Below are 112,157 nucleotides of genomic sequence, written 5' to 3' on the forward strand. Positions count from 1 at the left end.
AGAGCACCGTGAGCAGCACGTTGCGCTCCAGCGACTGGGCCTCGTCGACGATCACGAAGGCGTCGTGGAGGGACCGGCCGCGGATGTGGGTCAGCGGCAGCACCTCGAGCATCCCCCGGTCCAGGACCTCGTCGATGACGTCGGGCGAGGTGATCGCCCCGAGCGTGTCGAAGACGGCCTGCCCCCACGGCGACATCTTCTCCTGCTCCGAGCCGGGCAGGTAGCCGAGCTCCTGGCCGCCGACCGCGAACAGCGGGCGGAACACCACGACCTTCTTGTGCTGGCGGCGCTCCATCACCGCCTCGAGGCCCGCGCACAGCGCCATCGCCGACTTGCCGGTGCCGGCGCGGCCGCCCAGCGACACGATGCCGACCTCGGGGTCGAGCAGCATCTCCAGCGCGACCCGCTGCTCGGCGGAGCGGCCGTGGATGCCGAACGCCTCCCGGTCGCCGCGGACGAGGTGGACCTGCTTGTCCGGGCCGACCCGGCCCAGCGCCGTACCCCGCTCGGAGAGCAGCACCAGGCCCTGGTGGCAGGGCAGGTCGCGGGCCTCGGCCAGGTCGAGCACGCCGTCGTCGTACAGCTCGTCGAGGTCGGCGGCCGCCACCTCCACCTCGGCCATCCCGGTGTAGCCGGTGTCGGAGTCGGAGATCGCCTCGGCGCGGTACTCCTCGGCGTCCAGCCCGACCGCCGAGGCCTTGATCCGCAGCGGCAGGTCCTTGGAGACCAGCGTGACGTCGTGGCCCTCGTTGGCGAGGTTGCGCGCCACCGCGAGGATCCGGGTGTCGTTGTCGCCGAGCCGGAAGCCCGACGGCAGCGACAGGGGGTCGGTGTGGTTGAGCTCGACCCTGATGGTGCCGCCCTCGTCGCCCACCGGGACCGGCTCGTCGAGGCGGCCGTGCAGGATCCGCAGCTCGTCGAGCATGCGCAGTGCGCTGCGGGCGAAGAAGCCCAGCTCGGGGTGGTGCCGCTTGCCCTCCAGCTCGGTGATCACGACCACCGGGAGGACGACCTCGTGCTCGGCGAACCTGCGCAGTGCCCCGGGGTCTGCCAGGAGGACGCTGGTGTCGAGCACGTAGGTGCGGACGGACGGTGCGCTGGAGGTGGCGCGCTGGGTGTTCTGGGTCTTCTTGGCCTGCGACGGCACGATGTCACCCCTCACGGACCGACGCGCGCACTCCTCGCTCCGGTCCTAGTTCATGCAAATGGACCGGGCCGGACCCCGAAGACCGGAGTGCCGGCCTCCGATCACACGCCAGGGGTCATCCTGGCGTGCGGTGCAGTCGTGAGTGATCACGATCGGGCCTCCCGGTACGACGAGCTTCCCCACTAGTCGTTACTCCGGAAAGTACGCCCCGTTGGGGTGGAAACGGAACGACACGCCCGAACGCGCGGGTGAAGGGGAGGTGACAGCCAGGCGGCACTTTCACCGGGCGGACCGGGGAAAGTGCCCGGCGCTACCCGCCGTACCGGCGCTCGCGCTGGGCGTAGGCCCGGATCGCACGCAGGAAGTCGACGCGCCGGAAGTCGGGCCAGTAGGCCTCGCAGAAGTAGAACTCGCTGTGCGTGCTCTGCCACAGCAGGAAGCCGCCGAGGCGCTGCTCGCCCGAGGTGCGGATCACCAGGTCCGGGTCGGGCTGGCCCCGGGTGTACAGGTGCTCGGCGATGTGGTCGACGTCGATGACCTCGGCCAGCTCCTCGATGGTCATGCCCCTGTCGGCCTGCTCGTGCAGCAGCGAGCGCACGGCGTCCGCGATCTCGCGGCGGCCGCCGTACCCGACCGCGACGTTGACCAGGATCCCGTCGACGTCCCGGGTGGCCTCCTCGGCGGCCTTGAGCCGCTCGGCGGTGGAGGCGGGCAGCAGGTCGAGGGCGCCCACCGGGTGCAGCCGCCAGCGCTGCTCGTCGGCAAGCGAGTCGACGGCCTCCTCGATGATCTGCAGCAGCGGCTGCAGCTCGGCGGCCGGCCGGTTGAGGTTGTCGGTCGAGAGCAGCCACAGCGTGACGTGCTCGATCCCGGCCTCCTCGCACCAGCCGAGCAGCGGCTCGATGTTGGCGGCGCCGGCGCGGTGCCCGTGCGCGGTGTCCGCCCCGACCGCCTTCGCCCAGCGGCGGTTGCCGTCGAGCATCACGCCCACGTGCTTCGGGAGCCGGTCGCTGGGCATCCGACGCAGCATCCGAGCCTCGTACGCCGGGTAGAGCACCCGCCTGATGCCGCGCTTCCAGTCCGCCACGCCTCGATGCTACCGGCGCCCGGCTCCCCCAGAGGACCTACCGCAGGATCATCACCAAGGTGGCTCATCTGGGGGACGTCGACGTGCGAGACCACGTTCTGGCCGCTACCGTCGAAGCATGAGTCACTCGATGAACGAGGCGATCCGGCACGGCCTGGACAACCTCGGCGACACCCTCGCCGAGGTCAAGCCCAAGCTGCGCGGATGGCTGCACCTCGGCATCGCGCCGCTCACCCTGGCCGCCGGCATCGTGCTGATCGCCCTCTCGCCGAACACCATGACCCGGATCGGCTCGGCCGCCTTCACCGGCACCGCGCTGATCCTCTTCACGGTCTCGGCGATCTACCACACCGGCACCTGGTCACCCCGGGTCTGGGCGTTCCTGCGCCGCTTCGACCACGCGAACATCTTCCTGCTGATCGCCGGCTCCTACACGCCGTTCAGCCTGCTGCTCCTCGAGGGCACCCAGCGGGTCGCGCTGCTGACCACCGTGTGGATCGGCGCCGTGCTCGGGGTGCTGTTCCGGGTGTTCTGGACCGACGCCCCGCGCTGGCTCTACGTCCCGATCTACGTCGCCATGGGCTGGGCCGCGGTGTTCTTCATCCCCGCGTTCCTCGAGGGCGCCACCAAGCTCGGCGTGGGCATCGGCATCGCCACCTTCACGATGATCGTCCTCGGCGGCGCGCTCTACACGATCGGCGGCGTGGTCTACGGCTTCCAGCGCCCCGACCCGTGGCCGCGCTGGTTCGGCTTCCACGAGGTGTTCCACAGCTTCACCGTACTGGCGTTCGTCGCCCACTACGTCGGCGTGTCGCTGGCGACGTACTCCTTGCGCTGACCGGGGCCGCGCCGGACCTCAGCGCTTGGGGATCGTGGTCCCCCGCCCGTGCAGCATCGTGATCATCTGGGCCAGCTGCTGGTCGGCCTTGTCGGTGCGGGTGAACGACGTCAGGGTCAGCAGCGGCTTGAAGCGCTGCCGCGCGATCGCCTTGGCGTAGGTGAACTCCTTGAGCCCGTCCGGGCCGTGGATCCGGCCGAAGCCGGAGTCGCCGACCCCGCCGAACGGCAGGCTCGGCACCCCGGCGAAGGTGATCACCCCGTTGATCGCGGTCATCCCGGAGCGGATCCGGGCGGCGATCTCCATGCCCCGCTCCTTGCTGAAGACCGTCGAGCCGAGGCCGTAGCGGGTCGCGTTGGTCCGCGCGATCGCCTCCTCCATGTCGCGGACCTTCGCGACCGTGACGGTCGGACCGAACGTCTCCTCCTGCACCGCGAGCGAGTCCTCGGGCACGTCGACCAGGATCGTGGGCTGGACGAACCGCTCGCCGACCGACTCCACGCCGCCGAGCACGGCGCGGCCGCCGCGGTCGAGGGCGTCCTGGATGTGGCTGCGGATCACGTCGCGCTGCTGGGGCGTGGTGATCGGGCCGAGCTGCGCCTCGGCGCTGTCGTCGGCCCGTAGGCCCTTGGCCTTGTCCAGCAGCGCGGCGAGGAACTCGTCGTACACGCGCTCGTGCACGTAGACCCGCTCCACGCCGGTGCAGGTCTGCCCCGCGTTGGAGCACGCGCCCCACAGCGTGGCGTCGGCCGCGGCGTCGACGTCGGCGTCCGCGTCGACGATCACCGCGTCCTTGCCGCCGGCCTCGATGACGACCGGGGTGAGCGTCTCGGCACAGGCCGCCATCACCCGCTTGCCGGTCGCGGTCGACCCTGTGAAGGCGACCTTGTCGACCCCAGCGCGGCACAGCGCGGCGCCGGTGTCGCCGAGGCCGGTGACGACCTGGAGGACCGGGTGGCCGACGGACTCGAGGAAGGTCTGGGCGAGCCACTCGCCCACGCCCGGGGTGTACTCGCTGGGCTTGAAGACCACGGCGTTCCCCGCCGCGAGGGCGTAGGCGATCGAGCCCATCGGGGTGAACAGCGGGTAGTTCCACGGTCCGATGACGCCGACCACCCCGAGCGGGAGGTACTCGACCGTCGCCGCCTGGTTGGCCATCACCAGCCCGGCGGAGACCCGGCGCCGCTTCAGCACCTTGCCGGCGTGGCCGGCCGCCCAGGCGAGGTGGTCGATGCCGAGCGCGGCCTCGAGCATCGCGTCGCCGTGCGGCTTGCCGGTCTCGCGGTGCATCAGGTCGGCCAGCTGGCCCACCCGGCGGGTGATCACGCCCTTCCACGCGGACAGGTGGCGGTCCCGCTCGTCGTACGACAGCGCCGACCACCAGGCGGCGGCCTCCCGGGCCCGGGCCACGGCCGCCCGCACCTCCTCCTCGGTGTGGACCGGGTGGACGCCGACCACGTCTCCCGTCGCCGGGTCGAGGGACTCGAAGGTGGTGGCCGTCCCGGCCCGGGTTTCGGTCTGGGTCATCGCGACTTCCTGATCTCGTCGGCCGCCTTCTCGGCGAGCATGATGGTGGGGGCGTTGGTGTTCCCGCGGGGCACGGCCGGCATCACCGAGGCGTCGACGACCCGCAGGCCCTCGACGCCGCGGACCCGGAGGTCGGCGCCGACCACGGCGTCCTCGCCCGAGCCCATCGCGCAGGTGGCGACCGGGTGGTAGAGCGTCTGCGCCCAGGTCCGGATGTGCTCGACGAGGTCCTCGTCGGAGGGCCGGTCCGGCAGGTTCCAGGGACGGTCGAGGTAGCGGCTGACCGCGCCCTGCGTGCAGATCTGCCAGGTACGCCGGGCGCCGGCGAGCAGCGCGTCGAGGTCGGTCTGGTCCTCGAGGTACGCCGCGTCGATGGCCGGGTGCCAGGTCGGGTCGGCCGAGCGCAGCCGGACCGAGCCGCGGCTCACCACCGACACCAGCGTCGGGGCGGCGGTGAACATCCTGCTGGTCGGCTCGTGGAGGCCGTTGTCGTAGAAGCCCGACGGTGCCGAGTGGATCTGGATGTCGGGCGCGGCGAGCCCGTCGCGGCTGGCGAAGAAGGCACCGGACTCCCCGACGTTGGAGGCCAGCGGGCCGGTGCCCCGGGCCTTCCACCGCGCGAAGTTGCGCAGGTTGTTGAGCTGGGCGAGGTCGGTGATCCCGCGGGTGTACCAGAGCAGCGGCACCACCGGATGGTCCTGCAGGTTGGCGCCGACGCCGGGCAGGTCGACCTTGCCGGTCACGCCCACCTCGGCGAGGTGGTTGCCCGGGCCGATGCCCGAGAGCATCAGCAGCTGGGGGCTGTTGACCGCCCCGCCGCAGAGCAGCACCTCCCGGGTCGCGCGGACCGTGTGCTCGGCGCCGCCCTGGCGGAAGGTCAGCCCTGTCGCCCGATCCCCCTCGAGCTCCACCCGGCAGGCGAGCGCCCCGGTGCTCACCGTGAGGTTCGACCGGGACCGGGCCGGCTTGAGGTAGGCCTCGTTGGTCGACCAGCGGCGGCCGTTCCTGCAGGTCACCTGGTAGAGCCCGGCCCCCTCCTGCTCGGCGCCGTTGAAGTCGTCGGTCGGCTTGAGGCCGGCGCTGACCGCGCTGTCGACGAACGCGTGGCTGAGGTCGTGGGTGTAGCGCCGGTCCTCGACGTGCAGCGGGCCGCCCTGGCCGTGGAACGGCCCGCCGAGGCGGGCGTTGTCCTCGGCCCGCTTGAAGTAGGGCAGCACGTCGTCGTAGCCCCAGCCGGCCGCGCCGTACTGGTCGCGCCAGGAGTCGTAGTCCGCCCGGTTCCCGCGGATGTAGATCATCGCGTTCATCGACGAGCAGCCGCCCAGCGCCTTCATCCGCGGCCAGTAGGCGCGGCGGTTGTGCAGCTGCTTCTGCTCGGTGGTGCTGTAGTTCCAGTCCCACCGGGTCTTGAACAGGGTCGGGAACGCCGCCGGGATCATCACCTCGTCGGCGTCCGCCTCGCCCCCGGCCTCGAGCAGCAGGACGCTGGTCCCCGGGTCCTCGCTGAGCCGGGCCGCGAGCACCGCCCCCGCGCTCCCCGCACCGACGATCACGTAGTCGTAGCTGTCCGCAGGCATCTGTGACGTCCTTCACTCGTGGGTGCCCCCGAACGTACCGCCCGGTAGCCCCCACAAAAAGGCCGAGTCGGCGCAGATGTACGCCGCGGACCCGCCGAGTCGGCGCAGTTGCACCCGGGGCCGGCGTCAAACTGCGCCGACTCGGGCGGTCCTGCGCGTGAAAGTGCGCCGACTCGGCGTTGGGGCGGATGGAGTCAGGGCAGGTCGGCGGGGTCGGTCACCGGGCGCTCGCAGACCTGGCCCCGGCAGACGTACGCCGCGGGGCGGCCGCCGACGTCGGTGCGGCCGGCCAGCAGCGGGACGTCCTCGCGGGGCCCGTCGGCCACGACCACCACCGCGCCGGGGATCCGGCGGGCCCGTGCCTCGAGCGCGTCCCGGTCCGGGCCCGGGGCGCCCACGACCGCGACCTCCAGCGGCCCGTCCAGCATCGCCTCGGCGGCGGCCAGGGACCAGCCGGCGAACCGGGGCGCCCGCTCGGCGAGCGTCGCCACGGTGGCGAGCGCCTCCTCGGCGGCCTGCCGGTGCCGCCCGGAGCCGGTCAGCGCGGCGTACTCCGCGAGCGCGTGCACGGTCGCCGACAGCCCCGAGGGGCTGGCGTTGTCGGAGGGGTCGCGGGGCCGCGTCAGGAGCGCCTCCGCGTCGACGCCGGTGTCGAAGAAGCCGCCGTCGTCGGCCCGGAACCGGTCCAGCGCGTCGTCCAGCAGCACCCGCGCCCGCTCGAGCCACACCGCGTCCCCGGTCGCCTGCACCAGCGCGAGGTAGCCGGACGCCACGCAGCCGAGGTCCTCGAGGACCGCGGCGTGCCGGCCCACCGCGCCGTCCCGGGACACCCGACGCAGCCGCCGGTCCACGGTGTGCACGGTCGCGAGCAGCTCACCGGCCGCCACCGCGGCGTCGAGGTACGCCCTCTCCCCGAGCAGCAGTCCCGCCGCGCACAGCCCGGAGATCGCCTGGCCGTTCCAGGCCGCGACCACCTTGTCGTCGCGCTCCGGCCGGACCCGGGTCTCCCGGGCGGCGAGCAGGACCGTGCGGACGTCGGCGAGCCGCTGCGCGCCGGGCCCCTCCGGGTCCTGGGGCAGCTGCAGCGTGGAGGCGCCGTGCTCGAAGGTGCCCTCGGGCGTGACCTCGAAGACCTGGGCCGCCCACCCGGCGTCCTCCTCCCCCAGCACCTCGACCAGCTGGTCGGGGGTCCAGGCGTAGAACTTGCCCTCGACGCCCTCGCTGTCGGCGTCCAGGGCGGAGGCGAAGCCGCCCTCGGCGGTGCGCAGCTCGCGGAGCAGGAAGTCCGCGGTCTCGCGCGCCACCCGATCCCCCAGCGGCCCACCCCACCGGGCGTAGACACCCAGCAGCTGGGCGTTGTCGTAGAGCATCTTCTCGAAGTGCGGCACCACCCAGCGCCGGTCGACCGAGTAGCGCGCGAAGCCGCCGCCGAGCTGGTCGTAGATCCCGCCCCGGGCCATCGCCTCGCAGGTCGCGTCGAGCATCGCGTGCGCGGTGTCGTCGTCGGTGCGCGCCGCGTGCCGCATCAGCAGCTCGAGCACCATCGACGGCGGGAACTTCGGCGCGCCGCCGAAGCCGCCGTGGTGCCCGTCGAACTCGCCGGCCAGCGTCGCCACCGCGGCCGCCAGGGTGTCGGCACCGATCTGACCGGAGGCCAGCGCGGCCTGCTGGTTGAGGTGCTCGCGCAGGTTGCCGGCCACCCGGCGTACGTCGTCGCCGCGGGTCTGCCAGGCGTCCACCAGCGCCTGGAGCAGCTGGCCGAAGGACGGCTGGCCGTGCCGCGGCCGGTCGGGGAAGTAGGTGCCCGCGAAGAACGGGTTGCCGTCGTGGTCGAGCACGCAGGTCATCGGCCAGCCGCCCTGCCCGGTCATCGCCGTGGTGGCCTGCATGTAGACCGCGTCGACGTCCGGCCGCTCCTCGCGGTCGACCTTGATGCTCACGAAGTGCTGGTTGAGGTAGGCCGCGGTGGCCTCGTCCTCGAAGGACTCGTGAGCCATCACGTGGCACCAGTGGCAGGCCGAGTACCCCACCGAGAGCAGGACCGGCACGTTGCGTGCGCGGGCCTCCTCGAAAGCCTCCGGCCCCCACTCCCACCAGTGGACCGGGTTCTCCGCGTGTTGGAGCAGGTAGGGGCTGGTCGCGTTGGCGAGACGATTGACCATTTCCTGTGAACTCCTCACGAGTGGCACGTGCATCAGATCCCTTGAATGATGCACGAAAGTGATGCCCGAAAGTGATGCCCGATGGATCTGCAACGGGTCTCCCTGTGGCCCGGTGGCACCAGCCTAGGAGGCGGTCTCGTGGCCACACGCTCTCAACCGAAGCTGCTCGCTCAGGGCAAGTAGCGCACGCTTGTCGGCACGAGACGTCCTTGGCGGCTTCGTCTCTACACGCCCGAGGACGGCTGCACGAAGTACCAGGTGATGTTCCGCGCGCCGGCCGGCGAGGGCGCGCCGTGGCAGCGGGCGTCACCTCCCGGGCCGGCGACCCACATCGACACCTGCATCTCCAGATCAACGCATTCGCCGCACGCGGCTCGCGCGATCGATCGCTGGCGAAGAAGCTCCTTCTCGGCGGCGAAGTCCAGCGAGTCCAGCCACGGCTGCAAGGCGGCGCGGGCCCCATCCCAGCGCTCGGGGCCGGCAGCGTCCGACACGCACCCAAGGATGCCTCTCGCCTCCGACAAGTCGCGCCTCACCAGCCTCACCAGCATCACCAGAGCATCAGGTCGCTCCAGCGCTCGAAGTCGCGGTCGATCGCGGCAGGGTCGACGAAAGTATCGAAGGCCAACTTGGCTCGCTCAACGCTCACCGGATCTCGCAACACGTCGGCGGTCCACTCGAGACTTTGGCGAACGTCGACACCGACCTCGGGATGATCCACGAACTCCATGATCACCCGGGCCGTCTCAGCGGGATCAGCTGCCGCCATGAGGCGCCACAGATCACCAAGATCCTTGTCCCGGACCGGGCCCTTGCGCTGCTCCCGGAGCCGTTCACCGACTTTCGAGCCCTTGGCCAAGATGAGCGCGGGGATCTCGGCGACGTGGATCTCGGTCGTCAGCCGAGGATCGGCGTAGTCGGTGATCGTGACCAGCGACCGGTTGAACGCCGCGAGTTCCAGACCCAGCGCGTTGCCGACCGCGACCTTGCCGTGTGCCGGCTGTAGCGCGGGTACACCTCGCTTGCTCCGGCTTGCCGTTCCGGAGAGTCCGTGCGGTGCGAGCAGGTCGATCTTCTCTCGGAACGACCTCGTGCCGTCGCGCTCGTCGTACGGCTCGCGTCCCCAGAGCCCAGGCCGTGCCGTCGTGCGATGCTCATAGCCGGCGTCTGACAACAGGGCCTCGATACTGGGAAGGCCGTCGACCAGGCCGGGCGTGACTCCGAGGTCGCCATCACCTGTCGGCATCCTCGGCACGTCGAGGTCCATCGTGCGCAGTAGGACGGCGTGCGCGCCGACGAGCGTCAGTGACTCGGCGTGAGCCGCCAGGACGCCGACCACGTTGATGATTGCGCGACGACTCCACTCGATCTCGGTGCGCGGTTGCTTGAAGTCCGTCATGCCACTCGCCGACCCAGCAGGATGTCGGCCTGCTCGGCCATGCGATCGATGCCGCCGTAGGCATCGAGTATCACCTGGTCGCGTGCAACCACAGTGACTCCGCCGATCTCCGTCCGGCCGAGTTCGCTGACGCCGTCAAACGGGATCAAGGTGACCCGCATCCCGAAGGAGCCGGGCTCCTTGCGTGCCAGTCCGGCCGCTTCGGCGGCACGCGCGGCATCCACGACGTAGAGCACCGGCCACGCCTCTCCTGCACTGGAGCGGTAGAGGTTGGCGCCAGCGTCACCGGTCAGGGCGTAGCCGATGCCAGCACTGCCGAGTGCCCCAGCAACGTCGTACGCCGACGGCCCAGCCTTGAAATCCACGGCACCCGGACGACGAGTGAGGCGGGCTGCGCGGCCGGCACGGAACAACAGGTCCGCCTCCTTGCCGGGCACGACCCGGGCGGCGTCATCGACAAGCCCGATCCGCCGCCACCGCTGCCGCCAGGTGTCGACGCCCGGCGTCACAGAGACGGCGAGCGACGGATCGAGCGCCGAGCGCGCTGCCGCGATCGCCGCAACATCGGCGACACCTGTGAAGCCGATTGGCTCCCCCAGGACGGTCAGGATCTCCTGGGCCAGGTCGAACGACGGACTCACAGCCCCGGACTCGATCCGCGTCACCGTCGTCGGGGCGACGTCGACCAGCGCCGCAAGTTGACGGGCACTCAGCCCGTTGACGCGGCGCAACGTCGAGATGCGCTCGGCGAGGTCCATGTCAACAGTCTAGGCGAGCGTTGCAAATACGCAACAGAAGCGCCTCGGGTCACCCGCTCTGGGCGTTGCGACACCAAGGTCACAGCGGACATCTCATGAGGTCGGGCGGCAGGATTGACACCGTGGGCGATCTGAAAGCCGAGCTGGAGAGTCTCAGGAGCGAGAACGCGCGCCTGCGCAAACTCCTCAAGTTCACCGACACTGAGGCTGCTCCCGCCCGCGGTACCCAGACGGCGTGGTTCGACAAGGCCCCGGGTCCGGTGGACGCGCGCTCGTCCCCACAGGCCAAGGTCGAGTTCTATGCCACGTTGTTCGGCGCCAGGCGCGATGTCTATGCCGTTCGGTGGGAGAACGCGCGAACCGGGAAGTCAGGTTGGATGCCGGCTGTCGAGGGCGGATGGCGCAAGGGTCGGCCGGCCTCCGACGTGCGCCACCTTCCGCTGAAACAGGAGGTGCTGGCGGCTCACCTCACCGGCGACGTCCACATCGGGCTCTATCCGATGCTCCGCGGCGACCAGACCTGCTGGCTCGCCGCCGACTTCGACGGACCAGCCGCCATGCTCGACGCACTTGCCTACCTGAAGGCAGCAAGAGCCATGGGCGCACCAGCCGCCCTGGAGGTGTCCCGGTCCGGGATCGGCGCCCACGTATGGATCTTCTTCACCGACCCGGTGCCGGCAGCCACTGCACGCCAACTCGGAACCGCTCTCATCCGCGAGGCCATCGCCGTCCGTGGCCGGATGGACCTTCGCTGCTACGACCGACTCTTCCCGTCTCAGGACGTTCTGCCCGGACAAGGTCCCGGCAACTTGATCGCGGCTCCGCTCCACGGGAAGTCACGAAGGATCGGAACCACGGTCTTCCTCGACCTGTCCACGCTGGAGCCGTTCGAGGATCAGTGGGACTACCTCTCCACCCTGGAGCGCCTCACCCCGAAGCAGGTCACGAAGCCCGCCACCGCGCTTCGGGAACCAACAGTTGGAGACCGCGTCGACCGCGCCCAGCCCGCTCGGTCGACGAAGACGCAGCCGAACCCGGCGCCGATCGTGCATCTCCGTCTCGACGGGACCGTCAGCGTTCCGGGACCAGAGCTCAGCCCATCGCTCTGTGCGACCTTGAAGCACGCCGCATCGACGTACAACCCCGAGTTCTACGACCGCCAGCGTCGTCGCCAGTCGACGTGGAACGTCCCCCGGATCATCACCTCCTACGACGAAACGCTCGACGACCACCTCGTGCTCCCGCGGGGACTCCACGACAAGGCGACGAGGCTCATCGAGAAGCCGGCAGCAAGATCGAGGTCGACGATCAGCGAATCACCGGAGATCCCTTGGACCTCTCGCCAACCTTCGATCTCAGGCCACAGCAGCGCGAAGCTGTGGAGTCCGTACTCCCGCACGAGTTGGGGCTTCTCGTTGCCCCGCCCGGGTCCGGCAAGACCGTGATGGCCTGTGCCGTCGTCGCCCAGCGAGCCCTGCCCACGCTCGTACTGGTGGACCGGAAGACCCTCGCCGACCAGTGGCGCCGCCAGATCCACGACCTGCGTTCGAGCTCGCCGTTCGGGCCATCCCCGCGCGCTACTGGGTCGGGCTCACGGCCACCCCTTACCGCCGGGACGGTCTCGATGACTTGATCGGCTTCCAACTCGGCCCCGTACGGCACGCCTTCGCCCACGCCGATCCCGACACGCTCGAGGGCGCCAGCGCCGACCGGCCACGCCCCGTGCTCGTTGTCCACCCCACATCGTTCAGGCTGGACGACCCCGTCGACCTGTCCGTCCCGGGTGCCCTCGCAGGCGTCCACCGGGCACTGGCCGAGGACGAGACACGCAACGAGCAGATCGTCACCGATGTGCTGGATGCCCTCGGCCGTGGTCGCCACTGCCTCGTCTTGGCCCAGCGCACCGGCCACGTCGACCACCCCGCCGAGACACTGACCGAGCGAGGCCTGGACCCAGTTGTCCTCAAGGGCGGCATGGGCGCGAAGCAACGCGCGGCGGCCAACGCACGGCTCATCCCGTCCGACGGCGGTCCACCACTGCTCGTCGTCGCCACCGGACACCTCGTCGGCGAAGGCTTCGACTGCCCAGCCCTCGACGCCCTGTTCCTCGCCGGGCCGGTCTCGTTCAAGGGCCGCCTCGTCCAGTACGCGGGCCGCGTCCTTCGCGCCCACCCCGGCAAACAGACCGCCGAGGTCCATGACTATTACGACATCGACGTACCTGTGCTCGCAGCGGCGCTGAGCAAGCGGGCACCCGGCTACCTCAGCCTCGGCTTCCCGGATCCACGCAAGTCAACGTGACCCGCACAATCTGTTGGGCACCAGACCCACTTCCTCGTCACTCACACTCGTGACGACGCTTGCTGGTTCGGGACCTTCCCAGCATTCCAGCCGGCCGATGAACCCGACGTGGCACACCGAAGGTTCGGCTCCCGTCAGGGAGGCGTGAGTCCCGTCGCTCGCCTCGCCCGGGCCGCAGCGCGATCACGACCGTCGCGGCGACCACGGCGGCGGCGCCGAGCCACTGCTGAGCAGCCAGCCGCTCGCCGACCAGGTAGCCGGCGGCCACGCCGAAGACCGGGATCAGCGGGAGGAACGCGCCCGCATACGAGGCCGGCACGAGGCGCAGTCCCGTGACGTAGAACCAGAAGCCCAGCCCGTAGTACAGGACCCCGGAGACCGCCGCACCCGCCCAGGTGGCGGCGCCCAGCCCGTCGAGGTTCCAGCCGGTGCCGCCGGCGACGCCGACGAGGGTCACCAGGACGATGGCGAACACCAGGGCGGCCGCCTGCTGGGCGAGCACCACGCCCAGTGAGGAGTCATCCAGCAGGAGGCGCCGGGTGAGCACGGTGTACAGGGCGCAGAAGGAGACCGACACCAGGGTGAGCGTGATGCCGACCGCGTCGCCGGCGGCGCCCGGTCGGAAGACCACCAGCAGCACCCCGAGGACCGCCACCGTCACCGCGCCCACGAGGGCGCTGGGGATGTGCTCGCGGAGCACGAGCGCGGCCAGCAGCAGGATGACGACGGGTTCGGTCGCCCACAGCAGGACGTACATGCTCGCGGTGATGGTGGTCAGTCCGATGAGGCCGAGCGCGTAGGCGAGGCCGGGGTTGAGCACACCGAGCGCGGCGAGCCGACGCACCGGCGGGCTCCAGGTCAGTGGTTCACGACGGACCGTGGCGACGGCCAGCAGGAAGGCGCAGCTGGCGGCCAGCTGCAGCGGGAGGAGGGTCAGGGGTGCGACGTCGTCGACGACCTGCTTGGAGACGACGGTGCCGACGCCCCAGCAGGCGGCCGCCGCGACCAGCACCGCGACCGCGGTGTGCGCCGCGGGGGCACGACGGGGTGGGATGTGGGTGTGCATGGCGAAGCTCCGACGGAAGAGTGAAGAGGGCAGGACCGAGCGCGGGCGCCGCACAGCGGCGCCGCTGGCGTCAGTTCGCCGCGTCTTCTCCGTCGCAGCAGTCGTAGGCAGGCACCCGGCACGGCTTCGCCGGCCGACCTGAGCACACCTGCCCTGCCATACGGCCACGGTACTCCGCAGGGGGAGGGCGGCCTGAGGCTCGTCGCAATCATTCCAACATTCCACGAAATGATGTAGCGTTGAAACTACGCACGAAGGAGGCGCCATGGCTGTCGACGTGATCCCACTGGTGGACGAAGGCCTGGGCAACTCGGCGTACCTGCTCGACCTCGGCGAGGGGCGCGCGTTGGCCGTGGACGCCTCCCGCGACCTGCGGGCGCTGCGCGTGACCGCCGGACGCCTGGGTCTGAAGGTCGCATTCGCCGCCGACACCCACCTGCACGCGGACTTCCTCACCGGGGCGCTGCAGCTGGCCGCGACGGACGGGGCGACCGTGCTCGCCTCAGCCGCCGGCCACCGTGGCTTCCCCCATCGCGGCCTGGGCGACGGCGACGAGGTCGACCTCGGTGGCCTCACCCTGCGGACCCTCGCGACGCCGGGACACACGCACGAGCACATGGCGTTCGAGCTCCTGGACGGTCCCCGTGTGGTCGGCGTGTTCACCGGAGGCTCGCTGATCGTCGGGTCCGCGGCCCGCACGGACCTCGTCGCGCCGGAGCGGACCGAGGAGCTCGCCCGCGCGCAGTACCGCTCGCTGCAACGCCTGGCCGAGCTGGACGACGACGTCGCGGTGTGGCCCACTCACGGAGCCGGCTCGTTCTGCTCGGCACCTCCCGGCGCCGAGCGCACCTCCACCATCGGCACCGAGCGCGCCACCAACGCCCTCATGCGCGCCGGTTCCGAGGACGCGTTCGTCACCGAGCTGCTGGACTCCCTCGGCACCTTCCCGCCCTACTTCCTCCGCCTGGGCGAGATCAACCGCCGCGGACCGTCCCTCGTCGAGGGCGACGTCCTTCGGCCGCTGTCCACAGCGCAGGTGGCACGCCTGAGCGCAGACGGCGCCGTGATCGTGGACGTGCGGCCGGTGCCGGACTTCGCCGCCGGCCACCTGGCCGGCTCGGTGTCGATCCCCCTGCGGCCCGCGTTCGCCACGTGGCTCGGCTGGCTGGTCGACGCCGACAGGCAGCTGGTGGTCGTGCGCAACCCTGACCAGGACCCGGCCGAGATCCTCTGGCAGGGCCGCAAGATCGGCTACGACCAGATCACCGGCGAGCTGCAGGGCGGCCTCGCGTCATGGACCGCGGCCGGGGAGGCGACCGCCACCATCCCGTTGGTCGACGCCGCAAGCATGGAGGGCGTCAACGTCCTCGACGTCCGTCAGGCCGCTGAGTACGCCGCCGGCCACCTCCCGGGCGCCACCCATCTCGAGCTCGGCGACCTCACCGGAGCAGCGACGAGGCCGGCGCCGGGGCCGACGGTCGTGATGTGCGTCCACGGCGAACGGGCCATGGGCGCAGCCAGCCTCCTCGAACGTGGCGGCCGCCGCGACGTCGCGGTTCTCCTGGGCGGCCCCGACAACTGGGCCGAGTCCACCGGCCGAAGCCTGGAGACCGGTCCGTGAGCAGGACGACGCAGAACGCCGCACCGACTCGCCACATCGAGCTCGGGCTGCGCCAGAACCTCGCCCAGTTCGTGCTGCTGGTCACGGTCAACGCCCTGGTCGGCGGGATGCTCGGCCAGGAGCGCACGGTGGTGCCCCTCCTGGGTGAACGGGTCTTCGGGCTGCGCGGCTACACCGCCGGCCTGACGTTCATCCTCGTCTTCGGCCTGGCCAAGGCCGCGACGAACTACTTCGCCGGGACCTGGTCCGACCGGTTCGGCCGCAAGCCCGTCCTGGTGGTCGGGTGGCTGGTCGCCGTCCCGGTGCCGCTGCTGCTGATCTGGGCACCGTCCTGGGCGTGGGTCGTCGCCGCGAACGTGCTGCTCGGCATCAGCCAGGGACTGACCTGGTCGACGACCGTGATCATGAAGATCGACCTGGTCGGACCGGCCCGCCGCGGCTTGGCCATGGGGCTGAACGAGGCGGCCGGGTACGGCGCGGTCGCGGCGACCGCGCTCGCCACCGGCTACCTGGCCGACACCTACGGGCTGCGCCCGGCGCCGTTCCTGCTCGGGATCGCCTTCGCCGCCCTCGGCCTGGGCCTGTCCACGCTGGCGGTCAGGGAGACCCGCGAGCACGCCCGGCTCGAAGCCGCCGGCCACGTCGCCCGCGCGGACGGCAAGCACGACCACCTGCACAGCGACCTGTCGAACGGCGAGGTGTTCCTCCAGACCAGCTTCAAGGAGCCGGCGCTGTCCGCGGCCAGCCAGGCGGGGCTGGTGAACAACCTCAACGACGGGTTGGCGTGGGGCCTGTTCCCCATCCTGTTCTCGGCGGCCGGCCTGTCGGTGGCGAAGATCGGCGTCCTCGCCGCGCTCTACCCGGCCGTGTGGGGCGTCGGGCAGCTGTTCACGGGAGCGCTGTCGGACCGCGTGGGCCGCAAGTGGCTGATCGCCTCGGGGATGTGGCTCCAGGCCCTCGCGCTCGGGGTGATCGCCACCGTCGACTCCTTCGCGGCGTGGGCGGTGGCCGCGGTCCTCCTCGGTGCCGGCACGGCGATGGTCTACCCGACGTTGCTCGCCTCGATCGGCGACGTGGCACACCCGGCCTGGCGGGCCCGGTCGGTCGGCATCTACCGGCTGTGGCGCGACGGCGGCTTCGCGGCCGGAGCGCTGCTGGCCGGCATCGTCGCCGACGCCCTCGGCGTCCGGGCCGCCGTGTGGACGGTCGCAGCGCTCACCGCCGCGTCCGGGCTGGTCGTCGCGGCCCGCATGTACGAGACGCACCACCGTCCGGGGAGCGTCGAGCCGAAGGGAGCGGTCGATGGGTGACCGGGACGCGAAGAACGCGCTCTACCGGGAGTTCGCCGCCGTCGGGAAGGCCCTGGGCAACCCCGGCCGGCTCGAGCTGCTGGACCTGCTGGCCCAGGGGCCGCGCAGCGTCGAGGAGCTCGCCGAGGTCGCCGAGCTCGGCATGAGCAGCTGCTCGGCGCACCTGCAGACCCTGCGCGAGGCGGGGCTGGTGGAGACCCGGCGCGCGGGCAAGCGGGTCTACTACTCGCTCACCGACGTCGACGTCGCCGGGCTGCTGGACACCCTGCGCGGCGTCGCGCAGCGCCATCGCCCGCACACCGAGCCCGCTCGCCGCGCCTACCTGGGCCCCGACGACACCGAGGCGGTCGACACCGACGAGCTGCTCCGCCGCGTCCGCGACGGTGACAGCGTGGTCCTCGACGTCCGCCCCGAGCCGGAGTACGCCGCCGGGCACCTGCCCGGCGCCCTGCACATCCCGCTCGACCAGCTCACCGACCGCCTCGCCGAGCTGCCCCGTGACCGCGAGGTGGTCGCCTACTGCCGCGGTCAGTACTGCGTCCTGGCCCACGACGCGGTCCGGGTCCTGTCCGCCCACGGGGTCCCGGCACGCCGGGCCTCGCACGGGATGCTGGAGTGGCGACTGGCCGGCCATCCCGTCGAGCGGGACCTCAGTCCCGGTTGAGCACCGACGGCGGCAGCTCGATGTCCGGGACCAGCTCGACGAGCAGCTCGCGCACCCGGGCGTCGAGGTCGGCGACGATGCGGCGCACCGTGGCCTCGTCCTGGCCGCCCGGGTCGTCGACCGGCCAGTCGACGTACCTCACGCCCGGGACGTAGGGGCACTCCTCGCCGCAGCCGAGGGTGATCGCCAGGTCGCTGGCGGCGACGGTCTCGCGGGTGAGCATCTTGGGGTGCTCGGCGGAGGTGTCGAGGCCGAGCTTCTCGAGCACCTCGGCGACCTCGGGGTGGATGTGCTCCCCGGGCTGGGTGCCGGCCGAGAGCGCGACGACGCGGCCGCCTGCGTAGTGCTCGGTGAGCACGCGGGAGGCGACCGAGCGGCCGCCGTTGCGGACGCAGGCGAAGACCACCTGGGGGGTGCGGGTCACTGCTGGGCTCCTGTGGAGGTGGGAACGGCGGTGCGGTCGGGGAAGTAGCGGCGGGCCCAGAGGCTGACGTAGACGAGGCCGACGAGGGCGGGGACCTCGATCAGCGGGCCTACGACACCGGCCAGCGCCTGGCCGGAGGCGACGCCGAAGACGCCGATGGCGACGGCGATGGCGAGCTCGAAGTTGTTGCCGGCGGCGGTGAAGGAGACCGCCGTGGCGCGCTGGTAGTCGAAGCCGAGCGCCTTGGTCAGCAGCATCGAGCCGCCCCACATGAGGGCGAAGTAGACGAGCAGGGGTACGGCGATCCGGGCCACGTCGAGCGGCTGGTTCGTGATGGTGTCGCCCTGGAGCGCGAAGAGGATGACGATCGTGAACAGCAGCCCGTAGAGCGCGGCCGGCCCGATGCGCGGGAGCAACGTCGCCTCGTACCACTCGCGGCCCTTGGCGCGCTCGCCCAGGGTGCGGGTGAGGTAGCCGGCCAGCAGCGGGATGCCCAGGAAGACCAGGACGGACTTGGCGATGCCCCACATGGAGACGTCGAGTGCGCTCTGCTCGAGGCCGAGCCACCCCGGCAGCACCGCGAGGTAGAACCAGCCGAGCACGGCGAAGGCGAGGATCTGAAAGACGGCGTTGAGCGCCACCAGGATCGCGGCGGCCTCGCGGTCGCCGCAGGCCAGGTCGTTCCAGATCAGCACCATGGCGATGCAGCGGGCGAGACCGACGATGATCAGTCCGGTGCGGTACGCCGGCAGGTCGGGCAGCAGCAGCCAGGCCAGCGTGAACATCAGCGCAGGGCCGAGCACCCAGTTCAGCAGGATCGAGGTCACCAGCAGTCGCCGGTCGCCGGTGACGTGGCCGAGCTCGTCGTAGCGGACCTTGGCCAGCACCGGGTACATCATCACGAGCAGGCCGACCGCGATGGGCAGCGACACCGAGCCGATCTCGACCGCGACCAGGGCGTCGTCCAGGCCCGGCACGAGGCGGCCGAGCGTCAGGCCGAGGACCATCGCGGCAATGATCCAGACCGGGAGGAAGCGGTCGAGGGTCGAGAGCTGCCTGAGGACCGCCTCGTCACCGTGTGTTGCGCCGCTCTCGCGCACCGTGTCGCTCATGCGCCGGCCCCGGCGAGGTCATTGGCCGCCGGATCGAGCGTGCCCGAGGTGAAGAGGCTGCCGAGCGCGGCCATCGCCTGTGGGCGGGCCTTGTAGAACACCCAGGTGCCGCGCTTCTCGCGGTCCAGCAGGCCGTTCTCGTGCAGCACCTTGAGGTGGTGGCTGATCGTGGGCTGGGTCAGGTCGAAGTACGGCGTCAGGTCGCACACGCAGGCCTCGCGGCCCTCGTGGGAGAGCACCAGGGAGAGCAGCCGCAACCGGGCCGGGTCGGCGATGGCCTTGAGCAGCGGAACCACTTGGGCGGCCTGGTCGGCACTCATCGGCTCGCGGGCCAACGGGGTGCAGCTGGCCAGCGGGTCGTCGGCGAGCGGCAGCTCGCGGAGCTGCGGGCTTCGGGAGGATTTCGACACGCGTCAATATTGGCATGCGTCGATGCGCCGGGCCGAGCGGCCCGACGCATCGACGCCTGATCGCCCTCAGGAGCAGCAGGCGCTGGGGGCTCCGGCGGACCCGGCCTCGACCAGGCCGAGGTCGGCGTGGGCCCTGCCCTCGAGCTCGGGCTGGGAGTCGGCGAGCACCACGTAGTTCTCCCAGGACTGGCCGTCCGGGCCGGTGACCCAGTGCTTGTCCTGGCGGGCGTAGCAGCAGACCACGTCACCCTCGACGCGCAGCTCGAGGCCCGCGGCCTCCAGCCGGCCGGCCTCGGCCTCGACCTCCTCCATCGAGTCGCGCTCCACGCCGAGGTGGTTCAGGGTGCCGCTGTCCGCGGGGTTCTCGATGAGCACGAGCTTCAGCGGCGGGTTCGGGACGGCGAAGTTGGCGTAGCCGGGGCGGCGCTTGGCCGGGACCGTGCCGAAGAGGGTGGAGTAGAACTCCACCGCGGCGTCGATGTCGTTGACGTTGAGGGCGAGCTGCAGGCGGGACATGTGGACTCCTCGAGTGGAACGGATGGATGGGGCGGATGGATGAGCGGGTCAGCAGCAGGGCGCGTACGCGACGGGGGCGGGCCTGCGCAGGCCGATCCGGTCGACCAGACCGGCCAGGCTGCGCGTACCGCGCCTCTCCGTGCGTGCAGCGGGCCTGCGCCCGCCCAGCTCGGCGGCTCGCAGGAGCTCCGCCCGGTGCTGGCGGGCGAGGGCCTCGACGATGGCCGGGTGCATGCTGCTCATGACGGTTCTCCTTCGGCGAGCGCGGGAACGACCCGCGACTGATTCGACGTTCATCGAAGCATAACTTCGACGAACATCAAAGCAATTCTTCGACATTTCTCGAAATATCTGCTCCTCGCCGATAGGCTGGACCCATGAGCACGACCACCGACTCCCCGGAGCAGATCCCCTCCCACGCCACGGAGCTGCCGGTGATCGCGGCGTGCTGCACCACGCCGTCGAGCGTCAGCGACACCGCGGCCACCGAGCTGGCCCGGATGTTCAAGGCACTGGGCGACCCGGCCCGGGTGAAGATCATGTCGATGCTGCTGAACGCCGACGAGGTCTGCGCCTGCGACTTCAGCGCGAGCATCGAGAAGACCGCCGCCACCACGAGCCACCACCTCAAGCTGCTGCGTGACGTGGGCCTGGTCGCGACCGAGAAGCGCGGCACCTGGGTCTACTACCGGGTCGTGCCGGAGCGCCTCGCCGCGGTGCGTGACGCGCTCGCCTTCACCTGCTGACGCGCCCACCGATCGCCTCCCCCGTGCACCTCGACACCCAGGTCACCGTCGTCGGCGGCGGGCAGGCCGCCCTCGCGACCGCCTTCTACCTGCGCCGGGCGGGGCTCACCCCCGGCAAGGACCTCGTGCTGCTCGACGCCGGCGCGGAGCCGGGGGGCTCCTGGCAGCACATGTGGGACGGGCTCAGGCTGTTCTCGCCCTCGACGTACTCCTCGCTGCCGGGCTGGATGATGCCCGCCTGGGACGACGCAAGGCTCGGGTACCCACCACGCACGCACGTCGTGGACTACCTGACCCGCTACGAGGACCGCTACGACCTCCACGTGCTGCGCCCGCACCGGGTCACCGCGGTGGTCCGGGCCGACGACGACCCCGCCGGCCGGCTGGCAGTCACCGCGGGCGAGGTGACCACCGCCGCACGGTTCGTCGTCTCCGCGACCGGGACCTGGGACCGCCCGTTCTGGCCGGCCTACCCGGGGATGCGCGACTTCGCGGGGCACCAGCTGCACGCGGCGCAGTACCGCTCCCCCGGCGGCTTCACCGGGCAGCGGGTCCTCGTCGTGGGCGGGGGCAACTCGGCCGCCCAGATCCTGGCCGAGGTGTCGACGGTCGCGGAGACCACCTGGGTCACCGTCCGTCCTCCGAGGTTCCTGCCGGACGACGTCGACGGCCGGGTGCTCTTCGCCACCGCGCGGGCGCGCATCCAGGCCCTGAGCGAGGGACGCGACCATGCCGGGGTCGCGGGGCTCGGCGACATCGTGGTGGTGCCCGGTGTCCGGGACGCCCGCGAGCGCGGCGTCCTCAAGGCCCAGCCCATGTTCGCCCGGCTCACCCCGACCGGTGTCGCCTGGGCCGACGGCACCGAGCAGGAGGCCGACGCCGTGATCTGGTGCACCGGCTTCCGGCCCGCCCTGCGGCATCTCACGGGCCTCCACCTGCACGGCGAGGCGGGCCGGGTCGCGGTCGGTGGACCGTCCGGGACCCGCGCCGTCCGCGAGCCACGGCTCCACCTCGTCGGGTACGGCGACTGGGTCGGCCCCGCCTCGGCCACGCTCGCCGGTGTCGGCCCGTCCGCCCGCGCGACCGCCGCCGACATCCTGGCCCGGCTCTGAGGCGGCTTCTGCGCCCCGGCCCGGGTGTCCGGCCGCCGCGTCAGCTGCTGCGCTGGGCAGGCAGCTTCGAGACCATCCACTCGACGAGGTCCGAGCTGTTGCGGGTCTGGTACCAGACCCGGCCCGGCCCGGTGAAGTCGGTGACCAGCCCCTCGCCGCCCAGGATCGTGGACTTCCAGCCGCCGGCCTTGCGCACGGCATACTGCACGGACTCGTCGAACGCCACGACGTGACCGGTGTCGAGGGTCATCACCTCACCGGGCGCGAGCTCGAGCGGACGGATCGCGCCGTAGCTCGACACCAACAGGTCCCCCGAGCCCGTGCAGCGCAGGAGCAGCAGCCCCTCCCCGCTGAAGAACGACTTGCCGCCGCCCCACGTGGAGTCCACCTCCACGCCCGGGTCGGACGCGGTCCAGGAGCCGGACTGCACGAGCAGCGCGCCGCTGCCCTCGAGCGCGACCCGGGTCATGTCCCCGGGGAGGACCGCGGCGACACCGACGACGCCGCCGCGCTCGGAGCTGTAGTCGTTGACGAAGAAGCTCTCGCCGCCGAGGGACCGGCGCAGGCCCTTCATGAAGCCACCGCGCGTGGACGTGGTCATCTGGACGTCGCCACGCGTCATCGCCATGGCCCCGGCCTCGACCCGGACCGCTCCCCCGGGCGGCAGCGTGATCTCGCCGAGGGCGAAGGAGGGCCCGGAGTGGATGTCGACCTGCATGCGCTTCTCCTCGGTGAGGGCCCGGGACGGACCCGGCGGACATGCAGACGTGTCTACCCGGTCACCGGGCTCCGGATCCTCCCTTTCGGGGGATGAGGCAGGCAGGGCTACCCGGGCGGGGCGACCGTGGCGTCGGACTGGCGCGAGCGGCGCAGCGCGTCGGCCACGAACCCGCCCGCCTTCAGCTCCTCGACGAGGTCCCGGAGGAACGTGACGGTCTCGGGTCGACGCGACCGGGTCGTGCCGACCGCCTGCTGGATCTGCATGAACCGCTCCTCGACCAGCCGGGTGTCGGGATGCGCCGCGACGAAGCGGGCCGTCGGCTGCCGGATGCCGGCGCCCGCCTCCAGGCCCCGGGCGCGGAACACGTCGACCCCCTCCTCCCCGCGGGCGTGGTCAGCTCCGAGTCCCGGGGCACGACGTACACGCCCTCGATCACGACGTACGGCGCGGTGAAGGCGACCTCGGCCTCGCGGGCCGGGTCGACGGCCAGGAAGCAGAGGTCGGACCGGCCCGCCGCCATCGCGTCGTAGGACTTCCGGGCCGCGTCGAAGCAGACCAGCTCCACCGGCACGCCCAGGCGCGCACCGACCTCGCGCGCGAGGTCGACCGTCACGCCGGTGGGCGTCTCGGGCGAGCCCTGGGCCAGGACCGGGTTGCCCAGGTTGATCGAGGCCCGGAGCACACCCGTGGGCGCCAGGTCCGCGGCAATGGCCGCCGTCGTGGTCGTCACGTGGCGGAGGCTATCGGCACCGGCTCCTCCGCCGGTCTACGTCGGGGCTCGTACGTGGCGGAAGGAGGTTGCGCCGAGCCCCGCCGCGACGGCTGCGAAGATCACGGCCGCCAGCCACAGCACGGGCCGGATCCCCCAGCCGTCGGCGAGCACTCCTGCGAGGGGCGCGACGAGCACGACGACCGCCCGGTTGAGCGAACGCAGGGTTGTGTTCGTGCGGGCCTGCAGCTCGTCCGGCGTGATCAGCTGGCGGTAGCTCATCTCGTGGGAGTTGCTCATCCCCATCGCCAGGCCGTAGAGGCCCTGCCCGACCATGAGGACGGCAAGCGTTCTGCCGGCCGACGCCTGTTGCCCGGCGAGCGCCATCGCGATCACTGCGACGGTCGTGACGGCGTGGCAGAAGATGATGGTGCGCCCGGTGCCGAGGCGTCGACCCACCCAGGTGGTGACGGTGGCGCCGATGACGGCGCCGACTCCGCCCGCCGCACCCACCAGGCCGAACTGGAGAGCAGTGAGGTCGAGGGTCCGCAGCGCGTACGGGGCGAGCACCACCCCGACGATCGCGTGGCCGACGAACCACGCGTGGGTCGCGAGCGCGAGCGTGGACAGGCCGGAGCCGCCGTAGGCCCACCGGACTCCGTCGACGACCTCGCCCACCAGCCCCCGTGCGGTGACGCCCGTGCGCGGTGGCGGCTCGTCGACGTCGATCCGGCGCAGCGTGAGCGCCGAGTACAGGTAGGTGAGGGAGTCGAGCAGGACGGCCAGCGGGGCACCGATCGCGCTGACCAGCAGTCCGCCGAGCGCCGGGCCTGCCGTCGAGGACACCGCGTCGGCACCGTCGATGCGGGCGTGACCTGGTTGGAGGTGCTGCGCCTCGAGGAGCCGCGGCAGGAAGGACATCGTGGCCGCGCCGTTGACCACGGAGGCGGTGCCGTAGGCGATGACGATCAGCATCAGCGCGGGCAGGGACAGCAGGTCCAGCCACCACATCAGCGGGATGGTCCACAGCAGCGCGGCCTGCACCAGGTCGGTGCGCACCAGGAGCGGCAGTCGGCGCCTGCCGTCGACGATCGCGCCCACGACGAGCCCGAGGACGAGGTAGGGCAGCAACCGCGCGGCGTTGAGCCAGCCGACGTCCGCTGCCGAGCCGTGCAGGGTGAGGACCACCAGCGCCTGCAGCGCGAAGAGCGTGACGTAGGTGCCGAGCCCGGACACCGCGGTGGCGCGCCAGTACCGCAGGAACGCTCTCGAGATGAAGACGTCGCTGCTGGTCACGCCCGCAGTCTCGCATCGGCGTGGCCCGACGCTGCGGCGGCGCCGACCCGACTCGCACACCGTCATGTGCGAGGCGGGTCACCGCGACACCGGGCCGCTCAGCTGAACGCCGAGGACCCGCCGGTCAGCTGGTAGCCGGTGCGCGACGAGAACTCGGCACTGACGGCGAACCGGTCGCCCCGGACCAGCGTGTGTCGCCACTCGACCGGCTGTCGGTCGCTGAAGGCGAGGCGCTCGATCGTGAGCGCGGCGACGCCGTCAGGCATCTCCAGGATCCGCTGCTCGGCCGGTGTCGGCACCACCGCGCGCATGTGCTCCTCGCCGCCCGAGAGCCGGATCCCGCACCGCACCCGGAGCTGCTCGTAGAGGGCGGTCTCGGTGAAGTCGGCCTCGAGCAGCGGCCGGGCCAGGTCGGCCGGCAGCCACACCCGGTCGAGCGCGAGCGGCCGGCCGCTGGCCAGCCGCAGCCGCTCGAGGTACAGCAGTGGCGTCGACTCCTCCAGCGCCAGCCGCCGGGCGACCACGCCGTCGGCGCGGATGTCCCGCGCGCGCACCACGCTGCGCTGGGTCTGGCCGGCGGCCTCGACCGAGGCGAACAGGCTGTACAGGGTGCCGAGCGGCTGGTCGATCTCGGCGGGGCCGGTCAGGCGCGACGTGCGGCCGCGCTCGCCGGAGACCACCCCGTCCTGCCGCAGCCGGCGCAGCGCCTCGCGGACGGTGTGCCGGCTGACGCCGTACGCGTCGACGAGGGCGAGCTCCCCGGGGAACTCGTCGGTGAACTCGCCGACCCGGACCCGCCGCACCAGGTCGTCGTGCACCTGCCGCCACAGCGGTACGCCGGCAGCCCGGTCCACCGGCTGCGCGCCCGGGCCGTCCGGTCGGACCACCGCTCAGACCACCGACAGGGGGAGCGCCCGCCCGACCAGGCTCCGGCGCACGACGGGCAGTTCGCCGGCGATGCGGCGGATCTCGGTCGCGGACGGGGCGGTCGGCGTCGCCACCATCGCGGGCACCCCGACGTCGCCGGCCGTGCGCAGCGGCAGGTCCAGCGGCACCCGACCCAGCAGCGGCGCACTGATCGCGTCCGCCAGCCGGGCGCCCCCGCCCTCGCCGAATAGCGGCGTCTCGTGGGCACAGGCCGGGCAGACCAGGGTGGACATGTTCTCCACCACCCCGGCGACCGGCATCCGCGCGTCCCGGGCCATCCGGCCCACCCGGGCCGCGACCGTCTGGGCGGCCAGCTGCGGCGTGGTGACGGCGAGCAGCTGGGCGTCGGGGAGGAGCTCGAGCAGGCTCATCGTCACGTCACCGGTGCCGGGCGGCAGGTCGAGCAGCAGGGTGTCGAGCCGGCCCCAGTGCACGTCGGCGAGGAACTGCTCGATCGCCTTGTGCAGCATCGGCCCGCGCCACACCACCGGCTCCTCGTCGTCGACGAAGAACCCCACCGACATCAGCGCGACGCCGTGCGCCTCGACCGGCAGCATCACGCCCTTGAGGGCCACGGGGGCGCGGCGTACGCCGAACAGCTGCGGGATCGAGTAGCCCCACACGTCCGCGTCGAGCACCCCGACCCGCTGCCCCTGCTGAGCCAGCGCGACCGCGAGGTTGGCGGTCAGCGAGGACTTGCCGACTCCCCCCTTGCCGCTGGCGACCGCGTAGACCCTGGTCGACGAGCCGTCGCCGAACGGGTGGGTGCCCTCGGGTCGTGCGCCCCGCAGGCGCCCGGCCAGCCGCAACCGCTCGCCGTCGCTCATCGCCGCGAGGCCGACCTCGACCCTCGCCACACCGGGGACCCGACCGACCGCCTCGGTCACGTCCGCGACCAGCCGCTCCTTCATGGGGCAGGTCGGCGTGGTCAGCCGGACGGTGACGTGGACGGCCCCGCCGCGCCCGAGCTCGACGGCCCCGACCATCCCGGCCTCGGGCAGCGACAGGCCGAGCTCGGGGTCCTCCACCCCGGCGAGAGCCGCGTGGACGGAGTCGAGGTCGACCCCGGGGCCGGTGCGACGCCGGGAGAGCGGGCTCATCGGGTGGCCTCCCCGTCCGCGCGACCGCCGTCCGCGCGGAAGGCGCGGCGGACCGGCTTGACCGGGCGCATCATGAACTCCGGCCGGCGCAGGCCGGAGCTGCTGGGGCCGGGACGGGTGTTCTCCATCCAGGCGCGGTAGACCTCGCGGGAGCGCCTGGTGTCCACGACGACGTCGCCGTACCTGTCGTCGTCCCGGGCCGGCTCGAGACGCACCTTCTGGTGCCAGCAGTGCATGCCGGACAGCGGGTCGGGGTGCACGGCGAAGGCGAGGTTCTGGTGGACGCCGGGGTCGTCCCAGTGGATCCGCTCGCTGTCGGGGTCGTCGCTGGCGAACGGCTTGATCCCCTCCTTGTAGCGCAGCTTCCAGACCCCGTCGTCGCTCCTGCTCAGGTCGACCAGGCCCATCGCCCACCGCGAGCCTGCGTGCTCCGAGGTCCGCCAGCGCCCCATGTGGTGGGACAGGCCGATCACCCCGGGCCGGATCGCCTCGGTGGACCAGGCCCGGGCCACGAAGTAGCCGATCTCGGTGTTCACCCGCACCAGGTCACCGGTCGCGAACCCCAGCCGCGCGGCGTCGGCGCTGTTCATCCACAACGGGTGGGTGTTGCTGAGCTCGTTGAGGTACTTCGCGTTGCCGCTGCGGGTGTGGATCAGCGTCGGCAGCCGGAAGGTCGGCATCAGCACCATCTCGCCGTTCGACTCGTCGATGGCCCGACGACTCACGTGCGACTCGATGTAGCCGGGGCTGGCGTACTCCGCCCACCCGAAGTCGACCATCGTGTCGCTGAAGAGCTCCAGCTTCCGCGACGGGGTCAGCCAGCCCGCGGTGCGGGTGCCGTCCTCGTGCACGACGCCGATCGAGCCGGCCTCCCCCACCAGCGGCGGCGTGGAGTCGAGGGTGACCGGCTTGCGCAGCACTCCGCGCTCGTCCGGGGTGGCCCCCTCGACCTCGGCGTCGGTCAGCGGGCGCTCGTCGAGCCGGTAGGAGTCCTTGGCCACCTCGAAGACGCCGTACCTGCGCATGTAGTCCAGCGGTGTGAGCCCCTGCTCCGCCGCCGCCTCGGGCAGCCCGGGCACGCTGTTCTCGAAGACCCAGCGGTAGTACTCGTCGACGGTCACCTTCTCGCCGGGCCGGTACGGCGACTCGAAGTACTTGCGGATGCCGAGGGACCCGTCGGGGTCGATTCGCCAGGAGAGCTCGAACCAGAACTCGTTCTCCTCCCACACCTCCCCCGGGTTCGACTCGCGGGTGTCCGACACGGCCCGGCCCATCTTCTCCAGCGCCACCCGGGTCACCGGCTGCCGGAAGCCGAGCCACTTGCCGGCGTACTGCTCGTAGGACTGGGTGTCGTGCCGCTCGGTGCTGTGCCCCATCGGCAGCACGTAGTCGGCGAAGGTCGCGGTCTCCGACCAGGTCGGCGTCAGCGCGACGTGGCAGTCGACCAGCGACTCGTCGGTGAGCGCCTCGAGCCAGCTGAAGCCGTCGGGGTTGGTCCAGACGGGGTTGTAGACGCGCGAGAAGTACATCGCCAGCTTGCCGCGGCCGTCCTTGAGCAGGTGCGGCAGCAGGATGGACATCTCGTTGGTGGACATCGGGAACTCCGCCGGCCAGAGCAGCTCGTTCCAGCTGTCGTGGCCACCGGGGACGTTCGGCCCGTGGGCGATGATCTTGTCCCAGCCGTTCGGGCTGGTGCCGCCCTTGGTGCCGACGCTGCCGGTGAGGACGTTGAGGAAGAACAGCGCGCGCGAGACCTGCCAGCCGCCCAGGTTGCCGGCGGTCGCCGCCCGCCACACGTGCGCGGACAGCGCGCTCCCGGCGGACGCCACGATGCGGGCCAGCTCGGCGACCTGCTCCTCGGGGACCTGCGCCTCCTCCGCCGCGTAGGCGAACGTGTAGGTGGAGTAGTCCTCGGCGAGGGCGCCCATGAACGCGTCGAAGTCGTCGGCCGGGAGCTCGGGGTGCAGGTGCTGGAGGTAGGTCGACCAGTTGACCCAGCGGCGCAGGAAGGCCCGGTCCACCTGGTCGGTGCGCAACAGGTACGACGCCACCGCCAGCAGGATCGCGGCCTCGCTGCCCGGCCACGGCGCCACCCACAGGTCGGCGTGCGAGGCGGTGTTGGACAGCCGTGGGTCGAGCACCACGACCTTCGCTCCCCCGGAGACCTTGCCCTCCATGATCCGCTGGGCGTGCGGGTTGAAGTAGTGGCCGGCCTCGAGGTGGCTCGAGATCAGCAGGATCACCTTGGCGTTCGCGTAGTCGGGCGAGGGGCGGTCGTAGCCGCCCCACAGCGAGTAGCCGAGCCGGGCGCCGGCGGAGCAGATGTTGGTGTGGCTGTTGTGCCCGTCGACGCCCCAGGCCAGCAGGAAGCGTTCGGCGAAGCCGTCCTCGCCGGGTCGGCCCACGTGGTAGACCACCTCGTTGGTGCGCTCCTCGACGATCGCCGCGCGGATCCGGGCGGCGATGTCGTCGAGGGCGTCGTCCCAGCTGACCCGCTCCCACTCCCCGCCGCCGCGCTTGCCGGAGCGGCGCAGCGGATGCAGGATCCGCTCCGGGTCGTTGAGCTGGTTGATCGTGGCCGGCCCCTTGGCGCAGTTGCGTCCCCGGGAGCCGGGGTGCGCGGGGTTGCCCTCCAGCTTCTTGATCGACAGGTCGGACTTGTCGACGTAGGCCAGCAGCCCGCAGGCCGACTCGCAGTTGAAGCACGTGGTGGGCACCAGCATGTACTCGTGGGGCACCTTGCGCGGGTGCGCCTTGGCGTCGTACTCGACGTGGTGGTCCCAGTTCTCCACGGGCGGGAAGTTCCGCAGCCGCTCGTGGGTGCGCTCGCCGGGCAGCGCCGGGCGTCGGGTCTCCGGGTCGAGCTCAGCGGTCATGGCGGGTGGTCCCTCCGGGTCGGGCGGGCGACGGCGTACGGGTCATGAGAGCGGCACGTCCTGGCCGGCGCGGACGAAGACGCTCTCGTAGGCGAGCAGGGCCGGCTGCACGAGCAGGCCGGCCACCACCAGTGCGCCCGTCGTGAGGTCGCCCCAGGTCAGCGCGCCCAGCACCACGGCGACCGCCACGGGCAGCACCGCGCCGAGCCAGAACGTCCGCGCGTAGCGCCCGTGGGTGATGATGCGCGCCGCCACGGCCGCCTGCCGGCTGGCATGCGTGCCGGCGTACTCAACCGCGAGGACCAGCAGGTGCAGGCCGGCCGCGAGCACGAAGGAGACCGCCAGCAGGGTCCAGGCCCGATCGGAGAGCCCGGCGACGGCGCCGGCCACGGCGAGAGCGCCGACGCCGACCATCACCGCCTGGACGACCAGGTGCCAGAACAGCACCGGGGACTGCCACAGGTCGCGGCCCTCGGCCTGGCCGAACAGGAAGGCCGTGTAGCCGGCCATCAGCGCGGAGACGGGAAGCGCCAGCCACGCGAGCAGCGTCATCAGCCACCCGACGTCGAGGGCGGCGGCCAGCAGCCACAGCACGGCGCCACCGGAGAACGCCGTGAGCACGTAGGCGCCGAGCACCAGCCAGGAGGTCCAGTTCGACTTCAGGAAGATGTAGAGGAACCGGTCGGGGCGCTTGAGGTCCCAGACCAGCAGCGCCCCGGTCGTGGCCGCGCCGAACAGGCCGAGCGCCGGGGCGACGTAGTCCCCCACCGCACCGAGGTCGATCCCGAGCAGGTGCGCGAGCCCGGCCAGGGCGAGGGCGCCCGCGCCGACCGCCTTGGTCCACAGGTACGTCGTCACCCGCCACCCCCAGGGCCGCGGGTGCGCGGTGTTCAGCGTGGTGCGCGCGTTCGTGGTCGGGTCCGGGGTCAGGTCGCGGGCGTTGGTGAGGCGCTGCTCGTCGGGCCGCGCCCAGATGTAGGTGTCGTCGACGGGGGCGGCCAGCGGATCGAGCACCGCCCGGTCCGCGCCGAGGTAGAACACGTTGGGGCCGGTGTTCTGCTCGGGCGAGCGCACGCTCGTCTCGTGGGTGCTCACCAGCCGGGCGATCCCGCTCGTGGGGTCGTCGAGGTCGCCCACCCAGATCGAGTGCGTCGGGCACACCACGACGCAGGCCGGCTCGAGGTCGGCGTCGACGCGGTGGGCGCACAGGTTGCACTTCGCCGCGGTGTGGGTGTCCTCGTCGATGTAGATCGCGTCGTAGGGACAGGCCTGCATGCAGCTCTTGCAGCCGATGCACCGGTCCTTGTCGAAGTCGACGATGCCGTCGTCGCGCTTGAACAAGGCCTGGGTCGGGCAGATCTTGAGGCACGGGGCGTCCGTGCAGTGGTTGCAGCGCATCACCCCGAAGGAGCGGGTCGTGTCCGGGAACGAGCCGCTGTCGACGTACTTCACCCACGTGCGGAACTGACCGACCGGCACCTCGTGCTCGGTCTTGCAGGCCACGGTGCACGCGTGGCACCCGATGCACGTCCGCTGGTCGATCGCGAACCCGTAGCGCATCCAGTCAGCTCTTCCGGATGACGTAGCGGAACACGCCGTCCTCGACCGAGCTGTCGAGGAGCTCGTTGCCGGTGTCCTTGGCCCACGAGGGGATGTCGCTGCGTGAGCCGCTGTCCGTCGCCTCGACCAGCATCACCTGGCCGGGGCTGAGGTTCTTCATGCCTCGCGAGGTCAGCAGCACCGGCATCGGGCACTTCTGCCCCTTGGCGTCCACGGTGACGTCGATCTGGTGGTCCATGGCACTCCTGGTTTCCCGGGACGGGGCTCACGCCCGTCGGTGGCGGATCAGATGAAGAGGTTGATCTGGGACCGGCTCATCTCGGAGAGCGCCGTGGCCGCGCCGACCGGCTCCCCGGCCCCGTCGATGAGCTGGTCGCGACGCAGCCCGAGCAGGTCCATGCTCATCTCGCAGGGCCACAGGTTGACCCCGAGCTCGGTGCACATCTCGAGCAGCTCCTTGGGGCTGGCGACCTTGTTGTTGCGCGCGAGCTTGCGCATCATCCACGCGCCCGCACCGCCCATGTGCAGCTTCGAGAGCTTCATGTTGCTCACGCCGGGCCGGTTCATCCCGGCCAGCGCCTTGGTCATGGCGTTGGTGCCGGTGATCCGCACGTCGTCACGCACCAGCGGGAACAGCCCCCAGAAGGTGAAGAAGATCGTCGTCCGCATGCCGTAGGCGGCCCCGGTCGACCCGAGGATGAGCGTGGGCCAGACCTTGTCCAGGTCGCCGCTCCACGCGACGATCGTCATCCGCTGGGCCGGGTCGGCCTCGTCTGCGGTGTCGGTCATTTCTCGACCTCCTCGAACGGGCACTGTTGCCGTGTGTGCTGCGTCACACTACATTCGTTGTGACGCATACAACAAGGCCTTCCGGGCCCCTGTTGTACGGACATTCCCAGGAGGAGCGGCATGGAAGCCTGGACCATCTCCGCCCAGGAGCTCTACGACGAGATCGGGCGCGGCGGGATCCCCCAGATCCTCGACGTCCGCAACACCGACGAGTTCGCGGCGCACCGCATCGAGGGACGCCGGCCCGTCCCGACCCGCAACGTGCCCGTCTACGAGGCGCTCGACGAGCCCGAGCGGTTCGCCCCCGACACCCTCGACGGCGCGGTGATCGTGTGCGGGCACGGGCACGGCTCGGCGATGCTGGTGCCCGAGCTCGCCGCCCTGGGGAAGGAGACCCGGTCGCTGGTCGGTGGCATGCAGGCCTGGTCCCGGCTGCTCGTCCCGGTGCCGCTCGACGTCCTCCCCGGGCCCGCCCGGGCCTGGCAGCTCCAGCGTCCGTCGAAGGGGTGCCTCTCGTACGTCGTGGGGGTCCCGGGCGAGAGCTGCCTCGTGGTCGACCCCGCCCGGCACGTCGAGCCGTACCTCGAGCTGGTCGCCGCGCACGGGATGCGGGTCACCCACGTGGTCGACACGCACGTGCACGCCGACCACGTCAGCGGCGGACCGGACCTGGCCGCGCAGGTCGGCGCCGAGTACCACCTGCCCCCCGAGGACAGCACGGCCGAGATCCCGTTCCCGCACCGCCCGCTGGTCGACGGCGAGGAGATCCCGCTCGGGGCCGGGAGCGTGGTCCGGGCGATGACCATGCACCTGCCCGGCCACACGCCGGGGACCACCGCGCTGCTGGTGGCCGACCGGCTCCTGCTCGTCGGCGACACCGTGTTCGTCCGGGGCCTCGGCCGCCCCGACCTCACCGGCCAGGCCGAGGACCTCGCCCGCGACCTGTTCCGCAGCGTCCACGAGCGGCTCCGGCCGCTGGACGCCACCACGCTCGTCGCGCCCGCCCACTGGTCCAGCACCGAGGAGATCAACGGGGCCGGTCAGGTCACCACGACGATCGAGACCGTCTTCGAGGCCACGCTGCTCAACGAGGAGGCGATCGAGCTCTTCGTCGAGGAGATCGTCGCGACCCTGCCGGAGGCACCCGGCACCTACGACACGATCCGGCTGGTCAACACCGGGCAGGTCCGGCCGTCCGAGGACGACCTGGAGATACTCGAGGTGGGCAGGAACCAGTGCGCGGCGTCCACGACGCTGCGCTGACCAGAGGCACGGAGGGCGGGGCGTGATGGACGAGCCGAGGTCGTCGGGGCGACGCCCACGACTGCGCGAGGTCGGCGAGAGCCCCGACTACCGCTTCACGCTCGCCAACGAGAGGACGTTCCTGGCCTGGGTGCGCACGGCCCTGGCGATGATGGCCGCCGGGGTGGCCGTGATCCGCTTCGTCCCCGGCCTGACGGTCATCCGCCACGGCCTGGGGTTCCTGCTGATCGGCATCGGCGGCCTGCTCGCCGCGGCGTCGTACCGCCACTGGGAGCGCAACGAGCGCGCCATGCGCCTGGGTCGTGAGCTGCCCCAGTCCTTCATCCCCCGGCTGGTGGCGGGGTCCCTCGTCCTGGCCGCGCTCGTCGCGCTGGCCCTGGTGATCGTCGATCTGGCCGACTGATGATCTTCCGACGGCTGCTGGGCGACCCGGACCGGTCCGGGCAGTCCCGCGACGCCGGCCTCCAGGCCGAGCGCACCGCCATGGCCTGGCAGCGCACCGCGCTGGGCGTCGGCGGCGTCTCCGCCCTGCTGCTCCACCAGACCGGGGGCCGGTTGCTCGGCGCCCTGCCGGGGCTGCTCGGGCTCCTCGTCGCGCTGGTCCTGCTGGTGCTGACCGAGCTGCGCTACGAGCAGACCCTGCGTCGGGTCGACGCCGGAGAGACCCCGAGCGACGCGGTCCCCATCCTGGTCCTGGCCTGCACCGTGACCGGGCTGGCGGTGTCGGCCATTGCGCTCATCACCCTGTCCGAGGTCCTCGGATGACCCCCCGGAGGTGGTGATGGACGAGGCCCTCGAGAGCGAGCTGCGCGAGCTGCACGCACGGGTGTGCAAGGCGATCGCCGACCCCAAGCGGCTCCTGATCATCAGCCTGCTCCGCGACGGCGAGCGCAGCGTCGGCGACATCTGCGACGAGCTGCGCGTCAGCCAGTCCAACGCGAGCCAGCACCTCGCGATGCTCCGCGAGCGCGGCATCGTCTCCTCGCGCCGCGCCGGCACCACGGTCTACTACTCGCTGCGCAGCGACAAGATCCTGCGCGCGATCGACCTGATGCGTGAGTTCGTCGCCGAGGCCGGCCCCGCCGGTCCGGTCCCCGACGCACCCCCGGACGAGCCGACGGGCAGGGTCAGCGGCGTCTTCCTCGGCTGAGACCCGCCGGCGCTGAGCCCGACGCGCGCGGGTCAGCGCAGCCCGAGCTTGCTCGAGCAGCTCGGCCACGCACCCCAGCCCTGGCCGTGCTTGATCCGCTCGGCCACCTTGATCTGCTCCTTCTTGGTGGCCCGGCTCGGCAGCGGCGCGAACTTCTTCCCGCCGTACCCGGCCCAGGTGCTGCGGCTGATCTGCAGGCCGCCGTAGTAGCCGTTGCCGGTGTTGATGTGCCAGCGGCCGCCGGACTCGCACTGGGCCAGCCGCTCCCAGGTGTGGGTGGTGGCCGCCTCGGCGGGGGTGCCCACCGTGGTGACGGCGGTCATCGCGGCGAAGGCGGCGACGACGGACGAGACGAGCATGCGAAAGCGCATGAGGATCCTCCACACGCCTTCGGGGTTAGCTGTCGGGTTCGGGCTGAGGTGTGCCCGGCCATCGCTGATGGCTTCACCCCGAGGACCGCGGTCGCGGCCCGGGAACGGTGGGTTCCCCGCTCCTGTCCTCGGTGCTCGTGGGACCTCCGGCCGGACAGGACTCGGCGTGACCGGGAGGTGGTCCCGGCTGTACGGGACACGTCACCCTAGGCAGCGGGCCGGGCCCGACCCAACGGTCCGCCCCCCAGATGGGGGACCCGCGGGGCCGGGATGTGACGCGCCTCTCGGCTGCCTCAGCCGTCCACCTCGGGCGGCGCGGGGTTCGGCCGCAGGCACACCTTCGTCACCGCGTGGTGGGCCACCTCGAGCACCTCGATGCTCCAGCGCTCGAGCTCGATGACGTCACCGGCCACGTCGGGGATCCGGCCCAGGCGCTTGAGGACGATCCCGGCGACGGTGGCGTACTCGCCGGTGTGCCGGGCGTCGATCACCACCCCCAGGTCCACGAGGTCGTGGATGGGGAAGGTGCCGGGCAGGACGTAGGACCCGTCGGTGGCCGCCTCGACCCCGATCACGTCGCGGTCGGTCTCGTCGTAGATCTCGCCCACGATCTCCTCGAGCAGGTCCTCCAGGGTGACGATGCCGTCGGCCGCGCCGTACTCGTCGATGACGATCGCCATCTGCTGACGCCCGGCCCGCAGCTCGCGCAGCGCATCGGAGATGCGCATCGTCTCCGGAAGCATCAGGGCGGGCGTGGTGAGCGTCCCGATCAGGACGGCGTCGTCGGAGACCAGGGACGCCCAGTGCAGCACGCCGACCACGTCGTCGAGGCCGTGGCTGTTGGTGACCGGCACCCGGGAGTGCCCCGTCTGCGCCATCGCGACACGCGCCTCCACCGCCGTCACGTTGCTGCGCAGGAAGAACACCGACCCGCGCGGCACCAGGACCTCGCGCAGGATCCGGTCGTGCAGCTCGAGGGCGCCGCTGATGATCTCGCGCTGCTCCGCCTGCAGGCCCTGGTGGCTGCTGACCAGGTCGCGCAGCTCCTCGGGGCTGAGCTGGTCCGCGGCGGCCTCGGGGTGACCGCCGAAGAGGCGTACGACGAGGTTGGTCGACGCGCCGAGGAGGGCCACCGCCGGCCGGGAGACCCGGGAGACCACGTCGAGGGGCCGGACCACCCGCAGCGCCCACGGCAGCGCCCGCTGCATCGCGATCCGCTTGGGGGCGAGCTCGCCGAAGACGAGGGTGAGGAACGTCAGCACGATCGTGACGCCGGCGATCGCCACCGGCTCGGCGGCGGAGCCGAGGAAGGCGAGGCTCGGCACCAGCGGCTCGGCCAGCGAGACCGCCGCGGTCGCCGAGGCCAGGAAGCCGGCGAGGGTGATCCCGATCTGGATCGTGGCCAGGAACCGGTTCGGATCGCGCGCGAGGCGCACCAGCCGCAGGGCGCGGGCGCCACCCTCCCGCTCGAGCTTGTTCAGCTGGCCCTCGCGCAGCGAGATCAGCGCCATCTCGCTGCCGGCGAAGGCGGCGTTCAGAAGCACCAGCAGCCCGATGAGCGCCACGTCCAGCAGGTAACCGTTCACGACTCGTGCCACCAACCCCTGTGCGCGGTCCCGGGCGTCGGTCCCGGACCCTTTCCCCGAGCATGCCGGGGCGGCCAAGGCCCGGGGGCGGATCCGCGGAGACTTTCACGCTCCCTTCATCCGTCCTGCCTAGCGTCGGTGGCAGCCACCAGGGAGGCCCCGTGCACACATCGACCATGGAGACCGCCGGCCAGCTGCCGTTCGACCGGTCCTGGTTCCTCCACGTGAACTCGTTCGCCCGGTCCACGCCGTGGCTGCACGCTCCGGCGCGGGTCTGGGCGGAGTACGGCGTCGTCGTGTTCGCAGCGCTGCTGCTGTGGAGCTGGTGGAGCGCCCGCGGCCGGCGCGACCCGAAGGCGGTCGCCGCGGCGCTGTGGGCGCCGCTCGGGACCGTGCTCGCGGTCGGCCTCAACCAGCTGGTCGGCGGCGCCGTCGACGAGGCGCGCCCGTACGCCGTTCTCCCGCACGTGCTCGTGCTCGTCTCCCGCACCAGCGACTTCTCGTTCCCCAGCGACCACGCGGTGATGGCCGGCTCGGTGGCGGCCGGGATCTTCGTCGCCAACCGGCGCCTGGGCGTGGTGGCCGCCGTCGCCGCGCTGGCGATGTGCGCGACCCGGGTGTACGTCGGCGCCCACTTCCCCGGTGACGTGATCGCCGGGGCGCTCTTCGGGGCACTCGTGACGCTGGCCGGGTGGCTGCTGGTCCACCGGGTCCTGGTGCGGCTCGTCGAGGCCCTGGCCGGCACCCCGCTGCGCATCTTCGTCAGCGCCGGCCCGGCCACGGCGCCGGGGCAGCTCGAAAGCCCGTGATCGACTCGGTCGCCTCGCACATCCTCGCGCTGCCGATCTGGGTGGCCCTGCTGGTGGTGTTCGCGATGCCCGCGCTGGAGTCGTCGGCGTTCGTCGGCTTCGTCTTCCCCGGCGAGGTGGCCCTGATCTTGGGCGGCGTCCTCGCCGCCGAGGGCCACGCGTCCCTCGCGGCCGTGCTGGTGGCAGCGATCGCCGGCGCGATCGTCGGTGACTCGGTCGGGTACCTGGTGGGGCGGCGGTACGGCCGTCGCCTCCTCCAGGGCGTGCTCGGGCGGTTCGTGCGCCATGAGCACCTCGACCGGGCCGAGCGCTACATCGCCGACCGGGGCGGCAAGGCCGTCTTCCTCGGCCGGTTCACCGCGGCGCTGCGGGTGATGATCCCGGGGCTGGCGGGCATGTCGCGGATGCACTACCCGACCTTCGCCGTCTACAACGTCGCCGGCGGCGCCGCCTGGGCGACCATGTCGGTCCTGCTCGGCTACGTCGGCGGCAGCAGCTGGCAGCAGGTCGCACAGCTCGCCTCCCGCATCGGGCTCGGCGCCCTCGCGCTGGTCCTCGCCGGCGCCGCGACGGGCCTGGTGGTGCGGCGGCGCCACAGCGGCTGGGCGCGGCGCCAGCGGGACCGGCTCGTCGCCAGTCGCCCGGTGGTGCGCCTGGCCGCGCGTTTTCCCCGCACCACCACGTGGGTGGGCCGGAGGCTCGACCCGGCGACCGGCGGCGGGCTCCCCCTGACGGCGGTGGTCGCGACCGGGGCGGGCTCCACGTGGCTCTTCCTGGGCATCACCCAGGACGTCGTCGCCCGCGAGGAGCTGACCTCGCTCGACCCTCGTGTCCACGCGTGGGTGCTCGACCACCGCCTCGCCTGGCTGGACCGCCTGATGCAGGCTGCCACCTGGCTGGGGTCGAACGCCGTGCTCGTCCCGCTGCTGCTGCTCGCGGGGCTCGCGCTGTGGCGGGCCCGCCGCACGTGGACGCCGCTGGCGTGGATCACGATCGTCTACGGCGCGGCCCTCCTGGCCCGCGCGGTCGTGGGCGAGGCCGTCCACCGCCACCGGCCGCCCGCCGCGGACTGGCTCGCCGCCGCCAGCGGGTGGTCGTACCCGTCGGGCCACACGCTGCAGGCCACGGCGGCGTACGGCGTGCTGGTGGTGCTGCTGGCGTCCGGCAGGGCCGCGCGGACGCGTGCTCTGCTGGCCGGCGGCGCCGCCCTGGTGGTCGCGGTGGTGGCGGCCAGCCGGGTCTACCTCGGCATGCACTGGCTCACCGATGTGCTCGGGTCCGTCACCCTCGGCGTCGCGCTGCTGTGCTGGTGGTGGGTGGCACGCTCGTGGCTGCGCTCCGGGCCCGCGGTGGATGCCGCAGCGCCTGCCGTCCCGGACGAGGATCCCGCCGGCTGGGGACCGTCGCGAAGACGTCGGTGAACCGCTCGCCCGCGGGCCTGCCCTGCTCGGCGTACCACTCGGTGCCGAAGGCGAGCGCGAAGATCGGCCGGGGCAGCCGCAGGATGCGCTCCAGGGCCCGGACCTGGCCCTCGGCGCGGCGCTGCGACGCGTGCGCCGCCAGCGCGGCCCGCTTCGCGTCGAGCTGGTTCCGCACCCGGATCCGGTGCGTGATGCGGCTCCGGGGGCTGAACACCCGGTCCACCCCGAGCGGGGCCGAGCGTCCCAGGGCGCTGCCGAGGAACCGGAGCAGTCGCAGCGAGCCGACGAAGAGGGGGGCGGACACCGTGGCCTCGAGCACCACCGGCGTGCCGGCCAGCTCGGCGGCCCGGCTGCCGACACGGTGCACCTGGACGTGGTCGGGGTGCCCGTAGCCGCCGTTGGGGTCGTAGATCGTCAGGACGTCGACGTCCTCCTCGCGCAGCAGCTCCGCGAGGCGAGCGGCGGCCGCCTCGACGTCGACGTGCACGAACGCGTCGGCGTCCGCCGGGTCCGGCCTCAGGCCCGAGTCGGCGTAGTCCAGCGACACGACCCGGGCGCAGCCCAGGGCGGCGGCGGACGCCTCCAGCTCGGCCCTGCGCAGGCGCGCGAGCCGCTCACCCGCACCGTCGACGGCGCCGGCCAGCCCGCGCTCGCCGCAGGTCGCGGTCACCAGCACCACCCGGTGCCCGCGCGCCGCGGCCTGCGCGAGGGTGCCGCCGGTCAGCAGCGCCTCGTCGTCGGGGTGGGCGTGGAAGGCCAGCAGCGTGAACCGGGCGGACTCGTCGCGTGTCATCGGGACTCCCCTCCCCGCCCTCGGACGACGGGCCGGGGTGCGCGGGCAAGGGCCGCGGGCGGCGCGGCGGCCAGCGCGTAGGCGCGGTCGTTGTCCTCGAGCGCGGACCGCCAGGTCAGCGACGACGGGTGGGTGCGGTTGTGCTCGGAGACCCGGTGCCGCAGCGGCTCGTCCTCGACGAGCAGCCGCAACCGGTCGACCATGGCGGCGTCGGAGGCCACCAGCCAGCCCTCGACGCCGTCGCTGACGAACTCCGACATCCCGCTGGCGGCATGGCCGACGACGGGCAGCCCGACGCACCGAGCCTCGAGCGCCGCCAGCCCGAACGACTCGAGCCGCGCCGGGGCGACGTACACGTCGGCGCCGGCCAGGTGGTGCAGCACCTCCGCCGGCTCGAGCCGACCGGTCACGGTGACCGCGTCGGCCAGGCCACGGTGCCGCACCCGCTGCTCGGCCCGGCGCCGCAACGGCCCGTCGCCGACGATGGTCAGCTGGACGTCGACGGCGGTGGACCGCCGGAGCGCCTCGAAGACGGTCAGCAGCGGCAGCGGTCGCTTCCGACGGGCGATCCGCATCGTGCTCACCAGCCGGACCGGGCCGGCGCCGCGCACGTGGAGGTCGCGCGGCGGCACGTCGACCGCGTTCGGCAGCACCGGCACCGACGGCGGGCCGGGCAGGTGGCGCGCGAGCTGGTGGGCCGCCTCGCGACTCACCGCGGTCCAGAGCACCGGGGCACGCCGCAGGTCGGCGAGGCTCGCGGCCAGGGCCGCCACCGGACCCAGCCCGTTCCACATGGAGTGGACGGTCACGACCGTGGGCACGCCGCGGCGTGCGGCCAGCGCCGCCATCCGCGAGGTGAACGGCGAGAGCACGGACACGTGGGCGTGCACGAGGTCGTACGCCGCGAAGTCGAACGGCGAGGCGTCCGCGACCGAGCGCGCGCGGCGCACCGTCACCGGGCCGGAGTCGTCCCAGCGCCGGCCGTCCGCCGCGGCCGGCGTCGTGGTGAGCACCGTGACCGCGTCCCCGCGCGCCGCCTGCCGGGACGCCAGCGTGGCGACGTGGGTCTCGATGCCACCGAGCACCGGCTGGTAGCTGTCGGCCACGTGCAGGATCCTCATGCGACCGTGCCGAACCTGCGGCGGCCGGCGGACGTCCGCTGCCCCCACACCCACGCGGCCAGCAGCGCGCCACCCACGGGGATCTCCATCACGATCAGGAACACGCGGTAGAGCAGGACCCCGGCGACCACCGCGACGGGGTCGAGCCCGGCCGCCACCAGCCAGGCGATGGTGCCGACCTCGGCCACGCCGGTCCCGCCCGGGGTCAGCGGCACCAGGGTGCCGAGCCGCTCGATGGCGGCCGCGGTCAGCACGATGCCCACCGGCGCGGCCAGCCCGACGGCGTGCAGGGAGACGTAGAGCAGCACGACCTGCGCAGCGACGTACCCGATGCTGCCCGACAGGAGCCGCTGCCAGTGGCCGGCGAGCACCTCGCGGATCCGGCCACCCGACTCCCGGCCGAGCGCGCGCAGGTGGCGCAGCCAGCCGGCGTCCGGCTCCGCACCGGAGCGGCGACGGCCCAGCACCGCGCGCGCCAGCAGCGCGACGACGATGACCGCCGCGCAACCGGCCGTGATCGCCCAGAGCACCGGTGGCACGTGCAGCGACAGGGCCACCAGGGTGGCCACCGCGACCATCGGCAGCACCAGCTTGGCCAGGACGTCCAGCACGTTGGTCAGCAGGCAGTAGGCGGCGAAGGCGCCGTCGGAGTGCCCCCAGGCGCGCACCATCCGCCAGTTCATCGCGGTGGCGACGGCACCCCCGAGGGGTACGACGTTGGCGACGGCGCTGCCGCTGAGGTTCAGCAGCAGGCTGCGCCGCACCCCCAGGCCCGGCAGTGCGGCGGAGAGCACCAACGAGTAGATCCCGAGCCCACCCAGCCAGACGAGGGCCAGCAGCCCGAGCTGCCACGCGGTCACACCTCCGAGCACGCCGAGGACGCCGACCCAGCTGACGCCGGCGGCGCCGTGGGTCGCCGTCCAGAGGCCGCCGGCCGCGACCCCGACGACGAGTGCGGCCTTCCCCAGGAGGGTCCACCTCGTCATGAGCAGTTCCTTCCCGCGCGGCGCCGTCACGTCGAATCTGCTCCGCGCGCATGAAGGACGGATGAAGGCACGACGCCCCGACGAGGGGGTCCGGCAGCGGCCGGGTCAGGACTCGTCGGTGGCCTGCGGCCCGGACGCGTCGTCGGACAGCGCCGCTGCCGTCCTCGCGGCCCGGTTGCGGTGCCAGAGGACGACTCCCGCCACCGCGAACAGGAGCAGGAGCACCGCGCCGAACGCGCCGAGGCTCGACTCGACACGCTGGTAGGACTTGCCCGCGACGTAGCCCAGCACGCACACCGCGGTCCCCCACGCGATCCCCCCGAGCGCGTTGAACAGCAGGAAGCGCCGGTAGGGCATGCCACTCATCCCGCACAGCCCCGGCGTGACGGCGCGCAGCAGCGCGGTGAACCGGCCGGCGACGACCGTGACCCCGCCCTTGTCCTGCAGCCGCATCCGGGCGACCTCGAGGCGGGCCCGGTGGCGGCGCAGCAGCCGCGACTCCAGGAGCCGGGGACCGAAGAGGCGGCCCACCTCGTAGCCGACGCTGTCACCGACGATCGCCGCCACGATGACGACGACGAGCAGCTCGGTGAGGGACAGGTGACCCGCGGAGGCCAGGGCGCCGCCGAGCAGCACCGCGGTCTCCCCGGGCAGCACGAACCCGACGAAGAGGGCCGCCTCGGCGAACACCAGCGCGCCGATCATCGCGAGGGCCAGCGGGGCCGGGACCGACGTCAGCAGGTCGGTCACGTGCCCGACCAGGTTGCCCATGGCGCACCTCCTGAGCACCGCCGACCGCTCCGTTCCTCACGCTACGCCGGGCGTGCTTGAATCCACGGCATGGACCCGATCCGGCACCAGGTGCGGGTGCCGTGCGGCCCGGAGCGTGCGTTCGAGGTGTTCACCGCCGAGATGGGCGCCTGGTGGGACCCTGTCTACTCCCCCGACCCCGCGTCGTACACCGGGATCCGGGTGGAGCCGCTGGTCGGCGGCCTCGTCGCGCTCCTCCACGGCGGCGCGCCGTACCCCTTCGGCGAGGTGACCGTGTGGGAGCCCGGTGAGCGGTTCGCGCAGACGTGGACGCTCGCCATGGACCCCGCCCACCCCTCCGCGCTCGACGTGCGGTTCGAGCCGGTCGAGGGCGGCTGCCGGGTCCTGCTCGAGCACGGTGGCTGGACCGCCGGGAACGCCGCGTTCCGGGGCAGGTTCCGCGACTGGCCGCACCTGCTGGGGCGGTACGCCGAGACCACGGAGGGTGCCTAGGCTTCGGTCATGACCACCGCGCGGACCGTGCCCGTGACCACGGAGATGGACGGGGACGAGCTGGACGCCGAGGATGCCTGGCGGCTGGTCCGACGGTTCGGGCTGCGCCGGATCGCGGTGGGTGCGTTCGTGCGGTTCCGCTACGGCGACGGGTTCACCAACAGCCGCGCGCTGGCCCTGCAGGCGTGCCTGGCCGTGGTGCCGTTCCTGCTCGCGTTGACCGGGCTGGCGGCCAACCTCGACCAGGAGCGCCCGGCCCGGGTCGTCGCCGCGACGATCCAGAAGGTGTCACCGGGCCAGGGCGGTGGCGATGCCCTGGCCAGCGCCGTCGACGGCCCCAGCAGCAGCGAGGAGGCCGGCAAGCTCGCGCTGGGCCTCGGCCTCGTCTTCGCGCTGATGTCGATGACGACCGCGATGGCGCAGGTGGAGCGCGGGTCCAACCGGATCTACGGCATCCGCCGGGACCGGCCGGCGCTCGCCAAGTACGGCCGGTCCGCGCTCCTCACCGCGATCCTGGCCGCGCCGGTCGGGGTGGGCTTCCTGATGCTGGTGGCCGGCGGGTCGTTCGGCGAGGCGATGACCCAGAACTACGGCTGGTCGGACGGCACCCTGCTCGCCTGGCAGGTGCTGCACTGGCCGGCCGGGGTCGCGCTGCTCGTCTTCGCGATCGCGGTCCTGCTCGACCACGCGCCGAGGCGGCGCCAGCCCGCGCTGTCGTGGCTGGCGCTCGGCGCGGGGGTCGCGGTGCTGCTCACCCTCGTCGTCACCGGCGGGCTGGCGACCTACGTGCACCTGAGCTCGTCGTTCGGCAGCACCTACGGGCCGCTCGCCGGCATCGTGGCGCTGCTCCTGTGGTCGCTGCTCTCGGCGATGGCGTTCTTCTACGGCGTGGCCGTGTGCGCGCAGCTCGAGGCGCTGCGGGCCGGCGACCACGACCCGGCGTACGACGACCCGGGCCGCCCGCACGGGCACGTCGTCGAGTCCTGACCGCGCCGGCGGACGCCAGGCGGGTCGGGACCGGTCACTCCAGGGTGAGCACCTCCGCCACCGGGCGCCGCGGCGTCCGGGGCAGCTCCTCGCGGGTGATCTCCTGCCAGCCCAGCCGCACCAGCAGCTGGGGCCAGGCCCGGCCGTCGAGCACCTCGCGGAGCTCCTCGCGGGTCTGCGGCACCTCCGCCACCTGGCTGAGGGGCAGCACCGACAGGCCGTGCGGGATGGCCGCGAGCCAGAGCGCGCTCAGCGTCTCACCGGCCCGCAGCCAGGAGAGCCGGTCGTCGTCGACGGTGGCCACCGCGACCAGCCCGTCGACGAACTCCGCCGGCTCGCCCCGCGGATCCGGCAGCTCCCCCTGGTCGTAGCGCGAGGGCATCGCCGGCCGGTGCGGGTTGGGCTCCGGGATGCTGGTGGCCGGCACCCCCTCGGGGCCCTCGGCGCGCACCCAGGGCGCGGCCTCGGCGGCGTACAGCTGGTCGCCGCGCTGGATCTCGGCGGCCCGGCGGAGGATCCGGTCGACGCGGACCCGGCGGCCGGGGTCGACGAGCGGGATGACCAGGGCACCCCACTCCTCGGCCTGCTCGGAGAGCCGGTCCAGTCGTTCGGCCGGGAGCGGCCACGAGGTGAACCGGCGGCGGTCGGTGCTGCGGGCCTGCAGTGCCCCCAGCCGCGCCTCGGCCGCGGGGACAACGCGCCCCGGGGCCAGCTCGAGCGTCGCCAGCAGGTCGGGGTCGTCCGCGTCGGGACAACGCTCGACCGTGACCTGCCACCCCAGCCCCGCGGCCGCCACCTGCGCGTGGTGCAGGGCTGCGCCGCAGCTGAGCACCAGGCTGCGCGCGTCCGGGTCGGCGTGCAGGAGCTGCCGGCTGCGGTCGGCGTACAACCGCAGCCGCGAACCCTCCGCACGCCACCGCCACGGCTGCGTGTTGTGGACGCTGGGCGCGCGACAGGCCAGCTCGACGATCTCGCGGAACGGGACGGTGGTCCGGGCCTGCCTGCGCACGGCTGCCGTCGACCTCATCGTCGGGTCCCTCGAGTGCTCATCGGCCGCCTTCCTGTCGGGTGCCTCCGACAGCCTCGCCGGTGCCGGTCGGCGGGAGCAGGGCACTTGGTCCCCGGCGGCGTGACGAAAGGACGTTTCCGCGCTTCCGGGCCGCAGTAGCGTGACGGCATGGACGCCAAGCAGTGGGACGCGAGGTACGCCGCCACCGAGCTGGTCTGGTCGGTGTCGCCCAACCAGTTCGTGGCGACCGAGCTGGCCGACCTGCCGCCCGGTCGGGCCGTGGACCTCGCGGCCGGCGAGGGCCGCAACGCGATCTGGCTGGCCGCCCGGGGGTGGGACGTCACCGCGGTCGACTTCTCGCAGGTCGCCCTCGACAAGGGCCGCCGGCTCGCGGACGGCGAGCGCCTCGAGGGCACGATCCGGTGGGTGTGCGCCGACGCGACCACCTGGGAGCCGGACTCGGCGTACGACCTGGCGGTGCTCGCCTACCTGCAGCTGGCGGCCGACGAGCGCCGGGCGGCCGTACGCCGGGCCTTCGCCGCGCTGCGACCCGGCGGCACCTTCCTGCTGGTCGCGCACGACTCGACCAACCTCGAGGAGGGGACGGGCGGACCGCAGGACCCGGCCGTGCTGATGACCGCCGACGACATCCTCGACGACCTCGAGGACGCCGACTTCGAGCCGCTCCGCGCGGAGCGGGTGGTCCGCCAGGTGCCCCAGCCGGACGGCACCACCGCCCCGGCGTACGACGCGCTGGTGCGGCTGGAACGGCTCGGCTAGGCCATGACTCCGACCCAGCTGCGCGCCTTCGCCTGCGTGGTCCGGCTGGGGTCGGTCAAGGCCGCCGCGGGTGAGCTCCGGGTCAGCGAGGCCGCGGTCTCGATGCACGTCGCGCAGCTGCGCAAGGAGCTCGGCGACGTGCTGTTCACCCGCACCTCCTCGGGTCTCGCGTTCAGCCCCGGCGGGCTGCGACTGGCCAGCCGGGCGGTGGAGATCCTCGGGCTCCAGGACCGCACGGTCCGCGAGGTCAGCCAGGCCGGCACCGGCCGGCGGGTGCTGCGGATCGGCAGCTCGAGCCTGTTCGCCGAGCACGCCGCCCCCGGCCTGATCGAGCTGTTCGCGGGCCGCGCGAAGGACCTCGAGGTCGAGCTGAGCGTGCGTCCCCGGGCCGAGTTCCCGGCGCTGCTGGCGGCCCGGACGGTCGACGTCGCGATCGGCCCGGCGCCCGCGAGCCCGCTCGAGGCGCTGTCGGACCTGCAGTTCCTGCGCTACGAGATCGTCACCGTGGCGCGGCCCGACCATCCGCTGGCGAAGCACCCGCTCAGCGCCGACCAGGCCCGGCAGCAGAGCTGGTGCCTCGGCCCGGCCGCGGCGGAACCCGACGGGATGGTCCCCGAGATGCTGCGCCGCCTCGCGGTCCCCGAGCAGCACCAGCAGATCTTCCAGAGCCACGCCGCCGCGCTCGAGGAGGTCCAGCGCACCGACGGGGTCGCGCTGGCGCTGCGGTTCGCCGTGGTCGGCGACCTCGCGGCCCGGCGCCTGGTCACCCTGGAGGGCCCCGGCCTGCGCGCGCAGGGCCGGTGGGCGGCGATGGCGCTGCCCAAGGAGCACCAGACCCCCGCCGCCGCCGAGCTGCTCCGCTTCATCACCACCCCCCGCGCCACCCAGGCGATGGTGCGCGGCGCGGGCGTGCACCTCGGGCGGTTCAAGCCGGCCGTGCACGTGACGCTGTGGAGCTAGTGATCGCCCGGACGTCATCCGATCCGGTCGCCGGGGTGACCACTCCGGATGACCTCCCCCGTGACGTCATCCGGAGCGGTCGCCGGCACAACCACGACGTATGACGTCCGTGACCTGGCGGCTCAGGCGCCCGCGATCGCGTCGAACACCGCCGGCAGGTCCCGCAGGGTGTGGGCGGGCAGGAACGCGTCGCAGTACGGCAGTGCCGCCGCCATCGAGCCGACCAGGGGCTCGAACCCGACCGCGGCGGCACGCGGGTTGAGCCAGACGATCCGGCGGGCCCGGCGCGAAGCCCGGGCCATCACCGCGGCGAGCTCGGCCGGGGGGTCGCTGTCCCAGCCGTCCGAGGCGATCACCAGCACGCCGCCGCGCACCACGTTGCCGTGCCGCGAGGCCAGCAGCTCACGCAGGCACCGGGCCAGGTGGGTGCCGCCGAAGCGGTCGGCCACCTGCGCGCCGGCCTGCTCGATCGCCGCCTCCGCGGACCGGCGGGCGAGCGCCGGGGTGAGCCGGGTCAGCGAGGTCGAGAACGCGAACGCCTCGGCCCGCCGGGTGCGCGCGAAGGCCCGCATCAGGTGCAGGTACGCCGTGGAGTAGGCCTGCATGGACTGGCTCACGTCGCACACCAGCGTCACGGTGAGAGGGCGCTTCACGTGGTGGTAGCGCTTGAGCTCCATCGGCTCCCAGCCGGTACGTCGCGACGCGGCGATCGTCTCCCGCAGCGCGACCCGACGCCCGGTCGGCCGGACCCGCAGCCGGCGGCTGCGCCGGGTCGGCCAGCGGGGGGCGGAGGCCTCCAGCCAGCGTCCCAGGACCGCCAGCTCGTCCTCGTCGAGCTGCTCGAGCGGGGTGTCGGCGATCCGCGCGACCGCGCTGGGGAGCAGCTCCGGGAGCGTGTGCTCCTCGCCCGACGCGTCGTCGGAGGACACAGCCGTCGGCAGCGTGTGCCACGGCAGGTCGCCGGCCCCGCCCTCGGCGCCCGCGTCGCCGGCCACCCGGCGGAGCCGGTGCTCGGGATCGGGTGGGGGCTCGACCCCGCTGCGCCGGGCCTGCGGATCGACCTCGAGCACCGCGTCGCTGAACGCCGCGTGGAAGACCCGGTCGAAGGTCTCCAGGTCGTGCTCGCGGTTCACCAGGGTGAGCCGCGCGAGCCAGTACAGCCGCCCCACCCGGGCCGGCGGCGCGGCGGCCAGGGCGTCGGCGAACGCCCGCATCGCGGTCATGCTCACCGGTACGCCGTGCCGGCGCAGCCGCTCGGCCAGCGCCACCACCAGCACGGCGCGGTCGGCCCCGCCCAGCAGCGGTGGCGGCGGCGACGTGGACACGGTCAGCCGAGCGCGTAGGAGTCGAGCGACTCGAGGACCAGCTCCCGGTCGTCGGGCGTCTTGACCACCGCGCCCAGCGTCGCGACCACCACGTCCCGGACCAGCTCGGTGGCGCCGAGCGCGGAGAGGGCGGCCACCCAGTTGATCGCCTCGGCCACCCCGGGCGGCTTCTCCAGGTCGAGCGCGCGCACGTGGCCCACGAACTGCGCCGCCGACTCGATCAGCGCCGCGCTCGCCGACGGGGCGGTCCGCCGCAGGATCGCCACCACCCGCTCCGGCTCGGGGAAGTCCAGCCAGTGGTAGAGGCAGCGGCGCCGCAGCGCGTCGTGCAGCTCGCGGCTGCGGTTGGAGGTGAGCACGACGATGGGCGGCTGCCGGGCGGTGAACGTGCCGATCTCCGGGACCGTCACCGACCCCTCCCCCAGCGCCTCGAGCAGCAGCGCCTCGAACTCGTCGTCGGCCCGGTCGACCTCGTCGATCAGCAGCACCGGCGGCCGCGGCCCGTCGTACCGCACGCAGCGCAGGATCGGCCGCTCGACGAGGAACTCCTCGCTGAACAGGTCGGCCTCGGTGAGCTGCTGGTGCTGCGACTCCGCGAGCCGGATCGCCAGCAGCTGGCGCTGGTGGTTCCAGTCGTAGAGCGCCTCGTTGGCGGTCAGCCCCTCGTAGCACTGCAGCCGGACCAGCGGCGCGTCGAGGACCTCGGCCAGCACCTGCGCGGCCGCGGTCTTGCCGACGCCCGGCTCGCCCTCGAGCAGCAGCGGCAGCCCGAGCCGCAGGGTCAGGAAGACCGCCGTGGCCATGCCCTCGTCGGCCAGGTAGTCGTGCGCGTCGAAGCGTCGCCGCACCTCGTCGATGGACGCCAGCTCGTCGGTCACCGAGCCACCTCGGAGGGCGCCGACCCGAGCAGGGCCTCGTAGTCCGCCCAGGTGTCGACGTCGGGCGGCACCGGTCCCGCGACCCGGACCCGCGCCACGTCCTCGCCGGCGTCGACGAGCTTCCAGACCGCCTTGTCGCCGTGCAGCGCGGTGAGGGTCGCGAACATCGCGCGGTCGAACCACAGCGGGTGGCCCGGCCCGTCGTCGTACTCGCACACGCCGACGGCGTGTCCCGCGGCGCCGGCGACCAGCGCCGCGATCGTGGCCGCGGTGACGCCGGGCTGGTCGCCGAGGAGCAGTACGACGCCCGCGGCGTCGTCGCGCACCCGCGCCAGCGCCGTGCGGATCGAGGTGGCGCAGCCGTCGCCGAAGTCGGGGTTGACCACCACGTCGACGCCCTCGAGGTCGACCCGGTCCCGGATCTCGTCCGCGGCGCCGCCCAGCGCGACCACGACCTGGTCGAGACCGGCCCGCCGGGCGGTGCCGAGGGTGGCGTCGAGCAGCGTGGCCCCGCGGTAGGCGAGCAGCTGCTTGGGCTGCCCCAGCCGCCGGGACCCGCCGGCGGCGAGCACGAGGGCGGCCGTGGTCACGAGGCGTGCTCCCGCGCCTGGTCGGCCAGGTACCGGTCGCGGCAGCCCGGGTTGCAGAACCAGTGGTCGACGCCGTCGACGGTCGCGTGCGGGGTGTCGGGGCCGATCGTGACCGTCATCCCGCAGACCGGGTCGACCGCCTCGCTGGGTCGTACGACGGCCGGCGCGGCCGCCACCGCGAGCCCCTCGACCCGGAGCCGGCGCACCAGCTCGGCCATGATCGACAGCGCCACCTCCGGGGCGGTCCGCGCGCCGATGTCGAGGCCGACGTGGGTGTGGACGCGGGCGGCCTCCGCCTCGGTCAGGCCCAGGCCGTCCAGCAGCGCCTGCCCGCGGGTGCGGCTGATCACCACCCCGACGAACCCGACCCCGGCGTCCAGCGCGGTCCGGACGGGCTCACCCTCGTCGCCGCCGTGGCTGGACACGATCACCGCGGTGGCGACGGCCGGGTCGGCGCCCTCGGCGGCCCGCTCGACGACGAACCCGAGCCCGGGGGCGAGGGTCGCGAGCGCCTCGGTCGTGGGCGAGGTGCCGACGAGGTGCAGCACCGGCGCGGGCAGCAGCGGCTCCAGGTAGATCTCCAGGGCGCCGCCGGACAGGCACGGGTTGACCACGATGCTGGCGCCGGGCGACTCGGGGAAGACGTCGTCGCCGCCAGGCAGCACCCGCAGCAGCACGGACTCCCCCGACCCGAGGGCCCGCAGCGCGGCGGTGCGGACCGAGCCGGCGGCGCAGTGCCCGCCGACGAAGCCCTCCAGGGTCCCGTCGGCCAGCACGATCGCCCGGTCGCCGGGGTGGGCCGAGGTCGGCTCCTGGGCGCGCACCACCGTGGCCTGGACGAACGGCACCCGCGACGCGGTGAGCTCGTCGATCCGGCTCGCGATCGTGGTGGTGGTCACACTCACATCCTGTCTCGGCGCCGGTCAGATCGGCGGGGTCGCGCGACCCTGCATCGCGTCCCACACCCGGGACGGGGTCAGCGGCATGTCCGCGTGCCGGATCCCGAACGGCTTGAGCGCGTCGATCACCGCGTTCACCACGGCCGGCGGCGAGCCGACGGTGGCGGACTCCCCGATCCCCTTGGCCCCGATCGGGTGGTGCGGCGAGGGGGTCACCGTGTGCCCGGTCTCCCAGTGCGGGACCTCCAGCGCGGTCGGGATCAGGTAGTCCATCAGCGACCCGCCGAGGCAGTTGCCCTCCTCGTCGAAGGCGATGATCTCCATCAGCGCCATCCCGACGCCGTCGGTGAGGCCGCCGTGCACCTGGCCCTCGATGATCATCGGGTTGATCCGGGTGCCGCAGTCGTCGACGGCCACGAACCGGCGGACCTTCACCACCGCCGTGCCGGGATCGATGTCCACGACGCAGATGTAGGCGCCGAACGGGTAGGTCAGGTTCGAGGGGTTGTAGCAGATCTGCGCCTCCAGGCCGCCCTCGATGCCCTCGGGGAGGTCGCCGGCGCCGTGGGCGCGCATGGCGATGTCCTGGATCGTGACCGACCGGCCCGGGTCGCCCTTCACGTGGAAGGAGCCCTTCTCCCACTCCAGGTCGGCCACCGACACCTCGAGCATCCCCGAGGCGATGATCTGGGCCTTGTCGCGCACCTTGCGCGAGACCAGCGCGGCCGCGGCGCCGGAGACCGGCGTGGACCGGCTGCCGTAGGTGCCCAGCCCGAACGGCGTCTGGTCGGTGTCGCCGTTGACCACCTGGATGTCGGCCGGCGGGATGCCGATCTCCTCGGCGACGATCTGGGCGAACGTCGTCTCGTGGCCCTGGCCCTGGCTCATGCAGGACAGCCGCACCACCGCCTTGCCGGTCGGGTGCACGCGCAGCTCGCAGCCGTCGGCCATGCCGAGGCCCAGGATGTCCATGTCCTTGCGGGGGCCGGCCCCGACGGCCTCGGTGAAGAAGGCGACGCCGATGCCCATCAGCTCGCCGCGGGCCCGTCGTTCCTCCTGCTCGCGGCGCAGGTCGTCGTACCCGGCCATCTCGAGCGCGACGCGCATCGCCCGCTCGTACTCCCCGGAGTCGTAGACCCAGCCGGTCTGCGTCGTGTACGGGAACTGGTCGGGCTGGATGAAGTTGCGCAGCCGCAGCTCGACCGGGTCGATCTCCATCTCGTGGGCCAGGCAGTCGACGAGCCGCTCCACGAGGTAGACGGCCTCGGTGATGCGGAAGGAGCAGGCGTAGGCGACGCCGCCGGGCGCCTTGTTGGTGTAGACCGCGGTCATCTTGCAGTAGGCGGCCTCGAGGTCGTAGCTGCCGGTGAAGACCCCGAAGAAGCCGGCCGGGTACTTGATCGGCGCCGCGGTGCCGTTGAACGCGCCGTGGTCGGCGAGCACGTTGGTGCGGATCGCGAGGATCTTGCCGTCGTTGGTGGCTGCGATCTCGCCGCGCATCACGTAGTCGCGCGCGAACCCGGTGCTGAGGAGGTTCTCGGACCGGTCCTCCATCCACTTCACCGGCTTGCCGAGCACCAGCGACGCCACGATCGCGCACACGTAGCCGGGGTAGATCGGCACCTTGTTGCCGAACCCGCCGCCGATGTCGGGCGAGATCACCCGGATCTTGTGCTCGGGCAGGCCCGAGACCAGCGCGTAGACGGTGCGGTGCGCGTGCGGGGCCTGGCTCGTCGTCCACAGCGTGAGCTGGCCGCCGACCCGCTCGTAGTCGGCGACGCAGCCGCAGGTCTCCATCGGCGCGGGGTGGACGCGCGGGTAGACGATGTCCTGCTCCACCACGACGTCGGCCTTGGCGAAGACCGCCTCGGTCGCGGCCTCGTCCCCGGTCTGCCAGTCGAAGCAGTGGTTGTCGGTCTTCCCCTCGAGGTCGGTGCGGATCACGGGGGCGTCGGGGGCCAGCGCCCGGCGTACGTCGACCACGGGCGGGAGCAGGTCGTACTCGACGTCGATCAGCTCCAGCGCGTCCCGCGCCGAGTAGCGGTCCTCGGCCACCACGAAGGCGACCTCTTGACCTTGGAACCGGACCTTGTCGGTCGCCAGAACCGCCTGCACGTCGTTGGAGAGGGTCGGCATCCAGGCCAGGCCCTGGGCGGCCAGGTCGGCGCCGGTGATCACGGCCTTCACCTTGGGGTGGGCGAGCGCCGCGCTGGTGTCGACGCTGACGATCCGGGCGTGAGCGACCGGGGAACGCAGGATCGCGAGGTGCAGCATGCCCGTGAGCTGCAGGTCGTCGACGTACTTCCCGAGGCCGCGGATGAAGCGCGGGTCCTCCTTGCGCAGCATCCGGCCGTGACCGACGGGGTGCTGGTCGTTGTCGACGTGCTCGAGGTCCTCGGTGATCTCGGCGGCGCCGGTGGCGGCACCCTCGACGGTGGTCATGACGCGCTCCCCACGGACTCCTCGGCTGCCTCGTGCTGCCGGCGGGCCGCCCACTGCACCGAGCGGACGATCGTGGTGTAGCCGGTGCACCGGCAGATCTGGCCGGAGATGGCCTCGCGGATGGCCTCCTCGCTGGGGTCCGGGTCCCGGTCCAGCAGGGCCCGCGCGGTCATCAGCATCCCCGGGGTGCAGAACCCGCACTGGAGGCCGTGGCAGCGCATGAACCCGTCCTGAACCGGGTCGAGCACGCCGTCGGTCTCGAGGCCCTCGACGGTGCGGACCTCGTGGCCGCCCGCCATCGCCGCGAGCACGGTGCACGACTTGACCGGCTCGCCGTCCAGCCAGGTGACGCAGGTGCCGCAGTTGCTGGTGTCGCAGCCCCAGTGGGTCCCGGTGAGCCCGAGCTCGTCGCGGAGGAAGTGGACGAGGAGCATCCGGCCCTCGATCTCGCGCGTCACGGTCTCGCCGTTGACGGTCATCGTCACCTGCATGTCAGCGGTTCCTTCCCTGGTCGCCGGCGATGCCGGCCTGGATGCGGCCGACCGACGTACGCAGCGTGCGCCGGGTCAGCTCGTCGGCGAGGTGGCGCTTGTAGTCGGCGGTGCCCCGGTTGTCGGTGGTGGGCGAGCAGCTCTCGGCGGCGATCGCGCCGGCCCGGGCGTAGAGGTCCTCCGACGGCTCCTGGCCCCGCAACGCCTCGGAGACGGCCGGGAGGCCGCTGGTGTTGGGACCCACGGCCGCGAGCCCCACCCGGGCGTCGGTGATGACCGGCCCGTCCATCCAGACCGCGGCGCCGGCGGAGGTGACCGCCCAGTCGCCGGCCCGCCGCTCGACCTTGGCGTAGGCGCTCGAGCCGTGCGGCCGGACCGGGATCCGGACCTCGGTGAGGATCTCGCCGTGCTCCACCGCCGTCTCGTAGGGACCCCGGTGGAACTCGGCCATGGTGACGACCCGCTCGCCGCCCGCACCGCGGATCACGCAGCTGGCGTCCAGCGTGGTGCACACCGCCGTCAGGTCCTCGGACGGGTCGGCCTGGCACAGCGAGCCGCCGAGCGTCCCGCGGTTGCGCACCACCGGGTCGGCGATCACGTGCTCGGCGTCGGCGAAGATCGGGAACAGCGCCGCCAACTCGGGGGACTCGAGCAGCTCGCGGTGCCGCGTCATCGCCCCGATCCGGACCTCGTCGGTGCCGACCCGCACGTAGCCGAGCTCGTCGTGCAGGTCGTTGATGTCGATGACGTACTCGAGGTTGGCCAGGCGCAGCTTCATCATCGGCAGGAGGCTGTGGCCCCCGGCGATCAGCCGGGCCTCCTCGCCCAGCCGGACCAGGAGGTCGATGGCGTGATCGACGCTGGTGGCTCGCTCGTACTCGAACGGCGCAGGGACCTGCATGGGAGACCTCCCGTGACGGTGGTCACACGACTGTCGCCCCGGCGTCCGCGGCCGTCAACGGCCGGTTCAGCAAATCGTTGATTTGGGGGTCGGGGCGGCGGGTTCTCCACCGCCCCGACCATCAGCGTGGCCCTGCGAGCCGGCCAGGCCTCAGGCCCTCGCCTCGATCACGAGGTTGTACGCCGTCGCCGTGGCCACGTGGGCGGTCGCGAAGCCGGCGTCGTGGAACGCGCCGACGAGCTTCTCGGGGCCCGCCTGTGCGCCGAGCGCTGCGCCACCCTCGGAGATGCTGTGCGGGACGCACAGGCACGAGCTGCCGACGTAGAAGACCGCGGCGATCGGGTTGGCGAGGTTGGCCTCGAAGGTGCTCTCGGCGAATGGCTCGATCGCGACCACTCGTCCGCGCGGCGCCAGCGCGTTGCGGGCGTGGGCCAGCGCACCGACGGGATCTCCGAAGTCGTGCACCGCGTCGAAGAACAGCACGAGGTCGTGCTCGCCGGTGTACGACGTGGCGTCTGCGGCCTCGAAGTGGACGCGATCGGCCACCCCGGCCTCCGCGGCCGCAGCCGTGGCCTGCCGGATCGATTCGTCGTGGTAGTCGACACCGACGAAGGTCGACCTCGGGAACGCCTCGGCGAGGAGGATGGTCGGGACGCCGAGCCCGCACCCGACGTCGAGGACGCGGATGCCGGACTCGAGGCGCTCGATCAGGCCGTCGACCGCGGGCAGCCACTCGGTGAGCAGCGAGGCGCGGTAGGAGGTGGCGTAGAAGCGGGCGACGCCGCTGAACAGGCGCGCGTCGTGCTCGTGCCAGGCGATGCCCGCCCCCGTCGTGTAGGCGTGGGCGAGCTTGTCGACCCCGGCCCACACCGCGGCGATGAGCTCGAACCCCGGGATCAAGGAGGCCGGGCTCTCCTCATCGGCCAGCACGCTCGCGTGTTCGACGGGGAGGCTGAAGGAGTCGGCGGAGACGTGGTACGCGACGTAACCGTTGGCGGCCTGCGCGGCCAGCCACTCCTGCACGTACCGCGGCGCGATGCCGGAACGTTCGGAGAGCTCCGCCACCGTGGCGGTCCCCAGCGACGCGAGCGCACGCCAGAGTCCGAGACGGTCGCCGAGGTGGACCAGGATCGCGTTGTACGCCGCGGCCTGGTCGGTCGCCACCTTGCCGGCGAACTCCTCGAGCCGGGCGAGGTCCAGGTCAGAGGTCTCGAGCTGGGCAGTCATGGTTGGTTCCTTTCGGTGGGGCACCCGGGCGGCACCGTCGGGACCACAGTGCGCGGCGCCACTCGCAGCGCCCTGTCGTGCTTCTGCCGCCCCCGTGACAGACCGGTGACAGCGACATGTACGACGCTTGGTGCATGACCGACCTGACCGAGCTCGGCACCGTCCTGACCGTGTGGGCACACCCGGACGACGAGACGTACCTCGCCGGCGGGCTCCTGGCGGCTCTCGTGGACGCCGGGCACCGCGTCGTGTGCGTGACTGCGACCCGCGGAGAGGCGGCTGACCCCGACGCGACCCCCGACGAGCGGGCGGCTCTGGCGAAGGTCCGTACACGGGAGCTCGAGTCGGCGCTCGCGGTCCTGGGAGTCACGGAGCACCACTGGCTGGACCACCGGGACGGCGGCTGTGCCGACGTCGACGCCGACGAGTCCGCACGCCGGCTGGCCCGGTTGATGGACGACGTGCACGCGGACACCGTGGTGACGTTCGGCCCGGACGGCTTCACCGGCCATCCCGACCACCGCACGGTGAGCTCCTGGACCGACCGCGCCCTGCGTCGCTCGGCGGTCGAGCCGCGGCTGCTGCACGCGGTCTCCCGCGAGCAGGTCGTCGACCCCGAGCTGGACGAGGACTTCGGGGTCTTCGAGCTCGGCCGACCGCGGGTGTGCGCCGACGACGACCTCGCGCTGTTGCTGCGGCTGGACGGGGCGGCGCTGGACCGCAAGGTCGAGGCGCTCCTGCAACAGGTCACGCAGACGGCCGGGCTGGTCGAGGCGGTCGGCCTGGAGCGGTTCCGGGGCTGGGTCGCCGCCGAGGCCTTCGCCGTACCGCTGCCGACCACGTGACGGTCGCGCTCGCACTGGGGCACAGTGCTGGAATGGACCGGACCGACCTCGCGCTGCGGGTGGACGTGCTCGGCCCCCTGGCGCTCGAGGTCCGGGGCCGCGAGGTCCACGTCCCGGGCCGCCGACGGCGAGCCGTGCTCGCGATGCTGGCGCTCGCGGGCCGGGAAGGGGTGAGCGACGGGCTACTCGTCGACGCGCTGTGGCCGGACGACCCGCCCGCGAACGTCGCCCAGGCGCTGTACAGCCACGTCTCTCGCTTGCGTCACCATCTCGGTCCGCTCGCGGAGCGACTCGAGCGCCATGCGACCGGGTACCGGCTGAGGCTCGAGCCGTTCGAGCTCGACGCCGACGCCGCCCGACGGCTCTCCACGCACGATCCGGCCGCGGCGCTGGGGCTGTGGCGCGGCCAGGCGCTCGTCGAGTTCCGCGCGGTGCCCGCCCTCGAGGTCGAGTCGGTGGCCCTCGACGAGCTGCGGCTCCGTCTCGTGGACGACCTGCTGGAGTCCCGACTGATCTCCGGCGACCCCACGGTCACGCTCGATGCCGTCGCGGCCGCAGCCGCGTCTCCACTGCGAGAGCGCACGGCGATGCTGCAGGTGCGCGCGCTGGCCGCCGAGGGACGCGCGGCGGAGGCGATGGAGGCAGCCCAGGAGTTCCGCCGCCGGCTGGTCGACCGGACCGGGCTGGACCCGACGCCGTCACTCACCGAGCTCGAGCAGCAAGTGGCCGCGGGGTCGATCGTCGGAGGTCCCCCTGTCGCGCCCCCGCGGGTGGTCAGGCCGGACGGCCCGATGGTGGGCCGGCAGCACGACCGCGAGGAGTTGGTGCGCCTGCTCGGCCTCAACACCGTCGTGACCCTGACTGGCCCCGGGGGCGTGGGCAAGACACGACTGGCCCTCGACATCGCCGCCGACGCGACGGAGCGTGACGTGGTCGTCGTCGGCCTGGCTGCGGTCGACCGCGCGGACCGGGTGTGCGAGGCGGTCGTCTCTGCCCTCGGGCTCCGCACCACCGGCGAGGTCGAACCGTCGCACGTCGCCTCCGCACTTGCCGACCGCCACCTCCTGCTGATGCTGGACAACTGCGAGCACCTCGCCGACGTGTGCCGCGAGCTGATCGTCGCGATCCGGCGGAGCGCGCCCGGCGTCCGGGTGCTGGCGACCTCTCGGGTCACGCTCCGGGTGCCCGGTGAGTACGTGTTCCGGTTGCAGCCGCTGCCCGTCCCGCGCGAGCCGGCCGGCCTCACCGCCCTGCGACGTCAGCCCGGCGTCCGGGCGTTCGTGGAGCACGCCCGGCGCCGGCGCCCGGGCTACGAGCTGGGCCCGGAGGATGCGACGGACCTCGTCGAGGTCCTGCGCCGGCTCGACGGGCTCCCGCTCGGCATCGAGCTCGCCGCGCGGCAGGTCGCGGTGATGCCGATGTCGGCGGTCCGGGAGCGACTCGACCGAGCGCTGGACCTCGCCACCGGGCAGGGCGGGCCGGACGACGACCGGCAGCGCACCCTGCGCGCGACCATCGACTCGTCGTACCGGTTGGTCGGCGAGGACGAGCAGGCGCTGCTGCGCGCGATCGCACCCTTCCCCGGTGGGGTCGACCTGACGACGATCGAGGCGCTGGCCGAGGGCGGGGGCGACCCCCTCGACCTGCTGCACCGGCTCGTCGAGTCGTCGCTCCTCGTGGCGGACCCGACGCATGGTCGCTACCACCTGCTGTTCATCGTGCGCGCGTACCTCCTGGACCTGGCGGCACAGCTCGGTGAGGCGCGCCGGGCGCAGACCCGGTTCGTCGATCGCTGCGTGGCGATCGCGGACCGGATCGGCGAAGGGATCCACGGACCGGACGAGGCCGCCCTCGACCGGATGCTCCGAGCGGAGCTGGACAACCTGCGCGCGGCCCGCGACCTGGCGGACGCCGATGCCCGGGTCCGGATCACCACGGCGGCGAACCGGGCCGCGACGTGGCGTGACCTCCGCGAGGTCTGGTCCTGGGCGACCGAGCTCGCCGACGATCCTGCGCTCACGGACCACGCGGAGCGGACGACGATCCTCGCAGCCGCCGCGGAGGCGGCGAGGCTGGTGGGTGACCTCGACACAGCCGAGCGACGGGCCCGCGAGACGATCGCGCTGGCCGACCCCGTGGCCCACGCCGGCGCGCTGGGCCGAGCCTGGAGCGTCGTCGGCGTCGTCGCGCACTTCCGGGGAGACTTCGCGGCGGCCCGCGACGCGTGGCTGAGAGGCGCCGAGGAGCCCGTCGGGGACGCGAGCGCCTTCGTCGGCTCCGCCGCCCTCGCCGCGGCGTACGCCGGTGACCCGGTGACCGCGCGCCGGCTGCTCGCCCGGGCCGCGGCCTCCGCCACGTGCGGTTCGCACCGGGCCTTCGTCGCGTACGTCGAGGGCGAGCTGCGCGTGGCGACCCGGCCGCTCGAGTCGATCCCGCACTACGTCAACGCGATCTCCGCAGCGAGCCGGGTCGGCTGCAACTTCGTGGAGGGCGTGGCTCGCGTGTCCCTGGCATCCGCCCGTAGCCGGACCGGGGACGTGGCCGGCGCGGCGGAGGACTTCGGCCACCTCATCGAGTCGTGGCGCCGCACCGGCCAGACCACCCAGCTGTGGACGACGGCCCGCAACGCGGCAGAGCTGCTCGCAGCCGCGGGTCGTGCCCGCACCGCAGGCCTGTTGCTGGTCACGGCCGATGTCACTCCAGGCGCCGCTGCGGTCGACGAGGACATTGCCCGCTCCGGCGGTCGCTCCTACATCCCGGTCGATGCGCTGCTCGACCCCGCGTCCCTGGACGAGGTGCGCGCGGAGTCGCGGCGGCTCGGCGGCCCGGACGTCCTCGACCGGGCGGTGGCCGAGCTCCGTGAGCTCGCCACCGGTCCGGGCGGCGCCGCCCCCGACTCGTGAGCGAGTAGGCCGTCAGTCAGACCCATCGCGCCGAGCATGGGAGGCCCTGGCGCCGCGCTGCCCGCACCACCGCGGCGGCAGGCGCAGGAGTCAGGAGGACTGCTGGCCGTGGTTCTCGGGCTTCTCCTCGCCGACGCCCTGGGGCTCGTCGCCGTAGACGCCCGCGTCCTTGGCCGACTGCGCCTTGCGCAGCTGCTTGACCAGGCTGAAGCCGAGGAAGACCACCGCGGCGGCGAGCAGCAGGAAGATCGCGAACGCGGTCCAGCCCGCCTTGACGTCCTCGGGCTCCGGGCTCTCGTCGACGAGGCTGAGGACGAAGGGCAGGACCGGGCTCAGGACCGGGCCGGTGAGGAGCGCGTCGAACGGCATGGGACCAGTCTCTCAGGCGGGGTTCGGGATGCCGGCGAAGAGGTCGTCCTCCGGGGTGCTGGTGGAGACGTGACTCACCACGAGCTCGTAGTCCTCGGTGGGCCAGACCTTCTCCTGGAGCTCGCGCGGGATCGCGAACCAGGGGCCGTCGGGGTCGATCTGGGTCGCGTGGGCCAGCAGCGCCTGGTCGCGGACGCCGAAGTAGTGGCCGCACGGGACCCGGGTGGTGATCCGGGCGTCCCACTCCGGCTCGGGCTCCCACTCCTTGAGCCGCTCCGCCCACGGGGACTCCAGGCCGTGCTCGAGCATCGCGTCGTGCAGCGCCTGCATCCGCGGCCGGTTGAACGAGTGGTGGTAGTAGAGCTTGAGCGGCTGCCAGGGCTCCCCGAGCTCCGGGTAGCGCTCCGGGTCGCCGGCCGCCTCGAACGCCGCCACCGAGACCTGGTGGCACATGACGTGGTCCGGGTGCGGGTAGCCCCCGCGCTCGTCGTACGTCGTCATCACGTGCGGCTTGAACTCGCGGATCAGCCTCACCAGCGGCGCGGCCGCCTCCTCGAGGGGCACCAGCGCGAAGCAGCCCTCGGGCAGCGGCGGCTTCGGGTCGCCCTCCGGCCAGCCGGAGTCGACGAACCCGAGCCAGTCCTGGCGGATGCCGAGGATGTCGCGGGCCCGGTCCATCTCCTCGCGCCGGATCTCGGTGATGTTCTCGAGGATGTCGGGGCGGTCCATCTTGGGGTTGAGGATCGAGCCCCGCTCCCCGCCGGTGCAGGTGGCGACGTGCACGTCGACCCCCTCGTCGACGTACCTCGCCGTGGTCGCCGCACCCTTGCTCGACTCGTCGTCGGGGTGGGCGTGCACGTGCATCAGGCGGAAGCCGGCGCGAGGGCCGGTGCGGAGAGCGTGCGGCATGGGTCTCATCGTAGGGCGGGCCGCCGCGGCCCGGTCCGCGGTGCCCCGCTGGGGGGTGCGAGCATCGGGGGGTGACCTCGCACGACCTCGCCGACCGGTACGGCGCGCCCGCGCCCTGGCGGCGCCGCGCGGTGATCGCCGCGACCGTGGTGGTGGCCGCGGCCTTCCTCGGCTGGTTGGCCTGGACGGCCTGGGCGCACTCGACGCCGGCGGTCGACTCCGACCTGGTGACCTACTCGATCGACGGGGAGCACCAGGCCACCGCGAAGGTGGACGTGCGGCTCAAGGACGAGTCGGTGCACGCGACCTGCCTGCTGCGTGCCTTCGCCGAGGACCACGCGGTCGTGGGGGAGCTCTCCTTCACCCCGGAGTACGGCGCCGACCAGCCCCTCGTGCAGACCATCCGCACCGAGCGCCGGGCCACCTCGGTCGACCTGGTCGGCTGCACCGCCCCCGGGGAGCCGAGACCGCGTTGACCTGCATGATCAGGGCGCAGTTGTTAAACTCGTCCTTCTGAGCTGTCCCGGAGGGGTCCAGGCGCGGGCCCCCCGATGTCTGAGGCATGACCTGTGGTCGCCCGACGCGGACAACCCGCATTCCGTTCAGGCGGACCGTCCCGCCACCACCCGAGTATTCCCAGGAGTACTGATGACGCAGTCGACCGAGCAGGGCACCATCTGGCTGACCCAGGAGGCCTACGACAAGCTCCAGACGGAGCTCGAGAACCTCAAGGGCCCCATCCGCCAGGAGGTCATCGCCCGCATCAGCGCCGCCCGCGACGAGGGGGACCTCAAGGAGAACGGCGGCTACCACGCCGCCCGCGACGAGCAGGGCAAGGTCGAGGGCCGCATCCGCCAGCTCGAGGACATGCTGCGCCGCGCCGAGGTCGGCGAGACCCCCGCCGACGACGGCATCGTCGAGCCGGGCATGAAGGTCACCTACAAGTTCGTCGGCGACGACGACGACGAGGCCGAGACGTTCCTGCTCGGCGCCCGCGAGATCGAGGACTCGGTCGACGGGCTCAAGGTCTACTCGCCGCAGTCGCCGCTCGGCTCCGCGATCATCGGCGCCAAGGTCGGCGACACGGTCTCCTACGAGGCGCCGAACGGCAAGGAGCTGCAGGTCGTCATCGTCGACGCGGTCCCCTTCACCGGCTGACCCACGCCGAGCCGGCGCAGACTGCGCCGAGAAAGCCGTCGAGTCGGCGCAAGCTCCCGCGAGCTTGCGCCGACTCGCTGCATGTGGCGCCTGAGCTTGCGCCGACTCGTCAGAGGTAGACCTTGTAGCCGCACTCGCGCAGGCGAGTGGTGACCTGCTCGGCGTGCGGCTCGCCGCGGGTCTCGAGCTGGAGGTGCACCTCGACCTCGTCGAGGTGCAGCGAGGGCGAGATGCGCTCGTGGACGACCTCGAGCACGTTCGCGCCCGCCTTGCCGACCTCGGTCAGCAGCGTGGCCAGCCCCCCGGGGAGGTCCGGGATGCAGATCCGCAGGTTCAGGTAGCGACCCGCGGCGGCCATGCCGTGCCGGATCACCTTGCCGAGCAGCAGCGGGTCGATGTTGCCGCCGGAGAGCAGCGCGACGGTGGGAGTGCGGAACTCGGTGGGCCGGTCCAGCATCGCGGCGACCGCGGCGGCGCCGGCGGGCTCGACCACCATCTTGGCCCGCTCCAGCAGCGCCAGCAGGGCGCGGGACAGCGAGTCCTCGGAGACCGTGATGATCTCGTCGACGTGGTCGCGCACGGCCGCGAACGTGATGTCCCCCGGGCGTCCGACCGCGATCCCGTCGGCCATCGTCGTCATCGTCTCCAGCGGCACCGGGTGCCCCTCGGCGAGGGAGCCGGGCCACGCCGCGGCGCCGGACGCCTGGACGCCGACGACGCGTACGTCGGGGCGCAGCGCCTTCACCGCGATCGCGATGCCCGCGAGCAGGCCGCCCCCGCCGGTGGGGACCAGCACGGTCTCCACGTCGGGTGCCTGCTCGAGGATCTCGAGGCCGACGGTCCCCTGCCCGGCCACGATGTCGGTGTGGTCGAAGGGGTGGATCAGGACCGCGCCGGTCTCCGCGGCGAACGCGTGCGCGGCCTCGAGCGCGTTCTCGAGGTAGCGCCCGTGGAAGATGACGTCCGCGCCATAGCCCCGGGTGGCCTTCTCCTTCGGGATCGGCGCGCCCTCGGGCATGAACACCGTCGACTTGATCCCGAGCAGCTGCGCGGCGAGCGCGACGCCCTGCGCGTGGTTGCCGGCCGACGCCGCGACCACGCCGTGCGCGCGCTCCTCCTCCGAGAGCCGGGAGATCCGGACGTAGGCGCCCCGGGCCTTGAACGAGCCGGTCCGCTGGAGGTTCTCGCACTTCAGGCTGACCGGTCCGCCGGCCAGCGCCGAGAGCCAGCGCGACTCCTCCATCGGGGTCTGGATCGAGACCCCGCGCAGCACCTCGCGCGCGGCCTCGATGTCGGCCAGGGTCACCGTCGGCACGTCACTCATGTTCCAGGGCCTCCTTCGTCGGGGGCTCCTCGCCCAGCTCTCGGTAGTCCTCGTCCAGCTCCTCCTCGGCGTCGTCCTCCGGGGCGGTGTAGTTGGCGAGGTGCTGCACCACGGCGTTGACCGCCGCGGCCAGCGGGACGGCCACCAGGGCGCCGGGGATACCGGCGACCAGGACGCCGCAGCCGATGGCGATGATGACACCCAGCGGGTGCAACGACACCCACCGGCCCATCAGGAACGGCTGCAGGACGTGGCCCTCGATCTGCTGGACCAGGATCACGCCACCCAGCATGAACAGCGCGGTGATCGGCCCCTGGTCGACGAGCGCGACGAGGATCGCCACCGTGCCCGCCACGGTGGCGCCGACCATCGGGATGAAGGCGCCGAGGAAGACCAGCACGCCGATCGCGAGCACGAACGGCACCCCGAGGATCGCCGCGACGATCATGATGCCGATGGCGTCGGTCGCCGCGACGATCACCGTCGCCCGGACGAACTGGGTCAGCGAGATCCAGGCGACCCGGCCCGAGCTGTCCACGTGCCGGCGACCGGCCCGTGGCGCCAGGCGGACCATCCACGCCCAGATCCGCTCGCCGTCGGCGAGGAAGAAGTACGTCGAGAACAGCACGATGAAGAAGGCGGCCAGCACGTGGCCCAGCGCGGTGCCGACCTCGGTGACCCGGCCCAGGATGGACCCGCCGTCGGTGGACGGCGTGATCGCCTTCTGGGCGCGGCTGATGTAGTCGTTGATCTGGGAGTCGCTGGCGTGCAGCGGCCCGGTCTTGAGCCAGTGCTTGACCTCGTCGAGGCCCTTGACGGTCTGGTCGGCCAGGTCGTTGGCGCCGTTGGCGACCTGCTGGCCGGCGAAGGTGAGCAGCGCGGCCACGAACGCGATGCCGGTGAGCACGACGAGGATCGAGGCGAGTCCACGTGGCAGCCCGATCCGGTGCAGGCCGTCCACGACGGGGCTGACCAGCGCGGTGATGAGCAGTGCCACGACGACCGGGAGCACCACGAGCGCGAAGAAGCCGACAGCCCAGAACAGGACGTACCCGGCGGCCACGATGACCAGGAACCGCCAGCCCCAGGCGGCGGCGAGGTCGAGGCCCCAGGGCACCTGGGCGCGGGTGAAGTTGGACGGCCCGGTCTGGATCGGCTCGGGCTCGGCCCGGCGTTCCTCGCGCAGCTGCGACCACTGGTGGGCCAGCCGCTGGGCGATGCCCTCGTCGTCCTCGGTGCGGCTGCGCAGTCCCATGATCGGCAGCCGGCGGCGCCCTTCCGGGGCCCCGCTGTCCGTCTCGTCGTCCGGTGGTGGACCTGCCTGGTCGGCGACGCCCTCGTCGTCCGGACCGTCGGCCTCGTTGCTCACCGCGACAGGCTACCCACCGGGCGTGTCGAGCACGCGCAGCACCAGCCGGTACGCCGCCACCGGGTGCGGCTCGGCGAGCAGGCCGGCCGCGGCCAGGACGTAGTCGGTGTCCACCACGACCCGGGCCCGCTGCGGGAGCTGCCAGCCACCCTCGAGGTCCGCGCCGACGCTGCCGGCGAGGACCCGGCCGGCGATGCCGGCCCGCCCGTTGCGCAGCACCCCGCCGGAGCCGACCAGCAGGTCGACCTCGCGCAGGTCCTTGCCGGAGCGCTCCACGACCCGGCCCTCGGGGCTGACCACCACCCGCGACCGCCCCGCGTGTCGCCTCAGGGCGAGACCGACCGCGGCCCGGGCGATCGCCTCGTCGGCGTCGCGCTCCGCCTCGCTGTCCGGGAGGTACGACGGGTCGTGCTGCCGGAGGGCCGCTGCCTCGGCCAGGTCGTCCAGTCCCGCCTCGGCGACGGTGGTGACCGCGGACCAGCGCATGCCCAGGTCGCCCTCCACGGTCCGGGTGACCGGGGTGGTCGCCACCACCTCGCGGGCCAGGCCGGAGTCCTCGGGGTCGACCTCGACGACGCTGTGCACATCGGTGGTGGCGCCACCGACGTCGACGACCACCACGTCGCCCGCGCCGGGGCGCTCCTCGTCGAGGCCGTGGGCGAGCAGCTCGACACCGGTGAGCACCAGGTCGGGGGTGGCGCCCCGGACCATCGCGGCGAAGCCGGCGCGCGCGCTGAGGTGCTTGCCGCCGATGACGTGGGCCAGGAACATCTCCCGGATCGCCGCGCGGGCGGAGTCGGGCGCGAGCACCCCGATCCGCGGGACGACGTTGTCGGCCAGCACGTGCGGGACCGCGCCGAGGACCTCCGAGACCTCGTCGCGGACCTCGACGTTGCCGGCCACCACGACCGGCCCGCGCCAGCCCCCTGCGACCAGCGCCCGGGCGGCGTCGAGCAGCGCCTCGGCGTTGCCCCCGTCGGTGCCACCGGTCAGCAGCACGACGTCGGGCCGGCTGGTGGTCAGGTCGAGGGGCCGTCCGCGGCCCGCGGTCGCGACGACGTCGACGACCTTGCCGCCGCTGGACAGCGCGACCCGGCGGCCGGCCTCCGCGGTGACCAGCTCCTCGTTGCCGACCACGGCGATCCGCAGGCCGCCGCCGGCGCTGGAGCAGGCCAGCACCTCGGCCGTGGCGGCCCGCGGGTCGGCGGCGACGAGCGACGCCAGGCACGCGTCGTACCCGTCGAGGACGTCACCGGTGCCGTCGGGGGCCGGGATCGTCGTGGGGTGCGACGCGGAGGCGACGATGCGCCCCTCGGCCAGGTCGACCAACGCCGCCTTGGTGAAGGTGGAGCCGAAGTCGACGCAGACCGCGGTCTCGACAGGCTCGACCACCGGCCTAGGACAGGGCACGGTCGAGGTCGGCGATCAGGTCCTCGGCGGTCTCGATGCCGACGCTGAGCCGGACCAGGTCGGCGGGCACCTCGAGGTCGGTGCCGGCGACGCTGGCGTGGGTCATCCGGCCCGGGTGCTCGATCAGCGACTCGACACCGCCCAGGGACTCCCCGAGCGTGAAGACCTCCGCCTTCTCGCACACCGCCAGCGCCTGGGACTCCCCGCCACTGACGCGGAAGGAGACCATGCCGCCGAAGCGCTTCATCTGCTTCGCGGCCACCGCGTGGCCGGGGTGCTCCTCGAGCCCGGGGTAGATGACCTGGTCGACCGACGGGTGTCCGGCGAGGAACTCGACGATCTTCTCGGCGTTGTCGCAGTGCCGATCCATCCGGACCCCGAGCGTCTTGAGGCCGCGGTGCGTCAGGAAGCTGTCGAACGGACCCGCCACCGCGCCCATGGCGTTCTGGTGGAAGGTCACCTTCTCGGCCAGCTCGAGGTCGCGGACGACCAGCGCGCCGCCGACGACGTCGGAGTGCCCGCCGCAGTACTTCGTCGTGGAGTGCAGCACGACGTCGGCGCCCAGGGTGAGCGGCTGCTGGAGGTACGGCGAGGCGAAGGTGTTGTCGACGACCAGCAGCGCGCCGGCGTCGTGGGCGACGGCGGCGAGCGCCTCGATGTCGCCGATGTTGAGCAGCGGGTTGGTCGGGGTCTCGACCCAGACGAGCTTGGTCTCGCCCGGCCGGATCGCCGCGCGCACCGCGTCGACGTCGGAGACCGGCGCCGGGCTGTGCTCGAGGCCCCACACCTTCTCGACCTTGTCGAAGAGGCGGTAGGTCCCGCCGTACGCGTCGTCGGGGATGACCGCGTGGTCACCGGGGCGGCAGACCGCGCGGACCAGCGTGTCCTCGGCCGCCAGGCCGGAGGCGAACGCGAAGCCCCGCTCCCCCTCCTCCAGCGCCGCGATGGCGCCCTCGAGGGCGGTGCGGGTGGGGTTCGCGGAGCGGCTGTACTCGTAGCCGCCGCGCAGCCCGCCGACGCCGTCCTGCTTGTACGTCGAGGTCGCGTAGATGGGCGGGATCACCGCGCCGGTCATCTGATCGGGCTCGTAGCCCGCGTGGATCGCACGCGTCTCGAAGCCGGACTTGCCCGTGTGCTGCTGCTCGGTCATGGGCCGAGGCTATCCAGACTCCCGGGCGGACGTCATACGAGATGGTCGCGGGGGCGACCGAACCGGATGACGTCGCCCGGCGGGAACGAGCAGCGCCGCCTCGTTGTTGCAGACTGGTGAACGCCCCAGACCCGAGGAGTGACGTGTCCATCTTCAGCCGCCACAAGTCCGAGCTCGTCTCCCCCGACCAGGCCCTGCCCGGCCGCAGCGAGCGCCCGTTCCACCTCGCCGACAAGCACCTGGTCCTCGGCACCCCGCTGGTGACCGACGACGCCCCCGCGGGGTACGAGGTCGCGCTCTTCGGCCTCGGCTGCTTCTGGGGCGCCGAGGAGGTCTACTGGCAGGTGCCGGGCGTCTGGTCGACCTCGGTCGGGTACGCCGGGGGCACCACGCCGAACCCGTCGTACGAGGAGGTCTGCAGCGGGCGGACCAACCACACCGAGGCCGTGCGGGTGGTCTACGACCCGGCGAAGGTCTCCTACGCCGACCTGGTGAAGACGTTCTTCGAGGTGCACGACCCCACCCAGGGCATGCGCCAGGGCAACGACGTCGGCACGCAGTACCGCTCGGCGATCTACTTCACGACGCCCGAGCAGGAGCAGGTCGCCCGTGAGCTGACGAATGTGTACGGCGACGAGCTGAAGCGGCGTCGCCTCGGCGACATCACCACCGAGATCCGCGAGGCCCCGACGTACTACTACGCCGAGGACCTGCACCAGCAGTACCTCGCGAAGAACCCGCACGGCTACCGGTGCCACGCCAACACCGGGGTGAGGTTCCCCGAGACGGCCTGACTGCCGCCTCGACCGGGTCCCGTAGCAGTGGGCTACGGGACCGGCGTCGTTCCAACCGCTCCGAGTCCCTCGTGGGGCTCGCCCTCGCAAGGGCGCGGAGTGGGTGACATCTGAAGCGGGCGGGTCACCGCCAGGTGGTGATTTCTGTCCAGGTGTGACCGTCGTCGTCGGAAGTCGCCACCCCCTGCCGCGTCATCACGTAGATGCGGTCGCCGACGATGATCGGCTCATGGGTCCAGGCCGACTGGGTCAGCTCGGTGTCACCGTTCGTGGCGGACTCCTCGACGAGCTCGAAGTCGCCGCGGTCGAGGTCCTCGGCCCGCCAGATCGCGGTCTCGGGGGACGTCTGGACGGCGAGCAGCGCCCCATCGGGTGTACCGGTCATCAGGTCGAACTGCGTCGTGAAGGGGGCGTCCGGGGCGTCTCGGCGGACGATCTGCGCATCGGTGCCCTCGCCCGGCACCAGGAGCTCGATCTCGGGTTCGTGATCGAGCCGGGTGAAGAACAGCGGCCCATGGGTGGGGAAGTTCCACACCTTCCCGCGCGCATCCCCCACGCCGTCGGCCAGGAAGCGACGGAGGCGTTGCCCGTCGACCTCCCACCATGCGAACGTGGGCTGCCACCGGTCGTCGATCCCCCACGGCTCCTCTCCCGCGACGGGGAGCGGCACCGACCCGTTCCAACGAGCGGGCCATTCGTAGGCAGTGGCCGAGTCCGGGTCCAGCGCGCACCAGGGGAACAGGTGCGCAGGGTCGATGATGGGGACCCCCTTCCACGCCGCCGGCTTCTCGGTGGGGTGGCAGCGGAACCAGAGCCGTGGGTCGGTGGGCGCGAGCTTGGTCGTCACCCGCTCCACGCGCTGCATCGTGCCGTCGCTTCGGACCAGCCATTCGTCGGGCTTCTCGGTGTCGATGATGAGGAACAGGTCCCGGGTCGGGCTCTCGATCCGTGGCCCGGTGTACTCACTCAGCTCGCCGGGCTTCGGGTGAGGGTCAATGGGGTTGGTGACGTACGTCGTACTGCTGAACCCGTCGGTGGTCAGCGCCAACGCGGACCCCGTCGGACGGCCGGCACCCGGCTCGCAGTCCGGGCAGTCGGCCTCCCAGACCGCGATTCGCACATCGAGGTCGTCCAGCGACGTCGCGGCCTGGATCAGGCGACTGCCTTCGCCGGTCACGATCCTCTCCGGCGTTGTCGGCCCGGGAGCCGGGTCGTGCGCCGGAGGAGCTGAGCGGTCGTCGTAGCCGGTCAGGAGTGTGCTGGCGCCCGCCAGGAGAGCGACCGTGGCACCTACCGAGACCGCGGTCGTCATGGCGCGCCGTCGACGGCGCCGGGCAGTCGACACGATGGCCTCGAGGCTGGGTTGCCGGATCCTGCCGGCGAGCCCGCGCAACTCGTCCAGCTCAGGCATGACGGGGTTCCTCCCTTTCGTCCAGGAGCTCGGCCAGGCGGTCGCGACCGCGCGAGAGTCGCGACTTCACGGTCCCCTCGGGAATGTCCAGCTCCGCCGCGATCTCTGCGGTGGCAAGGTCGGCGAGATGATGCAGTACGACGACCTGGCGTTGGTCGGGGTCGAGCCGCGCGAGTGCGGTCACAATTGCGACGTGGTCGGACGTGACCCCGGGTTCCGTTTGCGGACCGGGGACGTCGGCTTGGTACTTCTTCACGATGGCGCGGTGCCGCCACACGCTGCGCAGCCGGTTGAGCGCGACCGTCCGCACCCAGCCCTCGGGGTTGCTGACACCCGCCAGCCCATGCTGCTTGCGTACCGCGGTGACAAAGGCCTCCTGCACCGCGTCCTCGGCGTCGGCGAGGTCGCCACAGATCGCGAAGAGCTGCACGACCAGACGCCGGTACGTCGCCCCGTACAACTGTTCCAAATCAGCGGACGCGTGCATGCTCCATCTCCCAGCCGGTCCTCTCGCTACTGTCTCTGCAGACGCGCCGGCGGGTGAAGGTGCCGGCCCTCTTCATCCGGCGAAAAATGGCTTCGCCGCACGCGCGTAGCGATTTCCGATGCGTGTAGTGGCCCCAACTAGATGAAGCCTGAGAAGGAAGCCCGGTTCCCGGCGCCCCGAACATTCCTGACCAGCAACAACCTGGACCAGACCACCCTCTCGGGCATGTAACGACGAAGCCCGCCTCACGAGCCGCACCGACCGAGGAGGGGGTATGAACGAGCCGACCACCCACACCATCGACGACCGGCGCCGTCCCGACGTACGACGGCCGCCTTCGCCGACCGGCGGGCGACGGCGGCCCGGCTCGACTGGCCTGACGCATTCCGGGACGGCTCGGCGGCAGCTCAGCGGCCGGTGTCCCATCTCCCGTCGTCCACCGACGCCAGGAAGTCACCGAGCTCGCGGCTGACCGCGTCCGGCGCCTCGACCGTGGCGACGTGCCCCACGCCCGGGAGCACGACGAGCCGCGAGGACGGGATGACTGCACGGATCTCCTCCGCCGTCTTCATCGGCGCCCGGACGTCGTGATCGCCGTGGACCAGCAGTGTGGGGACGCCGACCTGCGCCAGCCCATCGCGCAGGTCGGCCTCGGCCGACGCCAGTGCCATGGCGCGGAATCCGGCCGGGCTGAAGCTGCGCACGCTGGGGAGGAAGCTCGCGACGACGGCCTCCGGTGCTGTGGCCGAGAACATCGACGGGAGCATGGCGCGGGCGAAGTCCTCCGGCGGAAGCTCGGACAGCCGGAGGCAGGTACGGAGCCGGGCGTCGACCTCCTCTCCGGGGAGGGATCCGCGCCAGCCCGCGTACCCGCCCACCAGAGTCAGCGAGGCGGGAAGTGCCGGGTGTCGCTCCACCACGGACAGCGCCACGATCCCCCCGAACGACAGCCCGACCAGATGGACGCGGGTGAGTCCGAGGGCACGCAGGAACGATGCCCAGCAGTCTGCATAGTCGGCCACGCGGAACCCTGCGGGCGGGTCGGACGAGCTTCCCGCACCGGGAGCGTCCCACGCGACGACCGTGAAGTTGGCCGACAGCGTCTCGATCTGTCTGGCCCACGTGGACCGGCCGTCCCCGACGAAGCCGTGCCCGAGCGCGACCGCCGGCCCGGTTCCTGCTCGCTCGTAGGCGACCCGGAGACCTTCGACCTCGATCTGGTCCACCGCGGCTCACGACCCTCCAACCGCCTCGAAGTCACTCTCGCACGGTGGCGGGTGTCGGACCAGTACGTCAGGACCTCGGTACCGTCAGCAGTACCTCGTGAGAACCCGCACGGATACCGCTCAGTCGGACGACGACGCGCGAGCCAGGTTCTCTTCGCCTCGCCGCTGCAGCACCGTGCGCTCGCCCTCGTTCCGGGTGCGCGCGGCCGCCTCGGTGAAAGCCTCGGCTGCCTCGGCGTGCAGGCCGGCCCGTTCGAGCAGGTCGCCGCGCACGCTCGGCATCAGTGGCGAGTCGCCGAGCGCGTTCGCGTCCAGGTCGTCGAGCACGCGCAGCCCGGCGCCCGCGCCGAACGCCCGGCCGTGCGCGACCGCGCGGTTGACCTCGACGATGGGTCCCGGCGCCGCCTCGGCGAGGACGTCGTACAGGATCGCGATCTGGCGCCAGTCGGTGGCCTCTGCCCGCTTGGCGCGGGCGTGCTGCGCGGCGATCGACGCCTGCAGGAAGTACTTCCCGACCGGTCTCCCGCGCGCTGCGAGCAACTCGGCCCGCTGGAGCGCGGCCAGCCCGCGCCCGATCAGCAGCTGGTCCCAACGTGTCCGGTCCTGCGCCTCCAGGAGCACCGGCGCGCCGTGCTCGTCCAGCCGTGCGCTGATCCGGGAGCCCTGGATCTCCAGGAGCGCCTGGAGTCCCAGCGCCTCCGGCTCGTCGGGGGCGAGGGCGGCCAGCATCCGGGCCAGCCGCATCCCCTCGGTCACCAGGTCCGGCCGCATCCAGTCCTCGCCGGCAGCGGCCGCGTATCCCTCGTTGAAGATCAGGTAGATCACGGCCATCACGTCGTCGAGGCGCTTGTCCCGGTCCGCGCCGGTCGGCAGCTCGAAGCCTGCAGCGGCCTCGGAAAGAGTCTTCTTCGCGCGCGAGATCCGCTGACCCATGGCCGACTCGGTGGCCAGGAAGCCTCGAGCGATCTCGAGGGTGGTGAGGCCGCCCACCAGGCGCAGGGTGAGGGCTGCCCTGGACTCCGGAGTCAGTGAGGGGTGGCAGGACAGGAAGATGAGCCGCAGGACGTCGTCCTCGATGTGGTCGACCTGGGCGTCGAGGTCGGACATCTGCTCCCCCTCCCCTCCGGTGCGGGCGTGCCCGAGCTCCTCGGTCTTGCGGCGAAGGTTGTCGGCGCGCCGGAAGTGGTCGATGCCGCGGCGCTTGGCCGTCATCATCAGCCAGGCCGCGGGATTGTCGGGCACACCAGTCGTCGGCCACTGCTCGAGCGCTGCCAGGAGCGCGTCCTGCGCGAGGTCCTCAGCCAGCTCGACATCGCGCGTCATCCGGGTCAGGGCACCGACGAGTCGGGCCGACTCCGCCCGCCACGCGGTGGTGATGGCCTCGGCGGTGGCGGTCTCGGCTGGCACATTCGCAGCCTACGAGGCCGGACGCCGCCGCTGGGGGCGGCGTCCGGGCCGGGTCAGGCCTTCGGTCGGGACCGGGTCAGGCGTCGGCCGCCTCCGGCGGCGCTTCGGAGATCTGGCGCAGGGTGGCGACCATGGAGCACTCGGGCCAGTACTTCGCGTGCAGCTCGGCGAACTCCGCCTGGCCGGCGATGGCCTCCTCGAGAGTGTCGTACTGCAGGATGGCGAACCCGCCGACGACCTCCTTCGCTTCCGCGTAGGGCCCGTCAACGCGGGAGGTCTCGCCCTTGCGGACCACGAAGTTGACCGCGTCCTCGGTGCCGAACAGCCCGCCGCCGTCGAGGAAGACGCCCTTGGCGGCCTGCTCACCGATGTAGGTGTCCATGGCCTCGAACAGCGCCTGCGGGGGCGCGCCGGAACCCTCTTCCATCCGCACGAATCCCATGAAACGTGGCATCTCGATCAGTCCTTCTGGTTGGTGGGAGTTGCTCTCTCACAGGTACGTCGAACAGCCGACACGCTGCTCGACATCGACCTCAAAAGTAATCGAGCTTCTGTCGACGTACCGGTGATAGAAGCGGCCCGGCCTCGGGGGCCAGACTGCTGCGGACGCTGTCAGACCGTGAGGACGATCCGTCCCGACCCTGCCCCGGCCTCCAGTGCACCGACTGCGTCGGCGGCCTCCACCAGCGGGTAGCTGCGGCCCAGCACCGGGCGCAGCCTGCCGGCCGTGACGAGGTCGTTGACCGCCTGCAGGGTCTCGGCGTTCTCCTTCGCGACGAACGCCCGCAGGGTCTGGCCCACGAACGGGGAGAGCAGCATCGCGCCGAGCTGGCGTTGGGTGCCGCCGATCCACCGGTCGCCCTCACCACCGGTGATCACCAGCCGGCCGCGCGGGGCCAGCGCGCGGCGCAGCCGACGGATCGGGGTGCGGCCGAACACGTCGATGATGACGTCGAAGCGTTGGTTGCCGTCGGTGAAGTCCCCGCGGCTGTAGTCGATCACGTGGTCGGCACCGATCGCGGTGGCCAGCTGCTGGTCGCGGGGACCGCAGACCCCGGTGACCTCGGCGCCATCCGCCTTGGCGACCTGCACCGCGATGCTGCCGACCGCCCCGGAGGCGCCCACGACCAGCACCTGTTCGCCGGGCTGCACCCGACCGTGGTCGCGCACCGCCTGCAGGGCTGCGAAGGCCGCGTACGGGAGCACCGCGGCTTCCTCGAAGCTGAGGTCCGCGGGTTTGGACGCCACCTTGCGCTCCGCTGCGGCGACGTACTCGGCATAGGTGCCGCGTGCCGCGCCGTACACCTCGTCTCCGACCGCGAACCGGGTCACCTGCGACCCGACCGCCTCGACGCGGCCGGCGAAGCTCACGCCGGGCACCCTCACCTTCGGCGTGCGCAGTCCGGTGCCCAGGCGCATCAGGTACGGCTCGCCGGTCATGAAGTGCACCGCACCGCGGTCCACGCCCGCCGCGACCACTTGCACCACGACTTCATGGTCGCCGACCAGGGGGCGGGCGACGTCAGCGCAGCTGAGCGCCTCGGCGCCGCCGTAGCGGTTCTGCACGATGGCTTTCATCTCGAAGTCCTTCCGGACGAGCGGCTCCGTGCTCGACCGTGACCGCTCCGGTCCGCCGACGCTCAGGGTCTTTCGTCCCCGACCCGGGGTCGAGAGGCATCAACCGCCGCGGCCGCCGCCTGGCTGTCGAGCGGCCGCCACTGCCGCCTGAGCAGCCCGTACACCCACGAGTCCGACACCTCGCCGTTGACGACGCAGTCCTCGCGCAGCGTCCCTTCACGCACGAATCCGAGCTTCTCCAGGACGCGAGCAGAGGCCACGTTGCGCGTGTCGGCCTCGGCCTGGACCCGATTCAGGTCCAGCGTGTCGAACGCCCACTGCAGCACGGCGCGCCCTGCCTCCGTCGCGTAGCCGTGGCCCCATGCCGCGTCGCCGAGGCAGTAGCCCATCGACGCGCTGCGGTGGTCCGGGTTCCACCGGGTCAGGCTGCACCAACCGACGAACGCCCCGTCGGAGACCCGGTCGATGGCCAGCCGCGCCCCGCTGCCCTCCTCCGCCATCTGCCGGCACGCCGTGATGAAGCGCTCGGCGCGCGCTGGTTCGCTCCAGGGCGGCGCATCCCAGTAGCGCAGCACGTAGGCGCTGCTGTGCAGCGCGAAGAGGGCGTCCGCGTCCGCGCCGGTCACGGGGCGCAGTCGCAGGCGAGCGGTGTCCAGCGTGGGGGTGGGCAGGAGCATGCGTGCCATGGTGCCTTCCGGGGCGTGAAAAATTCTTGCTTCACGTTGTCGTATCCGCCGGGCGCCGTTCGTGGAATAGGTTGAGGCGGGCACCGGGTCCGCGACCGAGGCAAGGAGCAGCCATGACCGAGTACCTCATCTACTTCAACCAGCAGTGGGTGGGCGACCACACCGAGGAGTGGTTCCGCGGACGCGGGCCGCTCGCCATGGCGGTGCTCGACGAGATGAAGGCTGCCGGCGAGTACGTGTTCGCCGGAGGACTGGTGGAGGAGGTCGAGGAGGCCTTCAGCGCGGACGCGACCAGCGGCACGCTGACGTTCACCGACGGGCCCTTCGTCGAGACCAAGGAGTACTTGGGCGGGCTCACCGTGGTGGACGTGGCCGACGAGGCCACCGCCAGGATGTGGGCCGGCAAGATCGCGGAGGCGTGCGGCTGGCCCCAAGAGGTACGCCGGTTCAAGCCGCAGGGAGGCCAGTGACGAGGTCGCGACCTGTCACCCCTGGGCCGCCCCGGCTTCCTGACCGCGTCCGTCCGGGCCGGCAGGGCTCAGATCTCGACCACGGTGAGCCCGGGCGGACCGGGGCGGTCCATCGCGGCGAGGGCCGCGCCGGCCTCGTCGAGGCCGATGACCCTGCCCACCAGGGCCCGGGGATCGAGGATGCCCCTCGCGACCAGGTCGAGCATGGCCGGATAGTCCACCGCGGCCATCCCGTGCGAGCCGAGGACCTCCAGCTCGTGGGCGACCACGCGGTCCATCGGCAGCGCGGTCACCGCGTCCTTGCCGAGCAGCAGCCCGACCTGGACGTGCCGCCCCCGTCGGCGCAACGACCGCACGGACGCGGCAGCGACCAGGGGTGACCCGATCGCGTCGATGCCGACGTGCGCGCCGCCGCCGGTCACGGCGCGGACCTGCTCGACGGCCGCCTCGAGGTCGCCGGCGTCGACGGCCGCCTCGCTCCCGAGCCGGGTCGCCTGCTCCAGGGCGGACGGGGAGACGTCGACCGCGACGACCCGTGCCCCGAGCGCCCGCCCCACCGCCACCGCCGACAGACCGACGCCCCCGCAGCCGAACACCGCCAGCCACTGGCCGGGCCTGATGCGCCCGTGCGCCTGCACGGCCCGGAACGCCGTCGCGAACCGGCAGCCGAGGGCCGCCGCCTCCACGAACCCGAGGTCGTCGGGCAGCCGCACCACGTTGGTGTCCGCGGCCGGCACCATCACCTGCTCGGCGAACGACCCGGGACCGCTGAACCCGGGTTGGTACTGGTCTGGACAGACCTGCGCGTCGCCGGACCGGCACAGCTCGCACACCCCGCAGCCGCAGACGAACGGCACGGTGACGCGGTCCCCGACCGCGACCCGGGTCACCCCCTCGCCGACCCGGACGACCTCGCCGGCGAGCTCGTGACCCGGCACGTGCGGCAGCGAGACCGGGTCGTGCCCCCGCCACGCGTGCCAGTCCGAGCGGCACACCCCGGTGGCCCGGACGGCGACCACCACCGCCCCGGCCGGGCAGTCGGGCTCGGGCACCGAGCGGACAAGGGGCTGCTGCCCGTAGGCGTCGAAGACCACGGCGCGCACCGGAGCTCCTTTCGTGGCGGGCTCCCATCCTGCCCGCCGACCCCACGCCGTGGGCGCCGGGGCGGGTCCTTCGGCGGAGCGGGCCGGGTCCTGAGCCTGTGTCGGGTCGTGGGCGCGCCGGCGCAGGGTGGTGGCCAGGACACCGGCGGCCCGCGGACGAGCCGCCCGCAACCCGTCAGGGGGAGACATGCACACCAGCACCCGCCGCGTCACGGCCCTCGTCGGCGCCATCGCCGCCACCATGACGGCCACCGCGCCGGCCGGGGCCGCGGCCCTCGCACCCAGCCGGATCACCGTCCACGCCACCGACACCACGCCCACCTCCGGCCAGCTCTTCCGGCTCCAGGGCTCGGTCTGGTCCTCCGGCGAGACGGTTCCCGCCACCGTCCGCGTCAAGACCTTCCGCAACGGCGCGTGGGTGCGGCTGCCGGGAGCGGTCACCGAGACGAACCGCGACAACCGCTACAACCTCGGCATCCGCCTGCAGATGAAGGGCGAGCGGCTGCTCCGGGTGATCGGCGATCCCGCGGACCCCGAGATCAGCACCGCCCGCAGGACCATCACCGTCACCGTGCACTGATCCGGCTCGAGGCCGGGCCCCGGGCAGGGCCGGGCCGGGCCCCGGGCCGGGCCCCGGCCCACCGCTGCCACCGGGCGGGCGCGGGATCACCACCCATGCCCGACAATGGACAGGTGAGCGACCTTCCTCGCAACGCAGCACGACGTACGGCGCGCCTGGCAGCCCTGCCACTGGGGTACGCCGGCCGCAACGCGCTCGGGCTCGGCAAGCGCCTCGGCGGCAAGCCCGCCGAGGCGGTGATGAGCGACATCCAGCAGCGCACCGCCGAGCAGCTGTTCCGCACCCTCGGGGAGCTCAAGGGCGGCGCGATGAAGTTCGGCCAGGCGCTCTCGGTGCTCGAGGCCGCGCTGCCCGACGAGGTGGCCGGCCCCTACCGCGACCAGCTCACCCGACTGCAGGACTCCGCACCCCCCATGCCGACCCAGACCGTGCGCGAGGCGATCGAGCGGGACCTCGGGCCCGACTGGCGCGAGCAGCTGGTGTGGCTGGACGGCGGGCCCGCGGCGGCCGCCTCCATCGGCCAGGTGCACAAGGGTCGGTGGCAGGACGGCCGCGAGGTCGCCGTGAAGGTGCAGTACCCCGGCGCGGGCGAGGCGCTGCGCTCCGACCTCCGCCAGCTGGCCCGGCTGGCCCGCACCGTGGGCACGCTGGTGCCCGGCGTGGAGATCAAGCCCCTCGTCGAGGAGCTCCAGGCTCGCGCCGAGGACGAGCTGGACTACCACCTCGAGGCGGAGGCGCAGACCGCCTTCCACGACGCCTTCGCCGACGACCCCGACATCGTCGTGCCCGAGGTGGTCGCGGTGGGTCCGACCGTGCTGGTCACCGAGTGGATGGAGAGCCCGGCGTCGCTGGCCACGATCATCGCCGAGGGCACCCAGGAGGAGCGCGACCACTACGGCGAGCTGCTGGTGCGGTTCCTGTTCTCCGGACCGGTCCGCACCGGCATGCTGCACGCCGACCCGCACCCCGGGAACTTCCGGGTCCTGCCCGGCCCCGACGGGGAGCCGGGCCGGCTCGGCGTCCTCGACTACGGCGCGGTCGCCCGGCTGCCCACCGCCGGGCTGCCCGAGGCGATGGGACGGCTGATCCGCATCGCCGCGACCGAGGAGAAGGACGAGCTGGTCGAGGGGCTGCGCCAGGAGGGCTTCATCAAGGAGGGCATGAAGGTCGATCCCGAGCTGGTGCTGGAGTACCTCGGGCCCTTCATCGAGCCCACGAAGGTCGAGCGGTTCCGGTTCTCGCGGGAGTGGATGCGGGCCCAGTTCGCCCGCATCAACGACCCACGGGAGCCGTCGTACACGGTCGCGATGAAGCTGAACCTGCCCCCGGCGTACCTCCTCATCCACCGCACCTGGCTCGGCGGCGTCGGGCTGCTCAGCCAGCTGGAGGCGGAGGCGCCGTTCCGGGCGATCCTGGAGGAGTACCTCCCCGGCTTCGCCGACCCCGCCGCCTCGTCGACCTGAGCCCTACGCCTCGACCCGCGCGACCTCGCGGGGCGCGACCCGGCGCGAGGACAGCACCATCGCCGCGGCCAGCAACGAGGCCACCCCGCAGGCGGGCCACAGCAGGCCGGGCGCGACGGCGTACAGGGCGGTGCCGAGCGGCGCGGCGAGCATGGTGCCGCTGGTCGCGGCGCCGGTGTAGAGGCCCTGGTACTGCCCCACCAGGTGGTCGGGCGCCGCGTCGAGCACGTGCGCGGTCGCGGTGGTCTTGTAGAGGATCTCGCCGGCCGTGAGCACCACCATGGCCAGCACCGCCGTGGCCGCGGAGACGGGCAGCCCGAACAGCGCGAAGCCGACGCCGACCAGGGCGTAGCCGGTGGCGATGATCGGGTACGACGAGAACCGGCGCAGCCGCAGCGCCACCGGGATCTCCAGCGCCAGGATCAGCCCGGAGCCGATCGCGACCAGTGCGGTGTAGAGCGCGACCGGCTGGCCCTCGTCGCGCAGGTGGATGGGGAGCGTCGTGTAGAGCTGCCGGTAGACGAGGTCGACCAGGACGACCGCCGGCAGCAGCGACATCAGGCCGCGGTCGGCCCGCAGCGCCCGCCACAGGCTCGGACCCTCGCGGCCGATGCCGAGGTGCGGCTCGTGGCGGGGCAGGAGCGGCGCGACCGCGAAGCGCACCGCGAGCGTCATCAGCCCGTCGATCACGAACAGCGCCTCGTAGCTCTGCGCCACGATCAGCGCGCCGAGCGGCGGCCCGATCACGAAGCCCGCGTTGGACGCGGCCCGGCTGATCGCCACCGACGTACGCCGGTCGCCGCGCGCCACCGCCAGCGCGGCCAGCGCCCCGTTGGAGACCGAGGCCGTGGCGGCCAGGTAGGCGAGGACCGGCAGGGCCACGGCGAGCACCCCCACCGGCAGCCACGGCACCGCCGCGACCCCCAGCCCGGCCACGCTCGAGCAGAGGATCAGCGCGCGCCGGTGCCCGAACCGGTCGCCCCAGCGCCCGCCGGTGAAGTTGCCGACCAGCATCCCCACCCCGTAGCCACCCGCGACCAGCCCGGCGGTCGTGACCGGCAGGTCGCGCGGCCCGGTCAGGTAAAGGGTCAGGAACAGCATCAGGAACGAGCTCGTCGAGCTGACGAACCTCCCCGCCGCCAGCACCCAGACCAGTCGTGGCACGTCCCCGAGGTTCACGGGCGGATTCCATCACGCCGCGCGACGTCGTACGAGGTGGTTCCCCGACGACCGGACCGAATGACGTTGCGCGGCCGCGGGCTCAGACCAGCGGCAGGAACATCACGTGCAGGCCGACGTACCCGTGCGCGGGTGAGCGGAAGGCGCCGGGGACGGTGCCGATGATCTCGAAGCCGAGCGACTGCCACAGCCGCACCGCAGCGGTGTTGGTCTCCACCACCGCGTTGAACTGGATGCCGCGGTAACCCCGGTCGCGGTGCCACTGCACGACGTGCTCCCCCAGCGCCCGACCGACGCCGCGGCCCCGCGCCTGCGGCGCCACCATGAACGACGCGGTGCCGATGTGGTCCCCGTGCCCGGGCCGGTTGGGGCCCATCTTGGCGCTGCCGAGGATGCTCGGCCCGGCTCCCGGCAGGTCGTCCTCGAGCACGACGGTCTCGCCGGGCGGCCGCTCCATCCACCAGCCGCGTGCGGACTCGAGGGTGAGGTCCATCGGGAAGGCGTAGGTCTCGCCCGCCTGCACCGTGGCGTCGAAGAACGGCCAGATCCGGGGCCAGTCCTCCTCCGTCGCGGGTCGGGTGTTCACTCTCCGGTCTCTCCGTCGATCGACTCGCGGATCAGGTCGGCGTGGCCGTTGTGGCGGGAGTACTCCTCGATCATGTGGGCCACGATCCAGCGCAGGCTGAACGAGTCGCCCTCCCGGCTCGAGCGCACCGACAGCGTGCCCCAGTCGTCGACCTGCGCCACGATCGCGGCGGACTCGGCACAGGCCCTGTCGAAGAGCGACCGCAGCTCGTCGGGGGTGTCGTCGACGGCGCTGTGCCAGTCCCAGTCGGCGTCCTCGCGCCAGTCGATCGAGTCCCACGGCTCGGCGTACTCCTGGCCGAGGAACACGCAGGCGAACCACCAGTGCTCGACCAGCGCGAGGTGCTTGAGCATCCCGCCGAGCGTCATCGTGGACGGGGCGTGGGTGGCGTTGAGCTGGTCGGCGGTGAGCCCGGCGGTCTTCATCCGCAGCGTGTCGCGGTGGAAGTCGAGGAAGCCCAGCAGGGTGGACTTCTCGTCACCGGCCAGGGGCGGGTCGACACGTTCGGGGGCGGCTGGGATCGCGGACATGTGGGCCACGCTAGGGGTTGCCACCGACGCCGGACCACCGACTTCGTCGGCGCGGCGCCAACGTGCGAAGCGCGGTTTCCGGGACGGCAGCACCCGTCGACCCGCACAATCGCCTCATGCTGGGGGGAATCGTGGCGTGGCTGCTGGCCGTGCTGCTGGCGGCGACCGGACCGGTGACCGGGCTGTCCTCGACGGGGCCGGCGTCACCGAGCGAGACAGACAGTCCCCTGTACACACTGGCCGTGGACCCCCCGAGCGCGTCGCCGGCCTGGCAGGGCTTCGAGCCGGACGCCGACGGCACCCTGGTCCGGATCTCGATCCACGACGGGTACGACGGCCCGATGCTCAGTCTGTCCACCGACGGCCGGGTCGTGGTGCGGGGCGAGACCTCGGTGCTGGCCACGCGGGACGACTTCGTGACCTGGCAGGTCTCCGACGCGGCGCTGGACCGGGCGCTGCGGTCGCTGCGCCGGGTCGGGGTCCTCGACGCGGAGCCGGGCGCCTTCGGCGAGGGCGGGGTCTCGCAGTACACCCGGTCGGTGGGGGTCTTCCTCGGCTCGGGCGGCGGCATCTCGGGCTCGGAGGAGTCACCCCGCTTCCCGCGGCTGTGGCGGGCGGCCACCCGTCTGGCCGACCCCGCGTCGTACGGCGACGGGCTGGTGTCCGGTCCCGAGCCGTGGCTGCCCGACGAGATCGCGCTGCTGTTCCACCGGCCGGACGCCGCCAACCCCTACCCGATGGCCACCTGGCCGTTCGACGAGCCGATCGCGCAGATGGCGCAGCCCGCCCCGGCGGGCTCGATGGGCGAGCTCGCGGTGTGCCTGCGGGGTGCGGACGCGGCGACGCTGTTCGCATCGCTCCCAGGCGGCGTCGTCGGGGTGTACCGCTGGTCCGACGGGACCGCGGTCTGGAGCGCGCGGGTGGACGTGACGACTCCCGGCTACCGCCTCACGGGCAGCGGGTGCGACCCGGCCTGACGCCCGGCCGACCCGGCTACGCCGGCACCACGGGCGCGAGGTCCGGCGCGCGGTCGGTGATGCAGTACGCCGGGCCGGCCGGCCCCGCGAGCACGGTCCAGCCCCCGTCCTGGTCGGCCAGCACGCGGGCGCCGAGCCCCACGTGGCGAGCGGTCTCGGCCGCCCGGTCGGTGGTGGCGAGGTCGAGGTGGGCGCGGACGGGGCCGTCCGGGTCGTCCAGCCGCTGCATCAGCAGCTTGACCGCCATCGGCTCCCCGCCGACCAGGCGCGAGAACTCGTCGCTGCGGATCCGGTCGTGCCGGCGCAGTCCGGTCACCTCGCTCCAGAACTCGCACTCCCGCTCGTGGATCGAGGACGGGATGTCGAGGCAGACCTGGTCGACCTGCGAGCTGTGCCCACCTGGCCAGGTGGCGGGCGGTGGTCGCTCCGCGGAGCGGTGGTGGACGAAGCAGAACGTGAACCCGCCCGGCGACTCGAGCACGACGTAGCCGGCGCCGGGCCGCTGGACCACCCGGACGCCGAGCGAGTCGGCGCGCTCGGCCGCGGCGGGGGCGGCGGCGACGTGCAGGTCGAGGTGGATCCGCGAGGGGCCGCCGCCGAGCCGCTGCACCCGCAGGAAGTCGTCGCCCTCGGGTGGCACCAGGGTGGCGAACTCGCCGTGCTCGCCGCGCGGCTCCGAGAGACGGTAGCCGGTCACGCCCTGCCAGAAGGCGACGCCGCGCTCGTGCTCGTCGGGGGCGAGGTCGAGGAACGCGCTGACCCAGAACGGGGTCATCCGACCGGGTGGCAGTCCTGCCCGCAGCCGCCCGCGGCGGGCCCGTCCGCGTGGGAGGCTGGCCGGTGCAGCACCGCCGTCGACGGGGTGATCCGCGCCGTGCCGTCGGGGCCGCCCTCGACGGTGGCGGTGCCGTCCACCAGCAGTGTGAAGCCGTGGTGCTCCCGCGGAGGGAAGAGCAGCGTGACGTCGGGGTTGGCGGTGATGTTGGCCGTCGACCCCTTGCCCGGGCCCGGCACGAGCACGACGTCGCCCTCGACGCGCGGCTCGACGGTCACCGCCTTGACCCTGCCCTCGGCCGAGACGGTCAGCAGGTAGCCGGCTCCGAAGTCGGTCAGCGCCTTCGCGAGGTCGGCGACGTCCACGGGGATGCTCATGGGTCCGAATCTACGCCCGGGTCGTGTGGTCGAGAGTGCGCCCGGGCGCACTCTCGGCCACACGACGCGTCAGGAGCGGTCGACCCAGCGCTCCCCCGCCGGCACGGCCGCCGCGGTGCCGCCGGTCAGCTCGGCCACCATCGCGTGCAGGCGGTCCACCTCGGCGGTGGGTACGCCGAGGCGCAGCGTGACGTGGCCGGCGTACGTCGTGTCCAGCACCGCGACGCCGCGGGCCCGCAGCTCGCTCTCGACCCGGCCGGCGTCGGCGTGGCCCAGCTCGAGGGTCAGCTCGCGCACCAGGTCGCGGCGCAGCGTGCCGGTGACGTCGAGGCCGGCCCGCACCGCGTCGCCGTACGCCCGGACCAGCCCGCCGGCACCGAGCAGGGTGCCGCCGAACCACCGGGTGACCACGGCGACCACGTCGCTGACCCCGCGCCCGCGCAGCACCTCCAGCATCGGGGCGCCGGCCGTGCCGGCGGGCTCGCCGTCGTCGCTGGAGCGCTCGACGGCGCCCTCGGGGCCGAGCACGAAGGCGGAGCAGTGGTGCCGCGCGGCCCAGTGCTGCTTGCGCAGCCGGTCGACGACCGCGCGGGCCGCCGTCTCGTCCTCGACCCGCGCGAGCGTGCAGAGGAAGCGCGACCGCTTGACCTCGATCTCGGCCTCGCCGTCCCGCGCGACGGTCAGGTAGGAGTCGGTCATTCGGGGTCCCTGCGGAGGCGTGAGCGCTGCGAGCGGCTTCGTGGGGTGATCACCAGGCTCCCAGGATCCCGCCGCCGATCCGCACGATGAACGCGGAGACGACCAGGATGAAGAAGACCCGGACGAAGCGGGTCCCGCGGGAGACCGCCGTACGCGCGCCGACGTAGCCGCCGGCGAGGTTGCACACCCCCATGACCAGGCCGATCTTCCAGAGCACGGCACCGTGGGGGATGAACACGCACAGTGCCGCAGCGTTGGTGGCCCAGTTGGCCAGGCGGGCCTTCGCGGAGGCCTCGAGGAAGCTGTAGCCGAGCAGGCCGACCAGGGTGAAGACGAAGAAGCTGCCGGTGCCCGGGCCGAGCGCGCCGTCGTAGAACCCGATCGCGAGGCCGGTGAGCATCGCCGCCAGCGTGTGCCGGTGCCCGGAGAACCGCAGCGCGGTCGCGTCGCCGAGCGCCGGCCTGAACAGCACGTACGCCCCGACCACGACCAGCGCCACCAGGACGATCGGGTCGAACGCCTCGCTCGGGATCTGCGCCGCCACCAGCGCGCCGAACACCGAGCCGGTGAACGCCAGCAGCATCAGCGGGCCGAACGTCTTCGGGTCCGGGCGCACCCGCCGGTAGTACGTCGCGCTGCTCACGGTGGTGCCGCAGATGGAGGCCAGCTTGTTGGTGGCGAGCACCTGCACCGGCGCGGCCCCCGGCAGCCCGAGCAGGAGCGCGGGCAGCTGGATCAGGCCGCCGCCGCCGACGACGGCGTCGACGAACCCCGCCGCGAGCGCCGCCAGCCCGAGCAGGACGGTCACGGTCAGGGTCGGGTCGTCCACCGCGCCACCCTATGCATCGGGTCGTGCCTAGGGTGGTGGGGTGCGGATCGTGTCCCTGCTGCCCTCGACCACCGAGATCCTGTTCGCGATCGGCGCGGGGCCGGACGTGGTGGGCGTGACCTTCGAGTGCGACTTCCCCGCCGAGGCGCGCACCCGCCGGATCGTGTCGACCTCGGCGATGCCGGAGGGGCTGGCGCCGGCGGAGATCGACGCGTTCGTGACCTCGGCGATGGCGCGCGGCGAGGACCTCTACCACCTCGACGAGGGGGCGTTGGCGGGGCTGGACGCCGACCTCGTCGTCACCCAGGACCTGTGCGCGGTGTGCGCGGTCGACGTCTCGGTGGTGGACGACGCGCTGGCGCACCTGGGCTGCACGGCCGAGGTGCTGACGATCGACCCGCACACGCTCGAGGAGGTGTTCGGCTCGATCCTCACGCTGGGCCGGGCCACCGGTCACGAGGTCGAGGCGATCGGGCTGGTCGGGGCGCTGCGGGCCCGGCTGGACCACGTCCGCGCGCGGGTCGCGGGTCGTCCCCGGCCGCGGGTGATGCTGCTGGAGTGGACCGACCCGCCCTTCGCGCCCGGCCACTGGGTGCCCGAGATGATCGAGGCCGCGGGCGGGGAGCCGCTGCTCGGCAGGGCCGGCGCGAAGTCGGAGCGGGTCACGTGGGAGAGCGTGCACGCGGCCGCGCCCGAGGTCGTCGTGGTGGCGCCCTGCGGCTACGACCTGGCGGGCGCGAGGACGCTCGCCGAGGAGCTGGTCACCTCGGGAGCGCTGCCCGCGGGCGTGCCGGTGCACCCCGTCGACGCCAACGCCGCCTGGGCCCGGCCCGGCACCCGCCTGGTGGACGGCGTCGAGGAGCTGGCCGGCCTGCTGCACCCGGCCTGAGTGTCGGTCGCGGCCGTCGGGCGGGCGGTTCGTGACCACTCGTCGCGGCCGGTCGGGAGCGGGCCGCCGGCTGTCGGCGGTGGCGGGTAGACCTGGTCCCGGGGTCGACCGACCGGACGAGAGGAACCCCATGACCGAGATGACTGCCGTCGAGCAGGCCGAGTCCCACCTGCGCGCGCACGCGGAGGCGGTGACCGTGCCCGGGGCGGCCGAGTGCCTGGCCTGCTACATGGCCCGGATGCTCCAGGGCTACGGCTGTGACACCACGCTGCGGTGGGCGCAGCGGTTCCGCGACCTGCGGTCCCCGCGGGCGACCGGGCTCGAGGAGCGGCTGGGCCGGCTGGGCGGCTACTGCGACTGCGAGCTCTTCATGAACGGGATCCAGCTCGCCCGCCACCAGCTCGTGCGCGACCTCGCCACCGACGAGCTCGAGCAGCCGTCGGAGCTGCCCGACTGCGCCGGGGTGCGGCCCACGTCGACCCGGTGGTGCACGAACTGGGAGCGGCTCGTCGGCTGGTGAGCGCTACCGCACCACCACGGGCACCCGCTGGACGTGGTTGTTGGCCATCGCCTGGCGGTTCCAGCGCTGCTCCACCGGCTGCACGTTGCCGGCGGCGTCGGTGGCGCGTGCGCACAGCTCGTAGCGTCCCGGGGCCTCGGCCTGCCAGGTCCACGACCAGCTGCGCCACTCGTGCTCACCCCCGGCCGGGCCCAGCTCGGCGTCCGCCCAGGTCTCGCCGCCGTCGACGCTGACCTCGACCCGGTCGACCGGCGCGAGCCCCGACCAGGCACGGCCACGGAGCTGGTGGCTGCCGACGTCCACGACGCGGGTGCGGGTCTGGAACTCCGGGAACCCCGGCGGCCGGACCAGCGCCCGCGGCCGGATGCGGTCCACCGGCTCGCCGGGGTCGTCCGCGTCCTGGGTGATCCGGTACGCCGTGGCGTTCTGGTAGCCGTCGAACGCACGGTCGAGGACGGTGATCCGCACCAGCCACTTCACGTGCGCCATGCCGTACCAGCCGGGCACCAGCAGCCGCAGCGGCGCGCCGTGCTGCGGGAGCAGCGGCTGCCCGTTCATGGTGTGCGCGAGGAACAGCCGGTCCGACTGCGCCTCGGCCAGGGAGATGCCGCGCTGGTAGTCCTGCTCGACGCCGCGCTCGACCCCGTGGTCGGCGCCGGTGAACACCACGTCCACGGCCCCCTCGCGCACCCCGGCCTCCTCCAGCAGCGGCGCGAGCGGGACGCCGGTCCACTCCGCGGTGCCCACCGCCTCGTCCAGCCAGGGCTGGCTGATCGGGCGCGGTGAGGTGCGGGCCCGGCCGTTGCCCGCGCACTCCAGGGTGACGCGGTGGGTGACCGTCGGCCGGCCGAGCAGGTCGGCGAGGTCCAGGCTGAGCGGGCGTTCGACGTGCCCGTCGACCTCCAGCCGCCACTGCCCCGGGTCGAGCAGCGGGATGTCGTAGTGCACCAGCACGTAGTGCAGGCCGGGCGGGGTGACGTCGAGGTCGAGCATCTCCAGCGGCATCCCGTGGTTGCGCGTGGCCAGCCGGAGCTCGTCGTACGAGATCGCCTCGCCGGGCTCCGCGAGCCGGGCCCGCGGGCTGGTCTCCTCGTCGAACGTCGTCATCGCCCTGCCTCTCACTCAGTCGCCGACCCAGAACCCCCGGCCGCCGAACCAGTCGCCGTACTGCCCGCCCATCGCCGACCGCGGCCCCCGGGAGCCGAGGTAGGACCCGACGACCGCGGCGCCGAGGTCGTCGAGCTCGGGCGCGATCACCCGGCCGTCGACCCGGCGGGCCATCGAGTCGATGAAGCGGGCCAGGCCCGGGTCCTCGCCGAGCCGGAAGAACGTCGTCTGCGCGCCGAGCCGGCCGGCGTTGTCGAGCTCGCGGACGGCGTACGCCACCGTCAGCGGGTGCGGCGGGTAGGAGAAGTAGACCTCCCCGTCCGGCTCGAGGTGGGACGTCGGCTCGCCGTCGGTGACGATCAGCAGCACCGGCTGGGCGTTCGGGTGCTTGCGGAAGTGCCGGTTCGCCAGCAGCAGCGCGTGGTGGAGGTTGGTGCCCTTGTCCCACATCGCGTCCAGCCCGGTGAGCTCCTCGATCTCCATGACCTCGGCGTGCCGGCCGAAGCCGATCAGCTGCAGGTGGTCGCCGCGGAAGCGCGAGCGGATCAGCGTGTGCAGGGCGAGGGCGGTGCGCTTCATCGGCACCCACCGGCCGTCCATCGCCATCGAGAACGACGTGTCCACGAGCAGCGCCACCGCGGCCTGGGTGCGGGCCTCGGTCTCGGCGACCTCGACGTCGCGGATGTCGAGGCGGACGCCCGTCCGCCCGTCGCTCGAGCGCGTCGAGACCCCCTCCGAGACGGACCGGAGCACCGCGTTGGTCACGGTCCGGGTGACGTCCCAGGGCTCGGTGTCGCCGAACGCCCACTCGCGCGTCGCCCCGGACGGCTCCCCCGCCGCACCGGCCTGGCGCAGGTCCCGCTGGCCCTGCCGGCCCGACATCCGCTGGGCGACGTCGCGGAGCAGCGCCTTGCCGAGCTGCCGCATCGCCTTGGGGCTGAGCCGGAGCTGGCCGTCCGAGCCGCGCTTCATGTAGCCGGTGTCGCGCAGCGCCTTCTCCAGCCGCTGGAGCGTGTTCGCGTCGACCGCGGCCTGGTCGCCGAGCTGGCGGGACAGCTTGTCGAGGTCGAGGTCGTCCATCCGGGCGCCGCCGTAGGACTGCGAGAGCTGCTCGGAGAGGTCGTCGAGGTCGGCGACGTCCTGGAGCACCCCGGTGCCGTCCCCGAGGCCGAGCCCCTGCTCACCGTCGAAGCGCTCCGAGCCGCCCCAGTCCTCCCCCGGCCGCAGCGCCTGGAGGTTGGAGTCGAGCTGCGAGAGCGACTCCATCAGCTCCGGGGACCCGAAGGCCTGCGCGGCCAGCGCGTCGAGCTCGTCGCGCTGCTCCTGGGTCATCGAGTTCCGCATCCGCTGCGCCGCCGCCGCCCGCTGGGCCAGGGCGTCGAGCAGCTCGTCGATGTCCTGGGGGTTCTCCGGGAAGAAGTCCCCGTGCTTGTCCATGAAGTCGCGGAACTGCTGGTCGGTGTCCTCGCCGCGCCGGTGGGCGTCGAGCAGCTGGTTGAGGTCCTGCAGCATCTCGTTGATCGCCGCGCGGTCCTCGTCGGTGGCGTTCTCGAGCGCCTGCTTCATGCCGGCGAACCGCTGGTCGAGCATCTCCCGGCCCAGCAGGTCCTTGATCTTCTCGTAGTCCTCGCGGGCCTGCCGGGAGGACCAGTCGTAGTCCGACAGCTCGCTGACCGCGGCCGCGGTCGAGGGCGGCAGGTTCTCCAGCTGCATCTCGCGGAAGGCGCGGTCGGCGTCGTCCATCGCCACGTCGCGGGCCAGCTGCTTGCGCTCCTCGAGCAGGGCCCGGTCGAGCAGCTCGCGCACCTCCTGGAGGGTGCCGTCGAGGTTGTGCCGTTGCAGCAGCTCGCGGCGCCGCTCGGCCACCCGGCGGGCCAGGTCGTCGAGGCCGGTCTGGTCGCGGCCGCCGCGGCGCAGGAACTCCCGCATCGCGCGCTCCGGGGAGTAGCCGGCCATCACGTCCTCGCCGATCGCGTCCAGCGCCTCGGCGAGGTCCACGGGCGGCGCCAGCGGGTCGGGGCCGCCGGCGTACCGGCCGTAGCGGGAGCGGTGCCCTCTCATCAGGGGGCTCCGGGTGACGTGGTCTCGACGAGCTCGACCAGCGAAGGGCTAGCCATAGACGGTCTCCCCACCCCCGGTCTCCTTGCTGACCTTGCGGGCCAGGTAGAGACCCTCGAGGGCCAGCTCGATCGCGCCGGCGCGTCGGCCGTCGGTGGTGGCGTCGAGCCGGTCGCAGATGTCGTCGTACAGCTCCGACTCCCCGAGCACCGGCAGCCCGGTCAGGAAGTCGCGGGCGGTCACCTGCTCGCCGGTGGTGACCATCGAGCCGTTCTCGATCGCGTTGACCAGCACCGCGAAGTCGAGGCCGCGGAAGTGGCCGCGCACGGTCTCGGCGGTGGCGGTGCGGAGCAGGTGGTCGAGGATCTCCCGCTCGCGGCCCTCCTCGCCGGTCTCGAACTCGATCTTGCCGCCGAGCACGTCGACCGCGGTCTCGAGGTCGACCGGCCGGGCGACCGCCTCGTCCTCCCCCTGGGAGGTGGCGCGGTGCAGGGCGGCCGCGGCGATGGTCTCGGCGCCGGCGATCGCGAACCGCGCCGAGACACCGGAGCGCTGGTCGACCGCGCTGGACTCCCGCAGCGCCCGGGTGAACCGGGCCAGGATCTCGACGAGGTGGTCGGGCACGTGCGCGACCAGGGTCGCCTCCTGCCGGATCACCGCGACCTCGTCGTCGAGCTCGGTCGGGTAGTGGGTGCGGATCTCGGCGCCGAAGCGGTCCTTGAGCGGCGTGATGATCCGGCCGCGGTTGGTGTAGTCCTCGGGGTTGGCGCTGGCGACGACCAGGACGTCGAGCGGCAGGCGCAGCACGTAGCCGCGGATCTGGATGTCGCGCTCCTCCATCACGTTGAGCATCGCCACCTGGATCCGCTCGGCAAGGTCGGGCAGCTCGTTGATCGCGACGATGCCGCGGTGGCTGCGCGGGATCAGCCCGAAGTGGATGGTCTCCGGGTCGCCCAGCGAGCGCCCCTCGGCCACCTTCATCGGGTCCACGTCGCCGATCAGGTCGGCCACGGAGGTGTCCGGCGTCGCCAGCTTCTCGGCGTACCGCTCGCTGCGGTGCCGCCAGCCCACCGGCAGCGCGTCGCCCAGCTCCGAGGCCCGGCGCTGCGAGCCGTGCGTGACCGGCTCGTAGGGGTGCTCGCCGAGCTCGCTGCCCTCGATCACCGGGCTCCACTCGTCGAGCAGCCCGGCCAGGGTGCGCAGCAGCCGGGTCTTGCCCTGGCCGCGCTCGCCGAGGAGCACCACGTCGTGCCCGGCGATCAGCGCACGCTCCAGCTGCGGGATGACGGTGTCCTCGAAGCCGTGCAGTCCCGGCCACGGGTCGCGTCCCTCGCGCAGCGCCGCGAGGAGGTTGTCACGGATCTCGTGGCGCAGCGTCTTCTGCTGGTGCCCGCTGGCCCTGAGTTCGCCGACGGTGGTGATCGTGGGAGCTGAGGTCACCACTTCACGCTACTCAGGCGGGCAACCACGCAGGTGACGCCCGCGTTACGGTGCGCAGGTGGCCGGCCGACCCCAGCAGCGACTCCAGCAGCCCTGCCCCTGCGGCAGCGGCACCACGTACGACGCGTGCTGCGGTCGCCTGCACCGCGGCGCCGCGCAGGCGCTGACGGCCGAGGAGCTGATGCGGTCGCGCTACTCCGCCTACGCGGTCGGCGACCTCGACCACGTCTTCCGCACCTGGCACCCGCACACCCGACCCGAGCAGCTCACCGCCGACCCGGGCACGACCTGGACCCGCCTCGAGGTCCTCGGCACGACGGACGGTGGGCCCGACGACCAGCTGGGCGAGGTCGAGTTCGGCGCGTACTACGAGACCCGGGCCGGGGCCGGGGTCCTCCGCGAGCGGAGCCGCTTCGAGAGGCGGGCGGGACGCTGGGTGTACGTCGACGGCGTGGTCCACGGCTGAGCCCGCGAGCGGGGTGCGGGACGACAGACGCAGGTGACCTTGTCCTCTGACGCGCGGGCCGATCCGCGTCCACGCTGTGCCTGTGATCGAGCAGCTGCACGGCCGGGCCGAGCCGGGCACGACCGAGACCCTGGTCGCGGACATCATGTCCCGCCGCATCGTGGCGATCCGCTCCGACGCTGACCTGTCGGTCGCGCTCGACACGTTCCTGCGCACCTCGCTGCGCCACCTCGTCGTCGTGGACCCCGACCGCACCTGTCGCGGGCTGCTGTCCGCCGAGCACGTCCTCGCCTCGCTGGGCACCACCCGGCGCGGCCGCCACGTCGGCGACCACGTCCCGGCCGAGCAGCCCCGGGTGCACCACGCGGCGCCGGTCCGTCAGGCGGCCGAGCTGATGATCTTCGAGCTGGTGGACGCGCTGCCGGTCGTCGACGACGACGGCCGCGTGGTCGGCGTGGTGACCTGGTCCGACATCGTGGCGATGGTGGCCGGTCAGCACCTGCGCGGCGACGTCCGGCCCTGAGCCTCGGTCAGGCGTTCGACTCCTCGGGCTCGGGGACGACGGCCACGACGCACGAGGCGTGCTCGAGCACCGTCGACGCCACGGACCCGTAGACGATGCCCGAGACGGCGCCCACGTGGTGGAAGCCCACCACCACCATGTCCATCTGGCCGGAGGCGCGCACCAGACGGTCGTCGGCCAGCCCCCGGACCAGCTCGGTGCGCACGTGCACGTCGGGGAACTTCTCGGTCATCCCGCTCACCGACTCCGCGAGCAGCAGCCGCTGGTCGTCGTACCCCTCGGCCTGGTCGGGGATCACGTGCGCCCCCGTCGTCGCCCCGTGGGCGTCCCAGAAGCAGTGCATCACCGTGAGCGGCAGCCGTCGCAGCGACGCCTGGCGATAGGCGAACTCGAGCGTCGGCCTGGACCGCTCGGTGCCGTCGGCACCCACCAGCACCCCGCGGCGTACGACGCCCGGGTGGTGGGGTCGCAGGATGACCACCGGGCAGGAGGCGTGCCGGGACACCCCGACGCTCACCGACCCGAGCACCAGGCTGCGGACCGGGCCGCGGCCCCGCGAGCCCAGCACGATCATCGCGGCGTCGTGCGAGAGCTCCAGCAGCGCCTCGCGCGGGTCGACGAGCCGCAGCACCTCGTGCACGACGAGCTGGGGGGCCTTGCCGAAGGCCCGGTCGCGCGCGGCGTCGAGCAGCGCCTGCCCCTCGTTGCGCATCGCGTCCAGGATGTCGCGCTGGTTGACCCCGGCCTGGTCGAGCCAGGCCGTCCCGCTGGTGCCGAGCGGCCCGAGGGCGTGCACGAGGGTCAGCGGCCGGTGCTCCAGCGCCGCCTCCTCGATCGCCCAGTCGAGGGCCTGCTCGGCGGACTTCGACCCGTCCACACCGACGACGACGGTCCCGGCCGGGACCCCGGCGTCGTGGGTGGTGCCTTCCATGGCCGTCACGCTCCGTTCGGTCCGTCCCTCGCCCCGGGGACGCTGCACAGGGCCGGTCGTCCGGCCGCCTCCACGCTCGCCCACCGGGGGTACGACGGGCAGGGCGCAACGGGCCGCCACGAGGGGACCATCGACCCTGACCGCTCGTCCGGGCGCACCGGAACGATGGCGGTACAAGGGGGACCGGACGGAAGGACTTCTCCGTGCAGGACATCACCGAGCTCGACCGTGACGAGTGCGAGCGACTGCTCCGCGCCGGCGTCGCCGGGCGGATCGCGATCGCCACGCCCACCGGACCGCACATCATCCCGGTGAACTACTCGGTCGTGGACGACTCGATCGTGGTGCGCACCTCGCCGTACAGCCTGTTGGGCAGCTACGGCCGGGACACGACGCTGGCCTTCGAGGTCGACCAGCTCGACTACGAGAACCAGCGCGGCTGGAGTGTCGTCGCACGCGGGCGGGGCGAGTTCGTCACCGACGTGGACGAGCTGGACCACATCCGCGAGGTCTGGTCGCCCCGGCCGTGGGCCGGCGGCTCGCGCACGCTCTACCTGCGGCTGCGCTGGAACGAGATGTCCGGCCGCCGGGTCGGCGCCGGGTGGGACGCCCTGAGCACGATGCCGGCCCGCCGGTCCGTCTGAGCCCGGGCCAGGACGGTCCGGGTCAGGACCGCCGCGCGGGCCGCCGGCCGAAGCGGACGCCCACGACGCCCTGCACGGTGCTGACCAGCACGCGGACCATCTCCTGCTGGTGCTGCTCGCCGGGGCCGTCCAGCACGACCACGCCGTCGAAGACCTCGACGTCGGCCTCCACCCCGGCCGAGCGCAGCAGCTCGTCGACCTCCGCCTCGATCCGCTGGTCGCTGCGGGCCAGCACCGCGACGATGTCGCGCCGGCTGACCACGCCCACGACGACACCGCCCTCGACCACCGGCAGGCTCTTGACGGCGGTGCCGGTCATCAGCTCGGCCGCGGCCGCGAGGTCGCCGTCGGTGCGCACGCTCAGCGGGAAGTGGCTCATCACGTCGGAGACCTGGGTGCCGAACACACCGGACGCGAGCTGCACCGGCCGTTCGTGCGCCCGCGGGTCCGGCATGACGGTGTCCCGGATGAGGTCCGCCTCGCTCACCACGCCGACCAGCGCGCCCCGCTCGTCGACGACCGGCATCGCCGTGATGCCGTGCTCGGTGAGCAGCCGGGCGGCCTCCTTGACCGTTGCGTCGGGACGCACGGTCACGGCTGGGCTCGTCATCAGCTCGCGCACCAGCATCGGTCCTCCAGGATCCGGTTCCGCACTTGGCTCCAGCACACTCCGCAGGCCCCTGGCCGGGCAGGGCCCGACGGCCTTGGGCCCGGGGCACAACGACCCTGTGGACGGTTCCCCCCTTCGCGGAGGGTGGGCCGCATGATCGCGATCCCTGCGTCCGCTGAGACGCGCGTGCGCACGAGCGGCCTGCCCGCCGCCGACGTGCTGCTCGCCGACGGCACGGTCGCGGTCATCCGTGAGATGCGGCCCGACGACCGCCCCGGTCTGGAGGCGCTGCACGAGTCGGTGTCGGCCGCCAGCCTGCGGCTGCGGTTCTTCGCGACCAGCCGCCGGGCGGGGCTCGACTACGTGGCGCACCTCTTCGAGGGTGGCGGCGCGACGACGATGGCCAGCCTGGTGGCGACGGTGCACGGTCGCATCGTTGCCCTCGCCACCGCCGAGCGGGTGGGCCCCGACGTGGCCGAGGTGGCCTTCCTCGTGGCCGACTCGCTGCGCGGCCGTGGCGTCGGCAGCCTGCTGCTGGAGCACCTCGCGGCCGCCGCGCGGGACCAGGGCGTACGCCGCTTCGTGGCCGAGGTGCTGGCCGAGAACAGCCCGATGCTGCACGTCTTCCTGGACGCCGGGTTCGAGATCACTCGGCACACGGAGGAGGGCACCGTCCACGTGGAGATGGGCACCACGGCATCGGCCCGCGCCGTGGCCGCGGCCGACGAGCGGGAGTTCCGCTCGGAGGCCCGCTCGCTCGCCCCGCTGCTCTACCCCCGGACCGTCGCCGTCACCGGGGCCCGGCGCAACGGCACCGGCGTCGGCGCGGCGGTGCTCCACTCGATCCGCGAGGGCGGCTTCACCGGCGAGCTGTGCGTGGTGCACCCGGAGGCGGACGCGGTCGACGGCGTGACGGCGTACCCGCGCCTGGCGGACGTGCCCGGGCACCTCGACCTCGTGGTCGTCGCCGTGCCCGCCGACCGGGTGCTCGACACCATCCGCGACGCCGCGGCCGCCGGCGCCTCCTCGGCAGTGGTCATCTCCTCGGGCTTCGACGAGATGGGCGGCGCGGGCCACGAGATGCAGCGGGAGATGCTCCGGGTCGCCCGCGACCACAGCATGCGGCTGGTGGGCCCCAACTGCCTGGGCCTGATGTCCAACCACCCGGACGTACGGCTCAACGCGACGTTCAGCCCGGCCGTGCCACCGCCCGGCGGCCTCGCGATCGCCTCCCAGTCCGGCGGCGTGGGCATCGCGATGATCGACGTCGCCCGCGAGCTGGGCCTGGGCGTCGGCTGCTTCGTGTCCCTCGGCAACAAGGCCGACGTCTCGGGCAACGACCTGCTCGCCGCGTGGCGGGACGACCCCCGCGTCAGCGCGGCGGCGCTCTACCTCGAGTCCTTCGGCAACGCACCCAAGTTCGCCCGGGTGGCGCGTCGGTTCGCGGAGCGCAAGCCGCTGCTGGCGGTGGTGGGCGGCCGCTCCACGGGCGGGCGACGGGCGGGCGCCTCGCACACGGCCGCCGCCACCACCCCCGGGGTGGGCGTCGACGCGCTGTTCGCGCAGGCCGGGGTGATCGGCTGCCGCAGCGCCGAGGAGATGGCCGACGCCGCGCTGCTGCTGGCCGAGCAGGACCTGCCCCTCGGGCCGAGGCTGGCGATCGTCAGCAACGCCGGGGGTTTCGGCGTCCTCACCGCCGACGAGGCGGACGGCTGCGGACTCGTCGTGCCGGAGCTCTCGCCCGCCCTCCGCGACCGGATCTCGCAGCACGTGACCGGCACCGCGGGCACCAGCAACCCGGTGGACGCGGGCGCCGGGGCCTCCGACGAGGACGTCGCCGCCATCACCGAGGCGCTGCTCTCCTCCGAGGAGGTGGACGCGCTGGTCGTGGTCCTGGTCCGCACCAACGTCACCGACCCGGCGCCGGTGCTCGAGGCGCTGGCGAGGTGCCGCGCGGCGCACCCGGCCAAGCCGATGCTGCTGGTCCCGATGGGCGGCGTGGACGCGCCGCGCGCCGCGCTGCCCGGCATCACGGTGCTGCGCTCGGCGAGTGCGGCGGTGCGCGCGCTCGGACGCGTCAGTGCGTACGCCGCGTGGTTGCGCGTCCCGCACGAGGAGCCCGACGCGACCGACGAGGAGGTCGCGGTGCGGGCGCGTCGGCGCGCCGAAGAGCTGGTCGCGCAGACCGAGCCCGAGGGTGGCTGGCTGGACGTCGAGCAGGTCTCCGACCTGTTCGGCCCCTACGGCCTGCTGCCGGTCGGCACCCTCGTGCACAGCCCGCTGGCGGCCTCCTCGGCGGCCACCCGGCTCGGGTTCCCGGTGGCGGTCAAGGTCGCCGACCCGCGGGTGGTCCACAAGACCGACCGGGGGCTGGTCCGGGTGGGCCTGCAGTCGGGCATGGAGGTGCTCGCCGCGGCCCGCGCGTTCGAGGAGGAGCTCGGCCACGACGACGTACCGGTGCTCGTCCAGCCGGTCGTCCCCGGCGTCGAGGTGGCACTCGGGGTGGTGCGGGACCCGGGCTTCGGACCGATGGTGATGGTCGCCGCGGGCGGAGTCGCGACCGACCTGTGGAACGACCGCGCCTTCCTCGTGCCCCCGGTGAGCCGGGCCGACGCGGGCCGCGCCCTGCGCTCGCTGCGCATCTGGCCGCTGCTGGAGGGCTACCGGGGCGCCCCCCGCGGCGACGTCGAGGCACTGGCCCGCCTGGTGGAGGCGTTGGGCGCCCTGGCGACCGACGTGCCCCAGCTCGCCGAGCTCGACCTCAACCCGGTCGTCGTCACGCCTGACGGGTGCGTGCTGGTCGACATCAAGGCCCGCCTGGCCATCGGCCTCCCCCTCAACGCCGGCATCCCACGACAGCTCCGGAGTCCCCGATGACCGCCCACATCGGCATCGCCAGCGACGCCTCCATGCGCCAGAATGCTGCCGTGACGACCGAGCCGGATCCGGCACTGCCGGGGCCTGCCCAGGCCTTGCTGGAAGCCGTGATGGCGATCTCCTCGGACCTCGACCTGCATGCGGTCCTGGCCCGGATCGTCCGTTCCGCGACCGAGCTCACCGGCGCGAGGTACGGCGCGCTGGGGGTGATCGGTCCCGACGGCGAGAACCTGGTGGACTTCGTGACCACCGGGATGAGCCCGCGCCAGCGTGAGCTGATCGGCGACCTCCCCCGTGGCCACGGCATCCTCGGGCTGCTGATCGAGCACCCCGAGGCGATCCGGCTCGAGGACCTCTCGGCGCACCCCAGCTCCTACGGCTTCCCCCCGAACCATCCCCCGATGACGACGTTCCTCGGGGTGCCGGTCCGGATCCGCGGCACCGTCTTCGGCAACCTGTACCTGACCGAGAAGGCCGGCGGCACGGCGTTCACGGCGCAGGACGAGCTGCTGGTGCGCGGCCTGGCCACGGCCGCCGGCTTCGTCATCGAGAACGCCCGCGCCTACGGGCTCAGCGAGCGCCGACGCCAGTGGCTCGAGGCGTCGGCGGAGCTCGCCGACGCGCTGCAGCCGCCCATCGAGGTCGAGACCGCGCTGCAGCTCATCACCCAGACCGTCCGGACGGTGTCCAGGGCCGTCGCCGCGGCGGTGGTCAGCTTCGACGACGGCTCCGCGCGGATCGTCTCCGCCCTCCCCGTGGATGCCGCGCGGGTGACCGGCGCGCTGGACAGCGTCACAGCCACCATGCGGCGTACCCCCATCGAGGAGGTCGTCGAGCTGCGGACCAGCGGGCTGAACGCCGTCACGATCCCGCTGCGGGCCCACCTGGCCGAGCGCGGGTGCCTGGTCGCGCTGTTCGAGCGGGACCTCGCCCCGCACGACTACGAGGAGCGCGAGCTGCTGGTCTCCTTCGCCGACCAGGCCGCACTGGCGCTGGACCGGGTCGCGGCCTTCGCCGACCGGGAGGAGCTCGCCGTCATCTCCGACCGCGAGCGGATCGCCCGCGACCTGCACGACACCGTGATCCAGCGGCTCTTCGCCACCGGGCTGCAGCTGCAGGGCACCGCGATGCTCGCCCCCTCCCCCGAGGTGGTGGGGCGGCTGGAGCAGGCCGTCGCCGACCTGGACCTCACCATCCGCGACATCCGCGGGACCATCTTCGAGCTCCAGCACCGGCCGGCCGGCTCGCTGCGCACCGAGGTCCACGCGATCGTCCGCGAGTACGTGCCGGAGCTCGGCTTCACCCCTGCCGTGCGGATGAGCGGCCCCGTCGACACCCGGGTGTCGGAGTCCGTGCGCGACCACCTGCTGCCGGTCCTTCGCGAGGCGGTCTCGAACGTCGCCCGCCACGCCATGGCCCATCACGCGGCCGTCGAGCTGTACGCCGTCGACCACGAGCTCCGGCTGGTCGTCAGCGACGACGGCGCCGGCCTGCCCGAGAACGCCGCCGAGAGCGGCCTCGACGACGCCCGCCGTCGCGCCTCGGCCCTCGGCGGCAGCCTCGACGTGGCCCCGCACCAGCCCCGCGGCACCAGGTTCGTCTGGTCCGTGCCGCTGGGCTGACCGGCCCCGCTCGCGCCCGGACGTCATCCGAAGCGGTCGCTGCGACAACGGCGTCGGATGACGTCCGCCGGGACGTCGTACGTCCTGGCTGTGGGGGCGACCCGGGCGTATGACGTCCCGGCCGCGAGGTCGCGCCGCGGGACGAGCCCCGAGACAGGCCGACGGCCACCCGCGTCCGCGTGCAGGTGGCCGTGGCTGTCCGGGGGTCAACGGATCACTGCAGGACCCGGTACTTCCTCACGACCGACGTGGACGTCCACCAGCGGCCCAGGCCCCAGGTGTTGCCGGCGTTGAGCAGGGCCAGCACCACGAGGCTGATCGCGCCGAGGATGTGGTCGTCGATGACCGGGTTGTTCTCCGGGGGCAGGACGACGGTCCACATCAAGAGGTACATCGCCGCACCGGCGGCGGCACCGATCCGCATCCCGGCACCGAAGGTCATCGTCACCCCGACGCCGAGCAGGCCGAGCATGAACAGCCAGTCAGCCCAAGCGGCGCCCGCGATGGAGTGGTAGAAGCTGTCGAACGGACCGTCGGCGCCGAACTTCAGGAAGCCCTCGGTGGGGCTGCCGCCGTTGATCCAGGCGGCGTCGCCGAAGCGGTCGACGTTCCCCTCCGGATCCACGCCGGTGGCGTAGCCGAGGGCGAGCAGCTTGTCGAAGAAGGCCCACAGGAACGTGAGGCCGAAGGCGATCCGGAGCGTCGCGACCGCCCGGCGCGCCGCGGCGGCCTGACGGGGCCCGATGGCCTCGTCGACCGGTGCGGAGGCCGGCCGGTGGGCCGTTGCGGTGCCGGTCTCCCGGCGGTGGTGGATGACGCTCATGGCCGTGCCTCCCCGTTGGTGGGTTGCTTCCACCCCGAGGATCTCGGTCCGCGGGCACCCGGGTCAGGGCGCTTGGTCCCCCGCGTCTCAGTCCATGGTCATCGGCGCAGGGGACCTCGGACTAACGCGAGTCGCCGGTGGGGTCGAGCAGCTTGGCGGCCAGCACGGCAGCCTGGGTACGCCGCTCGAGGCCCAGCTTGGCGAGGATGCTGGAGACGTAGTTCTTGACGGTCTTCTCCGCGAGGTACATCCGCTCGCCGATCTGGCGGTTGGTGAGCCCCTCGGCGATGTAGCCGAGCAGCTTCAGCTCCTGGTCGGTGAGCTCGGCCAGCTCGGGTGCGGTGGCCGGGCCGTTGCGGACCCGTTCCAGCACCCGCGAGGTGAGCGTCGGGTCGATCAGCGAGTGGCCACCGGCCACGTGCCGCACGGCGCTGATCAGGTCCGAGGCCTTGATCTCCTTGAGCACGTAGCCCGCGGCGCCGGCCATGATCGCGGCGAAGAGCGCCTCGTCGTCGTCGTACGACGTGAGGATCAGCGCGTTGATCGACGGGTCGACCGCCCGGACCGACCGGCAGACCTCGATGCCCGAGCCGTCGGGGAGCCGGGCGTCGAGCACCGCGACGTGCGGCCGCAGGGCGGGGATGCGGTGGGTGGCGTCCTCGGCCGAGCCGGACTCGCCGACCACCTCGATGTCGCCGGCCGCCTCGAGCAGGAAGCGCAGGCCCTGCCGGACGACCTCGTGGTCGTCAAGGAGGTACACGCGGATGGGGCTGGTCTCGGTCACTTCTTCATTGTCTACGTCCACGGGCCACCTGTCCTCAGTCTTCCGGGAAGAGCCCAGGGCGAGCCCCCGCACTCCGTGATGTCCAGGACCCGGTCGACCAGGTCCAGCCCGACAGTGCCATGAGTGACCCACAGCACGCTACGGGCACGCCCACGCGGCTCGTCGAGCACCTGCCGGGCGATCTGCTCGGCCGTCGCGTGGTCGAGGTGAGCCGTGGGCTCGTCGAGCACCAGGACCGGCGGATCGGCGAGCAGCGACCGGGCCAGCCCGATCCGGGCCCGTTCCCCGCCCGAGACCTGCGCGTTGCCGTCGCCCAGCCAGGTGTCGAGGCCGTCGGGCAGCTCGTCCAGCCACGGTCCCAGGCGCGCGTGCCGCAGCGCCGCCTCGACGTCGTGGTCGTGCGCCTCGGGCCTGGCCAGCCGGACGTTCTCGACCAGGGTCGTCGCGAAGACGTGCGGGTCGTCGTCGACCAGCCCGACGAGCCGGCGTACCTCGTCCAGCGCGAGGCTGCGCACCGGCACCCCGCCCAGCGCGACCCGGCCCTCCCAGGGGTCGACGAAGCGGAGCATCAGGGCCGCCAGGGTGCTCTTGCCCGACCCGGAGGGCCCGACCACCGCGACCCGCTCGCCCTCGGCGAGGGTCAGTGACAGGTCCCGCAGCGCGGCGGTGCCGTCCCAGCCGGCGACGACACCGCTCACGTCGACGGCGTGGCCGGGCATCGCCGGCAGCGGCTCGGTCGGGTCGGCGACCGCCGGGGCCGTCGACTCGAGCCCGCGCAGCCGCCGCTCGGCGGCCCCCGTGCGGGCCGCGAGCGCGCCCGCGTCGGCCAGCGGCAGCGCGACGTCGCCGAGGGCCAGCGGCAGCAGCACGAGCAGCGCCAGCACGGGACCGGTGACCGTGCCGCTCGCGGCCGCCGGCGCAGCGAGCAGCGCGGCCGCCGCCACGCCCACCCCGACGGCCAGCAGGGCCACGGCCCGCGCGCCGGCCAGCCACATGGTCGCCCGGACCGTGGCCCCGGTCCAGCGGCTGCTCTCCGCGAGGACCCGGTCGGTGGCGGCGTCCTCCGCCTGCCACATCGCCAGCTCGGGCGCGACCTGCGTGACCTCGACGACCCGCTCGCTCAGGGCCGCGCGGCTCGCGACCGAGGTGCGTTCGGCCCGGGCGGCGCCGGCGCGCGCGAGGAGGTACGCCGCGCCCCCGGCGATCAGGCAGGTGGCGGCGACGACCGCACCCACGACGGGCAGCAGCACCGCGGCGACGACCGCGGCGGCCACGGCCACCAGCGCGAAGCCCCTCACCGGCATCCGCACCCGCAGCTCACGGTCCACGACGCTGTCGACGTCGTCGACCACCGAGGCGAGCAGGTCTCCCCGGCGCCGCCCCAGCCGGCCCGGAGTCAGCGGGACGACGGCGTCGTACACCTGGACCCGGCGCTCGGCGAGCAGCCGCAGCGCGACGTCGTGGGAGCGGAGCCGCTCGACGTAGCGCAGCACCGGACGGGCGAGGCCGAAGGTGCGCACGGCCACCACCGCGACCAGCAGCGTCAGCACCGGCGGGTGGGTCGAGGCCTGGACGATGAGCCAGCCCGCGGTCGCGGTCAGGGCCACCCCCGCCGCCGAGGCCAGCGCGCCCACGACCGTGCTGGCGAGCAGCCCGCGCCGGGTGGCGGCCGGGGCCGGAGGCTCTGACGTCGTCGCGCGCGGGGGCACGGGCCGGTCCGGGACGTCCGGCAGGGCCGGGGCGGCCCCGCGGCGCGACCTCGGCGGCGCCATCACCAGGACCTGGTCGGCCAGCTCCACCAGCGCCGGGCGGTGGGTCACCACGACGACGCCGCTGGTCCGGCCGAGGTCGACCACCGCGTCGGCGATGATCTGCTCGGTCAGCTCGTCGAGGTGGGCGCTCGGCTCGTCCAGCAGCACCCAGGGACGCTCGGCCAGCACCACCCGGGCCAGCGCCAGGCGCGCCCGCTCCCCCGCCGAGAGGGTGACGCCGTCCTCACCGACCGGCTCGTCGAGCCCGCCCGGCAGCGCGCGGACCCGCTCCTCGAGCGCCACCTTGCGCAGCGCCGCCCACAACCGCTCGTCCTCGATGTCGGGCGCGGCCAGCCGCAGGTTGTCGGCGATGCTGCCGGCGACGAAGACCGGTCGCTGCGGCAGCCAGGCCACGCGGTGCCGCCAGGCCGGACCGCCGACCGGGTGGCCGCCGGCCGTGACCGAGCCCTGCGTCGGGGGCACCAGACCGGCGAGGACCGAGAGCAGCGTGGTCTTCCCGCAGCCCGAGCGGCCGGTCAGCAGGGTCACGCCCCGCTCCGGGAAGGTGGCGCTGAACCCGGACAGCGCGGGCACGTCCCGCCCGGGGTGGACCACCGTCACCCCGGAGACCCGCAGGTCGCCGGACGCGGCGGCGCCGGCGTCGGCGGGGGCCAGCCCGACCAGGGCGTTGACGGCCTCGAAGGTGGCGACCCCCTCGGCGGAGGCGTGGAACTCCGCCCCCACCCGGCGCAGCGGCCAGTACGCCTCCGGGGCGAGCAGCAGCACGAGCAGCGCGGTCTCGAGCTCGAGGTCTCCGGCGGCGAGGCGCAGCCCCACCACCACCGCGACCAGCGCCACGGACAGGGTCGCCACCAGCTCGAGGACCGCCGAGGAGGCGAAGGCGAGCCGGAGCGTGTCCAGCGTCGCGCGCCGGTAGCGGTCGGTGACCTCGCGGATCGTCGCCGACTGGGCCCGGGCCCGGCGGAAGGCGACCAGGGTCGGCAACCCCCGCATCACGTCGACGAAGTGCCCCGAGAGCGCGGCCAGCTGCCGCCACTGCGTCGCCGCCCGGTCCCGGGTCGCGAGGCCGACGAGGGCGCCGAAGACCGGCACGAGCGGCAGGGTGCAGGCCACGATGAGGGCGCTCAGCAGGTCCTGGGTGGCGATCGTGACCACGGTCAGCGCCGGCAGGAATCCGGCCAGTGCCAGCGCCGGCAGGTAGCGGGTCAGGTAGGGCTCGGCGGCGCTCACGCCGCGGGTCGCCAGCACGGCCACCTCGCCGGACGAGCGGGTCCCGGCCGCACCGGCGAGCACCGCACGCACCAGGCGCCGGCGCAGGTCGGTCCCGACCCTGGCGGCGGCCCGCGCGGCGAGCACGTCCACGGCCCAGCCGACGAGCGCCCGGGCGGCGAGGACGGCCACCACCGCGGTGGCCCACCGCCCCACGCGGGCGTCGTCGAGCGGGGTGGCCAGCGCGGCGACGACGAGGCCGGTGACCACCCAGGCCTGCGCGATCACCAGCACACTACCGACGGCGCCGCCGGCCACGACGCCGGCCAGGGGGCGGCGTGCGCACCTCAGCTGCCGGCGTACCCGCGGGTCACTGGGTCTCATGGGTGGGGCCTCATGGGCGGGCGCTCACGAGCACGGCCTCACGAGGCCGGCTGGCGCGCGGGCTGCTCCGGGATGTGGTGCAGCGCGATCCGGCGACGGAACACCCAGTAGGTCCAGCCCTGGTAGGCCAGCACGATCGGCGTGAACACCAGCGCGACCACCGTCATGATCTTCAAGGTGTACGACGTGGCCGCGGCGTTGGAGGTCGTCAGGCTGGTGCCGTCGGCCAGCGAGGTCGGCATCACGTCGGGGAAGAGCGCGACGAACAACCCGGCCACGGCGAGGGCGATCGTGACGAAGGTGCCGAGGAAGGCCCAGCCCTCGCGGGCGGCGCCGATCGCGACCAGGCCGGCGACCAGCGCGGCCGCGGCGGCCACGAACAGCAGGCCGGAGCCGAGGTTGCCGGTGTCGACCTGGGTCCAGAACAGGAAGGCCACCGCGACCGCGGCCGCCGCCACGCCGAAGCGCGCGGCCAGGCTCCGGGCCTCGTGCCGCACCCGCCCGTCGGTCTTGAGCGCGAGGAACATCGCGCCGTGCGTGAGGAAGAGCAGCATGGTGGTGAGCCCGCCCAGCAGCGCGTAGGGGTTGAGCAGGTCGAAGAGGTTGCCGGCGTACTCGAGGTCCGCGTCGATCGGGACCCCCCGCACGATGTTGGCGAAGGCGACACCCCACAGGAACGCCGGCACGTACGACCCGACGATGATCGCGAGGTCCCAGCGCGCCTTCCAGCGCAGCTCCTCGCGCTTGGCGCGGTACTCGAAGGCGACGCCGCGCACGATCAGCGCGAGCAGGATCAGCAGCAACGGCAGGTAGAACCCGCTGAACAGCGTGGCGTACCACTCCGGGAAGGCCGCGAACGTCGCGCCGCCGGCGACCAGCAGCCAGACCTCGTTGCCGTCCCACACCGGGCCGATCGTGTTGATCAGCACCCGTCGCTCGCGGTCGTTGCCGGCCAGGATCGGCAGCAGCATGCCGACACCGAAGTCGAAGCCCTCGAGGCAGAAGTAGCCGATCCACAGCACGGCGATCAGGCAGAACCAGACGGTGGTGAGCTCCATGTGCGGTCTCCCTCAGTACGCGAACGCCATCGGGCGGTCGGGGGTGTCGGTGGGACCGGTGTCCTCGGGGGCGGGCTCGGCGCCGGCGCGGACGTACTTGAGGATCAGCCCGATCTCCACCACCGCCAGCACCGCGTAGACCAGCGTGAACGCCAGCAGCGACGTGAGCACGGTGCCCGCGCCGACCCCCGGCGAGACGCCGTTCGCCGTGGTCATCAGCCCGAAGACCACCCACGGCTGGCGGCCCATCTCGGTGAAGATCCAGCCGAAGGAGTTGGCCGCCACCGGCAAGAGCGGCATCGCGATGGCGAGCCACAGCCAGAAGCGCCCGGTCGGCGCGCGGTCCCGGCGGGTCACCCACAGGATGAGCGCGGCCCCGGCGGCGGCCAGCAGGCCGAGCCCGATCATCAGCCGGAAGCTCCAGTAGGTGACCGGGATGATCGGGGTGTAGTCGCCCGGCGAGTAGTACGTCGCGCCCGGGTCCGCGCCGTACTTCTTCTCGTAGGTCGCCCGCAGCTGGTTGATGCCCTCGACCTGGCCGTCGGTGTGCCCGGTGGCGAGGAACGACAACAGCCCGGGGACCTTGATGGCGAACTTCTCCTCGTCGCCGTTGAGGCTGCCGATCTGGAAGATCGAGAACGGTGCGGAGTCCTCGGTGTCGTAGAGCCCCTCGGCCGCCGCCATCTTCATCGGCTGCACCTCGGTCATGATCTTGCCCTGCACGTCGCCGCTGACCGCGACGCCGAGGCCGGCCACGAGCACCAGCGCCGAGCCGGTGCGCACCGCCTTGCGGTACATCACCCGGTCGTCGTCGCTGGCGCCCCGGCGCGTCATCGACCAGAACGCGACGCCCACGACGAACGCGGCACCGGTGAGGTACGCCGAGAGCACCACGTGCGGGAACGTCACCAGCTGCACCTTGTTGAAGAGCACCGCGGCGAAGTCGTGCAGCTCGGCGCGGCCGGTGTCGGGGTTGTACTCGTAGCCCACCGGGTGCTGCATCCAGGAGTTCGCGGCGAGGATGAAGTACGCCGACAGCAGCGTGCCGACGTGGACGATCCAGATGCACGCGTTGTGCAGCCGCGGGGAGAGCCGGTCCCAGCCGAAGATCCACAGCCCCAGGAACGTCGACTCGAGGAAGAACGCGAGCAACCCCTCGACCGCCAACGGGGCACCGAAGATGTCGCCGACGAACCGCGAGTAGTCGCTCCAGTTCATCCCGAACTGGAACTCCTGGACGATGCCGGTCACCACCCCGATGGCGAAGTTGATCAGGAAGAGCTTGCCGAAGAACTTCGTCAGCCGCAGCCAGTGCGGGTTCCGGGTGCGCACCCAGGCCGTCTCGTATGCCGCGACCACCGCCGAGAGCCCGATGGTGATCGGCACGAAGAGGAAGTGGTACACGGTGACGATGCCGAACTGCCACCGGGCCAGATCGAGGGGGTCCACGGGTGCTCCTGCTCCGGACGCGCGGGTGCGACGCAGCCGAGGCTAAGGAAGGGCGCAGGCGCGCCGGGACCGCCGGAAGCAACCGGCAGAGGGGACCAAGGTCCCCGGGTCAGCGGGTGAGGACCACGGCCGACCCGTGCCCGAAGAGGCCCTGGTTGGCGGTGATCCCGACGCGGGCACCCTCGACCTGCCGCCCCGTCGCCTGCCCGCGCAGCTGCCAGGTGACCTCGCAGACCTGTGCCAGCGCCTGGGCCGGCACCGCCTCGCCGAAGCAGGCCAGGCCACCCGAGGGGTTGACCGGGAGCCGGCCGCCGACGGTGGTGTCCCCGGCCCGGAGCAGGCTCTCGGCCTCGCCGCGCTTGCACAGGCCGAGGTCCTCCATCCAGTCCAGCTCGAGCGCCGTGGACAGGTCGTAGACCTCGGCCAGCGAGACGTCCTCGGGCCCGATCCCGGCCTCCTCGTACGCCGCGTCCGCGATCGACTCCTTGAAGGTGCGCGCGGGCGCCGGGACCGTGGTGCTGGCGTCGGTGGAGAGGTTGGGCATGTCCAGCACGGTGTTCGGGAAGGTCGGCGTGACCGTGGAGACCGCGTCGATCCGCACCGGCGCGACCGCGCCGGTCCTGCGGGCGTGGTCCACGCTGGTCAGCACCACCGCGGCCGCGCCGTCGGAGGTCGCGCAGATGTCGAGCAGGTGCAGCGGGTCGCAGACCACCGCGCTGGCCAGCACGTCCCGGGCGCTGACCTCCTTGCGGTAGCGGGCGTGGGGGTTGTACAGGCCGTGCCGGGAGTTCTTGGCCTTGACCAGCGCGAAGTCCTCGGGCGTCGCGCCGTAGAGGTCCATCCGGCGCCGCGCGTAGAGCGCGAAGTACGCCGGGTTGGTCATGCCGAGCAGCCGGAACCGCAGCCAGTCCGGGTCGTCCCACCGCTCCCCTGCGTTGGGCGCGAGGAACCCCTTCGGCGTGGTGTCGGCGCCGATGACGAGGGCGACCTCGCACAGCCCGGCGAGGATCCGGGCGCGGGCGGTGTCGAGGGCCTGCGCGCCGGTGGCGCACGCGGCGTACGACGTCGCGACGCGGGCGCCGTTCCAGCCCAGCGCCTGGGCGAAGGTGGCGCCGGCGACGTAGCCGCCGTAGCCGTTGCGCACGGTCTCACCGCCGACGACGAGGTCGACGTCTCGCCAGTCCACGCCGGCGTCGGCGAGCGCGGCGCGGGCCGCGTGCACCCCGTAGCCGACGAAGCTGCGGCCCCACTTGCCCCACGGGTGCATGCCCACGCCGAGCACCGCGACCGGGCTGCTCACCGGGGGGCCCCCGAGTCCCCGGTGGTCGAGCCGGTCGAGACCACGGGCCTCCACCGCCAGATGAGCCGGTCGCCGGTCTCGTCGGCGTAGAGCGTCTCGACGACCAGCTCGACCTCGGCGCCCACGCGCAGGTCGGCGACGCCGTAACCCTCGGCGACCTGGCCGAGCACCACCAGCCCCTCCGGCAGCTCGACCGCGGCGATCGCGAACGGCTGGTAGGGGTCGACCGCGGGGACGTACGGCGGGGGCGGCTGGTACTGCGCGTCGGTGTAGGACCAGATCGTGCCGCGCCGGGAGAGCTCGACCGGCTCGGGCTCCTCACCCGCGCAGGCGGGGTTGCGGCAGAAGTCGCCCGAGGGCGGGAAGAACACCGTCCCGCACGCCGTGCACCGCGAGCCGACCAGTGCCGGCGCCGGCCCGGTCGTGAACCATCCCTCGATCGCTGGTGTCGCCGTCATCGCGCCCCCTGTCGTCGGCCGGCCGGTGGTCGGGCCCGAAGAGACCCGAACTAGAACAGGTTCTCATCTTGGCACGGGCGCCCGGCGACGGACAGGGGGTGGCGTCAGTCGATGAACCCCTGCTGCTGCAACCAGTCGTGCGCGACGTCGGCCGGCTCGCGTCCCTCGACGTCGATCTCGGCATTCAGCCGCAGCAGCACCTTGTCGGTGAGCTTCTCGGTCACCGGCGCGACCAGGTCCTTGATCTGCGGGTAGTCGTCGAGGACGCCCTGACGCACCACGAGCGCGACGTTGTACTTCGGGAAGTACTCGCGGTCGTCCTCGAGCACGTTCAGGTCCAGCGACACGATCCGGCCGTCGGTGGTGAAGACCTCGCCGAAGGTGCACTCCCCCTTCGCGGTGGCGTCGTAGACGGCGCCGGTCTGGTAGGTCTGCAGGTTGCCGTTCGGCACCCCGCCCGGCTTCCCGCGCGGCACGTCGTACGTCTTGAGCATGCCCTCGAGGCCGTCGGGGCGGTTCGCGAACTCCGACTCGACGCAGAACGTCCGGTCCTTGACCGGGACCTTCTTGATCTCGGACAGCTTGGTGATGCCGTACTTCTTCGCCGTCGCCTGGGTGATCGCGAAGCCGTAGGTGTTGTTCATCGGCGCCGGCGGCAGCCAGACCAGGTCGTTCTTCGCGAGGTCCTCCTTGCGGACCGCGTCGTACTGCCCCTGCTCGGACTTGATCGGCTTGTCGTGGCCGAGGTAGGTGATCCAGCCGGTGCCGGTGTACTCCCACATGGCGTCGATCTGGCCCTCGAGGTGGGCCTGGCGGGCGGACGCGCTGCCGGGGATGTTGGTCAGGTCCACGACGTTCGCGCCGTCGGACTTGAGCAGGATCAGCGCCATCTTGCCGAGCAGGATGTTCTCGGAGAAGTTCTTCGAGCCGACCGCGATGTCGGCGCCGTCGAGGGAGTCCACGTCGGCGAGCGGACCGGCCAGCGTCCCGCCCGGGACGTAGCCGCCGGCGGTGCCCAGGCCGCAGCCGGACAGGGCCGGCACCATCACCATCAGGCCGACGGCGGCCGCCAGCAGTCGCCGGGCCGACGGTCGGGGGACCACGGGCAGCATCAGATTCCCTTCGGTCGCGTGAGCAGCTCGAGCACCCGGCCCAGCCACTCGATGAGCAGGGCCAGCAGGGCGATGAGCACGGCGCCCGCGATCATCAGCGAGAACCGGAACAGCGAGATGCCGGTGGTGAGGATCTCGCCGAGGCCGCCGCCGTTGATGAACGTCGCCAGGGCCGCGGTGCCGACGATGAGCACGAGCGCGGTGCGGACGCCGGCCATGATGACCGGCACCGCGAGCGGCAGCTCGACCCGGAGCAGGACCGCGGTGGCGGACATGCCCACCCCGCGGCCCGCCTCGACCAGCATGGGGTCCACGCCCTGCAGGCCGGTGATGGTGTTGCGGAGCACCGGCAGCAGGCCGTACAGGGTCAGGGCGAGCACGGCGGTCCAGAAGCCGAACCCGATCCAGATCGCCAGCAGCACGATCAGGCCGACCGCCGGCGCCGACTGTCCGGCGTTCGCGACGCCGACGACGAGGGGCGCGGCGCGCCGAGCCCTGCCGCGGGTGAGCAGGATGCCGAGCGGCACCGCCACGGCCACGACCGCGATCGCCGCGACCAGGGTCAGCTTCACGTGCTGCCAGATCAGCCGGAGCACCGTGGGCCAGGCGAGCTGGGACCGCTCCACGGAGTCGAGGTCGGCGGTCTGGTGCCACACCACGTAGCCGCCGAAGACCAGCAGCACCAGCAGGGGCGGCACGACGAGCATCAGCACCGTCTCCGCGTCGAGACGGCGCCGCCGCCGCGACGCGGGGGCCCCCTCCTCGTCGTCGACGGGCGCATCCGGCTCGGTGACCGGCTCCTCGGCGGCGGGGTCCTGGGTCGCGAGGTCAGCCACGCGCCTCGCCCCCCGTCTCGGCCGCCTGCTCCAGCTGGCGCATGTGGTCGGTGACGCTGGTGAAGTCGACGACGCCGAGGAACTGGTCCCGGTCGCCGGTGACGACCGCGCCACCGTGCGTGGAGGTGAGCATGGTGTCGAGCGCGTCGTTGAGCGTCGCCCGGGAGTCCAGGGTGTGCAGCTTCTCGTGGTCGTACGTCGGCACGGTCCGCTGGTTGCGCAGCTGCCGCAGCCAGGGCCAGCCGAGGGGGCGGCCGCGCCCGTCCAGCACCACGACCGCGCCGTGGCCGGCCTGCTCCGCGCGGGCGATGACCTCCGCGGTGTCCTCGCCGACCCGGGCGGTGGTCCACTCGCTCAGCTCGACCTCCGCCACGCGGGCCAGCGAGAGCTGCTTGAGGGTCGACCCCGAGCCCACGAAGTCGCTGACGAAGTCGTCGGCGGGGGCGGCCAGCACGTTCTCCGGGGTGTCGTACTGGGCGATGTCGGCGCCCTCCCGGAGGATCACGATGCGGTCGCCGAGCTTGATCGCCTCGTCGATGTCGTGGGTGACGCACACGATGGTCTTGCGCAGCTCGCGCTGGATGCTGAGCAGCTCGTCCTGCAGCCGCTGCCGGGTGATCGGGTCGACCGCACCGAAGGGCTCGTCCATCAGGAGCACCGGCGGGTCCGCGGCCAGCCCACGCGCCACCCCGACCCGCTGCTGCTGGCCGCCGGAGAGCTCACGGGGGTAGCGGCCGCGGTACTTCGCCGGGTCCAGGCCCACCAGGTCCAGCAGGTCGTTGACGCGCTCGGAGACCCGGGCGGAGTCCCAGCCGAGCAGCTTGGGGACGATCGCGATGTTCTTCTCGACCGTCATGTGCGGGAAGAGGCTGCCGCCCTGGATGACGTAGCCGACGTGGCGGCGCAGCTGGTCCGGGCTCTGCTGCCGGACGTCCTGCCCGTCGATCCGGATCGTGCCCGACGTCGGCTCGATCAGCCGGTTGATCATCTTCAGGCTGGTCGTCTTGCCGCAGCCCGAGGGGCCCACGAACATCACGATCTCGCCCGCGGGGATGGTCAGGGAGAGGGAGTCGACGGCCGGGCTCTTCTGCCCGGGGTACTTCTTGACGACGTCCTCGAGCCGGATCTCGGCGCCGCTGATCGCATCGTCCCGGTCGGCCGCCGGGGTGCTGGTCTCGTGCGTGGCAGTCATGTCAGGCCCGGATTCCCTTCGAGATGGTGAGACGCCCCAGGAGCAGGAGCAGCAGGTCGGCTATCAGGGCGACGATGACGACCCCGACGGTGCCGACGACGGCGTAGTTGACGGCGTTGGCCCCGCCGACCTGGGCCAGGCCGGTGAAGATGTAGCCGCCGAGCCCGGGGCCCAGCACGTAGGCGGCGATGGCCGCGACCCCCATCGACATCTGCATGGAGACACGGACCCCGGCCAGGATCACCGGCCAGGCGAGTGGGAGGCGGACCCGCCACAGGGAGGTCAGCTCGCTCATGCCCATGCCGCGCGAGGACTCCAGCAACGTCTTGTCGACGCCCTGGAGGCCCACCACGGCGTTGCGCAGGATCGGCAGCACGGCGTAGAAGGTCACCGCGACGAACGCCGTGATGGCACCGATCCCCGTCAGCGGCAGGAGCAGCCCCACCAGCGCGAACGAGGGGATCGTCAGGCCGATCGCGCTCAGCGCGTTGGCCAGCCCCTCGAGCCGCGGCAGCCGGGTGATGACGACGGCCAGCACGACCGCGATGACCGTGGCGACGACGACCGCCTGGATGACGAGGTTCGCATGCTGGAAGGTGTTGTACGCGATCTGCTCACGGCGCTCGGTGATGAAGTCCCACACGGTCGATCGATCACTCCAGAGGCGGAAGGTCGGCGCCGGTGGGCGCCCCGGTTACCCGACGGTACCCACTTGAGCGCTTTCCAACCCCCTGCCGCGGGAGGTGCGCCTCAGCTCTTCGCGAGGAAGGCCAGCAGGTCCTGGCGGGTGAGCACGCCGACCGGCTTGCCGTCCTCGTGGACCAGGATCGCGTCGGCGGTCTCGAGCTGCTTGACCGCCGCGCTCGCCGGCTCGCTGGAGCCGATCGTCGGCAGCGCCGGCGACATGTGCTCCTCGACCGGGTCGGTGAGGCGGGCCGTGCCGGCGAACAGCGCGTCGAGCAGCGTGCGCTCGGAGACCGAGCCCGCGACCTCGGCGGCCACGATCGGCGGCTCCGCGCGGACCACGGGCATCTGGGACACGCCGTACTCCTGGAGGATGTGCACGGCCTCGGCGATGGTCTCGGCCGGGTGGGTGTGCACGAGGTCGGGCAGCCGCCCGTCCTTGCCGCGCAGCACGTCGCCGACGGTCTGGGTGTCCTGCCCGGCGCCCTCGACCGGGAAGCCGTACTGCGAGAGCCACTCGTCGTTGAAGACCTTGGTCAGGTAGCCGCGGCCGGAGTCGGGCAGCAGCACCACGATCACGGCGCTCTCGCCCTCGGGGGTGCCGGCCAGCTCGAGCGCCAGCTGCTTCGCGGCGTACGCCGCCATGCCGGACGACCCGCCCACCAGCAGCGCCTCCTCGCGCGCCAGCCGCCGCGTGAACGCGAAGGAGTCGGCGTCGGAGACCTCGATGATCCGGTCCGCGACCGTGCGGTCGTAGCACTCGGGCCAGAAGTCCTCGCCCACGCCCTCGACGAGGTAGGGGCGGCCGGTGCCGCCGGAGTAGACCGAGCCGGCCGGGTCCGCGCCGATCACCTGGACGTCGGGCCCTCCTCGTTCAGCAGCGCGCTCCTTCAGGTAGCGGCCGATGCCGCTGATGGTGCCGCCGGTGCCGACACCCGCGACGAAGTGGGTGATCCTCCCCTCCGTCTGCGCCCAGATCTCCGGGCCGGTGGTCTCGTAGTGCGACCGCGGGTTGTTCGGGTTGGAGTACTGGTCGGGCTTCCACGCGCCCGGCTGCGAGGCGAGCCGGTCGGAGACGTTGTAGTACGAGTCGGGGTGCTCGGGGGCGACCGCGGTCGGGCACACCACGACCTCGGCGCCGTACGCCTTGAGCACGTTGCGCTTGTCCTCGCTGACCTTGTCGGGGCAGACGAAGACGCACTTGTAGCCCTTGGCCTGCGCGACCATGGCGAGGCCGACACCGGTGTTGCCGGACGTCGGCTCGACGATCGTGCCGCCGGGCTTCAGCTCGCCGGAGGCCTCGGCCGCCTCGATCATCCGGGTCGCGATCCGGTCCTTCACGGAGCCGCCCGGGTTGAGGTACTCGACCTTGGCGAGCACCAGCGGGCCGGCGCCGGGCGCGTCGGAGGAGTCGTCGAACGAGGGCCCGTCGGGGGTGGCGAGGGACCGCGAGAGCCTCAGCAGCGGGGTGTTGCCGATGAGGTCGAGGAGCGAGTTCACGTACTGCATCCAGCCAATGTAGAGGGCTCCGTGCCCAACGCCACAAACATCGGGGGCGTGGTCGTCCCCGCCCGCGCGGCGGGGTTGCGCTCCGTAGAGTGAAGGCGTGGGGAAAGCAGGTGCCGCTCGCAAGCTCGCGTCCGCCGCCGCCTTCGGTGGCGGCGGCCTGTCTGCGCTCGGCGCGGGGCTCTACGGCGTCCTCACGCTGGAGGCGCGGCTGGCCCGGCGCTCCATCGGCGTCATCCGCGACGACCCGCCCCCGGACGCCACCGGCTGGTACGGCCGCGGCCGGCCCGGCCCCGCGATCA

Annotated in this window: 111 protein-coding genes, 2 pseudogenes and 1 riboswitch (2 of these 114 cut by a window edge); of the genes and pseudogenes, 36 read left to right on the forward strand and 77 right to left on the reverse strand. The window is 73.0% G+C overall.

The genetic code is table 11. From position 1 onward, the window contains the following. Positions 1-1,147, reverse strand: partial view of an RNA 5'-3' helicase PhoH2 gene (gene phoH2, locus ABD268_RS06805; protein ID WP_344149396.1) — the 5' portion only. It extends 206 nt beyond the left edge of the window; 1,147 of the gene's 1,353 nt are visible here — the first part of the coding sequence; the start codon lies at positions 1,145-1,147; its stop codon lies off the left edge, out of view. Between the two features lie 310 nt (positions 1,148-1,457). Beyond that, complete coding sequence (locus ABD268_RS06810; protein ID WP_344149398.1) at positions 1,458-2,234, reverse strand: isoprenyl transferase; 777 nt, start codon at positions 2,232-2,234, stop codon at positions 1,458-1,460. Between the two features lie 118 nt (positions 2,235-2,352). On the opposite strand from ABD268_RS06810, the gene trhA reads away from it, so the two are divergent. After that, positions 2,353-3,072, forward strand: coding sequence for a PAQR family membrane homeostasis protein TrhA (gene trhA / locus ABD268_RS06815; RefSeq protein WP_344149400.1), 720 nt, complete (start codon positions 2,353-2,355; stop codon positions 3,070-3,072). A gap of 18 nt (positions 3,073-3,090) precedes the next feature. On the opposite strand, the gene ABD268_RS06820 is transcribed toward trhA, so the two are convergent. From ABD268_RS06820 to ABD268_RS06845, 6 genes are all read right to left on the reverse strand, one after another. Beyond that, positions 3,091-4,599 carry an aldehyde dehydrogenase family protein gene (locus ABD268_RS06820; RefSeq protein ID WP_344149402.1) on the reverse strand — a complete coding sequence of 503 codons (1,509 nt, stop codon included), beginning with the start codon at positions 4,597-4,599 and terminating at the stop codon, positions 3,091-3,093. Next, a complete protein-coding gene (locus ABD268_RS06825; RefSeq protein ID WP_344149403.1) occupies positions 4,596-6,176 on the reverse strand; it encodes a GMC family oxidoreductase in 1,581 nt (526 codons plus the stop codon). The genes ABD268_RS06820 and ABD268_RS06825 overlap by 4 nt, the downstream gene beginning before the upstream one ends. A gap of 194 nt (positions 6,177-6,370) precedes the next feature. Next, on the reverse strand, positions 6,371-8,338 hold the full coding sequence (locus ABD268_RS06830; protein ID WP_344149405.1) for a thioredoxin domain-containing protein: 1,968 nt from the start codon (positions 8,336-8,338) through the stop codon (positions 6,371-6,373). 224 nt (positions 8,339-8,562) lie between these two features. After that, positions 8,563-8,832, reverse strand: coding sequence for a hypothetical protein (locus ABD268_RS06835; protein ID WP_344149407.1), 270 nt, complete (start codon positions 8,830-8,832; stop codon positions 8,563-8,565). Between the two features lie 56 nt (positions 8,833-8,888). Further along, complete coding sequence (locus ABD268_RS06840) at positions 8,889-9,737, reverse strand: hypothetical protein (protein ID WP_344149409.1); 849 nt, start codon at positions 9,735-9,737, stop codon at positions 8,889-8,891. Next, on the reverse strand, positions 9,734-10,495 hold the full coding sequence (locus ABD268_RS06845; protein ID WP_344149411.1) for a helix-turn-helix transcriptional regulator: 762 nt from the start codon (positions 10,493-10,495) through the stop codon (positions 9,734-9,736). Before ABD268_RS06845 ends, ABD268_RS06840 begins: the two co-directional genes overlap by 4 nt. Before the next feature lie 122 nt (positions 10,496-10,617). Here ABD268_RS06845 and ABD268_RS06850 point away from each other — a divergent pair, with 122 nt between their 5' ends. The 3 genes from ABD268_RS06850 to ABD268_RS06855 are packed head-to-tail and all read left to right on the forward strand — an operon-like array spanning position 10,618 to position 12,796. After that, positions 10,618-11,940: a TOTE conflict system archaeo-eukaryotic primase domain-containing protein gene (locus tag ABD268_RS06850; protein ID WP_344149413.1), complete on the forward strand. Its 1,323-nt coding sequence runs from the start codon at positions 10,618-10,620 to the stop codon at positions 11,938-11,940. Continuing rightward, on the forward strand, positions 11,874-12,128 hold the full coding sequence (locus tag ABD268_RS22810) for a DEAD/DEAH box helicase family protein (RefSeq protein ID WP_425573688.1): 255 nt from the start codon (positions 11,874-11,876) through the stop codon (positions 12,126-12,128). The genes ABD268_RS06850 and ABD268_RS22810 overlap by 67 nt, the downstream gene beginning before the upstream one ends. Next, a complete protein-coding gene (locus ABD268_RS06855; protein ID WP_344149415.1) occupies positions 12,125-12,796 on the forward strand; it encodes a DEAD/DEAH box helicase in 672 nt (223 codons plus the stop codon). The genes ABD268_RS22810 and ABD268_RS06855 overlap by 4 nt, the downstream gene beginning before the upstream one ends. 37 nt (positions 12,797-12,833) lie before the next feature. Here ABD268_RS06855 and ABD268_RS06860 read toward each other — a convergent pair whose 3' ends face one another. Continuing rightward, positions 12,834-13,862, reverse strand: a complete 1,029-nt coding sequence (locus tag ABD268_RS06860; protein WP_344149417.1) for a DMT family transporter — start codon at positions 13,860-13,862, stop codon at positions 12,834-12,836. Between the two features lie 265 nt (positions 13,863-14,127). Between ABD268_RS06860 and ABD268_RS06865 the strand changes: the two genes are divergently transcribed. Genes ABD268_RS06865 through ABD268_RS06875 form a run of 3 tightly spaced genes read left to right on the forward strand, consistent with a single transcriptional unit; the run spans position 14,128 to position 17,457 of the window. Then, the gene (locus ABD268_RS06865) at positions 14,128-15,483 is read left to right on the forward strand and encodes an MBL fold metallo-hydrolase (RefSeq protein ID WP_344149419.1); all 1,356 of its coding nucleotides are present in this window, start codon (positions 14,128-14,130) and stop codon (positions 15,481-15,483) included. Further along, positions 15,480-16,793, forward strand: coding sequence for an MFS transporter (locus tag ABD268_RS06870; protein WP_344149421.1), 1,314 nt, complete (start codon positions 15,480-15,482; stop codon positions 16,791-16,793). Before ABD268_RS06865 ends, ABD268_RS06870 begins: the two co-directional genes overlap by 4 nt. Continuing rightward, positions 16,786-17,457 (forward strand): ArsR/SmtB family transcription factor, encoded by a 672-nt coding sequence (locus ABD268_RS06875; RefSeq protein WP_344149423.1) that lies wholly within the window; start codon positions 16,786-16,788, stop codon positions 17,455-17,457. Before ABD268_RS06870 ends, ABD268_RS06875 begins: the two co-directional genes overlap by 8 nt. Here the strand turns inward: ABD268_RS06875 and ABD268_RS06880 are convergent. The 5 genes from ABD268_RS06880 to ABD268_RS06900 form a co-directional block, all read right to left on the reverse strand. Continuing rightward, positions 17,444-17,881 (reverse strand): arsenate-mycothiol transferase ArsC, encoded by a 438-nt coding sequence (locus tag ABD268_RS06880; RefSeq protein WP_344149425.1) that lies wholly within the window; start codon positions 17,879-17,881, stop codon positions 17,444-17,446. The genes ABD268_RS06875 and ABD268_RS06880 overlap by 14 nt on opposite strands. Continuing rightward, positions 17,878-18,993 carry an ACR3 family arsenite efflux transporter gene (arsB, locus tag ABD268_RS06885; protein ID WP_344149427.1) on the reverse strand — a complete coding sequence of 372 codons (1,116 nt, stop codon included), beginning with the start codon at positions 18,991-18,993 and terminating at the stop codon, positions 17,878-17,880. The genes ABD268_RS06880 and arsB overlap by 4 nt, the downstream gene beginning before the upstream one ends. Then, positions 18,990-19,403 (reverse strand): metalloregulator ArsR/SmtB family transcription factor, encoded by a 414-nt coding sequence (locus ABD268_RS06890; RefSeq protein ID WP_344149429.1) that lies wholly within the window; start codon positions 19,401-19,403, stop codon positions 18,990-18,992. The genes arsB and ABD268_RS06890 overlap by 4 nt, the downstream gene beginning before the upstream one ends. 66 nt (positions 19,404-19,469) lie before the next feature. After that, on the reverse strand, positions 19,470-19,919 hold the full coding sequence (locus ABD268_RS06895) for an ArsI/CadI family heavy metal resistance metalloenzyme (RefSeq protein WP_344149431.1): 450 nt from the start codon (positions 19,917-19,919) through the stop codon (positions 19,470-19,472). Positions 19,920-19,967: 48 nt separating this feature from the next. Continuing rightward, a complete protein-coding gene (locus ABD268_RS06900) occupies positions 19,968-20,162 on the reverse strand; it encodes a hypothetical protein (RefSeq protein ID WP_344149433.1) in 195 nt (64 codons plus the stop codon). A 134-nt stretch (positions 20,163-20,296) separates the two neighbouring features. Between ABD268_RS06900 and ABD268_RS06905 the strand changes: the two genes are divergently transcribed. Next, on the forward strand, positions 20,297-20,665 hold the full coding sequence (locus ABD268_RS06905; protein WP_344149435.1) for an ArsR/SmtB family transcription factor: 369 nt from the start codon (positions 20,297-20,299) through the stop codon (positions 20,663-20,665). A 23-nt stretch (positions 20,666-20,688) separates the two neighbouring features. Then, positions 20,689-21,777 carry an ArsO family NAD(P)H-dependent flavin-containing monooxygenase gene (locus ABD268_RS06910; protein ID WP_344149437.1) on the forward strand — a complete coding sequence of 363 codons (1,089 nt, stop codon included), beginning with the start codon at positions 20,689-20,691 and terminating at the stop codon, positions 21,775-21,777. Between the two features lie 40 nt (positions 21,778-21,817). Here ABD268_RS06910 and ABD268_RS06915 read toward each other — a convergent pair whose 3' ends face one another. The 10 genes and pseudogenes from ABD268_RS06915 to ABD268_RS06960 all read right to left on the reverse strand — a co-directional run bounded on the left by ABD268_RS06915 (position 21,818) and on the right by ABD268_RS06960 (position 31,755). After that, positions 21,818-22,495, reverse strand: a complete 678-nt coding sequence (locus ABD268_RS06915; RefSeq protein WP_344149439.1) for a TIGR00266 family protein — start codon at positions 22,493-22,495, stop codon at positions 21,818-21,820. A gap of 107 nt (positions 22,496-22,602) precedes the next feature. Then, complete coding sequence (locus tag ABD268_RS06920; protein ID WP_344149875.1) at positions 22,603-22,863, reverse strand: type 2 periplasmic-binding domain-containing protein; 261 nt, start codon at positions 22,861-22,863, stop codon at positions 22,603-22,605. A 92-nt stretch (positions 22,864-22,955) separates the two neighbouring features. Continuing rightward, a pseudogene (locus ABD268_RS06925) lies at positions 22,956-23,228 on the reverse strand (type 2 periplasmic-binding domain-containing protein); the annotation flags it as partial. A gap of 36 nt (positions 23,229-23,264) precedes the next feature. Next, on the reverse strand, positions 23,265-24,503 hold the full coding sequence (locus tag ABD268_RS06930; RefSeq protein WP_344149441.1) for an MFS transporter: 1,239 nt from the start codon (positions 24,501-24,503) through the stop codon (positions 23,265-23,267). Positions 24,504-24,601: 98 nt separating this feature from the next. Beyond that, on the reverse strand, positions 24,602-25,390 hold the full coding sequence (locus ABD268_RS06935) for a GntR family transcriptional regulator (RefSeq protein ID WP_344149443.1): 789 nt from the start codon (positions 25,388-25,390) through the stop codon (positions 24,602-24,604). 3 nt (positions 25,391-25,393) lie between these two features. After that, positions 25,394-26,530: an Mrp/NBP35 family ATP-binding protein gene (locus tag ABD268_RS06940; protein WP_344149445.1), complete on the reverse strand. Its 1,137-nt coding sequence runs from the start codon at positions 26,528-26,530 to the stop codon at positions 25,394-25,396. Beyond that, a complete protein-coding gene (locus tag ABD268_RS06945; protein ID WP_344149447.1) occupies positions 26,527-29,406 on the reverse strand; it encodes a molybdopterin-dependent oxidoreductase in 2,880 nt (959 codons plus the stop codon). Before ABD268_RS06945 ends, ABD268_RS06940 begins: the two co-directional genes overlap by 4 nt. A gap of 42 nt (positions 29,407-29,448) precedes the next feature. Next, a complete protein-coding gene (locus tag ABD268_RS06950; protein ID WP_344149449.1) occupies positions 29,449-30,966 on the reverse strand; it encodes a 4Fe-4S dicluster domain-containing protein in 1,518 nt (505 codons plus the stop codon). A gap of 4 nt (positions 30,967-30,970) precedes the next feature. Then, on the reverse strand, positions 30,971-31,204 hold the full coding sequence (locus ABD268_RS06955; protein WP_344149451.1) for a sulfurtransferase TusA family protein: 234 nt from the start codon (positions 31,202-31,204) through the stop codon (positions 30,971-30,973). A gap of 47 nt (positions 31,205-31,251) precedes the next feature. Next, on the reverse strand, positions 31,252-31,755 hold the full coding sequence (locus ABD268_RS06960; RefSeq protein WP_344149453.1) for a DsrE/DsrF/DrsH-like family protein: 504 nt from the start codon (positions 31,753-31,755) through the stop codon (positions 31,252-31,254). Between the two features lie 120 nt (positions 31,756-31,875). Here ABD268_RS06960 and ABD268_RS06965 point away from each other — a divergent pair, with 120 nt between their 5' ends. From ABD268_RS06965 to ABD268_RS06980, 4 genes are read left to right on the forward strand one after another with little or no spacing between them, the layout of a single operon-like run. Continuing rightward, a complete protein-coding gene (locus ABD268_RS06965; protein ID WP_344149455.1) occupies positions 31,876-33,018 on the forward strand; it encodes an MBL fold metallo-hydrolase in 1,143 nt (380 codons plus the stop codon). Positions 33,019-33,043: 25 nt separating this feature from the next. Continuing rightward, a complete protein-coding gene (locus tag ABD268_RS06970; RefSeq protein WP_344149457.1) occupies positions 33,044-33,421 on the forward strand; it encodes a YidH family protein in 378 nt (125 codons plus the stop codon). Further along, positions 33,421-33,783, forward strand: a complete 363-nt coding sequence (locus ABD268_RS06975) for a DUF202 domain-containing protein (protein WP_344149459.1) — start codon at positions 33,421-33,423, stop codon at positions 33,781-33,783. The genes ABD268_RS06970 and ABD268_RS06975 overlap by 1 nt, the downstream gene beginning before the upstream one ends. A gap of 16 nt (positions 33,784-33,799) precedes the next feature. Continuing rightward, complete coding sequence (locus tag ABD268_RS06980; RefSeq protein WP_344149461.1) at positions 33,800-34,168, forward strand: ArsR/SmtB family transcription factor; 369 nt, start codon at positions 33,800-33,802, stop codon at positions 34,166-34,168. A 32-nt stretch (positions 34,169-34,200) separates the two neighbouring features. Here ABD268_RS06980 and ABD268_RS06985 read toward each other — a convergent pair whose 3' ends face one another. Continuing rightward, complete coding sequence (locus tag ABD268_RS06985) at positions 34,201-34,539, reverse strand: transglycosylase family protein (RefSeq protein ID WP_344149463.1); 339 nt, start codon at positions 34,537-34,539, stop codon at positions 34,201-34,203. Next, a riboswitch (cyclic di-AMP (ydaO/yuaA leader) is annotated at positions 34,539-34,683 on the reverse strand. (Overlaps the previous gene by 1 nt.) A gap of 149 nt (positions 34,684-34,832) precedes the next feature. After that, positions 34,833-36,125, reverse strand: coding sequence for a hemolysin family protein (locus tag ABD268_RS06990; protein ID WP_344149465.1), 1,293 nt, complete (start codon positions 36,123-36,125; stop codon positions 34,833-34,835). Positions 36,126-36,286: 161 nt separating this feature from the next. Between ABD268_RS06990 and ABD268_RS06995 the strand changes: the two genes are divergently transcribed. Beyond that, entirely contained in the window at positions 36,287-36,934 is a 648-nt protein-coding gene (locus tag ABD268_RS06995; protein ID WP_344149466.1) for a phosphatase PAP2 family protein, read from the forward strand. A gap of 65 nt (positions 36,935-36,999) precedes the next feature. After that, positions 37,000-38,205: pseudogene (locus ABD268_RS07000) on the forward strand (VTT domain-containing protein); the annotation flags it as partial. A 10-nt stretch (positions 38,206-38,215) separates the two neighbouring features. On the opposite strand, the gene ABD268_RS07005 reads toward ABD268_RS07000, so the two are convergent. From ABD268_RS07005 to ABD268_RS07020, 4 genes are all read right to left on the reverse strand, one after another. Further along, positions 38,216-39,148, reverse strand: a complete 933-nt coding sequence (locus ABD268_RS07005) for a PIG-L family deacetylase (protein WP_344149468.1) — start codon at positions 39,146-39,148, stop codon at positions 38,216-38,218. After that, on the reverse strand, positions 39,145-40,269 hold the full coding sequence (locus ABD268_RS07010) for a glycosyltransferase family 4 protein (RefSeq protein ID WP_344149470.1): 1,125 nt from the start codon (positions 40,267-40,269) through the stop codon (positions 39,145-39,147). The genes ABD268_RS07005 and ABD268_RS07010 overlap by 4 nt, the downstream gene beginning before the upstream one ends. Next, a complete protein-coding gene (locus tag ABD268_RS07015; protein WP_344149472.1) occupies positions 40,266-41,255 on the reverse strand; it encodes a lysylphosphatidylglycerol synthase transmembrane domain-containing protein in 990 nt (329 codons plus the stop codon). The genes ABD268_RS07010 and ABD268_RS07015 overlap by 4 nt, the downstream gene beginning before the upstream one ends. A gap of 105 nt (positions 41,256-41,360) precedes the next feature. Further along, positions 41,361-42,026 (reverse strand): DedA family protein, encoded by a 666-nt coding sequence (locus ABD268_RS07020; RefSeq protein ID WP_344149474.1) that lies wholly within the window; start codon positions 42,024-42,026, stop codon positions 41,361-41,363. 69 nt (positions 42,027-42,095) lie between these two features. Here ABD268_RS07020 and ABD268_RS07025 point away from each other — a divergent pair, with 69 nt between their 5' ends. Both ABD268_RS07025 and ABD268_RS07030 read left to right on the forward strand, forming a co-directional pair. Then, positions 42,096-42,518, forward strand: a complete 423-nt coding sequence (locus tag ABD268_RS07025) for an SRPBCC domain-containing protein (protein WP_344149476.1) — start codon at positions 42,096-42,098, stop codon at positions 42,516-42,518. Positions 42,519-42,527: 9 nt separating this feature from the next. After that, a complete protein-coding gene (locus tag ABD268_RS07030; protein ID WP_344149478.1) occupies positions 42,528-43,505 on the forward strand; it encodes a YihY/virulence factor BrkB family protein in 978 nt (325 codons plus the stop codon). A gap of 34 nt (positions 43,506-43,539) precedes the next feature. Here ABD268_RS07030 and ABD268_RS07035 read toward each other — a convergent pair whose 3' ends face one another. After that, positions 43,540-44,532 (reverse strand): Acg family FMN-binding oxidoreductase, encoded by a 993-nt coding sequence (locus tag ABD268_RS07035; RefSeq protein ID WP_344149480.1) that lies wholly within the window; start codon positions 44,530-44,532, stop codon positions 43,540-43,542. A 150-nt stretch (positions 44,533-44,682) separates the two neighbouring features. Between ABD268_RS07035 and ABD268_RS07040 the strand changes: the two genes are divergently transcribed. Then, positions 44,683-45,294: a methyltransferase domain-containing protein gene (locus tag ABD268_RS07040; protein ID WP_344149482.1), complete on the forward strand. Its 612-nt coding sequence runs from the start codon at positions 44,683-44,685 to the stop codon at positions 45,292-45,294. 3 nt (positions 45,295-45,297) lie between these two features. Beyond that, positions 45,298-46,254 (forward strand): LysR family transcriptional regulator, encoded by a 957-nt coding sequence (locus ABD268_RS07045; protein WP_344149484.1) that lies wholly within the window; start codon positions 45,298-45,300, stop codon positions 46,252-46,254. A 122-nt stretch (positions 46,255-46,376) separates the two neighbouring features. Here the strand turns inward: ABD268_RS07045 and ABD268_RS07050 are convergent, their stop codons facing one another. The 8 genes from ABD268_RS07050 to ABD268_RS07085 form a co-directional block, all read right to left on the reverse strand. After that, a complete protein-coding gene (locus ABD268_RS07050) occupies positions 46,377-47,579 on the reverse strand; it encodes a vWA domain-containing protein (protein WP_344149486.1) in 1,203 nt (400 codons plus the stop codon). Between the two features lie 2 nt (positions 47,580-47,581). Then, positions 47,582-48,457: an AAA family ATPase gene (locus ABD268_RS07055; RefSeq protein ID WP_344149488.1), complete on the reverse strand. Its 876-nt coding sequence runs from the start codon at positions 48,455-48,457 to the stop codon at positions 47,582-47,584. Continuing rightward, entirely contained in the window at positions 48,454-49,047 is a 594-nt protein-coding gene (locus tag ABD268_RS07060; protein ID WP_344149490.1) for a nucleotidyltransferase family protein, read from the reverse strand. Before ABD268_RS07060 ends, ABD268_RS07055 begins: the two co-directional genes overlap by 4 nt. Next, positions 49,044-49,946 carry an XdhC family protein gene (locus tag ABD268_RS07065; protein WP_344149492.1) on the reverse strand — a complete coding sequence of 301 codons (903 nt, stop codon included), beginning with the start codon at positions 49,944-49,946 and terminating at the stop codon, positions 49,044-49,046. Before ABD268_RS07065 ends, ABD268_RS07060 begins: the two co-directional genes overlap by 4 nt. 24 nt (positions 49,947-49,970) lie before the next feature. Beyond that, positions 49,971-52,388, reverse strand: coding sequence for an aerobic carbon-monoxide dehydrogenase large subunit (locus ABD268_RS07070; RefSeq protein WP_344149494.1), 2,418 nt, complete (start codon positions 52,386-52,388; stop codon positions 49,971-49,973). Beyond that, the gene (locus ABD268_RS07075) at positions 52,385-52,879 is read right to left on the reverse strand and encodes a (2Fe-2S)-binding protein (RefSeq protein ID WP_344149496.1); all 495 of its coding nucleotides are present in this window, start codon (positions 52,877-52,879) and stop codon (positions 52,385-52,387) included. The genes ABD268_RS07070 and ABD268_RS07075 overlap by 4 nt, the downstream gene beginning before the upstream one ends. A gap of 1 nt (position 52,880) precedes the next feature. Then, positions 52,881-53,780 (reverse strand): FAD binding domain-containing protein, encoded by a 900-nt coding sequence (locus ABD268_RS07080; protein ID WP_344149498.1) that lies wholly within the window; start codon positions 53,778-53,780, stop codon positions 52,881-52,883. A gap of 150 nt (positions 53,781-53,930) precedes the next feature. Beyond that, a complete protein-coding gene (locus ABD268_RS07085; protein ID WP_344149500.1) occupies positions 53,931-55,007 on the reverse strand; it encodes a methyltransferase domain-containing protein in 1,077 nt (358 codons plus the stop codon). A gap of 134 nt (positions 55,008-55,141) precedes the next feature. On the opposite strand from ABD268_RS07085, the gene ABD268_RS07090 reads away from it, so the two are divergent. Further along, positions 55,142-55,852, forward strand: a complete 711-nt coding sequence (locus ABD268_RS07090) for a PIG-L deacetylase family protein (RefSeq protein ID WP_344149502.1) — start codon at positions 55,142-55,144, stop codon at positions 55,850-55,852. Between the two features lie 32 nt (positions 55,853-55,884). After that, complete coding sequence (locus tag ABD268_RS07095; protein ID WP_344149504.1) at positions 55,885-58,755, forward strand: ATP-binding protein; 2,871 nt, start codon at positions 55,885-55,887, stop codon at positions 58,753-58,755. A 90-nt stretch (positions 58,756-58,845) separates the two neighbouring features. Here ABD268_RS07095 and ABD268_RS07100 read toward each other — a convergent pair whose 3' ends face one another. Beyond that, positions 58,846-59,124, reverse strand: coding sequence for a hypothetical protein (locus ABD268_RS07100; RefSeq protein WP_344149506.1), 279 nt, complete (start codon positions 59,122-59,124; stop codon positions 58,846-58,848). Between the two features lie 12 nt (positions 59,125-59,136). Beyond that, entirely contained in the window at positions 59,137-60,033 is an 897-nt protein-coding gene (mca, locus tag ABD268_RS07105; RefSeq protein ID WP_344149508.1) for a mycothiol conjugate amidase Mca, read from the reverse strand. Positions 60,034-60,104: 71 nt separating this feature from the next. Between mca and ABD268_RS07110 the strand changes: the two genes are divergently transcribed. Both ABD268_RS07110 and greA read left to right on the forward strand, forming a co-directional pair. Continuing rightward, positions 60,105-60,509, forward strand: coding sequence for a DUF4307 domain-containing protein (locus tag ABD268_RS07110; protein ID WP_344149510.1), 405 nt, complete (start codon positions 60,105-60,107; stop codon positions 60,507-60,509). Positions 60,510-60,681: 172 nt separating this feature from the next. Further along, the gene (greA, locus tag ABD268_RS07115; protein WP_344149512.1) at positions 60,682-61,191 is read left to right on the forward strand and encodes a transcription elongation factor GreA; all 510 of its coding nucleotides are present in this window, start codon (positions 60,682-60,684) and stop codon (positions 61,189-61,191) included. 109 nt (positions 61,192-61,300) lie between these two features. Here the strand turns inward: greA and ilvA are convergent, their stop codons facing one another. The 4 genes from ilvA to ABD268_RS07135 are packed head-to-tail and all read right to left on the reverse strand — an operon-like array spanning position 61,301 to position 66,444. Continuing rightward, on the reverse strand, positions 61,301-62,515 hold the full coding sequence (gene ilvA, locus ABD268_RS07120) for a threonine ammonia-lyase (RefSeq protein WP_344149514.1): 1,215 nt from the start codon (positions 62,513-62,515) through the stop codon (positions 61,301-61,303). Continuing rightward, positions 62,508-63,884 (reverse strand): AI-2E family transporter, encoded by a 1,377-nt coding sequence (locus ABD268_RS07125; protein ID WP_344149516.1) that lies wholly within the window; start codon positions 63,882-63,884, stop codon positions 62,508-62,510. Before ABD268_RS07125 ends, ilvA begins: the two co-directional genes overlap by 8 nt. Before the next feature lie 9 nt (positions 63,885-63,893). Continuing rightward, a complete protein-coding gene (locus ABD268_RS07130; protein ID WP_344149518.1) occupies positions 63,894-65,276 on the reverse strand; it encodes a glutamate mutase L in 1,383 nt (460 codons plus the stop codon). A 4-nt stretch (positions 65,277-65,280) separates the two neighbouring features. Further along, on the reverse strand, positions 65,281-66,444 hold the full coding sequence (locus ABD268_RS07135) for a cystathionine gamma-synthase (protein WP_344149520.1): 1,164 nt from the start codon (positions 66,442-66,444) through the stop codon (positions 65,281-65,283). A gap of 149 nt (positions 66,445-66,593) precedes the next feature. Between ABD268_RS07135 and msrA the strand changes: the two genes are divergently transcribed. After that, the gene (gene msrA, locus ABD268_RS07140) at positions 66,594-67,238 is read left to right on the forward strand and encodes a peptide-methionine (S)-S-oxide reductase MsrA (RefSeq protein WP_344149869.1); all 645 of its coding nucleotides are present in this window, start codon (positions 66,594-66,596) and stop codon (positions 67,236-67,238) included. Positions 67,239-67,362: 124 nt separating this feature from the next. Here msrA and ABD268_RS07145 read toward each other — a convergent pair whose 3' ends face one another. The 7 genes from ABD268_RS07145 to ABD268_RS07175 form a co-directional block, all read right to left on the reverse strand. After that, positions 67,363-68,649, reverse strand: coding sequence for a hypothetical protein (locus ABD268_RS07145; RefSeq protein WP_344149522.1), 1,287 nt, complete (start codon positions 68,647-68,649; stop codon positions 67,363-67,365). Then, positions 68,642-69,136 (reverse strand): RNA polymerase sigma factor, encoded by a 495-nt coding sequence (locus ABD268_RS07150; protein WP_344149524.1) that lies wholly within the window; start codon positions 69,134-69,136, stop codon positions 68,642-68,644. Before ABD268_RS07150 ends, ABD268_RS07145 begins: the two co-directional genes overlap by 8 nt. A gap of 407 nt (positions 69,137-69,543) precedes the next feature. Beyond that, positions 69,544-70,362, reverse strand: coding sequence for an alpha/beta fold hydrolase (locus ABD268_RS07155; RefSeq protein WP_344149526.1), 819 nt, complete (start codon positions 70,360-70,362; stop codon positions 69,544-69,546). 120 nt (positions 70,363-70,482) lie between these two features. Next, positions 70,483-71,769, reverse strand: a complete 1,287-nt coding sequence (locus ABD268_RS07160) for an RNA polymerase sigma factor (protein ID WP_344149528.1) — start codon at positions 71,767-71,769, stop codon at positions 70,483-70,485. Positions 71,770-71,845: 76 nt separating this feature from the next. Then, entirely contained in the window at positions 71,846-72,196 is a 351-nt protein-coding gene (locus tag ABD268_RS07165) for a YciI family protein (protein ID WP_344149530.1), read from the reverse strand. Between the two features lie 185 nt (positions 72,197-72,381). Beyond that, on the reverse strand, positions 72,382-73,347 hold the full coding sequence (locus ABD268_RS07170; RefSeq protein WP_344149532.1) for an NAD(P)-dependent alcohol dehydrogenase: 966 nt from the start codon (positions 73,345-73,347) through the stop codon (positions 72,382-72,384). Positions 73,348-73,409: 62 nt separating this feature from the next. After that, a complete protein-coding gene (locus ABD268_RS07175; RefSeq protein ID WP_344149534.1) occupies positions 73,410-74,024 on the reverse strand; it encodes a GNAT family N-acetyltransferase in 615 nt (204 codons plus the stop codon). A 122-nt stretch (positions 74,025-74,146) separates the two neighbouring features. Between ABD268_RS07175 and ABD268_RS07180 the strand changes: the two genes are divergently transcribed. Continuing rightward, a complete protein-coding gene (locus ABD268_RS07180) occupies positions 74,147-74,503 on the forward strand; it encodes a YciI family protein (RefSeq protein WP_344149536.1) in 357 nt (118 codons plus the stop codon). Positions 74,504-74,571: 68 nt separating this feature from the next. Here the strand turns inward: ABD268_RS07180 and ABD268_RS07185 are convergent, their stop codons facing one another. Continuing rightward, positions 74,572-75,606, reverse strand: coding sequence for a zinc-dependent alcohol dehydrogenase family protein (locus tag ABD268_RS07185; protein WP_344149538.1), 1,035 nt, complete (start codon positions 75,604-75,606; stop codon positions 74,572-74,574). 187 nt (positions 75,607-75,793) lie between these two features. Here ABD268_RS07185 and ABD268_RS07190 point away from each other — a divergent pair, with 187 nt between their 5' ends. Together ABD268_RS07190 and ABD268_RS07195 are read left to right on the forward strand one after the other, a co-directional pair. Then, on the forward strand, positions 75,794-76,186 hold the full coding sequence (locus ABD268_RS07190; protein WP_344149540.1) for a hypothetical protein: 393 nt from the start codon (positions 75,794-75,796) through the stop codon (positions 76,184-76,186). A gap of 113 nt (positions 76,187-76,299) precedes the next feature. Further along, positions 76,300-77,649, forward strand: a complete 1,350-nt coding sequence (locus tag ABD268_RS07195) for an ABC1 kinase family protein (RefSeq protein ID WP_344149542.1) — start codon at positions 76,300-76,302, stop codon at positions 77,647-77,649. A 3-nt stretch (positions 77,650-77,652) separates the two neighbouring features. Here the strand turns inward: ABD268_RS07195 and ABD268_RS07200 are convergent, their stop codons facing one another. The 3 genes from ABD268_RS07200 to ABD268_RS07210 form a co-directional block, all read right to left on the reverse strand. Next, entirely contained in the window at positions 77,653-78,828 is a 1,176-nt protein-coding gene (locus ABD268_RS07200; protein ID WP_344149544.1) for an MFS transporter, read from the reverse strand. A gap of 82 nt (positions 78,829-78,910) precedes the next feature. Continuing rightward, positions 78,911-79,414 carry a GNAT family N-acetyltransferase gene (locus ABD268_RS07205; RefSeq protein ID WP_344149546.1) on the reverse strand — a complete coding sequence of 168 codons (504 nt, stop codon included), beginning with the start codon at positions 79,412-79,414 and terminating at the stop codon, positions 78,911-78,913. Then, a complete protein-coding gene (locus tag ABD268_RS07210) occupies positions 79,411-79,944 on the reverse strand; it encodes a DinB family protein (RefSeq protein ID WP_344149548.1) in 534 nt (177 codons plus the stop codon). Before ABD268_RS07210 ends, ABD268_RS07205 begins: the two co-directional genes overlap by 4 nt. Positions 79,945-80,060: 116 nt before the next feature. Here ABD268_RS07210 and ABD268_RS07215 point away from each other — a divergent pair, with 116 nt between their 5' ends. Next, the gene (locus tag ABD268_RS07215) at positions 80,061-80,921 is read left to right on the forward strand and encodes a hypothetical protein (RefSeq protein WP_344149550.1); all 861 of its coding nucleotides are present in this window, start codon (positions 80,061-80,063) and stop codon (positions 80,919-80,921) included. A gap of 16 nt (positions 80,922-80,937) precedes the next feature. Here ABD268_RS07215 and ABD268_RS07220 read toward each other — a convergent pair whose 3' ends face one another. The 4 genes from ABD268_RS07220 to ABD268_RS07235 all read right to left on the reverse strand — a co-directional run bounded on the left by ABD268_RS07220 (position 80,938) and on the right by ABD268_RS07235 (position 83,601). Beyond that, a complete protein-coding gene (locus tag ABD268_RS07220) occupies positions 80,938-81,696 on the reverse strand; it encodes a VOC family protein (protein WP_344149552.1) in 759 nt (252 codons plus the stop codon). Then, the gene (locus ABD268_RS07225) at positions 81,693-82,073 is read right to left on the reverse strand and encodes a pyridoxamine 5'-phosphate oxidase family protein (RefSeq protein WP_344149554.1); all 381 of its coding nucleotides are present in this window, start codon (positions 82,071-82,073) and stop codon (positions 81,693-81,695) included. Before ABD268_RS07225 ends, ABD268_RS07220 begins: the two co-directional genes overlap by 4 nt. Positions 82,074-82,142: 69 nt before the next feature. Then, positions 82,143-82,772 carry a YigZ family protein gene (locus ABD268_RS07230; RefSeq protein ID WP_344149556.1) on the reverse strand — a complete coding sequence of 210 codons (630 nt, stop codon included), beginning with the start codon at positions 82,770-82,772 and terminating at the stop codon, positions 82,143-82,145. 49 nt (positions 82,773-82,821) lie between these two features. Continuing rightward, complete coding sequence (locus tag ABD268_RS07235; RefSeq protein WP_344149558.1) at positions 82,822-83,601, reverse strand: sulfite exporter TauE/SafE family protein; 780 nt, start codon at positions 83,599-83,601, stop codon at positions 82,822-82,824. 40 nt (positions 83,602-83,641) lie between these two features. Here ABD268_RS07235 and ABD268_RS07240 point away from each other — a divergent pair, with 40 nt between their 5' ends. Both ABD268_RS07240 and ABD268_RS07245 read left to right on the forward strand, forming a co-directional pair. Continuing rightward, positions 83,642-84,490 (forward strand): ABC transporter substrate-binding protein, encoded by an 849-nt coding sequence (locus ABD268_RS07240; protein WP_344149560.1) that lies wholly within the window; start codon positions 83,642-83,644, stop codon positions 84,488-84,490. 130 nt (positions 84,491-84,620) lie between these two features. After that, positions 84,621-85,010, forward strand: a complete 390-nt coding sequence (locus ABD268_RS07245; protein ID WP_344149562.1) for a DUF2695 domain-containing protein — start codon at positions 84,621-84,623, stop codon at positions 85,008-85,010. Positions 85,011-85,013: 3 nt separating this feature from the next. Here the strand turns inward: ABD268_RS07245 and ABD268_RS07250 are convergent, their stop codons facing one another. Genes ABD268_RS07250 through ABD268_RS07260 form a run of 3 tightly spaced genes read right to left on the reverse strand, consistent with a single transcriptional unit; the run spans position 85,014 to position 89,615 of the window. Next, the gene (locus ABD268_RS07250; RefSeq protein WP_344149564.1) at positions 85,014-86,117 is read right to left on the reverse strand and encodes a sulfite oxidase; all 1,104 of its coding nucleotides are present in this window, start codon (positions 86,115-86,117) and stop codon (positions 85,014-85,016) included. 15 nt (positions 86,118-86,132) lie between these two features. Next, complete coding sequence (locus ABD268_RS07255) at positions 86,133-88,178, reverse strand: vWA domain-containing protein (protein WP_344149568.1); 2,046 nt, start codon at positions 88,176-88,178, stop codon at positions 86,133-86,135. Positions 88,179-88,226: 48 nt separating this feature from the next. Beyond that, positions 88,227-89,615: a magnesium chelatase ATPase subunit I gene (locus tag ABD268_RS07260; RefSeq protein ID WP_344149570.1), complete on the reverse strand. Its 1,389-nt coding sequence runs from the start codon at positions 89,613-89,615 to the stop codon at positions 88,227-88,229. Positions 89,616-89,673: 58 nt separating this feature from the next. Here ABD268_RS07260 and ABD268_RS07265 point away from each other — a divergent pair, with 58 nt between their 5' ends. Then, positions 89,674-90,081 (forward strand): YchJ family protein, encoded by a 408-nt coding sequence (locus ABD268_RS07265; RefSeq protein ID WP_344149572.1) that lies wholly within the window; start codon positions 89,674-89,676, stop codon positions 90,079-90,081. Between the two features lie 82 nt (positions 90,082-90,163). Beyond that, positions 90,164-90,604, forward strand: a complete 441-nt coding sequence (locus ABD268_RS07270; protein ID WP_344149574.1) for a CBS domain-containing protein — start codon at positions 90,164-90,166, stop codon at positions 90,602-90,604. 7 nt (positions 90,605-90,611) lie between these two features. Here the strand turns inward: ABD268_RS07270 and ABD268_RS07275 are convergent, their stop codons facing one another. Then, on the reverse strand, positions 90,612-91,535 hold the full coding sequence (locus ABD268_RS07275) for a universal stress protein (protein ID WP_344149576.1): 924 nt from the start codon (positions 91,533-91,535) through the stop codon (positions 90,612-90,614). 203 nt (positions 91,536-91,738) lie between these two features. Between ABD268_RS07275 and ABD268_RS07280 the strand changes: the two genes are divergently transcribed. Beyond that, positions 91,739-92,179, forward strand: coding sequence for a pyridoxamine 5'-phosphate oxidase family protein (locus tag ABD268_RS07280; RefSeq protein ID WP_344149578.1), 441 nt, complete (start codon positions 91,739-91,741; stop codon positions 92,177-92,179). A 22-nt stretch (positions 92,180-92,201) separates the two neighbouring features. Here ABD268_RS07280 and ABD268_RS07285 read toward each other — a convergent pair whose 3' ends face one another. After that, positions 92,202-92,807: a CBS domain-containing protein gene (locus tag ABD268_RS07285; RefSeq protein ID WP_344149580.1), complete on the reverse strand. Its 606-nt coding sequence runs from the start codon at positions 92,805-92,807 to the stop codon at positions 92,202-92,204. 135 nt (positions 92,808-92,942) lie between these two features. Between ABD268_RS07285 and ABD268_RS07290 the strand changes: the two genes are divergently transcribed. Then, entirely contained in the window at positions 92,943-95,666 is a 2,724-nt protein-coding gene (locus ABD268_RS07290) for a bifunctional acetate--CoA ligase family protein/GNAT family N-acetyltransferase (RefSeq protein WP_344149582.1), read from the forward strand. Continuing rightward, complete coding sequence (locus ABD268_RS07295) at positions 95,663-97,288, forward strand: GAF domain-containing sensor histidine kinase (RefSeq protein ID WP_344149584.1); 1,626 nt, start codon at positions 95,663-95,665, stop codon at positions 97,286-97,288. Before ABD268_RS07290 ends, ABD268_RS07295 begins: the two co-directional genes overlap by 4 nt. Before the next feature lie 214 nt (positions 97,289-97,502). On the opposite strand, the gene ABD268_RS07300 is transcribed toward ABD268_RS07295, so the two are convergent. From ABD268_RS07300 to ABD268_RS07355, 12 genes are all read right to left on the reverse strand, one after another. Next, on the reverse strand, positions 97,503-98,111 hold the full coding sequence (locus tag ABD268_RS07300; RefSeq protein WP_344149586.1) for a hypothetical protein: 609 nt from the start codon (positions 98,109-98,111) through the stop codon (positions 97,503-97,505). 121 nt (positions 98,112-98,232) lie between these two features. Continuing rightward, positions 98,233-98,895 carry a response regulator gene (locus tag ABD268_RS07305; protein WP_344149588.1) on the reverse strand — a complete coding sequence of 221 codons (663 nt, stop codon included), beginning with the start codon at positions 98,893-98,895 and terminating at the stop codon, positions 98,233-98,235. A gap of 11 nt (positions 98,896-98,906) precedes the next feature. Beyond that, the gene (cydD, locus tag ABD268_RS07310; protein ID WP_344149590.1) at positions 98,907-102,260 is read right to left on the reverse strand and encodes a thiol reductant ABC exporter subunit CydD; all 3,354 of its coding nucleotides are present in this window, start codon (positions 102,258-102,260) and stop codon (positions 98,907-98,909) included. Between the two features lie 38 nt (positions 102,261-102,298). Then, positions 102,299-103,318, reverse strand: coding sequence for a cytochrome d ubiquinol oxidase subunit II (cydB, locus tag ABD268_RS07315; RefSeq protein ID WP_344149592.1), 1,020 nt, complete (start codon positions 103,316-103,318; stop codon positions 102,299-102,301). A 12-nt stretch (positions 103,319-103,330) separates the two neighbouring features. Further along, on the reverse strand, positions 103,331-104,767 hold the full coding sequence (locus ABD268_RS07320; RefSeq protein WP_344149594.1) for a cytochrome ubiquinol oxidase subunit I: 1,437 nt from the start codon (positions 104,765-104,767) through the stop codon (positions 103,331-103,333). Between the two features lie 109 nt (positions 104,768-104,876). Then, positions 104,877-106,067, reverse strand: a complete 1,191-nt coding sequence (locus tag ABD268_RS07325; protein WP_344149596.1) for a lipid-transfer protein — start codon at positions 106,065-106,067, stop codon at positions 104,877-104,879. Then, positions 106,064-106,525, reverse strand: a complete 462-nt coding sequence (locus ABD268_RS07330) for a Zn-ribbon domain-containing OB-fold protein (protein WP_344149598.1) — start codon at positions 106,523-106,525, stop codon at positions 106,064-106,066. Before ABD268_RS07330 ends, ABD268_RS07325 begins: the two co-directional genes overlap by 4 nt. A 104-nt stretch (positions 106,526-106,629) precedes the next feature. Continuing rightward, positions 106,630-107,637 (reverse strand): glycine betaine ABC transporter substrate-binding protein, encoded by a 1,008-nt coding sequence (locus ABD268_RS07335; RefSeq protein WP_344149600.1) that lies wholly within the window; start codon positions 107,635-107,637, stop codon positions 106,630-106,632. Beyond that, positions 107,637-108,473: an ABC transporter permease gene (locus ABD268_RS07340; protein WP_344149602.1), complete on the reverse strand. Its 837-nt coding sequence runs from the start codon at positions 108,471-108,473 to the stop codon at positions 107,637-107,639. The genes ABD268_RS07335 and ABD268_RS07340 overlap by 1 nt, the downstream gene beginning before the upstream one ends. Next, entirely contained in the window at positions 108,466-109,665 is a 1,200-nt protein-coding gene (locus ABD268_RS07345) for an ATP-binding cassette domain-containing protein (RefSeq protein ID WP_344149604.1), read from the reverse strand. Before ABD268_RS07345 ends, ABD268_RS07340 begins: the two co-directional genes overlap by 8 nt. Before the next feature lies 1 nt (position 109,666). Then, the gene (locus tag ABD268_RS07350; RefSeq protein WP_344149606.1) at positions 109,667-110,308 is read right to left on the reverse strand and encodes an ABC transporter permease; all 642 of its coding nucleotides are present in this window, start codon (positions 110,306-110,308) and stop codon (positions 109,667-109,669) included. Positions 110,309-110,415: 107 nt separating this feature from the next. Further along, positions 110,416-111,858 carry a cystathionine beta-synthase gene (locus ABD268_RS07355; protein ID WP_344149608.1) on the reverse strand — a complete coding sequence of 481 codons (1,443 nt, stop codon included), beginning with the start codon at positions 111,856-111,858 and terminating at the stop codon, positions 110,416-110,418. Between the two features lie 97 nt (positions 111,859-111,955). On the opposite strand from ABD268_RS07355, the gene ABD268_RS07360 reads away from it, so the two are divergent. Then, positions 111,956-112,157 carry the beginning of an SGNH/GDSL hydrolase family protein gene (locus ABD268_RS07360; protein ID WP_344149610.1) on the forward strand. The gene runs 827 nt beyond the window's last position, so only the first 202 of its 1,029 coding nucleotides appear in the window; it begins with the start codon at positions 111,956-111,958; the stop codon falls past the right edge of the window.

This window comes from Nocardioides koreensis (assembly GCF_039531775.1).
Classification (GTDB): domain Bacteria; phylum Actinomycetota; class Actinomycetes; order Propionibacteriales; family Nocardioidaceae; genus Nocardioides; species Nocardioides koreensis.

Coding starts and splice junctions, on each gene's coding strand:
- ABD268_RS07075 (WP_344149496.1), bottom strand. CDS start 52,879: ATGCAGGTGACGATGACCGTCAACGGCGAGACCGTGACGCGCGAGATC.
- ABD268_RS07005 (WP_344149468.1), bottom strand. CDS start 39,148: ATGACACGCGACGAGTCCGCCCGGTTCACGCTGCTGGCCTTCCACGCC.
- ABD268_RS07070 (WP_344149494.1), bottom strand. CDS start 52,388: ATGACCACCGTCGAGGGTGCCGCCACCGGCGCCGCCGAGATCACCGAG.
- ABD268_RS07180 (WP_344149536.1), top strand. CDS start 74,147: ATGACCGAGTACCTCATCTACTTCAACCAGCAGTGGGTGGGCGACCAC.
- ABD268_RS07175 (WP_344149534.1), bottom strand. CDS start 74,024: ATGCTCCTGCCCACCCCCACGCTGGACACCGCTCGCCTGCGACTGCGC.
- ABD268_RS07190 (WP_344149540.1), top strand. CDS start 75,794: ATGCACACCAGCACCCGCCGCGTCACGGCCCTCGTCGGCGCCATCGCC.
- ABD268_RS07100 (WP_344149506.1), bottom strand. CDS start 59,124: ATGCCGTTCGACGCGCTCCTCACCGGCCCGGTCCTGAGCCCGGTCCTG.
- ABD268_RS07355 (WP_344149608.1), bottom strand. CDS start 111,858: ATGCAGTACGTGAACTCGCTCCTCGACCTCATCGGCAACACCCCGCTG.
- ABD268_RS07030 (WP_344149478.1), top strand. CDS start 42,528: ATGACCACCGCGCGGACCGTGCCCGTGACCACGGAGATGGACGGGGAC.
- ABD268_RS07245 (WP_344149562.1), top strand. CDS start 84,621: ATGACCGAGATGACTGCCGTCGAGCAGGCCGAGTCCCACCTGCGCGCG.
- mca (WP_344149508.1), bottom strand. CDS start 60,033: ATGCCGCACGCTCTCCGCACCGGCCCTCGCGCCGGCTTCCGCCTGATG.
- ABD268_RS07230 (WP_344149556.1), bottom strand. CDS start 82,772: ATGACCGACTCCTACCTGACCGTCGCGCGGGACGGCGAGGCCGAGATC.
- ABD268_RS07275 (WP_344149576.1), bottom strand. CDS start 91,535: ATGGAAGGCACCACCCACGACGCCGGGGTCCCGGCCGGGACCGTCGTC.
- ABD268_RS06915 (WP_344149439.1), bottom strand. CDS start 22,495: ATGCAGGTCGACATCCACTCCGGGCCCTCCTTCGCCCTCGGCGAGATC.
- ABD268_RS07250 (WP_344149564.1), bottom strand. CDS start 86,117: ATGACGACGTTCGACGAGGAGACCAGCCCGCGGGCCCGGCTCGCGGAG.
- ABD268_RS07335 (WP_344149600.1), bottom strand. CDS start 107,637: ATGCTGCCCGTGGTCCCCCGACCGTCGGCCCGGCGACTGCTGGCGGCC.
- ABD268_RS07135 (WP_344149520.1), bottom strand. CDS start 66,444: ATGACCGAGCAGCAGCACACGGGCAAGTCCGGCTTCGAGACGCGTGCG.
- ABD268_RS06875 (WP_344149423.1), top strand. CDS start 16,786: ATGGGTGACCGGGACGCGAAGAACGCGCTCTACCGGGAGTTCGCCGCC.
- ABD268_RS06845 (WP_344149411.1), bottom strand. CDS start 10,495: ATGGACCTCGCCGAGCGCATCTCGACGTTGCGCCGCGTCAACGGGCTG.
- ABD268_RS07225 (WP_344149554.1), bottom strand. CDS start 82,073: ATGAGCATCCCCGTGGACGTCGCCGACCTCGCGAAGGCGCTGACCGAC.
- ilvA (WP_344149514.1), bottom strand. CDS start 62,515: ATGAGTGACGTGCCGACGGTGACCCTGGCCGACATCGAGGCCGCGCGC.
- ABD268_RS06975 (WP_344149459.1), top strand. CDS start 33,421: ATGATCTTCCGACGGCTGCTGGGCGACCCGGACCGGTCCGGGCAGTCC.
- ABD268_RS07025 (WP_344149476.1), top strand. CDS start 42,096: ATGGACCCGATCCGGCACCAGGTGCGGGTGCCGTGCGGCCCGGAGCGT.
- ABD268_RS07145 (WP_344149522.1), bottom strand. CDS start 68,649: ATGCCTGAGCTGGACGAGTTGCGCGGGCTCGCCGGCAGGATCCGGCAA.
- greA (WP_344149512.1), top strand. CDS start 60,682: ATGACGCAGTCGACCGAGCAGGGCACCATCTGGCTGACCCAGGAGGCC.
- ABD268_RS07210 (WP_344149548.1), bottom strand. CDS start 79,944: ATGTCCGCGATCCCAGCCGCCCCCGAACGTGTCGACCCGCCCCTGGCC.
- ABD268_RS06985 (WP_344149463.1), bottom strand. CDS start 34,539: ATGCGCTTTCGCATGCTCGTCTCGTCCGTCGTCGCCGCCTTCGCCGCG.
- ABD268_RS07285 (WP_344149580.1), bottom strand. CDS start 92,807: ATGCTGGTGCGCGAGCTGATGACGAGCCCAGCCGTGACCGTGCGTCCC.
- ABD268_RS06895 (WP_344149431.1), bottom strand. CDS start 19,919: ATGTCCCGCCTGCAGCTCGCCCTCAACGTCAACGACATCGACGCCGCG.
- ABD268_RS06950 (WP_344149449.1), bottom strand. CDS start 30,966: ATGCGCTACGGGTTCGCGATCGACCAGCGGACGTGCATCGGGTGCCAC.
- ABD268_RS07035 (WP_344149480.1), bottom strand. CDS start 44,532: ATGAGGTCGACGGCAGCCGTGCGCAGGCAGGCCCGGACCACCGTCCCG.
- ABD268_RS06955 (WP_344149451.1), bottom strand. CDS start 31,204: ATGGACCACCAGATCGACGTCACCGTGGACGCCAAGGGGCAGAAGTGC.
- ABD268_RS06865 (WP_344149419.1), top strand. CDS start 14,128: ATGGCTGTCGACGTGATCCCACTGGTGGACGAAGGCCTGGGCAACTCG.
- ABD268_RS06965 (WP_344149455.1), top strand. CDS start 31,876: ATGGAAGCCTGGACCATCTCCGCCCAGGAGCTCTACGACGAGATCGGG.
- ABD268_RS07290 (WP_344149582.1), top strand. CDS start 92,943: ATGATCGCGATCCCTGCGTCCGCTGAGACGCGCGTGCGCACGAGCGGC.
- ABD268_RS07255 (WP_344149568.1), bottom strand. CDS start 88,178: ATGAGAGGGCACCGCTCCCGCTACGGCCGGTACGCCGGCGGCCCCGAC.
- ABD268_RS07095 (WP_344149504.1), top strand. CDS start 55,885: ATGGACCGGACCGACCTCGCGCTGCGGGTGGACGTGCTCGGCCCCCTG.
- ABD268_RS07150 (WP_344149524.1), bottom strand. CDS start 69,136: ATGCACGCGTCCGCTGATTTGGAACAGTTGTACGGGGCGACGTACCGG.
- ABD268_RS07020 (WP_344149474.1), bottom strand. CDS start 42,026: ATGGGCAACCTGGTCGGGCACGTGACCGACCTGCTGACGTCGGTCCCG.
- ABD268_RS06945 (WP_344149447.1), bottom strand. CDS start 29,406: ATGACCGCTGAGCTCGACCCGGAGACCCGACGCCCGGCGCTGCCCGGC.
- cydB (WP_344149592.1), bottom strand. CDS start 103,318: ATGGAGCTCACCACCGTCTGGTTCTGCCTGATCGCCGTGCTGTGGATC.
- ABD268_RS07015 (WP_344149472.1), bottom strand. CDS start 41,255: ATGACGAGGTGGACCCTCCTGGGGAAGGCCGCACTCGTCGTCGGGGTC.
- ABD268_RS06820 (WP_344149402.1), bottom strand. CDS start 4,599: ATGACCCAGACCGAAACCCGGGCCGGGACGGCCACCACCTTCGAGTCC.
- ABD268_RS06825 (WP_344149403.1), bottom strand. CDS start 6,176: ATGCCTGCGGACAGCTACGACTACGTGATCGTCGGTGCGGGGAGCGCG.
- cydD (WP_344149590.1), bottom strand. CDS start 102,260: ATGAGACCCAGTGACCCGCGGGTACGCCGGCAGCTGAGGTGCGCACGC.
- ABD268_RS07300 (WP_344149586.1), bottom strand. CDS start 98,111: ATGAGCGTCATCCACCACCGCCGGGAGACCGGCACCGCAACGGCCCAC.
- ABD268_RS07215 (WP_344149550.1), top strand. CDS start 80,061: ATGCTGGGGGGAATCGTGGCGTGGCTGCTGGCCGTGCTGCTGGCGGCG.
- ABD268_RS06980 (WP_344149461.1), top strand. CDS start 33,800: ATGGACGAGGCCCTCGAGAGCGAGCTGCGCGAGCTGCACGCACGGGTG.
- ABD268_RS07045 (WP_344149484.1), top strand. CDS start 45,298: ATGACTCCGACCCAGCTGCGCGCCTTCGCCTGCGTGGTCCGGCTGGGG.
- ABD268_RS07085 (WP_344149500.1), bottom strand. CDS start 55,007: ATGACTGCCCAGCTCGAGACCTCTGACCTGGACCTCGCCCGGCTCGAG.
- ABD268_RS07080 (WP_344149498.1), bottom strand. CDS start 53,780: ATGCAGGTCCCTGCGCCGTTCGAGTACGAGCGAGCCACCAGCGTCGAT.
- ABD268_RS06970 (WP_344149457.1), top strand. CDS start 33,044: ATGGACGAGCCGAGGTCGTCGGGGCGACGCCCACGACTGCGCGAGGTC.
- ABD268_RS07010 (WP_344149470.1), bottom strand. CDS start 40,269: ATGAGGATCCTGCACGTGGCCGACAGCTACCAGCCGGTGCTCGGTGGC.
- ABD268_RS07295 (WP_344149584.1), top strand. CDS start 95,663: ATGACCGCCCACATCGGCATCGCCAGCGACGCCTCCATGCGCCAGAAT.
- ABD268_RS06960 (WP_344149453.1), bottom strand. CDS start 31,755: ATGACCGACACCGCAGACGAGGCCGACCCGGCCCAGCGGATGACGATC.
- ABD268_RS06905 (WP_344149435.1), top strand. CDS start 20,297: ATGAGCACGACCACCGACTCCCCGGAGCAGATCCCCTCCCACGCCACG.
- ABD268_RS06860 (WP_344149417.1), bottom strand. CDS start 13,862: ATGCACACCCACATCCCACCCCGTCGTGCCCCCGCGGCGCACACCGCG.
- ABD268_RS06840 (WP_344149409.1), bottom strand. CDS start 9,737: ATGACGGACTTCAAGCAACCGCGCACCGAGATCGAGTGGAGTCGTCGC.
- ABD268_RS07040 (WP_344149482.1), top strand. CDS start 44,683: ATGGACGCCAAGCAGTGGGACGCGAGGTACGCCGCCACCGAGCTGGTC.
- ABD268_RS07330 (WP_344149598.1), bottom strand. CDS start 106,525: ATGACGGCGACACCAGCGATCGAGGGATGGTTCACGACCGGGCCGGCG.
- ABD268_RS07220 (WP_344149552.1), bottom strand. CDS start 81,696: ATGACCCCGTTCTGGGTCAGCGCGTTCCTCGACCTCGCCCCCGACGAG.
- arsB (WP_344149427.1), bottom strand. CDS start 18,993: ATGAGCGACACGGTGCGCGAGAGCGGCGCAACACACGGTGACGAGGCG.
- ABD268_RS06830 (WP_344149405.1), bottom strand. CDS start 8,338: ATGGTCAATCGTCTCGCCAACGCGACCAGCCCCTACCTGCTCCAACAC.
- ABD268_RS07090 (WP_344149502.1), top strand. CDS start 55,142: ATGACCGACCTGACCGAGCTCGGCACCGTCCTGACCGTGTGGGCACAC.
- ABD268_RS06900 (WP_344149433.1), bottom strand. CDS start 20,162: ATGAGCAGCATGCACCCGGCCATCGTCGAGGCCCTCGCCCGCCAGCAC.
- ABD268_RS07165 (WP_344149530.1), bottom strand. CDS start 72,196: ATGGAAGAGGGTTCCGGCGCGCCCCCGCAGGCGCTGTTCGAGGCCATG.
- ABD268_RS07345 (WP_344149604.1), bottom strand. CDS start 109,665: ATGACTGCCACGCACGAGACCAGCACCCCGGCGGCCGACCGGGACGAT.
- ABD268_RS06940 (WP_344149445.1), bottom strand. CDS start 26,530: ATGAGCCCGCTCTCCCGGCGTCGCACCGGCCCCGGGGTCGACCTCGAC.
- ABD268_RS07170 (WP_344149532.1), bottom strand. CDS start 73,347: ATGAAAGCCATCGTGCAGAACCGCTACGGCGGCGCCGAGGCGCTCAGC.
- trhA (WP_344149400.1), top strand. CDS start 2,353: ATGAGTCACTCGATGAACGAGGCGATCCGGCACGGCCTGGACAACCTC.